Origin of the sequence: Streptomyces yokosukanensis (genome assembly GCF_001514035.1) — a bacterium.
Classification (GTDB): Bacteria; Actinomycetota; Actinomycetes; order Streptomycetales; family Streptomycetaceae; genus Streptomyces; species Streptomyces yokosukanensis.
The window spans coordinates 1-115,343 of record NZ_KQ948227.1; the positions used below are offsets into that span (position 1 = coordinate 1).

Sequence of the window (115,343 nt, forward strand, 5' to 3'; positions counted from 1 at the left end):
GCCGGCGAACACATCAAGCTCGGCGACAGCCTGGACACCGACCTCGGAGACGTGGGCCGCGTCGGTGACGACGCAACCGTGCCGACCGTGCACGCCGACGACCACCTGCCCCTCGGCGCTACGGATCACCTCCCCAGAGGCACGGCCGACCACCTGCCGGGCGGGAGCGCGAACCATATGCCCGGTGGTGCATCCCACGATCACGGTGCTGGACCCACCTCACAGCACCACGGCGGCTCTCACGAGACCAAGCCTGGCGGCCAGCATGACCCGGAATCGCACCGGCACTCCGGCGACGACGCCCATCTGGGCAGCGACGAGCACCATGCGGAGTCTTCGGGCCATGATGTTCCCGGCGAAGGTCATGCCGACTACGGACATCACATCGGTGGAGGCGAGGGCTACCCCAGCGGTCCGGATGGGGTCGGGCCGAACGACTTGGGTGGCCACCCCGAGGGCGTGCCGCTGGATCCGCAGCCTGACTGGCATGGGGAGAGTGCGGGGAAGATGCGGCACTATCGGCGCCCGGCCCTGGATGTGAGCCACTTGCCGCATGACCAGCAACTGCTAGTGCTGGAGCAGGAAGCTTCAAGGGGGGCTGACGGCGCTCTTGATGCAGCCTCTGGCCCATCGGCGCCCGGGGAGAACAAACTCAAGGATGGTTGCGTCGGAAGCTTTCTGCACGACAACGTCATAACCGTTCACTCGAGTACCACCAAAATGCATGGCCAGAAACTTCCACACACGCATCAAGTTCTGGAGGTGATTCTGAAAAAGATTAAGGATGATTTTGATGCAGGGACTTTGCCCGAGATTGGTGTGGGGCACGGGAAGTGTGCTGAGATCTCCCTGATCAGCGATCGCTTGCATCAGTTGGAAGGGGCGGGTGCCAAGATTCAAACCGTGGAGGATGCGAGGCGTATACTCGAAGGTAGTGCCATACATACCAGGCGGATAGGCGATTTCGAGCGAAACGGTATTGAGCGCCACCACAACGACTACCTGCCTCCCTGTGGTACTTGTAAGCATGTGCTTCCTGCTTTCGGGATTCATGCTCATTGATAGTGGTTCCAGAAGAAGGGGTGACTTATGGGTGTCGGCAGGTCGCGATTGAGCGCGTCTGAGTGGCTGGTGGAAAATGGCTGGTTTCCTGGTCGCGACATCGGGGAGCAAGCTCAGGAGTTGATTAACTTCAGGCTCCAGGATGCCGAACGTCAGGGATATCCCTTGACGCCTTTCGGGAAGGCCGTCGAAATTGTTCACTCGTACGGCCTGCTGGAGCTGCCGCATCCAAGGGCTCAGGGGAGGTCGCTGGTCATGGACCCGAAAGCCCGGCACGAAGGGGATGTCGAGGAAATTGCGGAGCTTGCGGCGAATCTAGGGCAGCTGCTTTTCCCTGTCGGGTATGAGACTGCGGACCTTTCTCTTCTTCTTGTGGATGAGGGGGAGAGGTTCTTCTATCTGCATCACACTGGCTCTTATTATGTTGGAGCGGGTGTGGATGACATGTTCGCCAGGTTTATTGATAATGTAAGCATAGTCGACGCAGAAGACTTTTTTGTGGAGTAGTAGCAGAATGTGGTCGACTTTCTGTATGGAGTGCTGTTTTGATTGAGATCCCTGCAGTCTCTTCTTCCCTGCTAATCCATGGCATGGTGTTGAGCCAAACCAGTCTTGTCGGCCCGGGTACGCCCAACCTGCACCCCGCGGTACTAGAGTTCGTCGAGTCGCTGCCCGAGGAGACGCGCAGGAGGTTCACCGGTCGGTGCGCAGAGTCGGCCTTGGTGTCGGACCAGTTGTGGGAGATGGACTCGACACGCACAGACGGCCGTAATGTGACCATCCGGGAAGCGGCTTCCCGATTCCACGGCAGCGCTCTGGTATCTCGCATGATTCGAGAGCCCGGCAACCCGGACCACGGGAAGCCTACGGCCCCGTGCCCTGTCTGTTCAGCTCTTTTGCAGGCACTCGGAATCACAGTAATTGAGTGAACGCGCCGTGTGGTGAGCCGTCGGAGCCACGATCTTCGCCTTCTGGGGCCTGATCGGTCCCATGCGGGTCGAATCTCGGATCAGTGGCTTTCTCATCACAGGGCCCGACTGTGGCTCGACGGCACGCCGCGTGACGGTTCACAGCTGACCGGGGCACGTGGTCAGAGTGCGTGTGCAGGAGGCCGAACGCAAGGCATCCCACTGCCCCTCACTCTGGCCTGCACTGCGTGTCATCCACACGGTCCCACGCCAGCAGCGCCTTGCCGGTCTGCTTCATCGTGCGTCGAACTCGTCCGCCAACAGAATTCCGCAATCCGAGGTCTCATATCCCACAGGGAACAGAACCGTTCCGAGTGCCGCGGCCAGCTCCATGATGGCGAGCGTGTCTCCGTCGTACAACGGGATCGGCTGCCGTACGCCCTCGGAACACCTGCAGCCGACTTGTCGACCACGTCGGCCGGGGCGTGCTCGACACCGTCAATCGGGTTGGGACGTGCCGCGCACCGGCTCCCCGGTCCAGGAACCGGCCCTGGTCGACGCGACTACTCGCGTCGACGACAGCTCCGGGTACATAGGTGAAAGCGTCGTAGGAGGTACTGCAACTTCCGCCGACAACCTCGTCACTGACGGAGCACACTCCACGCATGCCTCGCTTGCATCGGTGAATGTAGGTCACGATGGCGCCGGCGGCGTAGCACACAGCGGTCATGGAATGTCCGACACACCGCATGCAAGCGACGATGCCGTGCACGGATCGCACTCGGGAGACGCGCCCAGCCATCATCCGGAACCGGATGGGGCGTCAGGCCACGGTCATGCGGAAGACGCATCGGACAGCATGGGACATGAAGGAACCGTTGCGCACGAGGCCGGTTCTCCAACCATGTCGGTTGATGATCCGACACACATGGCAAATGGGCGGGACTACGAGGCGAGATGGGGCACGGATTCGACCATACCCGCTCCGCCCAAGGTGCATGGCGACATTGTGCTGGAAACAGGTGACCATGTGTACTTCCGGGAAGGTTCAACAGCGGTTGGTTATGACGACAGTACGCTGACCAACTTTGAGAAGGTCAAACCTTTGGATGGCTACCACGACGCCGTGGTGCAAGGGAACAATCAGAGGCACTTTGCGCCTGGCCGGGTGAACCATTCTGGCGTGAGCTTTCCTGCGGGCGAGATCCATCCCACACACTTCGCTGAAGCCGTCAGAAACAACCCCGGCCACAACGGTGGGCCTGCCAGGCTGATCAGTTGCCATAGTGGAACAGTGGTCGAGGGATCTCTTGGTGAACCTTCTTTCCGATTAGGCATTAGAGCAGGTGCATAGAGTGAAGATTGCAGGATTCTTTCAAGAGCTGTGGCCCCCGGTTTTTGGTACTTCGGTCGGGAGTATTCGGAGATTCCTCGCGCCAACTCCGTGCGGCGACGAGAGTGGCATTGTCGAGTGCCGTCGCTCTGGCCATGAAATCATCGGCCTGATGGGTGTCGCAGTCGATGTGCTCGATCCTGAACAGGGATTTCTGAGCGGAGATTCCCTTCTGGCTGGCGGGGAGTGGCTATGGAGGGCCGATCTCTGGCGTTATGTACACCTTCACCATGTCCTACCTCCAGACGAATTCCTCAACAAGATCAAGGTGCATGACTATGTCGTGCCGGAGGTGGAGCAGTCTCGACTTCTGGAAGTTCTCGATTTCGTTGAAGCCAGATGCTGATGCATGGAAATGGATCACCAAGGACGGCTGGTCCCCCGGCCGTGGAATCGGCACGGAGGCTGAAGGAATGGTCAGGGTGCGTGTGCGGGACTCTGCGTGGCGTGGGATATGAGACCTCTGATTGCTGAATTCTGTTGGCGGACGAGTTCGACGCATTCTCGCGGTTCTCGCACGGGCTGACGGACTTGGACGCGGAGGGCTGCTTCGTCTGATCGTTGCCGTCAGCCCGGGGCACCGGGTTGCGGCGTGCCGCCCCCGCTGTCACACCCCACCGGTACCGTTGGATCATGGCGCAACAGGCGGGGACCCAGACCGGTGAGCGGAAGCTCGCCGTGCTCGAAGGCGTGCTGGAGAGGATCACGTACGCCAACGAGGAGAACGGCTACACGGTCGCCCGGGTCGACACCGGAAGAGGCGCCGGCGATCTCCTGACGGTCGTCGGCGCGTTGCTCGGAGCCCAGGTGGGTGAATCCCTCCGGATGGAGGGCCGCTGGGGCTCCCACGCTCAGTACGGCAAGCAGTTCCACGTCGAGAACTACACGACCGTCCTGCCCGCCACCGTCCAGGGCATCCGGCGCTACCTCGGGTCCGGGCTGGTCAAGGGGATCGGGCCGATCTTCGCCGACCGCATCACCCAGCACTTCGGCACTGACACCCTGCGCGTCATCGAGGAGGAGCCCAAGCGGCTCATCGAGGTCCCGGGGCTGGGTCCCAAGCGGACCAGGAAGATCGCCGACGCCTGGGAGGAGCAGAAGGCGATCAAGGAGGTCATGCTCTTCCTCCAGACCGTCGAGGTGTCGACGTCCATCGCCGTACGGATCTACAAGAAGTACGGCGACGCGTCGATCTCCGTCGTGAAGAACCATCCCTATCGGCTCGCCGCCGACGTCTGGGGCATCGGATTCCTCACCGCCGACAAGATCGCCCAGTCCGTCGGGATTCCGCACGACAGCCCGGAGCGCGTCAAGGCCGGTCTGCAGTACGCACTGTCCCAGTCCGCCGACCAGGGGAACTGCTACCTGCCGGAGGAGCGGCTGATCTCCGACGCCGTGAAGCTGCTCGCCGTCGACACCGGACTGGTCATCGAGTGCCTCGCGGAGCTGGCCCGGCCGGGCGAGGACGGCGCGGAGCCCGGTGTCGTACGGGAGAAGGTGCCCGGCCCGGACGGCGACGACTCCGAGCCCGTCACCGCCGTCTACCTCGTCCCCTTCCACCGTGCCGAGCTGTCCCTGTCCGCCCAGCTCCTCCGCCTCCTGCGCACGGATCAGGACCGGATGCCGGGATTCCGGGACGTCGAGTGGGAGAAGGCCCTGGGCTGGCTGAAGTCGCGCACCGACGCCGACCTCGCCCCCGAGCAGGAAGCCGCCGTCAAGCTCGCGCTCACGCGCAAGGTCGCCGTCCTCACCGGCGGGCCCGGCTGCGGCAAGTCCTTCACGGTTCGCTCGATCGTGGAGCTGGCCCGCGCCAAGCGCGCCAAGGTGCTGCTCGCCGCGCCGACCGGCCGGGCCGCCAAGCGGCTCGCCGAGCTGACCGGGGCGGAGGCCTCCACCGTGCACCGGCTGCTGGAGCTGAAGCCCGGAGGGGACGCGGCGTACGACCGGGACCGGCCCCTCGATGCCGACCTGGTCGTGGTCGACGAGGCCTCCATGCTCGATCTGCTGCTCGCCAACAAACTGGTCAAAGCCGTGCCGCCGGGGGCCCATCTGCTCTTCGTCGGGGACGTCGACCAGCTGCCCAGCGTCGGCGCCGGCGAGGTCCTCCGGGATCTCCTGGCCGACGGCAGTCCCGTCCCCGCCGTCCGGCTCACCCAGGTCTTCCGGCAGGCCCAGCAGTCCGGCGTCGTCACCAACGCGCACCGGATCAACGCCGGGCAGCATCCGGTCACCGACGGGCTGAAGGACTTCTTCCTCTTCGTCGAGGACGACACCGAGGAGGCCGGGCGGCTCACCGTGGACGTGGCGGCGCGGCGCATTCCGGCCAGGTTCGGGCTCGACCCGCGACGGGACGTCCAGGTGCTCGCGCCGATGCACCGGGGCCCGGCGGGTGCGGGCACCCTGAACGGACTGCTCCAGCAGGCCATCACGCCAGGCCGCCCCGACCTGCCCGAGAAGCGGTTCGGCGGCCGGGTCTTCCGCGTCGGCGACAAGGTGACCCAGATTCGCAACAATTACGAGAAGGGGGAGAACGGCGTCTTCAACGGCACCGTCGGTGTCGTCACGTCGCTCGACCCGGTCGACCAGCGCCTGACGGTGCTGACGGACGAAGACGAGGAGGTTCCGTACGAATTCGACGAACTGGACGAACTGGCCCATGCGTACGCGGTGACCATCCACCGTTCGCAGGGGAGCGAATATCCCGCCGTGGTGATTCCCGTCACGACCGGAGCATGGATGATGCTCCAGCGGAACCTGCTCTACACGGCGGTCACCCGGGCCAAGCGGCTGGTGGTCCTCGTCGGTTCGCGCAAGGCGATCGGGCAGGCGGTGCGCACGGTGTCGGCCGGTCGGCGCTGCACGGCCCTCGACTTCAGGCTGGCGTCACCCGAAGGAAGGGGCGGCGTCACCGTTTCGGACACGTAGGCGTCACACGCTCGTACGACCGGCGGGCGGCATCACAAAAAATGATCGATCAAATGAGTCGTGAAGGTCACAGAGCACTTCCAGATGCCGTTCGGAGGGGGCAGGATGGCAAGTTGGCGGCACTCAGTGCCGCCAATGGGCCCAATGGTCGACCCCGAGTGCACTCTCCTGAGCCAAATGGGGGATGGTAGAGACAGTCAGGGCACCTCGAAGATGAGGCACTACGTCGGTGAGGGAAGACGTGAGCGACAACTCTGTAGTACTGCGGTACGGCGACGGCGAGTACACCTACCCGGTGGTCGACAGCACCGTCGGCGACAAGGGCTTCGACATCGGGAAGCTCCGCGCCCAGACCGGTCTGGTGACTCTGGACAGCGGGTACGGCAACACGGCCGCCTATAAATCCGCGATCACCTACCTCGACGGCGAGGCGGGCATCCTCCGCTACCGCGGCTACCCCATCGAGCAGCTGGCCGAGCGCTCCACCTTCCTCGAGGTGGCGTACCTGCTGATCAACGGCGAGCTGCCCACCGTCGACGAGCTGACGACGTTCAAGAACGACATCACGCGGCACACGCTGCTGCACGAGGACGTCAAGAACTTCTACAAGGGCTTCCCGCGCGACGCCCACCCGATGGCCATGCTGTCCTCGGTCGTCTCGGCGCTGTCCACCTTCTACCAGGACAGCCACAACCCGTTCGACGAGAAGCAGCGCGACCTCTCCACGATCCGGCTGCTCGCCAAGCTGCCGACGATCGCGGCGTACGCGTACAAGAAGTCGATCGGCCACCCGTTCGTCTACCCGCGCAACGACCTCGGTTACGTCGAGAACTTCCTGCGCATGACCTTCTCGGTCCCCGCCCAGGAGTACGACCTCGACCCGGTCGTCGTCTCCGCGCTCGACAAGCTGCTGATCCTGCACGCCGACCACGAGCAGAACTGCTCGACCTCCACGGTCCGCCTGGTGGGCTCGTCGCAGGCGAACATGTTCGCGTCGATCTCGGCCGGCATCAGCGCCCTGTGGGGCCCGCTGCACGGCGGCGCCAACCAGTCCGTCCTGGAGATGCTGGAGGGCATCCAGGAGACCGGTGGCGACGTCGACACCTTCATCCGCAAGGTGAAGAACAAGGAGGACGGCGTCCGCCTGATGGGCTTCGGCCACCGGGTCTACAAGAACTTCGACCCGCGCGCCAAGATCATCAAGGCTGCCGCGCACGACGTCCTCTCCGCTCTCGGCAAGTCCGACGAGCTGCTGGACATCGCCCTGAAGCTCGAGGAGCACGCGCTCTCCGACGACTACTTCGTCTCGCGCAGCCTCTACCCGAACGTGGACTTCTACACCGGCCTGATCTACCGGGCCATGGGCTTCCCGACCGAGATGTTCACGGTCCTGTTCGCCCTCGGCCGGCTGCCGGGCTGGATCGCTCAGTGGACCGAGATGATCAAGGAGCCGGGTTCCCGCATCGGTCGCCCGCGCCAGATCTACACGGGCGTCGTCGAGCGCGACTTCGTGCCGGTCGAGGAGCGCTGACACCTGCGGGTGAGGGGCGCCGCTCAACCGGTGCCCCGCAGGCGGGCCGATCCGCCAAGAAGTAGAAGGCGCCCTGCCGCCGGTCCCCCCACGGGCCGACGGTCAGGGCGCCTTCCCATGTCCCGGTGCGGATTCCCCCCACGGGATCCGGCCGGGCGCTCGGAGAGGACAGCGCCTGAATCGCTGTCGTCGAGCAGAATGAGCAAAACTCGTCCTGCTCCAGTGATGCGGTGCGATCTGCCGGGACAACGCACGCTGGGAGGGCCGCTCAAAGCTCCCCGGTGTACGTGCCCCGGCAACGCATCTCTGAGGAAGTCCCCCAAGACATCCCCAGATGCCGGTTGACGCCCCCCAAGACGCCGAACCGACATCGCCAACTTAGACCTTCGAACCCCTTCGATGGTTACGTTCGCATCACTGTGATCTGCGTCTCTTGCATATGTCCTTTAGGTGCGCAAGAGCCCCGATACGACGATCGGGGCCCAAGCGTAAGGAAGATGCGCGAGCCTTGTGAAGAGCTTATGTGAGGCTCGCGTCGGACTCTAGAGGGTCTCTTACTTCGGCTTGCGCCGAACCGCCCGTGAGTCCGCGGTACTTCGCGGCCGGTTCGCGGGGCCTCAGCGGAAGCGGCGCAGCCGCAGGCTGTTGGTCACCACGAAGACCGACGAGAAGGCCATGGCCGCGCCGGCGATCATCGGGTTGAGCAGCCCGGCGGCGGCCAGCGGCAGCGCGGCCACGTTGTAGCCGAAGGCCCACACCAGATTGCCCTTGATCGTGGCCAGCGTCCGCCGGGACAGCCGGATGGCGTCGGCGGCCACGCGCAGGTCCCCGCGCACCAGCGTCAGGTCGCCGGCCTCGATCGCGGCGTCGGTGCCGGTGCCCATGGCCAGGCCCAGGTCGGCGGTGGCGAGCGCGGCCGCGTCGTTGACGCCGTCGCCGACCATGGCCACGGTCCGCCCCTCGCGCTGCAGCCCCCGTACGACGTCCACCTTGTCCTCGGGGAGCACCTCGGCGAACACGTTCGGGGCGTCGACGCCGACGGTCCGGGCGACCGCCTCGGCGACCGTCCGGTTGTCGCCGGTGAGCAGCACCGGTGTGAGCCCGAGGGCGCGCAGCTCGCGCACCGCCTCGGCGCTGGTGTCCTTGATCGCGTCGGCGACGGCCAGGACGCCGCGGGCCCGCCCGTCCCAGCCGGCCACGACGGCCGTACGGCCCTGCTGCTCGGCCTCGCGGGCCGCGTCGGCCAACTCCTGCGGCAGCTCGTCGTAGAGGCGGCCCACGGCCACCTCGCGACCCTCCACGCGCCCGCGTACGCCCCGCCCGGGGACGTTCTCGAAACGCTCGACCTCCGGCAGCGTGCCGACCCGGGCGGCGGCTCCGGCGGCGACGGCCTGGGCGATCGGGTGTTCGGAGGCGTGTTCCAGGGCGCCGGCGAGGTGCAGCAACTGCTCGTCGTCCTCGCCGTCGGCGACGTGCACCGCCTGGAGGGTCATCCGGCCGGTGGTGACGGTGCCGGTCTTGTCGAGGACGATCGTGTCGACGCGGCGGGTGGACTCCAGTACCTCGGGGCCCTTGATGAGGATGCCGAGCTGGGCGCCGCGCCCGGTGCCGACCATCAGCGCGGTGGGTGTGGCGAGGCCCAGGGCGCAGGGGCAGGCGATGATCAGGACGGCGACGGCGGCGGTGAACGCGGCGACCGTGTCGCCGGTGACGCCCAGCCAGACGCCGAAGGTGCCGAGCGCGATGAGGATGACCACCGGGACGAAGACCGCGGAGATCCGGTCCGCGAGCCGCTGCACCTCGGCCTTGCCGTTCTGCGCGTCCTCCACCAGCCTGGCCATCCGGGCGAGCTGGGTGTCGGAGCCGACCCGGGTGGCTTCGACGACCAGCCGGCCGCCCGCGTTGACCGTGGCGCCGGTGACCCGGTCGCCCGGACCGACGTCCACCGGCACCGACTCGCCGGTCAGCATGGACGCGTCCACCGCGGAGAGGCCCTCGATCACCGTGCCGTCGGTGGCGATCTTCTCGCCGGGCCGGACGACGAACCGGTCGCCGACGGCCAGGGATCCGACCGGGACGCGTACCTCGCGGCCGTCGCGCAGTACGGCGACGTCCTTGGCGCCCAGCTCCATCAGCGCCTTCAGGGCCGCTCCCGCGCGCCGCTTGGAGCGGGCCTCCAGATAGCGGCCGAGCAGGATCAGGGCGACGACGCCCGCGGCGACCTCCAGGTAGATGGTGGAGGCGCCGTCCATGGGCGAGACGGTGAAGCGGAACTCGTCGTGCATGCCGGTCATGCCCGCGTCGCCGAAGAACAGGGCCCACAGCGACCAGCCGAACGCGGCCAGCGTGCCGACCGAGACCAGCGTGTCCATGGTGGCGGCGCCGTGTCGGGCGTTGGTCCAGGCGGCCCGGTGGAAGGGCGCCCCGCCCCAGACGACGACGGGGGCGGCGAGGGTGAGGGAGAGCCACTGCCAGTTGTCGAACTGCAGCGCCGGGACCATCGCGAGCAGGACCACGGGTGCGGCGAGCAGTGCGCAGACGAGCAGCCGGTGGCGCAGCGCGCCCAGCTCGGGATCCCGCTCGGGGGTGTCCGCGGCCGTCTCGGGCTCCGGTTCCGGCGGCGCGGGCTCCTCGGCGGTGTACCCCGTCTTCTCCACGGTGGCGATCAGGTCGGCCACCCCGACGCCCTCGCCGAAGGCGACCTTCGCCTTCTCGGTGGCGAAGTTGACGGTGGCGCTGACGCCCTCCATCCGGTTGAGCTTCTTCTCCACCCGGGCGGCGCAGGAGGCGCAGGTCATCCCGCCGATGAGCAGCTCGACCTGCGAGGTGTCGGCTATCGCGGTCGCGTTCTCCGCGGTGGTGCTGGTCATGTCCGGACTCCAGACATCGGACCGGACCGTGCGGAGCCAGTATCAGCTGGTCGGCGCGGCCCGGTCGGGGAAAGGTTTCTGGCCCCGCGTGCGACGACGGGACCGGTCGTACGCGCCCTGCTCCTCAGGACTTCCGTGCGTGCCCTGCTTCTCAGGACTTCCGTGCGTGCCCCGCCGCTCAGGCCCGGCCGGTCAGTTCGAAGCCGGCCTCGTCCACGGCGGCGCGCACGGCCTCGTCGTCCAGCGGTGCCGCGGAGACCACGGTGACCTCGCCGGTCGAGGCGACGGCCTTCACCGAGCCGACACCGGGGATCTGGGAGATCTCGCCGGAGACGGAGCCTTCGCAGTGGCCACAGCTCATGCCGGTCACCTTGTAGACCGTGGTGACGGAGCCCGGGGTGTCGGTGTGGGCGGTCATGTCGTTACTCCTCGTCGAGGCGTGTGGGGCCGGTGGGGCCCGCGGGGGAGCCCCACATTCCCCAGACTATACCCCTAGGGGGTATTTCTCCAAGAGGAGTCCCGGCGAGCCAGCGACCTCATCCAGCCGACCCCGGCCAGGGCCACCAGGGCCGACCCGCCGACCGAGAACAGCGTGAACAGGTGTTCCTGCTCGGCGCTGGGCCGGACGAGGTACCCCAGGGTGAACAGCCCCCGCTCCAGGCCGGTGCCGGTCAGCCGGGCGACCATCCAGATCGCGAGGCCGTGCGTGGAGTCCCACAGGGCGTGCAGCAGGGACACGCCCAGGTAGGTGCCGATTACCGGCGTGCCGACACGGAAGTCTCCGCTCAGGCGGCGCCGGGACAGCAGTACGCCGCCGGCGATCGCCGTCCACAGGCCGTGCCCGACGGGGGCGAGCACCCCGCGCAGGATCTCCGTCTCCAGCAGGGCGCGCAGATCGATGCCCTCGGTGGACAGCGCGGCACCGATGGCGTACCCGGCGCTCTCCAGGGCCGCGAAGCCGAAGCCGACGGCCGCCCCGAGCACCAGCCCGGCGCGCAGCCCGCGGAGGTACGGCTGGCGCTGCAGCACGAACACCAGCGCCCCGAGCTTGGCCGCCTCCTCGAACAGACCCACGCAGACGAACATCCCGGGGGAGGGGCGCAGCAGATACGGCTCCATCAGCGAGGTGCCGAGCACGCCGAGGGTCCCGCCGGCCAGGAAGCAGCCGAGGATCGCACTGACGCCCAGGTCGCGGCTGTGCCGCTCGTACGCCCACAGCACGAAGGCGACCGGCACGAGAAAGCTGCCGAGCAGGATCAGCGTCGGCAGCGGCGCGCTGTTGCGCGTCTCGTACGTGACCCACGCGGTCAGCGCCCACAGTGCGAGCCCGCCGCCCAGGAAACGCCGCCACAGGCCCGCGCCGATGCGGGGGTAGGGCGGTGGCGGCTGCTGGGGGCCGGGTATGCGGGCTTTGGGCGTGCCGGGAGGCGGGGAGTGGCTCACGTCGGTCCCCTCGGACAGCTGCTGGGCGATCTATCCGCACTGTAGGCAGATGTGCCGGGCGTCGCAGTCCGGGGCGGAGCCCGTCGGCCGCCGGGGCCCGGGTGCTCACCGGGGGACTTCGCGGCCGGGTGCTCCCGCCTTCCCGGGGGTGGCCGCCGCTGGTGGTGCCGGGGTCAGTCGCGGCCGGGCCGGTCGCCCATCAGCGGTGTCAGATAGCGGATCAGGACGTCCTTGACCTCCTGGACGTAGGCGTCGCGCTCGGCGCCCTCGTGAGCGAGGACCAGCTCCAGGCCGGTCTTGTAGACGCCGAGGCAGATGTGCGCCGTGCGGGTGACGTCGGCCGGGGTGGCGCCGGGCATGAGGGAGGCGAGCAGGCCCTCGATCCGGCCGATCAGCGTGGCGTGCAGCTGGTCGTGCGTCTCGGCCATCCGGCCCGGGATGTCCGGGCCGTGCATCAGCGCGAAGAAGACCGGGTGCTCGGTGTTGAAGGTGATGAACCGGTCGATGGCGGAGCCGATGGCCTCCTCCAGCGGGGTGGCGGGGTCCACGGGGGCCAGCGCCTCGCCGTAGGTCTCCCGCATGTCGTGGACGAGCCGGTCGCCCAGCTCGATCGCGATCGCCTCCTTGTTCGGGAAGAACTGGTAGAGCGTCCCCGGCGAGACGCCGGCCTCGCGGGCGATGGCGTTGGTGCTGGCGGCGGTGTAGCCGGTGGTGCAGAAGACCCGGGCGGCCGCTTCGAGCAGCTGGGCGATACGGCGCTCCCCGCGGGCCTGCCGACGGCGCGGCTGCTCCTTCGCCTGCGGCTGCTCCTGCTCCGAGGTGTCGGACACGCGTTATCCCCAGCTCTCCAGAAGGTCATTGACAAATGCGAGTGGTCGCTCGCATTCTTGAGAAACGCGAGCGATCTCTCGTGTTTGCCAGTTTATGGCAACGACTCCTCCGTGCCGCCTGTCCGCGCGGGCACGGCTCGTGGTGAAGGGGACACCGCAGGATGACCGAAGTCAACACGCCACCGTCGACAGCGGGCGGGGCACCGGCGGGGGCGTCGCCCCGGATCGGCCGCTGGACCCGATTCGTGACGGCCCGCCCGCGTCTGTCGCTGCTGGTGGCCCTGGTCCTCACCGCACTCGCCGTGCTGGCCGGCAGCGGTGTCGCGGACCGCCTCGGCAGCGGCGGCTGGGAGGACCCGGCCGCCGAGTCGACGTATGCGACCAAGGCCCTGGAGCGCGAGTTCCCCGACTCCCAGCCGAACGTGCTGCTCCTGGTCGACTCGGGCCGCGCCTCCGTCGACGACAAGGCGGTCGCCGCCGAGGCCCGCGGCCTGGCCGGCCGGCTCGCGGGGGAGAAGGGGGTGACCGGCGTCGGCTCCTACTGGCAGAGCAGGTCACCCGCCCTGCGCGCCGAGGACGGCCACGAGGCCCTGATCGCCGCCCGCATCACCGGCGACGACAACGCGATGGCCAAGACCCTCGACCGCATAACCCCCCACTACCGGGGCACGCACGGCCCGGTCCGGGTGAAGGTCGGCGGCATCGTCGCCGTCCGACACGAGATGCAGACGATCATCAAGGAGGACCTCACCCGCGCCGAGATGATCGCCCTGCCGATCACTCTGGTGCTGCTGGTGATGGTCTTCGGCAGCGCGGTCGCCGCCCTGCTCCCGCTCGGCATCGGCATCGTCGCCATCCTCGGCACCAACGCCGTCCTGCGCGGCCTGACGACCTTCACCGACGTCTCCGTCTTCGCGCTCAACCTCACCACGGCCCTCGGCCTCGGCCTGGCCATCGACTACGCCCTGTTCATCGTCCGCCGCTACCGCGAGGAACTGTCCACGGGCGCCGCCCCGTTGGCCGCGGTCGCGGCGACCCTGCGCACGGCCGGGCGCACGGTGCTCTTCTCCGCCCTCACCGTGGCGGTGTCCCTGGCCGCCATGATGGTCTTCCCGCAGTACTTCCTGCGCTCCTTCGCCTACGCCGGAATCGCCGTGGTCCTGCTCGCCGCGGCCGCCGCCCTGATCCTGCTGCCGGCCGCACTGGTCCTGCTCGGCCACCGCGTCAACTCCCTGGACCTGCGCCGTCTGCTGCGCCGCGGCCGCGACGCGAAGCCCGCCGAGGGCAGGGCCTGGGCACGGGCCGCCGGCCTGGTGATGCGCCGCGCCCCCCTCTTCGCCCTCGGCACCACCGTCCTGCTGGTGATCCTCGGACTGCCCTTCCTGGGCGTGAAGTTCGGCACCGCCGACGACCGCCAGCTCCCCTCGACCGCCGAGTCCCACGTGGTGCAGGACCAGATCCGCGAGGGCTTCCCGGGCAGCCCCGGCGGGGGCCTGGAGGTCCTCGCCGAGGGCCCGGCCACCGCCGCCCAGTACACCGCCTACCAGCGGCGGGTCGCCGCCCTGCCCGAGGTCGCCCGCGTCGACGGCCCGCTGGTCAGGGGCGATGCCGCCTACTTCACGGTGCAGCCGAGGGGGGAGGCCGTGGACGGCGCGGCCCAGCGCCTGGTCGGCGACCTGCGCGCACTGCACACCCCCTTCGACACCAAGGTGACCGGCACGGCGGCGGTCCTCGTCGACACCAAGCACGCGATAGCCGAACGCCTGCCCTGGGCAGCCGTGTTCATCGCCGTCGTCACCCTGCTCCTGGTCTTCCTGCTGACGGGCAGCGTGCTGATACCGATCCAGGCGGTGGTACTCAACGCGCTCAGTCTGACGGCGATGTTCGGTGCCGTCGTCTGGGTCTTCCAGGACGGCCACCTGTCCGGACCGCTCGGCTTCACCAGCCCCGGCTCGATCGAGACCACCCTGCCCGTGCTGATGTTCTGCGTGGCCTTCGGGCTCTCCATGGACTACGGCGTGTTCCTGCTCTCCCGCATCAAGGAGGAGTACGACCGCACCGGCGACCACGACACGGCGGTGAAGCACGGACTGCAGCGCACCGGCGGGCTGATCACCGCGGCGGCGGTCATCCTCGCGGTGGTGATGGTCGCCATCGGCACCTCACGGGTGACCAACACCAAGATGCTCGGCCTCGGTATCGCGCTCGCCGTGCTGATGGACGCGATGGTCGTCCGGAGCCTGCTGGTCCCGGCGATCATGCGGCTCACGGGCAGGGCCACCTGGTGGGCGCCGGCGCCGCTCAGGCGCCTGCACGAACGGTTCGGTCTCAGCGAGGGCGAGCCGGCGGCGCCGGTGCGGGAGAAGGAGCCGGCGGGGGTGTGAGGCCACCGGTCGCCGTGGCAGGGTGGGCCCATGAGAGCCGTGGTGTTCGAGCAGTTCGGTGAGCCGGCCGAGGTCCGGGAGGTGCCCGACCCGAAGCCCGCGGAGCACGGCGTGGTCGTCCGGGTGGAGGCCACCGGCCTGTGCCGCAGCGACTGGCACGGCTGGACGGGCCACGACCCCGACATCACCCTGCCGCACGTGCCCGGCCACGAACTCGCCGGAGTCGTCGAGTCGGTGGGCTCCCGGGTGGGGGGATGGCGGCCCGGTGACCGGGTCACGGTGCCGTTCGTGTGCGCCTGCGGCACCTGCCCGGCCTGCGCGGCGGGCGACCAGCAGGTGTGCGAACGCCAGACCCAGCCGGGCTTCCACCACTGGGGCTCCTTCGCCCAGTACGTGGCCCTCGACCACGCCGACGTCAACCTGGTCGCGGTCCCGGACGACATGGCGTACGCCACCGCCGCCGCCCTCGGCTGCCGTTTCGCCACCGCGTTCCGCGCGGTGGTGCAGCAGGGCCGGGTGGCGGCGGGGGAGTGGGTCTCGGTGCACGGTTGCGGCGGGGTCGGGCTGTCCGCGGTGATGATCGCGGCGGCGGCCGGGGCCCGGGTGGTCGCCGTCGACGTGTCCCCCCGGGCGCTCGACCTGGCACGGACATGCGGCGCCGCGGAGTGCGTCGACGCGACCGGTCTGCCCGACCCGGCCGCGGCCGTCCGCGAGCTGACCGGCGGCGGCGCCCATCTCTCCCTCGACGCGCTCGGCTCGCCCGCCACCTGCGCGGCCTCCGTGAACGGCCTGCGTCGGCGCGGGCGGCATGTGCAGGTGGGTCTGCTGCCCTCACCGGACGGCACCACGCCCGTCCCGCTGGCCCGCGCCATCGCCCTGGAACTCGAACTGCTCGGCAGCCACGGCATGGCCGCGCACGCCTACCCGGGCATGCTGCGCCTGGTCCGCTCCGGCGTCCTGCGTCCCGAACTGCTGCTGACGTCCACCATCACGCTCGACGCGGCACCGGCGGCTCTCGCGGCGATGGACACGGCACGCGGGGCCGGCGTCACGGTCATCGAGCCGTGGCACCGGAAGTGAGCGGCACGGCCGCGCCGGCCGGGTCCGCCCCGGGGTACCCCCGGTGGGCCGCCCACTCGTGTTCGAGGATCGCCATCACCACCTCGTCCTCCCACACACCGTCCCGCAGCGCCACCTCGCGCCGCACGCCCTCCACCACGAACCCGACCTTCTCGTAGACCCGCCGGGCCCGCGCATTGCGGCCGTACACCTCCAACTCGATCCGGTGCAGGCCGAGGCGCTCGAAGCCGTGGCCGACGATCAGCCGCGTGGCCTCGGTTCCCGCGCCCCGGCCCCGGCCGCGCGGCCCCAGCAGGGTGCGGAACGTACAGCTGCGGGCGCGGGTGTCGACGTCGTACAGGACGACCTCGCCGAGCAGTTCACCGGTGGCGGGGTCGGTGACGGCGAGGTCCAGCCGACCGGGCTCGGCGGTGCGCCCGCCGTAGTGGGAGCGCAGCCCCTCCAGGGTGAGTTCGGTGCGCGGCGCGAAGGTGAAGCGGACCACCTCGGGGTCGCCGATGATCTCCCACATCGCCTCGGCGTCGTCGGCGGTGAAGGGGCGCAGCACGGTCCGCTCGCCGGTCAGCACGGGTTTCCTGGAGAAGTCCATGGTCGGCACTGTGCCCCACGCGGGCGGTGGGGCACAGAAGATTTCTGCCGGCTGCCGGGCGAGCGAGCGGACGAGCGGCCGGGGTCAGTCCAGCTGGCGGCCGCGGTTGCCCGGCCGGGAGGCGACCCAGGCGCGGACGGTGTCGGCGTACCAGTAGGGCTTGCCGCCCTCCACGTGGTCGGGCTCGGGCAGCAGCCCGTGCTTGCGATAGGACCGTACGGTGTCCGGCTGCACTCTGATGTGCGCCGCGATCTCCTTGTAGGACCAGAGCCTTTGGTCGGTCATGAGTTGCACCTCCCTGCGCGCGCCGCAGCGGCGGCCGGGGGTGGCCGTCGGGGGAGCCGGGCGCTGCGCTGGCGATCACCAGCCTGCGTCCGGTGAACGACGCACAGTGACCGGAGGACAGCGCCTGTCGACACGGTGTGACGCACAACCCGCGTACGTGGGACATGTGTGACGCAGACGGGGTGTTTGTGACACGGCCGCCGCAAAGGCGTACGCCGGTGCGTCGATGCGGCGCATCGAGTACGCAAGCAGCCTTCGCGGAGCCGGGCCGGGCCCGCCGGGCCCGTTCACGAGGACGGGCCGGGTCCGCTGCGTCGGACCCGGCCCGCCGGCCTCCCGCCCCCGGCCCCCGACGACCGCCTCCCCGTCCTAGCCTTCGGACGCCCCCGCTTCCCCCGGGAGTTCGGCGGCCGGGCGAACAGCGTGCCGGGATCCGGTCCTGCGGGTCTTGGAGAAAGGCGCACCGCGGTCGGCGGTGAGCAGCAGGCTCGTCGGCTCGCCCGCCATCCGGTCGGTCGCGGAGGCCGCGGCCGGCAGGCGCCGGGCCGCCAGGAACTCCCTCGGGGTGCAGCCGGTCATGGACTTGAACTCGCCGCTGAAATGGGCCTGGTCGTAGTACCCGCACAGCGCCGCGGTCTCCGCCTGCCCGTGTCCCGCGGTCAGCAGCCGCCGTGCCCGCTGCAGCCGCAGCACCCGGGCCGCTGCCTTCGGGGGAAGGCCGATCTGCTCCCGGAAACGGTTCTCCAGGTGCCGTACGCTCCAGCCCACTTCCTCGGCCAGCCGGGGCACCGGGAGCCGGCCGGCGCTGCGCCCCAGCAGCGACCAGGCGTGCACCACCCGCTCGGACACGGGTGTGCCCGCGCGCAGCCGCTCCAGCAACACCCGGTCCAGCAGCGCGAACCGTTCCGGCCAGCGGGGCAACGCCGCGAGCGCGGCGGCGAGTTCGCCGAGCGGCACACCCGACGGGCCGTTCAGCTCGCCGGGATCCAGCGAGCGGTTGGTCAGCTCGTGCTGTGGCGTGCCGAACAGGGTGAACGCGGCCCACGGCGTCAGCAGCACCTCGATCCCGGAGATCCGGCCCTCGTGTTCACCGAGGGCGGGCGCGGTGGTCAGTCCGTTGACGACGCAGACGAGGCTCACCGGGGGCCGCCCCGCCCGCGTGATGCGTACCGGTGCCTCGAACCCCAGCAGCAGCGTGGCAGCGCCGATCGGCGTCTCCAGCCGGCGGCGCGGCCGGTCGAGGGCCATCCGTATTCCGCGATAACTGATCACTCCCGGCCGCAGCGCCGGATGCGGCCGAGCAGGCACGGTCGACACGGCCCCCATGCTACGAGCGGCACGGGCGAGCCTTCTAGGCCCTCGCGCCGGGCGCCGATCCGATCCGGATACGGGACAGTGGGCAGAAGGGTGATTTCAAGAGCTGGTCCGAATGTCTGGACAAACTATTGACAGGGCTCGGTGTGCGGGACTACAAAGCCGGGGAGAGTCGTGACGAAGGGAAGCCGATGGCCTACGACCTGATCACCATGGGACGGATCGGAGTGGACCTCTACCCGTTGCAAGCCGGTGTCCCGCTCGCCCAGGTGTCGTCCTTCGGCAAGTTCCTCGGCGGGTCGGCGACGAACGTCGCGGTCGCCGCGGCCCGGCTCGGCCGGAACACCGCCGTGATCACCCGGACGGGCGACGACCCGTTCGGCGCCTATCTGCACGAGGCGCTGCGCGGCTTCGGCGTCGACGACCGCTGGGTCACCCCGGTCCCCGGCCTGCCGACCCCCGTCACCTTCTGCGAGGTCTTCCCGCCGGACGACTTCCCGCTCTACTTCTACCGGCAGCCCAAGGCGCCCGACCTGGAGATCGACGCCCACGACCTGGACCTCGACGCCATCCGCGAGGCGCGGATCTTCTGGGTCACCGGCACCGGACTGAGCGAGGAACCCAGCCGTACGGCCACCCTCGCGGCCCTTGCCCACCGGGCCAGGACGGGCACGACGGTCTTCGACCTCGACTGGCGGCCCATGTTCTGGACCCACCCCGACCAGGCCCGGCCCTTCTACGCCGAGGCCCTGCGCCACACCACGGTCGCCGTCGGCAATCTGGACGAGGTCGAGGTGGCGACGGGTGTGCGCGAGCCGCACGCCGCGGCCCGCGCGCTGCTGGCCGCCGGTGCCGAGATCGCCGTGGTCAAGCAGGGGCCCAAGGGAGTCCTCGCGGTCAGCGCCTCGGGCGAGTCCGCCGAGGTCCTGCCACTGCCCGTCACCGTGCTCAACGGACTCGGCGCCGGAGACGCCTTCGGCGGCTCCCTGTGCCACGGCCTCCTCGAAGGCTGGGACCTGGAGACGATCATGCGGCACGCCAATGCGGCCGGCGCCATCGTCGCCTCCCGCCTGGAGTGCTCCTCCGCGATGCCCACCCCGGACGAGGTGGCCGCCGCGCTCGCTGCCGGAGCGGTGCTGTGAGGGCCGGCCGGGTCGCGGGCACGCACACCGAGGGCGGGGACGCCGGACGCAGCCCCCGTGTCGACGTCGCCGAACTCGTCCGCATCCGCACCCGCCACCCCGAGGCGATCGCCGAGGCCGCCGTGCGCCGGGCCCGCAGGCCGCTCCTCGACGAGAACGGCAGGCTGATGATCGTCGCCGCCGACCACCCGGCCCGCGGCGCGCTCGGCGTCGGCGGCCGGGGGCTCGCCATGGCCAACCGCGCCGACCTGCTGGAACGGCTGTGCCTGGCACTGAGCCGACCCGGCGTCGACGGTGTTCTCGCCACCGCCGACATCCTCGACGACCTGCTCCTGCTCGGCGCCCTCGACCACAAGGTCGTCATGGGCTCCATGAACCGCGGCGGGCTGCAGGGCGCCAGCTTCGAGCTGGACGACCGCTTCACCGGCCACCGCCCCGAGGACATCCAGCGGCTGGGCTTCGACGCGGGCAAACTGCTGCTGCGCATCGACTACGACGACCCCGGTTCGCTGACCACCCTGGAGTCCACCGCCCGCGCCATCGACGACATGGCCGCGCGGCGGCTGCCGGTCTTCGTCGAGCCGTTCCTCAGCCGCCGCGGCCCCGAGGGGAAGCTGAGGAACGACCTGTCCGCCGAGGCGGTCACCAAGTCCATCGCCATCGCCTCCGGCCTCGGCGGCTCCTCCGCGTACACCTGGCTGAAGGTGCCCGTCACCGAGAACCCCGACGACATGGCCCGGGTCATGGAGACCTCCACCCTGCCGGCCGTGCTGCTCGGCGGCGACATCGGCGATTCGCCCGAGGAACAGGTCGCCGCCTACGAGAAGTGGCGCGGCGCGCTCCAACTCCCCACCGTGCGCGGCCTGGTGGTCGGCCGCTCGCTGCTGTATCCGGCGGACGGCGATGTGGCCGCCGCCGTGGACACCGCCGTAGGACTGCTGTGAGGGCCGTATGACCAGCACCGATCTGCATCTGCCCGAGGGCGCCACCGCGAACGCGCAGTACGCCGTCGACATCGACCCCAAGTTGGCCGGTTGGACACACAGCAGCCTGCGCGTGGTCGAGTTGGCGCCCGGCGGCAGCCATACGTTCACCACCGGCGACAGCGAGTGGATCGTGCTTCCGCTGCAAGGCGGATGTACCGTACAAATTGAGACCGCATCAACTGAGAAGGGCGAGTTCCAACTCCTGGGTCGGGAGAGCGTGTTCGCGGACGTCAGCGACTTCGCGTACGTTCCCCGGGACGCCCGGGTCCAGATCGCCTCCGGCGCGGGAGGCCGCTTCGCCCTGGCAGGAGCGAAGTGCGAGCGACGACTCCCCGCCCGCTACGGCCCCGCGCCGGAGGTCCCCGTCGAGCAGCGCGGCAGCGGCAACTGCGCCCGCCAGGTGCGGGGCTTCGCCGCGGCCGACTCCTTCGACTGCGACAGGCTGATCGCCGTCGAGGTGATCACCCCGGGCGGCAACTGGTCCTCGTACCCGCCGCACAAGCACGACGAGCACCGGCCGGGCGAGGAGTCCGAGCTGGAGGAGATCTACTACTTCGAGATCGACGGCCCGAACGGCTTCGGCTATCAGCGGGTGTTCCCCTCGCGCGCGGGCGGCTGCGACGTCCTCGCCGAGGTCCGCTCCGGCGACACCGTCCTCGTCCCCGACGGCTGGCACGGCCCGTCCATCGCCCAGCCCGGCCACGACATGTACTACCTGAACGTCATGGCGGGCCCGGGCGAGACCCGGGAGTGGCGCATCTGCTTCCACCCCGACCACACAGAGACCACAGGGGGCTACCGATGACGATCCGGCTGACCGTCGCCCAGGCGCTCGTCCGCTTCCTCGCCGCCCAGTACACCGAACGCGACGGCGAGCGGCAGCGGCTGATCGGCGCCACCTGGGGCATCTTCGGCCACGGCAATGTCGCGGGGCTCGGCCAGGCGCTGGTCGAGTACGCCGAGGTGATGCCGTATCACCAGGGCCGCAACGAGCAGTCCATGGTGCACGCGGCGGTCGGCTACGCCCGCCAGGCGGGCCGGCTGTCCACACACGCGGTGACGACGTCGATCGGACCCGGCGCCACCAACCTCGTCACCGGCGCCGCCCTCGCCACCATCAACCACCTTCCGGTCCTGCTCCTGCCCGGCGACGTCTTCGCCACCCGCCCCGCCGACCCGGTGCTGCAGCAGCTGGAGGTGCCGTACGCGGGCGATGTGTCGGTCAACGACACCCTGCGCCCGGTGTCGAGGTACTTCGACCGCGTCACCCGGCCCGAAGCCCTGATCCCGTCGGCGCTGCAGGCGATGCGGGTCCTGGCCGATCCCGTCGAGACCGGCGCGGTCACGCTCGCCCTGCCGCAGGACGTGCAGGCGGAGGCCTTCGACTGGCCGGAGGAGTTCTTCGCCGACCGCGTGTGGGCGATACGGCGGCCGGGCGCGGACCCGACGGAACTCGCGGAGGCCGTCCGGGCGATCCGGGACGCGCGCAGGCCGCTGGTGATCGCGGGCGGCGGAGTCCACCACAGCCGCGCCGAGGCGGCCCTCGCCGAGTTCGCCGAGGCCACCCGCATCCCGGTCGCCTCCACCCAGGCCGGCAAGGGCTCGCTGCGCCACGACCACCCGCAGGACGTCGGCGGCGTCGGCCACACCGGCACGGCCACCGCCGACGAACTGGCCCGCACCGCGGACCTGGTGATCGGCGTCGGCACCCGCTACACCGACTTCACCACCGCCTCCGGCACCCTCTTCGAGAACCCGGACGTCCGCTTCCTCAACCTCAACATCGCGCCCTTCGACGGTCACAAGCTGTCCGGGCTCCCGCTGGTCGCCGACGCCCGCAGCGGTCTGGGCGAGCTGACCGAGGCGCTGGTGCTGCACGGCCACCGGGTGCCGGAGCCGTACGCCCGCGAGTACACCGAGGACAAGGAGCGCTGGGAGCAGCGCGTGGACGCCTGCTTCGAGGCCGACGAGATCGACGTACGGCCGACCCAGCCGCAGGTCATCGGCGCCCTGGACGCCCTGGTGGACGAGTCCGACATCATCGTGGGCGCGGCCGGCTCGCTCCCCGGCGATCTGCACAAGCTGTGGCGGGCGCGCTCCTGCGACCAGTACCACCTGGAGTACGGCTACTCCTGCATGGGCTACGAGATCCCGGCCGCGCTCGGCGTGAAGCTCGCCGCGCCGCACCGCAACGTGTGGGCGCTGGTCGGCGACGGCACCTATCTGATGATGCCCACGGAGATCGTGACCGCCGTGCAGGAGGGCATCGCGATCAAGGTGTTGCTGGTGCAGAACCACGGGTACGCGTCCATCGGCGGGCTCTCGGAGTCGGTGGGCGGCGAGCGGTTCGGCACCGCGTACCGCTTCCAGGCCGGCGACGGGACGTACACGGGCGCCCCGCTGCCCGTCGATCTCGCCGCCAACGCGGCCAGCCTGGGCATGCGCGTGCTGCGCGCGAAAACCGTCCGGGACCTGCGCGCGGCGCTCGCCGAGGCGCGGGCCGCCGACACTCCCACATGTGTCTACGTGGAGACCGAAACGTCCGACACTGTGTCGGGCGCGCCTCCGGCGCAGGCCTGGTGGGATGTTCCTGTGGCCGAGACCGCGACCCGACCGTCGGCGGTCAAGGCACGTGAGCTGTACGAACGGCACGTCTCGACCCGACGCCGCCATCTGTAATAAGGAGTCTCTGGGCATGACGAAGATCGTCAACCACTGGATCGGCGGCAAGACCGTCGAAGGCGCGTCGGGCACGTACGGGCCGGTCACCGACCCCGCGACCGGCGCGGTCACCACGAAGGTCGCGTTCGCGTCGGTCGAGGAGGTGGACGCGGCCGTCGCGGCGGCCAAGGACGCCTTCGCCACCTGGGGCCAGTCGTCGCTGGCCCAGCGGACCACCATCCTGTTCCGGTTCCGGGCGCTGCTGGACGCCCACCGTGACGAGATCGCCGAGCTGATCACCGCCGAGCACGGCAAGGTGCACTCCGACGCGCTCGGCGAGGTCGCCCGCGGCCTGGAGATCGTCGACCTGGCCTGCGGCATCAACGTGCAGCTGAAGGGCGAGCTGTCCACGCAGGTCGCCAGCCGCGTCGACGTGGCCGCGATCCGCCAGCCGCTCGGTGTCGTCGCCGGCATCACGCCGTTCAACTTCCCGGCGATGGTCCCGATGTGGATGTTCCCGATCGCCATCGCGACCGGCAACACCTTCGTGCTCAAGCCGAGCGAGAAGGACCCGTCGGCGTCCGTCCGCATCGCCGAGCTGCTGTCCGAGGCCGGTCTGCCCGACGGCGTCTTCAACGTCCTGCACGGGGACAAGGTGGCCGTGGACCGGCTGCTGGAGCACCCGGACGTCAAGGCCGTCTCCTTCGTCGGCTCCACCCCGATCGCCCGCTACATCCACACCACCGCCTCCGCCCACGGCAAGCGCGTACAGGCCCTCGGCGGCGCCAAGAACCACATGCTGGTGCTGCCGGACGCCGACCTGGACGCGGCCGCCGACGCGGCCGTGAGCGCGGCCTACGGCTCCGCGGGCGAGCGCTGCATGGCCATCTCCGCGGTCGTCGCGGTCGGCTCCATCGGCGACGAGCTGGTCGACAAGATCCGCGAGCGCGCCGAGAAGATCAAGATCGGTCCCGGCAACGACCCGACGTCCGAGATGGGCCCGCTCATCACCAAGGTCCACCGCGACAAGGTGGCCTCCTATGTGGAGGGCGCGGCGGCCGAGGGCGCCGAGGTCGTGCTCGACGGCACCGGCCACACCGTCGAGGGCTTCGAGGACGGCCACTGGATCGGCATCTCGCTGCTCGACAAGGTGCCCACCAGCGCCAAGGCGTACCAGGACGAGATCTTCGGCCCGGTGCTGTGCGTGCTGCGCGTGGACTCGTACGACGAGGGTGTCGCGCTGATCAACGCGTCCCCCTTCGGCAACGGCACCGCGATCTTCACCCGCGACGGCGGCGCCGCCCGGCGCTTCCAGCTGGAGATCGAGGCGGGCATGGTCGGCGTGAACGTGCCGATCCCGGTGCCGGTGGGCTACCACTCCTTCGGCGGCTGGAAGGACTCGCTCTTCGGCGACCACCACATCTACGGCAACGACGGCACGCACTTCTACACCCGCGGCAAGGTCGTCACCACGCGCTGGCCCGACCCGGCCGACGCCCCCACGGGCGTGGACCTGGGCTTCCCGCGCAACCACTGAGCCCAGCCAGAACCTGTCGTCAGGCCGTCCGGATTCCGGACGGCCTGACATTTTTTTGACGCGTCGGCTGCGGTTCCCGTTCACGCAGGACGAAACGGGTGACGAAGGGGTTACGTGAAGATGACCTTTGAAACCAAGGTCACATTCGCGATGGGCTTGATGGATGTCTCTATGGGGCTTCACGGCCTGTGAATGTGATGCGACGTAAGCCCGTCGACAGGTGCGGATTTCGAAGGTAAACGGCCATTGACGCGGCGGTTTTCGTCGGGGTTCTCTATGCGGGCCGGGAGCGGACGAGACGAACGCACGACGATCCGCCGGAGGCGATAGCGCTCCCGACCCCCACCCTCAGTCGTACGAGTCGATCGGAACCGCCGCATGACCGACACGCTCCCGCAGTCCGTGGTCGACACCGCGCCCGCCCCCGCACCGGGCCTGAAGCGTTCCATCGGCGTCGTCGGCGGCACCCTGCTGACGCTGTCGTGCGTCACCCCCGCCTCCACGCTCTTCGTGATCGTGCCCGACCTGTTCTCCAGCCTGGGCACGGCGACGGCGCTGTGCATCGCCATCGGCGCACTGCTCTGCATCCCCGTGGCGTTCTGCTACTCGGAGCTGGGCACCCTCATCCCCAGTGCGGGCGGCGAGTACGCCATGGTCTCCACCCTGGCCGGCCGGCTCGCCGGCTGGCTGGCCTTCGTGATGTCGCTGCTCGTCGTGATGATCGTCCCTCCGGTCATCGCGATGGGCACCGCCGACTACCTCGCCCCGGTGGTCCACCTCGACCCGTCCCTCACGGGCGCCGGCGTGATGCTCGCGGCCACCCTCGCCGGTCTGCTGGACCTGCGCGCCAACGCCTGGATCACCGGCATCTTCCTGGTCCTTGAGGTCGTCGCCGCCGGAGTCGTCGCCCTCCTCGGCTTCACCCACGCCCAGCGCGGTGCGAGCAGCCTCGGCTCGCTGCAGGTCGCCGGTGAGCACGCGCACGTCAACCCCGTCACGGCCATGATGGTCCTCTCCGGGCTCGCCATCGCGCTCTTCGCCACCCAGGGCTTCTCCACCGCCGTCTACCTCTCCGAGGAACTGGAGAACCCGCGCCGCAACGTCGCCCGTACCGTCCTTGCGACGCTCGCCATCTCCGGCATCGTCATCCTGGTCCCGGTCGTGGCGATCACCCTGGGCGCCGGCGACCTGAAGACCCTGACCGGCGGCGACATCTCCACCATGGTCATCGCCTGGAGCAACTCGGCCGTCGGCACCTTCGTCAGCCTGTGCGTCGCCCTCGCGATCATCAACGCGGGCATCGTCATGGTCATCCAGAACTCCCGCGTCCTGTTCGCCTCCGCCCGCGACAAGGCCTGGCCCTCCCCGGTCAACAACGCCCTCTCCAAGCTCGGCCGGTTCGGCTCCCCCTGGGTCGCCACCCTCGTCGTCGGCGTCCCGGGCGCGTTCCTCTGCTTCGTCAACCTGGACACCCTCTACGGCGTCACCGGCGTCGCCGTCACCGGCCTGTACCTGCTGGTCGCGGTCGCCTCGCTGCTCGCCCGACGCGGTGCGCACGGCAGCCGGAAGGCCTGGCGGATGCCGCTGTGGCCGGCGATGCCGATCCTGCTCATCGCCGTCCTCGCCTACGTCCTGGTCGAGCAGGACCCCACGTACCTGCTGTGGACCGGTGGCATCACCGCCGTCGCCACCCTCTACTGGGCCTTCTACCTCCGCCCGCGCCGCACCACCCGCTGGCTCGTCTCCCTCCCGGAGGACGTCCTGCTCGCCGAGGCGGAGCCGCAGGCCGCCGCGAGCACCCGGCTCACCACGGCCGCACCGCTCACCGAGGGCGCGCAGGCCTGATCGGCCGGCTCAGGCGAAGTCCCACGCCCGCCCGATGCCCCGGCGCGACGACTTCCGCGACGGTGGTGGCGATCCGGATCTCCACGGCTCTTCGTACCACGTCCGAAGTACGCCGAAGCGGCCCCCTACTCCCCAAGGAGGGCCCGGGGTTCAGCCCGGCGGGAGCAGCCGTTGTCGGTGACTGCCCGTACCGTTGAGGGCATGGATCTTCGTGCGCCCCTCCGGGGGCGAATGAGGCGGCGCATGCCCTCGGTGCGAGGGCTGCTCAAGAGGCCGCGCCGGCTCGCCGCCGCCGCGGCCGCCGCCGTGGTGCTGGCCGGCGCCGGCACGTGGACGGCGGCCGTCGCCTCGGACGACACGCCGACGCCGCGCGAGAGCGACCAGGTCATGGCGGTCGACGGCGTGCGCCTGGACACCTCCTTCTTCGCCCCGGCCGATCGCGGCCGCCACCCGGCGGTCCTGCTGGCGCACGGCTTCGGCGGCAGCAAGGACGACGTGCGCGGCCAGGCCGAGGACCTCGCCCGCCACGGCTACGCGGTCCTGACCTGGTCCGCGCGCGGCTTCGGCAAGTCCACCGGCAAGATCGGGCTCAACGACCCCGAGGCCGAGGTCGCCGACGTCTCCCGCCTCATCGACTGGCTGGCCGAGCGCCCCGAGGTCCAGCTCGACAGACCGGGCGACCCGCGCGTGGGCGTGGCCGGCGGCTCCTACGGCGGCGCGATCTCCCTGCTCGCCGCCGGATACGACCACCGGGTCGACGCCATCGCCCCGGCCATCACCTACTGGAACCTCGCCGACGCCCTGTTCCCGAACGGCGTGTTCAAGAAGCTGTGGGCTGGCGTCTTCTTCAACACCGGCGGCGGCTGCGCCCGTTTCGAGCCCGCGCTGTGCCGGATGTACGACAGGGTCGCCGAGTCCGGCACCCCGGACGCGGCCGCCCGGCGACTCCTCCAGGAGCGCTCGCCGTCCGCCGTCGGCTCCCGCATCAAGGTGCCCACGCTGCTGATGCAGGGCCAGACGGACTCCCTGTTCACCCTCGCCCAGTCCGACGCGGCCGAGCGGGCGATCCGGGCGAACGGCGCCCCCGTGGACGTCGACTGGATCGCCGGCGGCCATGACGGCGGCGACATGGAGACCGACCGGGTCCAGGCACGCGTGCGTGCGTGGTTCGACCGCTATCTGAAGGGCGACACGAGCGCGGGCACCGGCCCGGCCTTCCGGATCACCCGCACCGGCGGCGTCAACTCGGGCGACGGCACGGCCCAGCTGCGCGGCGCGAGCGCCGCCGCCTACCCCGGTCTGCGCGCCCACCCGCGCGCCGTCGCCCTGACCGGCGACGCCCAGCACATCACCAACCCGGCCGGCGCCAGCCCGCCCGGCGTCTCCGCGCTGCCCGGCCTCGGCGGCTCCGGCGGCCTGACCCAGCTGTCCGCGCTCGGCCTCGGCGTCTCCCTCGACTTCCCCGGCCAGTACGCCCGGTTCGACTCCGCGCCGCTCCGCCGCGACCTGCAGATCACCGGCACCCCGACCGCCACCGTCCACATCACCTCGACCGGCGGCGACGCCGTCCTCTTCGGCAAGGTCTACGACGTCGGCCCCGACGGCACCCAGCAGGTGCTGCCCGAGCAGCTCGTCGCCCCCTTCCGGGTGACCGGCGCCGAGGCCGGCAAGGACGTCACGCTCACCCTCCCGGCGATCGACCACCAGGTGCAGAAGGGCCACCGCCTGCGCCTGGTCCTCGCCTCCACCGACCTCGGCTACGCCTCACCGGCCGCCCCGGCCACCTACACCGTCTCCCTCGGGGGAGGCCTGAGCGTGCCGACGGCACCCGCCGTCACCACCGCCGCGGCACCCCTGCCCGCCTGGGTGTGGTGGCTGCCGGCGGCCGGCGCGGCCGTCGCGCTGGCCCTGCTGCTCACCGCCCGCCGCCGCACGGCCGCCCCGGCGCCGGACCCGGAGCTGGCCGAAGTCCCGCTGGTGATCCAGGACTTGAGCAAGCGGTACGCGAAGTCCGCCGACCGGTACGCGGTGCGCGAGCTGTCCTTCCGTGTCGAGAAGGGCCAGGTGCTCGGCCTGCTCGGACCCAACGGCGCGGGCAAGACCACCACCCTGCGCATGCTGATGGGCCTGATCGCCCCGGACGACGGCGAGATCCGGGTCTTCGGCCACGCCGTCCGGCCCGGCGCTCCGGTGCTGTCCAGGGTCGGCGCCTTCGTGGAGGGCGCGGGCTTCCTGCCGCATCTGTCCGGCCGGGAGAACCTGGAGCTGTACTGGCGGGCCACCGGCCGCCCGCCCGAGGACGCCCATCTGGACGAAGCCCTGCAGATCGCCGGCCTCGGCGACGCCCTCGCCCGTGCGGTGCGCACCTACTCCCAGGGCATGCGCCAGCGCCTCGCCATCGCCCAGGCCATGCTCGGCCTGCCCGATCTGCTCATCCTCGACGAGCCCACCAACGGTCTCGACCCGCCGCAGATCCGCGAGATGCGCGAGGTGATGATCCGCTACGCGGCCGCCGGCCGCACGGTGATCGTCTCCAGCCATCTCCTCGCCGAGGTCGAGCAGTCCTGCACGCACCTGGTGGTGATGGACCGCGGGCGGCTCGTCCAGGCCGGCCCCGTCCGGGAGATCATCGGCTCCGGCGACACCCTGCTCGTCGGCACCGCCACGCCGTTGCAGGAGCCGGTCGTGGAGAAGGTGGCCGCGCTGCCCGGCGTCGCCTCCGCCGTCTGCACCGACGACGGGCTGCTGGTCCGGCTGGACGCCGGCGGCACGGCCGAGCGGCTGGTCGTGGAGCTGGTGCGGCTGGACGTGCCGGTCGCCTCGGTCGGCCCGCACCGGCGCCTGGAAGACGCCTTCCTCACCCTGATAGGAGGTTCCGCATGAGCACGCTCACCGAGGCCGCCTCCGGTTATCAGACGCGGCACACCCTGCCCCTGCGGGTCGAACTGGTCCGCCAGCTCAAGCGGCGCCGCACGCTGGTCATGGGCGCCATCCTCGTGCTGCTGCCGTTCGTGCTGCTGATCGCCTTCGCGATCGGCGGCGACCCGGCCGCCCGCAACGGCCAGATCACCCTGATGAGCACGGCCACCGCCTCCGGCGCCAACTTCGTCGCGGTGAACCTGTTCGTCTCGGCCGGCTTCCTGCTGGTGATCCCGGTCGCCCTGTTCTGTGGGGACACCGTCGCCTCCGAGGCCGGCTGGTCCTCCCTGCGCTATCTGCTCGCCGCGCCCGTGCCCCGCGCCCGGCTGCTGTGGTCCAAGCTGGTCGTGGCGCTCGGGCTGAGCCTCGCCGCGATGATCCTGCTCCCGGTGGTCGCTCTCGCGGTGGGTACGGCGGCCTACGGCTGGGGTCCGCTGCAGATCCCCACCGGCGGTGCGCTCGACGCCGGGACGGCGGTGCAGCGGCTCGCGGTGGCGGTGGCGTACATCTTCGTGTCCCAACTGGTCACCGCGGGGCTCGCGTTCTGGCTGTCCACGAAGACGGACGCCCCGCTCGGCGCGGTCGGCGGCGCGGTCGGCCTGACGATCGTGGGCAACGTCCTGGACGCCGTCACCGCGCTCGGCCACTGGCGTGACTTCCTGCCCGCGCACTGGCAGTTCGCCTGGGGCGACATCGTGCAGCCGCACCCCGAGTTCTCCGGCATGGTCCAGGGCACGGCGATCTCCCTGAGCTACGCATTCGTGCTCTTCGCCCTGGCCTTCAGAGGATTCGCCCGCAAGGACGTGGTGTCATAGTTTTCTTTTCAGCTGCTTTTGGGCTGGAATATTGGCTGTCTCATGCTTGGCACACCATACGATCAATCGATTCGCCGACCTGATGCAAATCCCTCTGAGGAATTCCGAGAAATGCGCTTCTTCACTCCCGCAGTATTCATGCGTATGGAGTAGTGCGTCACTTTGGCCGGACTGTGGACTGCTATGTTCTGCGTCTGTCGGATCAGAGGTAACTTCAAGTGAGGTGAATCATGAAGAAGGCAGTTTTTACAACTGCGGCGTTGGCCATCGGTGCGAGTCTGGTGGGTGGCTCCGCCGTCGCGGCGTCGGCCGCCACGAAGGCGCCTGCCCACGAGACCGGCCCGCTCGGCCTCATGTCCCAGACCGAGGTGACCCCGGCCCTCGTGCCCGCGGCGGACACCGTGATGCGCGTGGCCAAGCAGGGCAACATCACCAAGGGCAGTGCGTTCGACCAGAACCAGTCGTCGACGGTCACCGGCACCAACAAGGCGGCGAAAGTCTCCGGCGTATACCTGGACGGGATGGGCCGGAGCGGCACCAAGAAGCCCGCAATTCCGCTGAAGAATCCGGTCGGAACCGGCTCCGTTCAGCTCCACCCGCTGAACGGCCCCACCAGCGCCGGTCTCGGTAGCCTGCTCAACCAGAGGTGACCGGAATTCTGACTCTCTGATCCGGTTCTCGTCCGCCGCAGACCGACACCGCACCACCGCGGGACGGACCCGCGGTGGCCCCCTGGTACGACCCACGTCCGGCGCCTCGAAGGCACAGCCCCCGAGGATGCGGCCGGACCAGAGGCTCTGCGCCCGCCCGGCGTCCGTTGCGTGCCGGGGATTACGCCTCAAGCCTGTCCGGCCCACTGGATTCCTCCTTGCCAGTGGGCCGGACGCACGTCGGCATTCATTCCGATGCATGCGGTTCGGGCGAAAGAGCGCATGAAGTCGTTCCGCCATCCGGTGGAATCCGTACCGTATGGGTAGTGTCCGCGTGACTTTTCGCCACATATTTCGGTTTCTTGCTATGTAAGCGCGGCTTACCGTGAATCCAGGAAGGAACCGAGTTGACCAGGAAGTTCGCGGTCATCACTGCACTCGCCCTTGGTGCTGTCTGCGGCAGCGCCGGCGTTGCCTCCGCCCACTCGAACACGACCAACGCCACTGGTGGCAACGGCTTCGCGGAGTCCCCGGTCGTCGTGAACGCCCCTCAGCAGGGCGTGGTTGTCGTCAACGGCTCGCTCATCGACGGACGCTGCATCGCGCCGTGGTCCAACGGTGCCGTGCTCGGCGGTGTCGTTCCGCCGAACTCGCATTACGCCGCCTGTGACACGGCGGCCGTGAATCAGGCGCAGAACGCCCCGTACGCCGGCGGCCTGCTCTTCTGACTCCTGCTCCGAGTATTTCCGAGCAGGCGAACCCCTCAAAACGCAGTCCGGAAAGGACATCTCATGCGTAACAAGGTTACGGCCCTCTCCGCCCTCGCCGCAGGTGTCGTCCTGGCGGCCGCCGGCACCGCCGCAGCCGACAACTGCACGACCGTCACCGGTGGCAACGGCTTCTCGTCGTCCCCCGTCGTCGTGAACGCCCCGCAGCAGGGCGCCGTCGTCTCCAACGGCGAGCTGGTCGACCTCCGTTGTGTCGCGCCGTGGTCGAACGGTGCCGTCCTCGGTGGCGTCGCCGCGCCGAACTCGCACTACGCCGCCTGCAACACGGCGGCCGTGAACCAGCAGCAGAACGCCCCGTACGCCGGCGGCCTGCTCTTCTGACCCCCCTTTGCGCTCCGGTCCATCCGGAGCAGGGCGGGGGCGTCAGCAGACGTCCCCGCCCGCACCGCCCCTCCCACCCGAAAGGCGCATGTCATGCGTAACAAGGTTACGGCCCTCTCCGTCCTGGCTGCGGGCCTCGTTCTGGCGGCCGGCGGCACCGCTGCGGCCGACGACACCAACACCACCGTCACCGGCGGCAACGGCTTCTCGGAGTCCCCGGTCGTCGTGAACGCCCCTCAGCAGGGCCTGGTCATCTCGAACGGTTCGCTGGTCGACGGCCGCTGCATCGCGCCGTGGTCGAACGGCGCCGTCCTCGGTGGCGTCGTCGCCCCGAACTCGCACTACGCCGCCTGCAACACGGCCACGGTCGACCAGTCGCAGAACGCCGGCTACGCCGGTGGCCTGCTGTTCTGATCAGTCTTCCCCCTGGCGGCCCGCCGATCTTCGGCGGGCCGCCATTTGTTTTTCTTCAGGTTCCGAAGGTTCCGAAAGAGTTCCGAAAACACCGAAGGCCGGCTCCGTGGGACGGAGCCGACCCGAATGGCCCGGTGCGTGCGCGTCTCTACTTGACGACCGGAAGCTTGCCCGGAAGCTTGGCAGGGCTCTTTCCGTTGAGGGGATTCGGCAGGGTGCGGCCGAAGACGGGGGTCTGGACGATGCCCGACTCCTTCACGCCCTGCGTCGCTCCCCTGACGTTCTCGGTCAGGGCGCCCGTCGGGATCTCGGCTGCGTTGGGGATCGATCGGGTGACCGTCTTCCCGTCCTCGAGGAGGCCCTGCGCCGGCAGGTTCCCGGCGACGGCGGGCGTCGCGGTACCGGCGATGGCCAGGGTGCCGACCACAAGGGCGGCAGCCTTCAGATTCTTCATTGTTTTCCTTTCGTACGCAGCTCGGGTCACCGGAGGGGACTCGCTCCTCGAGGCATCGCGAGTGCCTGGGATCTCGCTTCCAACGGGCTAACGAGACAGAGACAGCGCGGGAAACTCCGGCACCGGCAAGTTCCCGGAACTCATACATCCTGAATGGCCGCGCGGAATTCTCATCGGATTATCGGCCCTGCAGCTCATCGGCGACCGGTGGGGCCAAGTGAGTGATCTTGTACGAGGAATATCCCCCTGATGGTGGCGCACATTCCGACACAGGTGACGGGTTCGTAGAAAAAGACGGATAAGAGGTTAGTGTTGCATCTGAATCCAACGCGTTTTATGCCGAACCTACGATCACACCCATTGTGCTGGGTTCGGAATGTTTCTTCGGAAGGGAAGCCTCGGTCATGCGCATTCCCCTCGGTTCCGTCCCGCACCGTGCGACGCGGTCCACTGCACGCGAGCCGCACGTCCTGCACGTAACTCAGCCGGTCGAGGGCGGTGTCGCCCGGTTCGTGACGGACCTCGCGACGGCGCAGCTCGCCGCGGGGCTGCGCGTCACCGTGGCCTGCCCGCGAGGCGGCACGCTGGCGAACGCACTGCGTGCGGCGGGCTGCAGGGTGCTGCCCTGGGAAGCGACCCGCTCACCGGGGACCCGACTCCCCGGCGAGGTGGGCCGGCTGGCCCGGATCGTGCGCGAGGTGCGGCCCGATGTGCTGCATGCGCACAGCGCGAAGGCCGGGCTCGCGACGCGGCTCGCGGTACGCGGCCGGCTCCCCACCGTCTTCCAGCCGCACGCCTGGTCGTTCGAGGCCGTGGACGGCGTGATGGCCCAAGCGGCCCTGCAGTGGGAGCAGTTCGCGGCGCGCTGGGCCACGCGCGTGCTGTGCGTGAGCGAGGCGGAACGCCGTACCGGTGAACAGCACGGCATCGCCGCCCGGTGGGAGGTGATCCCCAACGGCGTCGACACGAGCAGGTTCCAGCCGGAGGGGGACGTCGCCCGTTCCGCGGCCGGCCCCCTCGTCGTGTGCGTGGGACGGCTGTGCCGCCAAAAGGGCCAGGACGTGCTCCTTCGGGCCTGGCCCGCCGTGGTGCGGCAACTGCCCTCCGCCCGGCTGGTACTGGTCGGCGACGGCCCGGACGCGGCCGCCCTGCGCGCCGCCGCTCCCGCCTCGGTGGAGTTCGCCGGCCCGGCACGCGACGCCGCCCCCTGGTACCGGGCCGCCGACGTGGTGGTCCTGCCCTCCCGCTGGGAGGGCATGGCGCTCGTCCCCCTGGAGGCCATGGCGTGCGGTCGGCCGGTCCTCGTCACGGACGTGGACGGAGCGCGCGAGAGCCTGCCGCCCGGCCACCTGCCGCACTGCGTGGTGCCGCCGGAGGACCCGGACACGCTGGCACGGGCGCTGGCCGCGCTGCTGCTGCGCGGGCCGCTGCGCGCGGCCCTGGGCGCACAGGGCCGCGCCCATGTGCTCGCCGCCCACGACGTACAGCAGACCGCGGACGCGGTCACCGACGTGTACCGCGAACTGCTCGGCATCGTCACCACACCGGTCGTGGTACCCAACCAGAGCAGAGAGTCCATCACCACATGACTGCGGAAAGCACTGTTCCCCCTCCTGCCGGGGGGTCCCGGGCGAGGGCGCGCGCCGTCGCCCTCCTCGACCCGCTCGGCGCCGCCACCGGACCCGGGCTGCCCGCCGGGCGAGGGCCCCACCGCCCGCGGCGGACCTCCTGGACGCCCCTGTTGATCGCCGACCTCGGCGCCACCCTGCTGGGCGCCCTGGCCGTGCCGGAGTCCCAGCGGCACCCGCTGCTCATCGCCTTCCTGGGGCTGTGCGTGATCGGCCTGAACCGTCGGGCCCTGCTCTACGACACCTCGGACGTCCCCGGCGTGGTGGAGGAACTCCCCTCCGTCTGCGGGCGCATCGCCGTCTGCTGGGCGGTCGCCGCGGCGCTCTCCCCGCTGCGGCAGCTCCCGCCGACCGTGCTCGCCGCCGCGTGCGCCGTGCACTGTCTGACGGCCTGCGCGGGCCGCGAGGCGGTGCACGGGCGCCGGCGCAGCGCGCTCAGGCGCCGGCCCCGCCCCGCGCTGGTGGTGGGCCCGCTGCCGGCGGCCCTGCGGGTCGCCGGCGCGCTGCAGCGCAGCAAGGGCTGCGGCACGTGGCCGGTGGGACTGGTCGCCGACGCACCGGCCGTCGTCACCGAGGCCGCCGACCGGCCCGCGCTGCCGGTGCTCACCACGCGCGAGGAGGCGCATCGCGCGCTCATCCAGAACGGTGTCGAGACGGTGCTCGTCGTGGGGCCCGCGGCCCGGGTGCACCGGGCCCCGCTGCTGCGGGAACTCGCCGCGTTCGGCTGTGTGCTGTGGGAGGTCGACGCGGACTCACCGGCGTACGGTTCGCGCGGGCGGTGCGGGCGGGCGGGGCATCTGGTGGGCTTCTCCCGCAGGCTGCTCAGCCCGGGCGCCCGGCGGCGCGGCGACGGTGCCGGCAAGCGGGTGCTCGACGTGGTGCTCGCCGGTTCGCTGCTGCTGCTCGCCGGCCCGGTGCTCGGGGTGTGCGCGGCCGTGCTGAGGTTCACCGAGGGGCCGGGCGTGGTGTTCCGGCAGGAGCGCATCGGCAAGGACGGACGGCCGTTCACGATGCTGAAGCTGCGCACCCTCAGGCCCGCCAGCGCGCACGAGGCCGCGACCCGCTGGAGCGTGGCGGACGCGGAGGACATGAGCCGCTTCTGCCAGTTCCTGCGCCGCACCTCGCTGGACGAGCTGCTCCAGCTGTGGAACGTCGTCCGCGGCGACATGAGCCTGGTCGGACCGCGACCCGAACGCCCCTACTTCGTCACCAAGTTCAGCCAGGCCCACCCGGGCTACCCGGCGCGCCACCGGATGCGGACCGGCATCACCGGACTCGCCCAGATCCATGGGCTGCGCGGCGACACCTCGATCGAGGACCGCTGCCGTTTCGACAACGCCTACATCGACAACTGGTCGCTGTGGCAGGACATCTGCATCCTGGTGCGCACGGCCGTGCTGTTCGTACGGCCGACGGGGAGCTGAGCACCGGTGAGCCTTCCCTCGACGGCCGCGCCCCCGCTGCCGTGGCCCCGGGCGCTGCCGGCGCTGCGCCGTGCCGCGCCGGTCCTGCCCGTCGTGGCGATCGTCGCCCTGCTGGGGCTGCCGGTCGCACCGGACAGCACGGCCACCCCCGCCGACGCGGTGTCGGGGCTGGTCGTGCTGTGGGCCGTCGTACACACCGCGCGGCAGGCGCGGCGCCCGCTGACCCGGACGGCCGCGGTCGTCCTCGGGCTGCCGGTGGTGGGCCTCGCGGTCGCCGCGGGCGGGGCGGTGACACCCGCCGACGCCCTCACCGGACTGGCCCGCTATCTGCAGGTGTTCGTGCTCGTCCCGGTCGCCGTGGTGCTGCTGGTGCGGGACCGGCGCGACGCCCGGCTGCTGCTCTGGTCGCTGGTCGGCCTCGCCCTGTGGGAGGGCGCGGTCGGGGTGCACCAGTACCTCACCGGAACCGGGGCCTCGTACCAGGGGGCCGACATCCGGGCGGTGGGCACGTTCGGGCCCGCCGACGTGATGGGGATGGCCACCGCCGTGGCGTTCGGGCTGGTGGCCGCGGTCGGTCTCGCCCTCGGGGCGCGGCAGCGGCGGCAGCGGGTCGTGGCGGGCGCGTGCGCACTGGCGCTGCTCCTGCCGCTCGTCGCGTCCTTCAGCCGGGGTGCCTGGATCGCCACGGCCGTCGCCTGCGGGGCGCAGCTGCTGACGGCCGGCGCACGGCGTGCGGGGCGGACGGTCGCGGCGGCGGTCGCGGTCGGGGTGGTGCTGGTGGGCGGGTTCGGCGTGGGCGCCGCGGTGCTGCAGGAGCGGCTGACCAGCATCACACGGATCGCCGACGCACCGGACCAGTCGGTCGTCGACCGCTACAGCCTGTGGGTGGCGGCCACCGACATGTGGCGCGGGCACCCGGTGACAGGCGTCGGACTGAAGGCCTTTCCCGCGCACCGGGACGGGCATGCCTCGCTCGCGCTGTCCTCGGGCAGCGACACGGACGCCGCGGGCTGGGGCTTTCGGCGCCGGCCCCTGCTGACCCCGCACAACATGTATCTGCTCGTGCTCAGCGAGCAGGGCCTGCTGGGCGTGGTCACGGTGGTGGGCGGCTGGCTGGCCCTGCTCGTGTGCGCGGCCGGGCGGCTGCGCCGGGCGGGGCGCGGGCGGGACTGCGCCGTGGCGGCCTGCGGGCTGCTGCTGTGGCAGTACGTGGATTTCCTGTACGCCGACATCGGCGGACCCTCCACCGTCCTGACGGGCGTGTGCCTCGGGGCCGGCGCCTGGTGGGCACTGGCTCGCGAGGCGACCACGGGCGGGGCCGCCCAGGCGGGCCCGCGATGAGAACCCCGTCCGCCACGCCGAGGGGCACGGCCGACGACGCCTCGGGCGCGAGCGGTGCCCGCGCGGCCGAGGAGCACCAGGACCCGCGGGCCCCCGGAGCCGACACCCCCGAGACCTCCGAGACCTCCGAGACCTCCGACACCGCCTTCACGGACGCTTCCCCCGGCAGGTTCCTCGCGCGGGCGACGCTGGTCACGGCCGTGCTGTCGGTGGCCGGGGCGCTGCTCGGGCTCGGCCGTGACCAGGCGCTCGCGCACTTCTTCGGCGCCGGCGCCGCCACCGACGCGTTCCTGGTGGCCTGGACCCTGCCCGAGATGGCGTCGACCCTGCTGATCGAGGACGGGATGGCGTTCCTGCTGGTGCCCGCGTTCAGCGTGGCGCTGGCGCGGCGGGCGGCCGGGAGCGCGTCCCCCGATCCGGTGCGCGCGCTGGTCGCCGCCTCGCTGCCGCGGCTGTGCCTCGCCTTCGCCGCCGTGGCCGGCCTGCTCGTGGCCGGGGCGCCGCTGCTGGTCGGCGTCCTCGCACCCGGCCTGCCCCACCCCCGTCTCGCGGTCGCCTGCACCCGGCTGACCGCGACCTGCGTGCTGAGCTTCGGGCTGGCCGGATACTGCAGCGCGGCGCTGCGGGCCCATCGCAGCTATCTGGCCCCGGCGACGATCTACGTCACCTACAACGCCACGATCATCGCCGCCATGTTCGCCGTCGGCGCGCGCTGGGGCGTGCGGTCCGCCGCCCTCGGCGTGGCGCTCGGCGGGTGTCTCCTGGTCGCCGTGCAGGCGCCGTCCCTGTGGCGCCGGATCACCGAGCGCCCCGACCGGCCCGCCGCCGGGTACCGCCCGAACGGCGAGCAGCCGCTCACCCCCGCCCCCGCCCTCGTTCTCGCGGTCCTGCTCTTCGCCCTGTGCCGCCAGTCGCAGGTCCTCATCGAGCGCCATTTCGCCTCCCTGCTGCCCGTCGGCGCCATCTCGCACCTCAACTACGCCCAGAAGATCGGGCAGTTGCCGATGTCCCTGGCGCTGATGCTGTGCGTCGTCACCTTTCCGGTGCTGGCACGGGCCATGGCCGAGGGCGACACCCGCCGGGCCCGGGACCGTATCGAGCGGGATCTGGTGATGGTCACGGCGATCGTGCTGCTGGGCGCCGCCGAGATCTGGGCGTGTGCCCCGCAGATCGTCCAACTCCTCTTCCAGCGCGGTGCCTTCGGTGCGCAGGACACCGTGGCGACCGCCAACGTGATGCGGGTGTACACGCTCGGGCTGCTCGGGCACACGCTGGTGGGCGCGCTGGTGCGGTCGTACTTCTCGGCGGGCCGCACCACCTGGTACCCCACGGGCGTGATGGCCGTGGGCATGGTCGTCACCGCCGTCATCAGCGCCTGGACCGTGGGGATCTGGGGCGCGTGCGGCATCGCCGCCGCCAACTGCGCCGGCATCACCCTGACCGCGCTGCTCCTGCTGTGCGGGCTGGGCAGCCGCAGCGTCGCCGTGCGGGTCCGGCGCGTCGGGGTCGAACTGGCCAAACCGGTGGCCTCCGCGGTGGGCGCCGCCGTGGCCGGATTCGTCTGCGCGCGGTCCTTCGCCTCGCCGCCGGCCGCCGTCACGGCGGGCTGCCTGGGTGTCGTCGCGGTCTATCTGCCGCTGCTCTGGGCCCTCGACGTGGCCGGAGCCCGGTCGCTGGTCCCCACGGCCCTTCTCACCGTCCGACGCCTCCTGACGCGAAAGCAGAGCCATGGTCGTTGACGCTTCGGAAGCTCACCGTACGGCCGGGCAGGACCGCGCACCCGGCATCGGGGGACGGCCTCGCAGGGGGCCCGCCGCATGGGTGGCCATGTACCACTCCGTCTCGGACTCCTGGGACGACCCGTTCAACATCACCGTCTCCGCCGCCCGCCTCGCCCGGCAGCTCGCCTGGCTGCACGGCCGGGGCCTGCGCGGCGTCAGCATGCGCGAGCTGCTCGCCGCCCGCGCCCGGGGACAGGAGCGCGGGCTGGTCGGGCTCACCTTCGACGACGGGTACGCCGACTTCGCCACCACCGCGCTGCCCGTGCTGCGCCGCTGGCACTGCGGTGCCACCGTGTTCGTGGTGGCCGGGCGGCTCGGCGGCGAGAACGACTGGGAGGTGTCCGGCCCGCGCAAGCGGCTGCTCTCCGCGGACGACATCCGCCGGCTGCCGGCGCTGGGTGTCGAGGTCGCCTCGCACGGCCTCACCCACTCCGACCTCACCCGGCTCCCGGACGACGTGCTGCGCGCGGAGGTGCACGGCAGCCGCGCCCTCCTCGCCGAGCTGACCGGCCAGCACGTCCGCGGCTTCTGCTACCCGTACGGCAGGCTCGACGCACGGGTCGGAGCCGCCGTGCACGGCGCCGGCTACGGCTACGCCTGCGCCGTCACCCCCGGCCCCGACGGCGCCGGCGACCTGGCGCTGCCCCGTATCCACGTCGGGCAGGCCGACACCGGGGTGCGCCTGGAAGTGAAGCGGCGGCTTGCCCGCCCCTGGGGACGCGCCCTGGAGGCCTCATGAGAGTGCTGCACATCATCACCGGTCTCGGCGTGGGCGGCGCCGAGCAGCAACTGCGCCTGCTGCTGCGCCATCTGCCCGCGCGCTGCGACGTGCTCACGCTGACCCACCCCGGACAGGTCGCCGACGGGCTGACCGCCGACGGCGTCCGCGTCACCCACCTCGGCATGGGCGGCAACCGGGACGTCGGCGCCGTGTTCCGGCTGGCCCGGCACATCCGCGCCGGCCGCTACGACGTGGTGCACACGCACCTGTACCGGGCCTGCGTGTACGGCCGGATCGCCGCCCGCCTCGCAGGCGTACGCGCCGTGCTGGCCACCGAACACTCCCTGGGAGCCCGGCAGTTGGAGGGCCGGACCCTCACCGCCGGAATCCGGGCCCTGTATCTGGCCACCGAGCGCCTCGGCCGGGCCACGGTCGCCGTCTCCCCGACGGTCGCCGGACTGCTGCGCGGCTGGGGCGTGCCCGACCGGCGCATCCACGTCGTCCCGAACGGCATCGACGCCCACCGCTTCCGCTTCGACGAGATCCGCCGCAAGGAGGCCCGCGCGTTCTACGGACTGCGGGAGGACAACTATGTGATGGGCTGCGTCGGCCGTCTCGTCCCCACCAAGCGCTTCGAGGTGGCCGTGCGCGCGCTGGCGCTGCTGCCCCCGGACGTACGGCTGCTGCTGATCGGCGCCGGGCCCGATGAGGAGCGGCTGCGCCGGCTCGCGGAAGAGCTGGGGATCGCGGACCGGATGCTCATGACCGGCGAGCTGGCCTGCCCGCCGGATCCGCTGCTGCCGGATCCGCGCCAGGACGCACCCGACCTCCCCTCGGTGCTGTCCGCGCTGGACGCCCTCGCCGCGCCCGCCCTGGAGGAGACGTTCGGCCTGGCCGCGCTGGAGGCACTCGCGGCCGGCCTCCCCGTGCTGTACACGTCCGCCCCCGCCGTGACGGACCTGCCGCGGCAGGCGGCCCCGCGCGCCCGGCGGGTCACCGGCGGGGCCGAGGCGTACGCACGCGAACTGCTGCTGCTGCACGCGGCAGGACCCGGCGATCGAGCCGCCCCGGACGCCGTCCGGCACTACAGCATCGAGCACACCGCCCGGCACCTGATGGACGTGTACACGGCCGTCCTGTCCGGTCACGACCTGGAAGCGAGTCCCTGATGACCGACACGCCCGCACAGCCCGCGCGCCCGTACCGCCGGATCCTCGAACAGGCCTCCCGGCTGCTGCTGCGCCGGCTGATCCCGGCCGGCACCCTGCTCGGCGCCGTGGCCGGAGGCGCGTACGGCGTTCTCGAGCCGGCGCAGTACTCGGCCACGAGCTATGTCATCGCCGTACCGGCGGAGAAGTCGAGGTCCGATCCGGCGACGGCGCTCGGGTTCGCGCAGGCCTACGGCCGCGTCGCGACACAGCTCGCCGTGCTGGGGGAGGCCCAGAAGGGGGTGAGGGTGCCGGCGGCGAAGCTGCGCAGCAGCGTGCGGGCCGAGACCTCGCCCGACGCCCCGATGATCGCGATCACGGCGGTCTCCGAACGCCCCCGCCGGGCCGCCGACATCGCCAACGCCGTGTCCGGGGCGCTCACCAAGCAGGCCAACCGGACCAAGAAGGCCACCGGTATCGCCCTCGCACGGCTGTCCGGCGCCCTCGCGCCCACCGAGCCGTCCTCCGCCTCCCCGGCGCTGACCTCGCTGGTGGGCGCGTGCGCCGGCGGCCTGCTGGGCGGTCTCGCGCTGCTGGCCCGGCCGCGGCGGTCGGCGCCCGAGGGCGACCCGGGGCGCGCGCAACTGCCCGCCCCGGCAGCCGCCGTCGACGCCCAGAAGGCTCTGTGACGGCGGTGTCCGGGCGAGCGCTGTCGGTGCAGGTGTGCACCGACGACCGCGTGTTCGGGCAGCTCGCCGAGGAGTGGGGGCGCCTGCACCGGGCCTGCCGGTCGGCGACACCGTTCCAGAGCCACGCCTGGCTGCATTCGTGGTGGGTGTCGTACGGCACACCGGGCGGGCTGCGGCTCGTCCTGGTGCGCCGGCGCGGTGAACTGGTGGGCGCCGCCCCGCTGATGCGCGTGCACCGACCGTGGCCGGCGCTGGTGCCGATCGGCGGTGCCATCACCGACTTCAGCGATGTGCTCCTCGACGAGACGGCGGCCGCCGAAGGCATCCCGGCGCTGACGGACGCCCTGGCCGACCTGGCCCGCAGCGCGCTGATCGACTTCCGTGAGGTGCGGCCCGGCGGCGCGGCCGAGCGGATCTACCTCGGCTGGCGCGGTCCGCGTCACCGGGTGCCCGACTCCTCCTGCCTGGAGCTGCCCGCGCTGCCCATGGACCAGCTGATCGGACGGCTCCCGTCGGCGCGCGCCCAGCGCGTCCGCAACAAGGTGAACAAGCTGACCCGGCTCGGCGTCGCATGGCGGATCGTGCACGACGACGACACCGAGGGCGCGCTGCGCCGGCTCCTGGACCTGCACCGGCTGCAGTGGGAGGGCCGGAAGGTGACACCGGAGCACCTGCGGCCGCGGTTTCTGGAGCATCTGATCCGCTCGGCGGGCCCGATGGTCCGCTCCGACGAGGCGGTGCTCAGGGAGTTCCTGCTCGACGGCGAGGTGGTCGGGGTCGATCTGACGCTGATGTCGCGCAGCTGGGCGGGCCTGTATCTGTACGGCGTCCACCCGCGGCTGCGTGAACGCAGGACGGACGTGGCGACGATGCTGCTGCGCGCCTCGGCCGAATATCTCGGCGACGGCGAACGCCAGGTCCTGAGCCTGCTGCGCGGCGACGAGCCGTACAAGTACCGCTGGGCCCCGCAGACGGTCGTCAACCAGCGTCTGCTGCTGGCGCGCCGGCGCACCGCACCGCTGCTGGCGGCCGCCGTCGGCGACACCGTCGCACGGTGCTGGGGCCGCAGGGGGCTGCGGCGGCTCGCCGCCGGATCCACCGACAACACATGCACCGAAAACGCAAGGAAGGGAACGGCATGACAGTCTCTCGGGTCGAGTACGCCGGCCGGCAGGCGGGCGTCGATACCGCGGACGACACTCCGGATCTGCACTGTCCCGCGTGTCTGGAACGGGGAAAGCCGCTGCGCATGGTCGTCGAGGGCCGGTATCGGCTGGTCCGCTGCCGTGAGTGCCGTACGGAGTACTTCCGCGCCGACCCGGCGCTCGCCGGCTGCGACGGGCAGGCGCCGGTCAGCGAGTACTGGGAGCAGTACAAGTTCGGCCTGTACGCGAGCGACGAGGTCCGGCGCGGCTATGAGCAGCGGTACGAGGCGACGCTCGACGAGGCGGAACGCCTGACCGGACGCATCGGCACGGTGCTCGATGTCGGGTGCGGGATCGGGAACTTCGTCAGCTTCGCCCAGACCCGCTGCGACCGTGCGTACGGCGTCGACGTGGACGCCGGCGCCGTGAACATGGCGCGGTCCCGCGGACTGAGGGTGGCGCTGAGCGACGACCTGGACGCGTTGCTGCCGGACGCCTCGATGGACGCGCTCACGCTGTGGGACGTCATCGAGCATCTCTACGACCCCTTTCCCGTGCTGAACGGGGCCCTGCGGAAACTCCGTCCGGGCGGCACGGTGATTTTCGAGACGCCGGACGCGTCGTTCCCGGTGCGTCCCGTCGTTCTGGCCGTGAATGCCATGAGCCGGGGCCGGGTCGATCTGACCGGGCACATGTATTACTGGGAGCACAAGATCTATTTCACCGAGGCCGGGATGCGCGCCATTCTGAACCGGCTGGAATGCGAGGTGATCTCGGTGGAGCGCCCGACATCGCCGCGGGCGAAGATGCAGGAGATCTTCACGCGTTATGCGGACGCCTCGTGGCAGAGTCGCGCACTGGCCCACGCCTGGCCCCGGCTCGAAGGTGCGGCCCGCCGTGTCGGGCGAGGAAACAAACTCATTGTCATCGCGCAGTACACCGGCCGCGGTTGAGACGAGACGGTGATGTGCCGTCCGTCATCGCAGGGGTCGGCCGCGCGCGTCGCACGGACAGCCGGACGGCCGGGCCGGCGCCGGATCCGGCGCCGGGTTCGGCTCGTGCCCGGGTGAGGCGGGGACCGGCGGCTTCGGCCCCTCGGGCGGCGGGCGCCGGCCGGCCAGCGCCGCGCGGTAGAGGGCGGACGCCCGGGGGTTGGTGGAGCACAGCCACACACCGTGCGGGCAGTAGTCGGTGATCGTCTGGTACAGCGGCCTGTGCTCGTCGAACCACGCGAGCATGCGCAGCACGTACGACACGTTGTCGCCGTTGCGGAACAGGCCCCATTCGGGATACGAGATGGGTTTGCCGTGCGCGGTCGCGAAGTCGACCTGGTCCTTCAGGCCGTAGGGCTCGGACACCTGCTGGTCGAACGTGATCCCCGCCGGCTGGTCGTAGGAGTCCATGCCGATGACGTCGACGACGTCGTCGCCGGGATAGCACTGCGGCCACGGCACCGCGTCGGCGCCCCGGTTCGGCGCGAAGTCGAACGTGAAGTGCGCCCCGCGCACCGAGCGCATGACGGTGACGATGCGCCGCCAGTACGTCTTCCAGTCGGCCGGGTCGGGGCCGCAGCGGTGGGTGTAGGTGATGCCGTTCATCTCCCAGCCGAGCACGACGATCGTGTCCGGCACTCCCAGGGCGACGAGATGCTCGGCGAGCGTGCGGAAGTGCCGGTCGAACTCGCCGGCCGCGGCGCGTCCCAGCAGCTGCTTCACCTCCGCGTCCGGGAGGTGGTCCTCGTTGCGTTCCATCATCGGGACGTTGAGCACGAGGAGCCGGTCGTCCTTGCCCCGCCGCCACTGGGCCCAGCTGTCCAGGAAGCCCGGCGCGGCCTCGATGTTGCTCCACACGTCCCCCGCCAGATAGGTGTGGCCCACGCGCACCTCGGAGTGGTCGAGCCAAGCGCTGAGTCCCTGCATGCGCAGCACCCCGAGGGGCCCGTAGTTGAGGTAGGCGCCGAACGCGGGCGGGGGCGCCGCCGGCCCCGGGGAGGGGCCTTTCGCCCCGTTCGCGGGGCACGCCGAGGCGAGGGACCGCACCGCCGGGGGGCAGTGGCGCTCGGCCAGGTCCGCCGTGGAGCCGGCCTTGAGGGCCGGGTTGGGAAGGACGGTCGCTGCCGCGAACACACCTGCGGCGAGGAACGTCACTCGCCTCAGGGATCGCAGACGCTCGGGCGTCATTCCCACTCCTTCGGTGCGGCGGTGTCCTGATGACCGGGCACAGCCATATATACGCTCATTGCACCAATTGAGTCGGACGGCTCGGCGTCGATGGGCCACACGGACGACCGGACGATGCGGCCTTCCGGCGGGTGCCGGACGCGAGGCGCCCGGCACCCGGGGAACGAGTGCCTGTCGGGGCGCTAGCGCTGGGACGTCGCCTTGCCGCGCCGGTACAGGACGGTTCCGGCGACCAGCAGCGCTCCGCTGGCGGCCATGGCCGCGATGGTGCCCTCCGCGCCGGTGTGGGGCATCTGGGGCCTGTGGTGGTGGTGATGGTGCGGGGGCCTGTGGTGGTGGGGCTTGTGGTGGTGGACGGGGTGGACGTGGTGGTGCGGCGGCTTGGGCGCCCGGGTCGGCTTGGGCGGCTCGTCCTCGCCGTAGTTGCTGCCGTAGGAGGAGTGATCCGAGTCGTCGTCGCCGTAGTTGCTGCCGTAGGAGGAGTGGCCCGAGTCGTCGTCGCCGTAGTTGCTGCCGTACGAGGACTTCTTGCTCGAGTCGTCGTCCCTGCAATCACTGCCGTAGGAGGACTTGTGATCCGAGTCGTCGTCGCCGTAGCTGCTGCCGTACGAGGACTTCTTGCTCGAGTCGTCGTCGCCGTAGTTGCTTCCGCCGTCGTTGCCGGAGGAGGACGTGCGACTGGGGGTGGCTTGGGTGGTGTAATTCGGGGCCGAGAATTTCTCTGTCATCTCGCGCGCCATCTGCATGGCACTGTCCGCGCGTTCCATAGCCTTCTCGGCGCTCGACGCACCCGGGAAATCCCATTGCGTCACATCGTCCGCCAGAGCAGCGTATGAGTCGGCCCCTGTCGTGTACGGATCGGAGTCCGCGAACGCCCAGCCGCCACACAGAGACAGGGCGCCTGTCGCGGCTGCGGCCACGACCAATCCCTTGGTCAGGGTCTGTCGCACTCTTTGTCTTCCTCTCAGGGGGATCGAAAAGCCGGCTCTGCAGCCAGATGAAGGGGGCACGTTCAAACGTGCCACCACCAGCGGACTGTGAACGAAATATGGAGGCCCGAGGAAACAGGGTCGCGTGAATCGCCTGAGAATTCACCCGTTCGCCCGCCCGCCCCACCCGGATTCACCGGACGGACCCACCGGACGGACCCGCCGACCGGGCTCATCCGCCGTAGAGCGCTTCGATCTGCTCCGCGTACGCGGTCGTCACCGCCTGCCGCTTGACCTTCAGGGACGGGGTGAGCAGCCCGTTCTCCTCACTGAACTCGCCCTCGACCAGAGCGAAGGCACGGATCGACTCGGCGCGTGAGACCGCCTCGTTGGCGTGGTCCACGGCCCGCTGCACATCGGCGCGCATCCGCGGGTCTTTCACGACGTCCGCCATCGGAGTGTCCGGGGGCATTCCGCGGACCGACAGCCAATGGGCCACCGCCTCGGGATCGAGCGTGACGAGAGCCGCGACGAAGGGCCGCCGGTCGCCGACGACGAGGCACTGGCCGACCGGCGTGCGGCTGCGCAGCCGGTCCTCCAGGACGGCCGGCTGGACGTTCTTGCCGCCGGAGGTGATGAGGATGTCCTTCTTGCGGCCGGTGATGGTGAGATAGCCGTCCTCGTCGAGCGAGCCGAGGTCGCCGGTGGCGAACCAGCCGTCGGCGAGCACCGCGTCCGTGGCCGCCGCGTCGTTCCAGTACGCCCCGAACACGACCCCGCCCTTGACCAGGACCTCCCCGTCGTCGGCGATGCGGACCCAGGTGCCGGGGACGGGCAGGCCGACCGTGCCGGGGCGCGGCTCCAGCGGCGGGACGATCGTGGCGGCGGCGGTGGTCTCGGTCAGTCCGTAGCCCTCGTAGACGACGATGCCGGCCGCGTGGAAGAACAGGTTGAGGTCGCGGTCGAGCGGGGAGCCGCCGCTGATGGCGTAGCGCGTCCGGCCGCCCAGCTCCTGGCGGATGCGGCGGTAGACCAGCAGGTCGTACAGCGCCCAGGCGGCGTACAGACCGATCCCCGGACCCTTGCCCGTGCCGAGGAACCTGCTCAGGTACGCCTCCCCGAAGCGCACCCCGACACGCTCCGCGCGGTCGAAGGACGCACCCCGGCCGATCTTCTCGGCGGTGGCCCGCCCGGTGTCGTGGATCTTCTCGAAGAGATACGGCACCCCGACCAGGAAGGTGGGCCGGAACTCCTTGAGCAGCGGGCGCAGTTCGTCCGGCTTGACGCTCGGGCAGTGCCCCAGCTCGATCCGGGCCAGCAGGCACGCGATCTGCAGGGTGCGGCCCAATATGTGTGCGAGCGGCAGGAAGAGGAGGGTGGACGCGGTCTGACCGGTGACCTCCTTGAAGACCGGGTGGAGCAGCTCCACCGTGTTGGCGGCCTCGGCGCGCAGGTTGGCATGGGTGAGCGCACAGCCCTTGGGGCGTCCGGTGGTGCCGGAGGTGTAGCAGATCGTGGCCACCGTCTCGGGCGTCAGCGCCGCACGGCGCTTCGCGACCTCCTCGTCGCGCACGTCCCGGCCGAGGGCGACGAGTTCGGCAGGCCCCTCGGCGTCGAGCCGCCACACGCGCGGGGGTTCGGCGTGGCCGGCCGTGCCGGCGCCGACCGTCTCGGCGTTCGCGGCGGTCTCGACGACGACGAGACGGGCGCCGCAGTCGCGGACGATCCACTCCACCTGCTCGGCGGAGGAGGTCGCGTAGACGGGGACGGTCCGGCCGCCGGCGGCCCAGATCGCGAAGTCCAGGACCGTCCACTCGTAGCGGGTGCGGGACATCACGGCGACGCGGCCGCCGGGTTCGAGTCCGGCGGCGATCAGCCCCTTGGCGACGGCGGTCACCTCGCGGGCGAAGTCCGCCGCGGTCACCGGGCGCCAGACCCCGTTCTCCCGGCGGCGCAGGACCACGGCGCCCGGAGCCTCGGCCGCGTTGACGAACGGGATGTCGGCGATGCTGCCGCCGGCGCTCCTGGCCACCAGGGCAGCGGTGCGCACCTCGCGCACCGTGCCGGTCTCGTCCCGGACCAGCTCCAGGGGCGTACGCGCCGTCAGATCGGCGCGCCGCCGAGCCTGTCTCAGATCCCTGCGTACGCCCATGACGGCTCCCGGTCGCGGCGGTTCGGCCGACGGCTTGCGGATCGTGCTCATACAGGACTTACCGCGAAGTCAACTTACTCGCGCGTAGAAACTGGTCAATGGGTCCGGCGAGAGGAATCGCAACAGGCGTTGCCCCGAATGGGCGGGTGGTCCGCCGAATTCCCGAGATGGCTGTGACGCATCGTCTGACCAGGAGAGACTCAGCGATTCTGACGGATCGTCGGACGGTCGACGTGCTTGATCGGTTGCAGACGGTGACGGGTGATTTCACGGTGGGCACAAGATCCGACGCATCATCGAAAGGAACATCCCATGGGTGGTCTGCCCGTCCGGCGCATCGCGTGCACCACGCTCTGCGCCGCCCTCCTGGCCGGCGTCACCGGCCCGGCCGCCGTCGCGGCCGACTCCACCCGCGAGCGCGTCCACGCGGCCTCCCACGCGCCCGTCCCCGGCGCGGACGCGCTCCTCGTGCAGATCCAGCTCCTCGCCAACCTCGGGATCGTGCTCACCCCGGTCACCAACCTGCTGAACGCGGTGCTCAAGGCCGACAACGGCCAGCTCCCCACCGACCAGGCCACCTCGCTCGTCCAGGCTGCCAAGGACGCCATCGCCAAGGTGACGGCGGCGGCGCCGGCCGCGGGCCCGCTGTCCCCGCACACCAAGCCGGCCCCGGGCTGGCACTCCTCGCCCACCACGTCCGACGGCAAGTCCCTGGCGGCGGACGCCGCGGCGCGGGCCGACCTCGCGAGCGACGCGCTCGCCAACCTCACCAAGGCGCTGGACACCCTCCTGAAGGCCGTCACCTCCGGCAACGCGAGCCAGGTCGTCCCAGCGGTCACCGGAGTGCTGACCGGCCTCGTCAACTACCTCGCCGCCGTCCTGCTCTCCGGTGGCCTGCCCGCTCCCAACCTGCCCGGACTGCCGGCGCTGCCCTCGCTGCCGGGACTGCCGACCGTCTGACGCGGCACTGATGGGGGGCCGCACACGGTGGCGGCCGTGTTCGAGGGACGTCGCGGGGCGGCGTCCCTCGAACGTGTCCCTCGACAAGTTCACCGGGTACGTGTCGTGGCTGATCATGACCCGTTGGTGGGACTTCTGGACCGGCTGAGCCCACCCGGCACCCGCGCACCGGCCCCGGCCGCGACGCTCTCGTCACCGGTACGGCGGTCACCGGTCCGGCCGCACCCGCGGTGACCGGGAGCGCCGTCCGGCGGTTACCGCCTAGGACAACCGAACCGGACGAGGAGTGAACGATGGTTCCAGGTGTCGGCGCAGTGCCGGAGGGCGGGCAGCACGCCACGCCCGCCGCGGACCAGGGCAGAACACGGCGGGACGTGACGCGGGGACTGCTCTCCTCGGCCGTCGCCGTGGCGCTCGCCCCGGCGGCCGCGGCCTGCGGGCGCAAGGCGCACGCCCCGGACGACGGCCGGCGGGCCACCGCCTTCGAGGAGACCTACCGGGGCCGCCGCATCCGCGGCACCGAGGTGCGCGCCGCCCGCCGCACGGCCGTCGGCGGCGCCCAGTGGGAGGTCACCATCGACGGCCGACCGCTGCATCTGATGCGCCGGGCCGACGGCAGCTGGCTGAGCATGGTCGACCACTACCGCTCGTATCCGACCCCGCTCGCCGCGGCCCGCGCCGCCGTCGACGAACTGGGCCCGGACGAGCAACTGCACGACCTGGCACCGGGACCGATGGGCGAAGGGCCGATGCACACGGAGGGCGGGCATGGCGTACACGCGTAAGAACGTCAACAGGCTGACCGCAGGCGAGCGGCGTCGGCTCGTCGAGGCCCTCCTGGAGGTCAAACGGCGCGGTGAGTACGACGAGTTCGTGCGCCTGCACATCGAGTACAACACCCCCGACGGCGAACGCGGTCTGCGCACCGCCCACATGACCCCCTCCTTCCTGCCCTGGCACCGCAAGCTCCTGCTGGATCTGGAGGAGGCGCTGCGCCGGGTGGACGACTCGGTGACGATGCCGTACTGGGACTGGACGCGTGAGCGCACGACCACCTCCGTGCCCTGGACCGACGATCTGCTCGGCGGCAACGGACGGCGCTCGGACCGGCAGGTGATGTCCGGTCCGTTCGCCTACCGGTCGGGCTACTGGAAGCTCACCGAGAACGTGACGGACCGGCACTACCTCACCCGTGACCTCGGCCGCGCCGCCAACCCGATCCAGCTGCCGACCGGCCAGGACCTGGAGTCGGCCCTGGTCGACCCGGTCTACGACACGGCGCCCTGGGACTCGACGGTCACCCGGGGGTTCCGCAACAAGCTGGAGGGGTGGGGGCCGGGCCGGGGCAGCGTCTCCTGGCGCAACCACAACCGGGTGCACCGCTGGATCGGCGGGGTGATGCTCGGCGGCGCCGCCGTCAACGACCCCGTCTTCTGGCTGCACCACTCCTTCGTCGACCTGCAGTGGACCCGCTGGCAGCAGCGGCACCGCGAGCACCGCTACCTGCCCGCCGTGCCGCCCGGCACGCGCGACGCCCAGCACGGCCGGGTCGTGGCCCGCAACGAGCGGCTGCCACCGTGGGACGTGACCCCGGACGAACTGGAGGACATGAGCGGGGTCTACCAGTACGTGTGAACCCCGAAGCAGCGCCAGGAACCCCGGTGCCCAGGTTGCCGGGGCTCTTCTCGTGTGTGCGACGGCCACCCCGACCAGGCTCCGCCCGCTCCCGGTTCACCGACAGTGTTCGCTTCGCCGTTCGAGGCGTCACACGTCCCGTTGAAAAGCCGGCGACACGGCAACCTCCGCCCGCTGCACGGCTCTCCGTTGATCAAGTCTGAGTCTTCTGCGAAGGAGACGCCCCTGTGCGAATTTCTGACATTCAGCGCTGTGAAGTGCGGCCCGGACGCCTCGTCGAGTGGACGTTGAGCCCGGCGACCGTCGCGACCGCGGCAGCGCTGCCGCCGGATCCGCGGCCGCCGGCGTACATCCAGGAGTCGCACATCAGAACCGCCCGTTCGGTGCGCGAGGACGGACTGTTCGTGCCGACCTGGATCGGCACGACCTTCGACCTGCCGGGCCGAGCCGACCTCGACGCACTGGAACGGGCCCTGCGCGGCTGGACGCTGCGGCACGAGACGCTGCGCAGCGGCTTTCGATGGGCCGGCGACGACATGCACCGGTTCACGCTCGACGAGGACGATGTGTCCCTGCACCGCGAGGTGGTCGGCGACTTCGCCGACGCGGACACCCTGATCCGTTACCTGCAGGACCGGTTCGACGTCGCCGCGGACGCGCTCGGCTGGCCGAACTTCATCTACACGGCGGTCGTACGCGACGACTCCACCAGCGTGTTCCTGGCGTTCGACCACACCAACGTCGATGCCTACTCCCTGCAGCGCATCCCGGACGAGATCCACGAGCTGTACCTCACGGGCGTCACGGGCCGGCCCCTGACCGCGGCGCGCGTGGGCAGTTACGTCGACTTCTGCGAGCTGGAGCGGGCGAACGCGGACGGCATCGACGACACGCACGCGATCGTCGCCCGCTGGCGGGAGTTCATCGCCCGCGGCGACGGCACCCTGCCGGACTTCCCCGTCGACCTCGGTCTGCGCCCCGGTGGCCCGCTGCCCGCCCAGAAGCTGATGCGCGAGCCGCTCGTCGACGCCGACGCCGCCGCCGGGTTCGAGGCGTACTGCCGGCCCTACGGCGGCAGCATGGTGGGCATCCTCGCCGCGACCAGTCTGATCGTGCACCAGCTCGGCGGGCAGCCGGTCTACCGCACGGTCGTGCCGTTCCACACCCGGGTGAAGTCCGCGTGGTCGGACTCCGTGGGCTGGTACGTCGGCGGCGCACCGATCGAGGTGCCCGCGGCACCGGACTTCGACGGCGCACTCGCCGCGGTCCGCGCCGAGTTGCAGGCCAACCGCTCGCTGGCCCGCATTCCGCTGGCCCGCGTACTGCGGCTGCTCGGCGCGGACTTCCGGCCGACCTCGCCCGATCTGTACTCGATCGTCTCGTACGTGGACGCCCGCGACGTCCCCGGCTCGCGGCGCTGGTCGGAGCAGAACGCGTACGGGCTGCTCCGGGTGTCGTACGGCGACCAGGTGTGCGTCTGGGTGACCCGGCTGCACGAGGGCCTGTGGCTCGCCTGCCGCTATCCGGACACCGACGTCGCGTACAAGAACATGCGGCGGTACGTCGAGGCCCTACGGGATCTCATCGTCTCCGTGCCCGCGCACGACCGCGTCCTGGCCACGGAACCGACCTTTTCTTAATACCGGCGGGATGCCGTCGAGATAGCGGCGGGCACCGGCGCGGACAACTGCCGCTTTCGGCATTTGTGTTGATGCACCGGATCACAATCCGCAACGTCGGGGCGGTAGTTGCTCTCCACTCGAAGATCCTTTGTCCTCATGTCCCCTTTTGGACACGGATATCCGGCAAAGTGGAATACCGCGTATCGCTACTGGTAGTGTTCGCTCAGTCACGGTAGGCAATCAGCCTCGATGTCCAATGCATAGGAAGAACCGAGGGTTCCATGCGCAAGCTTCAGCAAGTCGTGATCGCAGCAGTGGCGGCCGGCGGCCTGGCCGGCGTCGGTGCCGGCGCGGGCGCCGCCTACGCCCACGGTGGCAGCGAGGTGAAGGTGAACGACAGCTACCGCCCGTACCAGGAGTGCAGCCCGCAGACGGTGGCCGACGGCAGCCTCCCGGTCAGCGTGCTCGGTCTCTCGCAGACCCTGGACACCACCTGCGGCCAGTTCAACAACGCCTTCACCGGCAGCTGAGGTCGACGGCGTCCTCACGCGCGACGCCTTCCGTGGAACCCTTCGGGTCACCCTCCGAAGGGTTCCCTGCACGCTCGGCCGGTCGCCCGGCCCTCCAGGACCAAGTCGGGGCCGGGTACGGCCGGTTCGTGGCACGCGGTGCCCGGGCGCCCCTCACAAAGGAAGCGCATCACATGCTCAGTAGAAAGAAGATCGCGGCCGTCTCGGGGCTGCTCGGCGGCCTCGCCGTGACATGCGCCGGCATCACCCCGGCGTTCGCCGCGGCCGACCCGGGTGCCTGCAAGCGTGACATCCAGGGCAACGTCACCTGCATCCAGCGGATCGAAGGCGAGATCCCCGAGGACGGCGTCATCCCCCACCAGGACAACTGCATGCCGATGCAGCCGCTGACGCTGCCCGCCGCCCTGGGGAACGGCACCATCAAGTACGGGCCCGAGGTGACCTGTTCCACGCCGCCGCGCGACAAGGGCGACACGAAAATGGAATTCCCCGGCCTGCTGGACTGAGCCGCCGGGTGTGGAATCTCCCGTTGATCGACTTGTTGAACATCGCGCCGTAAGCCGACACGACGTATGACCAAAGATCCCGATTTGCTACCTATTGTGTGTATATGCTCACTCCAGGTAGTCAACCAGGGCTGCGTGCCCGGGCAAGAAAGGGTCAATCATGCGTAAGTTTCAGCGTGCGGCTGTCGTAGCGGCGGCGCTTGCTGGTCTGTCCACCCTCGGCGTCGGTGTCAGCTTCGCCGGCGGTAACGACGACGACACCCCGCAGCAGATCACCGCGGTGGCCAACTCGTCGGCCAACGCCTTGGCCACGTACGGCAGCACCTTCGGGCACCCGTACGGCGGCCCGCAGCAGGGTCACGAGGACGCCGCACCCCAGGAGGGTTACGGCAACGGCGGCGGCTACTCGGCTCCCGGTAACGACCAGCAGTAAGACCTGAGACCACAGAGGTCCACGATGCGCAGGTGTGAACGCGTGCAGCGGTCGTAGCGCATCGGCATTCATTTGGAACGCGATATGCACATCGTACGAACGGTACGTCCCTGTCCCGGACCAACTCGGATTGTTCTCCGGTGTGCTGAGTAATACCTCATGGCGAAGGCAGCCCGGACGCGCGTCAGACCCCCTCAGGGTGCGTGTCCGGGCTGCGGCAATGCCGCCGCCGGACGCATCCGAAAATGCGCCCAGGCGCTGGTCCCCACTTTCGACCTTCTCCAAGGCCCGGGTGTACGCCGGAAATCGGCGAACACCCGGGCCTGAAGTGCAAAGGAGCGCAGCACATGTTCACTCGGCAGAAGATCGCGACCGTCACGGGGCTCGTCGGAAGTCTCGCCGTGATCTGCGTCGGTGCCGCACATGCGCACACCGACGGCCCGAAGCGCGACTGCAAGATCACCACCCAGGGCGACACCATCTGCACGCGTAAGAGCGAGACCCGTATCGACAAGCACGGCAAGCACATCGTGCATCAGGCGCAGGACTGCTCGGTCGCCGACCGGCCGCGCCTGGTGCTGCCGGACGGCGAACTGCTGGGCGGCGGCTCCAAGAACGTCGGGCCGGTGGTGAACTGCTCCAACGAACTGAAGCTGCCCAAGGGCTTCAAGAAGCCTCATTTCGCAGGGCCCCACATCGAGTTCTGACGCGCGACCGGAAAATGCCGGACCGGGATCGTCCCGGTCCGGCATCTTCGCTTTCCGGGGCAGGGGCTGCCGGTTTCCGGGAGCGGGACCTGCCGCGGACATGGAATTCCCCGGTGTCCCGGCCTGAGGCCGGGACACCGGGGAAGGGGGTCCTGCTTACCTACTACTTGCCGACGCTGTTGTTGCAGCCCATGCTCGAGCCGAGCGACGACTCCTGCGCACCGGAGTTGCCCTCGCCGTTGAGCGCGTTGCCCAGCGCGCCGTTGAGGATGCCGACCTCGCCGAGGACGTCGGCGTTGAGGTCGTGGGACCTGCAGGTGGTGCTCTGCAGGACGCTGAAGCGGCCGCCGCCGTGGCCGCCGCCGTCCTGGCCGCCGGCGTGTGCCGTGCCGCCCAGGAGTCCGATGCTGCCGATTGCGGCGACCAGAACGGCAGCCGTGCGGAGCTTGTGCATGTCATCTCCGGTGGAAGAGAAGTGGATGCGATCCGTGAGAGATCGACTTCGTGCGGTTATGGAGGCTAATACGGAATATCCGAAGACAACAGCGACGCGCCGAATTCCATAATTCTTGTCACTCTGAATGCTCAATAGTGCGCAAAAACAATCCCGGCACCGAGTCCGAGGCTCGATGCCGGGATTATTTTCTGTTTGGCCGCCTGTGTGGCTTTATGCCTTAGAAGGCGCTGTTGCTGCAGCCCATCGTCGAGCCGAGGTGGGTGGCCTGGGCGCCCGGGTCGCCCTCGCCGTTGAGCGCGTTGCCCAGCAGGCCGTTGAGGATGCCGACCTCGCCGAGGACGTCCAGGTTCAGGTCGTGCGACTTGCAGTTGGAGCTCTGCAGGACGCTGAAGCGCCCGCCGCCGTCGCCGCCCTTGCCGCCTTCCTGGCCGCCCGCGTGCGCCGTGCCGCCCACGAGTCCGATGCTGCCGATTGCGGCGACCAGAACGGCGGCCTTGCGAAGCTTGTGCATGTCATCTCCGGTGGAGTGAAGGGGTTGCGATCTGTGGTGGATCGCGTTCTTACAGTTACGGGAGATTAATAGGAAATAACCCAAAACGGACAGCGACGCGCCGAGTTCATGATCTGTTGGTGAAAGCACTCGAAAGCCGTATTCGTACGAAAACGGGCCCTTCGAGGGTGTTCCTCGAAGGGCCCGCTCCGGGCTTCGGAGTCCGATTGTCGGATGGTCTCAGTGCACGGCGTTGGCGAGGGCGTTCGACTGCGTGTTGCCCTGGGAGCACTCGATGCCATGGGTGTCGGCGGCGGCGAGCAGGGCGACCGGGACGTTCGCGCCCAGCAGGGACTGCGGGCTGCACTCCTGGGACGGGCGGAAGAGGTTGGCCTGGGTCGCGGAGCTCTGCCCCGGGGCCGCTTGGGGGGAGATCTGCGGGTTGATCTGGGGGCTCAGGTCGGGGTTGATCTGCGGGGTGACCTCGGCGCCCCGCTGCGGCCCCTGCGGCGCCTGCTGGCCGTAGCCCTGCGCGGTGGCCTGAGCGGAGGACGCCGCGGCGGCCTCGGCGTCCTGCTGCGAAACGGGGGGTGGATAGGCGCCGTTGTAGGTCGGAGCGGCGGCGGAGCTGGGGCCGGCGCCGACGGCGGACAGACCGCCGGCTGCTGCGACGATGAGCGCGACTTGCTGAAGCTTGCGCATGGAACCCTCGGCCCTTCATTGACCTGTGCACGGAACGTTTCAAAATGCTGGTGAGCCAGTGCAGTTGTTGTTGTGGTGGCTGCCCTGTGCGGTTGCGACGGACCATCGCTCTGGCCCAGTGGGGAACGAGGGAAAGGGGGCGGCGGACACGGTGTTCCGGGCTCTGATCACCCATTTGCCCCAGGTCCTGTGCGCCGCGGCGCCACGTTCCGAACGCCTCTGCAATCATGCACCGGGGCATCCGGCCGTCAATGGCAAATGGGTGATGGGGTTTCAAGTCCCGTGACCGGCACGGGGGAAAAGTCGTTGCCAGCTGGGAGAGGGCAGCGATCATGGATCACGGAGGGGCAAGGAATTCGCTGTCGGCTCCCGCGTGAGTCCGTGCGCAGCCCGGTAGTTACCCCGGTAAAGGCGCAGTACGAACATCGGACTGGACGCACATGAGACTGCACTGAAATACAACGGATTTCCTGTCCAGGTTTCGAAGGGCCGAGGGTTCCATGCGCAAGCTTCACAAGGCCGCTGTCGTCGCGGCAGCGGCCGGCGGTCTGACCGCCATCGGCGCCGGCGTCAGCCATGCCGACGCTCCCGTCGGATACGGTGCCGCTCCAATGTCGGCTCCCGAGTACCCCGCACCGCAGTACGCGGCTCCCCAGTACGCGCCGTACGCGCCACCGCAGTACCCGGCTCCTCAGTACGCGCCACCGCAGTACGCACCGCCTCAGTACGCGGCTCCCCAGTACGCGCCGCCCCCGCCGAGCGGTCCGACCGCGGCCGCGACGAGCCACTCGCGGGGCTACGCCCAGGTCGCCGCCCCGCAGCCGTACCCCCAGCCGATGATGCAGGCCCCTCCGCCGCCGCCCGCGCCGCCGCAGGCGCCGACCGGATACGCCACCGCCTCGGCCTCGTCGGGGGGCTCCGCGCAGGCCTCGAACTCGCCGTACGGTCCGCAGCAGACGGCCGCCCCGCAGTACGCGCAGCCGGCCCCTGCTCCCCAGCAGGCGCAGGTCGTGCCGCAGGTCAGCCCGCAGTCCGCGCCGGAGGTCATGCCGCGCGTCGCTCCGCAGGTCGCCATGCCGCAGACCTTCGGCGCCGCGGACGGTCCGCCGAAGGTCGCCCCGCAGGTGAACCCGTCGGTGAACCCCCAGGTGAACCCGCTCGTCAACCCGCTGCTCGCACCGGACACGCCGCAGGCGCCCGGGCTCGGCCTCGGCCAGGTCGCGGCACCGCCCGTCGGCTCGCTCGGGCTGCCCCGCCTCGGCTGATCGCCTCCGGCGACGTCCGCCGCCCCTACTCGATCTGCTGCAGATCGCATCCGCTCGACCAACGGAGAAGTAATGCGCACGTTTCACAAGGCCGTCCTCGTGGGCGCCATGCTCGGAAGTGTCGGCTCCCTCGGCGTCAACACCGCCTTCGCGCACGGCGAGCCCGGCCACGACCTCGAGGTCACGCAGGCCACCGAGTGCCGCTCGCACGACATGAACATCAATGTGCTCGGCAGCGTCGGCGCCGTCAACGGCCTGGCCGGCAACCTGCTGAACGGCGAAGGGTCCCCGGGCGCGCAGCCCACCAACCTCGGCTCGACGATGGGCTGCAACAGCAAGGCCCTCTGACCGACGGCGCCGCACCCCGAAGTCGCGCGGCTACGGCGGCGGACGGACGGTGGCTCGCAGCGCCGCGGCGACCCGGTGGCCACCGGACAGCGCCGGACCCTCCCCGTGGACACAGGGGGAGGGTCCGGCGCTTTGCTCGTGCGCGGCGCCACCGTCCGCCGGCGGCCGTACCGCCTGCGGGATCAGGGCGGCAGTCGTACCGGAGACCCCGCCAGATGGGCCTGGATGTCCTCCACGGCCTGGCGGTAGCACGTCGTGTAGTTGGCCTGGGAGACGTAGCCGAGGTGGGGTGTGGCGAGGAGGCGGGGAGCGGTGCGCACCGGGTGGTCGGCGGACAGCGGCTCGATGTCGAAGACGTCCAGGCCGGCCCCCGCGATCCGGCCCTCGTGCAGCGCGGCCAGCAGGGCGTCCTGGTCGACGACGGCCGCGCGCGAGGTGTTGACGAGGTAGGCGGTCGGCTTCATCAGGGCGAGTTCGGCGGCGCCGACGAGCCCCCGGGTGCTCTCGCCGGATGCCGCATGGACGGAGACGAAGTCGCTGTCGGCCAGCAACTCCTCCTTGGCGGAGATGAGTTCGACCCCCGCCCGTGCGGCGCGCTCCTCGGTGAGGTTCGGGGTCCAGGCGCCGACCCGCATGCCGAAGGCGAGCCCGACCCGGGCCACCCGGCTGCCGATCCGGCCGAGTCCGAGCAGGCCCAGCCGCCGGCCGTGCAGGTCGGCGCCGACGGTGGACTGCCAGGGGCCGTTCGTCCGCAGTGCGGTGCTCTCCTCGACGATCCCGCGGGCCAGACCGAGCAGCAGGGCCCAGGTCAGCTCGACCGGTGGGGTCCCCGAGCTGTCCGTGCCGCACACGGCGACGCCATGGGCCTCGGCGGCGGCGCGGTCGATGACGGTGTTGCGCAGACCGGAGGCGATCAGCAGTTTCAGCCGGGGCAGGCGCGCGAAGAGAGAGCCGGGGAAGGGGACGCGTTCGCGCAGCGTGACGACGATGTCGCAGTCGGCGAACTGGGTGGCCACAAGAACGCCCTCCCGAAGGAGGGCGGACAGTGGGCGCCCCCGGCAGGACTCGAACCTGCGGCCAAGCGCTTAGAAGGCGCCTGCTCTATCCACTGAGCTACGGGGGCCTGGTGTGGCGGCGTGCGCGCCGGACGCCCTGATCGGGCTGATCCGTGACGCGGCCCGGGGACAAGGATAGGGCTCCCGGTTCCTTGACCCCGTTGCTTCGCCTCCGTGGCTCGATGTGGAGGTTCGGTGAAGCGGTCCTGATAATCGCAGGCAGGTGCGATTCGTGCATCGCTTTTGGCGTCTGACGCCCCGGGTGTTGTGCACTCGTTATGCCTGGACTGTGCCCGCGCCCCAATGGTTCCTTCCGTCTGTTCTGTCCTCTCGGCACGCAGACATGTCTATATGCTTCAGAATTCCCCCAAAGTTGGGCATTCTTCGCATGTGGTGACCTTGGACGTACGGCCTCAGCTGCTCGACACACTCTCCGCTCTGCGCGACCGTGTCGCCGCCACACGCTTTCCGCTGCCCCTGCCCGGGGCCGCACGCGCGCGTGCCAACCGCGACGAACTTCTCGCACAACTCGACGACTATCTGGTGCCCCGCCTGCGCGAGCCGGACGCGCCGTTGCTCGCCGTCGTCGGCGGATCCACCGGCGCGGGGAAATCCACGCTGGTCAACTCCCTCGTCGGGAGACGGGTGAGCGAGGCGGGCGTACTGCGGCCCACGACCCGCACCCCCGTCCTCGTCTGTCATCCGGACGACCATCACTGGTTCAGCACCATGCGCGTGCTCCCCGAGCTGACGCGCGTGTGGGCGGCCGAGCAGGACCCCGTCGACGATCTCCTGCTGCCCGCCCGCGAGGAGCCCGCGCGCGTGCTGCGCATCGAGACCGCCGAAACCCTGCCGCGCGGGCTCGCCCTCCTCGACGCACCCGACATCGACTCCCTGATCGCCGACAACCGCGCCCTCGCCGCGGAGCTGATCTGCGCCGCCGACATCTGGATCATGGTCACGACGGCGACCCGCTACGCCGACGCCGTCCCCTGGCATCTGCTGCGCACCGCCAAGGAGTACGACGCCACCCTCGTCACCGTGCTGGACCGGGTGCCCCACCAGGTCGTCTCGGAGGTCTCCCGGCAGTACGGCGCCCTGCTCACCAAGGCCGGGCTCGGTGACGTACCCCGCTTCACGGTGCCCGAGCTGCCCGAGTCCGCCTGGGGCGCCGGGCTGCTGCCCGCCACCGCGGTCGCCTCCCTGAAGAACTGGCTCGTCCACCACGCCCAGGACACCGCCGCCCGACAGCAGGTCATCGCCCGTACGGCGTACGGCCTGCTCGACTCGCTCCAGTCCCGCATGCCCGAACTGGCCAGCGGCGCCGCCGCCCAGTACGCCGCCGCGCTCCGGCTCACCTCTGCCGTGGACGCCGCCTACGACGGTGAGCACGCGCGCGTGCGCGGCCGTCTGCACTCCGGTGCGGTGCTCGCCGGGGACGCGCTCAAGCGCTGGCGGGCCTTCCCCTTGGACTGCACGCCCGGTGAACTCCTCGACGCGCTCGTGGAGAGCCTGGCCGCGCTGCTGCTGTGCTCCGTCACCGCCGCCGACGAGCGCATCGACGAGGCCTGGCGCCATGAGCCGGCGGCCGAGGCCCCGGGCCTCGCCGACCGCGGCCTTTCCCTGGAGAGCGCCGAGCACCGCATCGGCCTCGCGGTACGGCGCTGGCGGCGCGAGATGGAGGAGTACGCCGAGGACGAGGTGCGGGTGCTGGAGCGTACGTCAGCGCCCGATCCCGAGATCGTCACCGCCGTCGTCGCCACCGCGCTGCTCGGCGGGCGCCGGGCGCGCAACGCGAGCGAGGGGCTCGCCGACAGGATGGGCGCCCAGGGCGCGCTGCGACTGCGCGAGAGGTCGGGGCGCCTGCTGACCGAATACGTGGACCGTGTCATGCACGCCGAACGCGAGCGGCGACTCGCCGCGCTGGAGGCCCTCGATGTCCATCCCGGGCCCCAGGCCGAACTCATCGCCGCCCTGTCCGTACTGCAGAAGGAGAGGTGACCGGTGACCTCCGCCACTGATCAGGACCACATGGAGAACACCGACCACATGCCGCCTACTGAGCACAGCGGTCACATGAACTCCGAGGCCGTGAACCTCGCAGAACGTGGCGACCTTCGAGGAGAGCCGCTGTCCCCGAGCCCGGGGGCTCCCGGCGACGCCGCCGTCGAACCGGCGACAGGCACCACGGGCGGTGCCGCCACCGCCACCACCGCCGTCGTCGTCCCGGAACACCGGGCCGAGGACCACGGTCCGCGCTCCGCACCGGGCGTCGCGGCGGTGGGCACGGACGCGGGCGGACGCAGCCCCCGGGCCGAGGACGGCGGTGCGGACGACGACGAGGCCCGGGGCGCCGGCCCGGCGCGCCGGCGGCTCGCACGCGGGAGAGGGGAGGACGGGGCCCAAGAACCGCAGCTGCGCGGGCTGACGCCGGACGCGGTCCGCGAGTGGGAAGCGGCCTGTGAGCGGGAAGCCGTCCGTGAGCGGGAAGTGTCCCGGGACCGGGAAGTGACCCGTGACCGGGAGGCGATCCGTGAGCGGGGGGCGATCCGTGAGCGGGAAGTGGTCCGTGCGCGGGACGCGGGCCGTGTGCGGGACGCGCGCGTGGCGGAGCAGGACACGGGCCCGGAGGCGTCCGCCCCCGGCGGCAGCCTCGACGTGGACGTGGACGTGGACGTCGATGTGGACGCGGACGCGCACAGCGGCCGGCGCGCCCGCCCGTCGCGCCGCACGCCCCGACAGCCCGGCCCCAGCGACGAGACACCGCCACGGCACAGGACCGGCGCCGACACCGGGGGAGACGCCGACGCGGACATCGACCCCGCGGAGGCCTGGGACGACGGTCTGATCGCCCGGCGCGTCACGGAGGCCGCAGCCGCCGCGCTCGCCGCGGAACGCGAGACCGACAACCGGGGCCAGGGCAGCAACCCCCCACCCCCACTGGCGTACGACGGCCCACTGCGCTCCCGGCTCGACGCCCTGCGCGAACTCGTCGGCCTCTCCCGCGCCCGGCTGGACACCGTCACCCTCGCCGAGGCGGGCCGTGTCCTGGAGGAGGCGGCCGCCCGCCGCAAACTCTCCGGCCGGCACACCGTCATCGCCATCGCGGGCGCCACGGGCAGCGGCAAGTCGCAGCTGTTCAACGCGCTCGCCGGGGTGGCCATCTCGGAGACCGGCGTACGCCGTCCGACCACGGCCGCCCCCATCGCGTGCAGCTGGAGCGACGGCGCGGCCGGCCTCATCGACCGGCTGGGCATCCCGGGCCGGCTGCGCCGCCGCCCCGCGCACAACCCGGACAACGAGGCGGAGCTGCGCGGGCTCGTCCTGGTCGACCTGCCCGACCACGACTCCGCCGCCCTGCAGCACCGTGAACAGGTCGACCGGATCCTGAAGCTGGTCGACGCGGTGATCTGGGTGGTCGACCCGGAGAAGTACGCCGACGCCGTGCTGCACGAACGCTATCTGCGGCCCATGGCCGGCCACGCGGAGATCATGTTCGTCGTCCTCAACCAGGTCGACCGGCTGCCCGGCGAGGCCGCCGACCAGGTCCTGGACGACCTGCGCCGACTGCTGGACGAGGACGGCATCGCAGTCGGCGAGCACGGCGACCCGGGTGCCAACGTGCTCGCGCTGTCCGCGCTCACCGGGGAGGGCGTCGGTGAACTGCGCGAGGCGCTCGGCCAGTTCGTGGCGGAGCGCGGCGCGGCGGCCCGCCGGGTCGCGGCCGACGTGGACGCCGCGGCGTCCGACCTGCGGCCCGTCTACGCCGCCGAACGGCGGGCCGGCCTCAGCGAGGAGGCGCGCGAGGAGTTCGCGGGACGGCTCGCGGACGCGGTGGGCGCCACCGCGGCCGGCGATGCCGCCGAGCGGGCCTGGCTGCGCAACGCGGGCCGCGCCTGCGGCACGCCCTGGCTGCGGCTGTGGCGCTGGTACCAGGGGCGCGGCGACGCCACGACGGGCCGCCACGCGGTGCGTCCCCAGGCCGAAGAGGAGATCACGGCACGCCAGCGCGTGGAACAGGCGGTCCGTACGGTGGCCGACCGGGCCTCGGCCGGGCTGCCCGGGCCGTGGGCGCAGGCGGTGCGCGAGGCGGCCGTACGCGGTTCCCAGGGGCTGTCGGAGGCGCTGGACGAACTGGCGGCGCGGGCCGGACTGCCGCCGGGACGGCCGCCCCGGCCGGGCTGGTGGCCGGTGGCGGTGCTGGTCCAGGCGGCCATGACCCTGCTGCAGATCGTGGGCGGCCTGTGGCTGGCCGGCCAGATCGCCGGCGTCGTGGGCCCCAACCTCGGTGTCCCGGTGCTGCTGATGGTGTGCGGGATCATCGGCGGGCCGCTGGTGGAGTGGAGCTGCCGGATGGCGGCCAGAGGCCCGGCCCGGCGCTACGGCCAGGAGGCGGAACGGCGCCTGCGGGAGGCTGCGGCCGGCTGCGGCCGGGCCCGGGTGCTCGACCCGGTGGCGGCGGAACTCCTGCGCTACCGGGAGGTGCGCGGCCAGTACAGCCGGGTCGTGCGGACCGGGTCGGGGGTGGGCGTGAGCTGAGAGCCGGAGGGCGGCTGCGCGGGGTGTGAGTCGGGGGCTGCTGCGGTTCGTCGGGGGTGTGAGGGCTTGGGGCCGCTGCGGTCGCTGAGGGCGGGGCCGCAGTGGTCACGGGGGGTGTGAGCTGGGCGGGGTGCTGCGGCTCATCAGGGGTGAGGGCGGTGGTGGGGGGACGGGGGTCACTCGTGCGGGTGACGGGGATTTCCACAGGTGGGCGGCCGTCCACAGCGCTCAGCGGGCTCGGCCCGGCGGAGGCAGTCTGAGGTCGCGGTGATCGCACGGCGGGTCCGGCCGGGGGACGGCGGACGGCATGCGCGATCACCGGGACGTGCCGGTACGTACGGCGGTCGTACGTGCCGGCACGACAGACGCAGCCGTACGGGACGGGCCCGTACGCGTGTCCGTCCGGCCGTCGCGCGCCGGGCGGGGGAGGGGAGCGAGGACATGAACGAGACGACCGTCTGTGTGGTGGGCAACGTGGCGACCGCGCCGGTGTACCGAGAGCTGGCGGCGGGCCCGTCGGCCCGGTTCCGGCTGGCGGTGACCGCGCGTTACTGGGACCGGGAGAAGAGCGCCTGGACGGACGGACACACCAACTTCTTCACGGTGTGGGCGGGCCGCCAGCTCGCGGTGAACGTGGCGGCGTGCGTGGAGGTGGGCCAGCCGCTCGTCGTCCAGGGCCGGCTGAAGGTGCGCACGGAGGTCCGCGACGGACAGCAGCAGTGGGCCTCCGCCGACATCGACGCCGTGGCGATCGGCCATGACCTCGCGCGGGGCACGGCCGCATTCCAGCGCAGGGCCAAACCGGAGGCCGCTCTCACGGCGAGCCGGCCGGAGCCGAGTTGGGAGACTCCGCGTCCCGCGGACACGGCGGGCGAAGAAGTGCCCCAACAGGCCCTGGAGCCAGCCGTAGTGACATGACATCAGCGACCGACGGACGCGCCGCGACCGGCCGGTCGGGCGCGACGCGGTTGCCGAACACCCCGTACGAAGGGGTGGATTTGTCGATATGCCCAGCTCATGGACGGTCCCGGGGATAACGATTGCGGATCGGATCGCCCATCGGATCATCCGACCGGCAGGAGAGGCTTCGCCTGATCCATAAGATGCCGGGCGTGCCCCCTTGGGGCCGCCGATTCTGCTGGTGGGACCGTCCCCCCATGTCCAACGGGTCCTGCTCGAAGGGGAATTCTGTGCTTGCTGCGTTCTCTGGGTTCCGCCGCTCCGCCGGAGCGGCCCGCCTGGCCGCCGCCGCGACGGTGTCCGGTCTCGTGGCGGCCGGTGCGCTGTCCGGTGCCGGTACGGCCGCGGCCGACGAGGCACCGCAGACCCAGGGCGGGGCGACGGCCACGATCAACGGCTTGAAGACCTACGGCGAGGCCGTGATCCATGAGGACGGCGGCGACCAGCGGGTGGAGGCGGGCCTGTTCGAGATGTCCGTCGACGGCGGCGGCACCCTGCAGACGTACTGCGTCGACCTCCACAACCCCACCCAGCGCGACGCCCGTTACCAGGAGACGCCCTGGACCGGCACCTCGCTGGGCGCCAACCAGGACGCCGGCAGGATCCGCTGGATCCTGCAGAACTCCTACCCTCAGGTCAACGACCTCGCCGCGCTGGCCCGCAGGGCCGGCGCCGGCACGCTCACCGAGCAGGACGCGGCGGCCGGCACCCAGGTGGCCATCTGGCGCTACTCCGACCATGTGAAGGTCGACGCCGTCGACCCGCAGGCCGAGAAGCTCGCCGACTATCTGCAGAAGAGCGCCGGCGGCCTCGGTGAACCGCGGGCCTCGCTCACCCTGGACCCGCCGGCGGTCTCCGGCCGGCCGGGTGGGTTGCTGGGACCGGTGACCGTGCACACCAACGCGGCCGGTGTCACCGTGACTCCGCCCGCGGACGCGTCCACCAGCGGGGTGCGCATCACCGACAAGAACGGCAAGGCGATCACCTCCGCCAAGGACGGCAGCCGGCTGTACTTCGACATCCCCGAGGACACGGCCACGAGCCCGGCCCACGCGTTCGGCGGCGGGGGAAGCACGGCGCAGCTGACCGTGCAGGCGTCGACCACCGTGCCCGTCGGCCGTGCCTTCGCCTCCGACAGCCGCAGCCAGACCCAGATCCTGGCCGGCTCCAGTGAATCCACGGTCTCCGCGACCGCGACCGCCACCTGGGCGGCCGAGGGCGCCATACCGGCGGTCTCGGCCCGGAGGAACTGCGCGAAGAGCGGCGTGGACATCATCGCGGCCAACCAGGGCGACCAGCCCTTCACCTTCGAGCTGATGGGCGCCGAGCACACCATCCCCGCGGGCGCCGTCCGCACGGTGACCATCCCGCTCCAGGAGGACCAGGCCTACGACTTCACGATCACCGGGCCGCACGGCTTCAGCCAGCGCTTCACCGGCGTACTCGACTGCAAGACGCAGGGCGCGATCACGACACAGACGGCCCGGATCCACAACGAGCCCAGCCCCGCGACGGTCGGCGGCAGCACGGCCCCCGACACCGACCTCGCCGCGACGGGCGGCTCCGCGATCACCCCGCTGATCGCCGGCGTGGCCATCGGCTTCGTGGTGATCGGCGGCGCGGTCCTGGTACTCCTGCGCAAACGCGAACAGCCCGAGGGCTGACCTCGCCCGCTGTCACATGTCTTCGTCCCCGCCACCGGGCCCGTCCCGGTGCGCGCCGGGAAAGATCAGCCCCGCCGAACCACTGATCATCGCCACAGCCCCCAGACCGACCGCCGCACGCCCGAGGGCCTTGGCACCATGCCAGTCGTGCGGTGCCCCGAAGACCACCCAGGCACCCAGTGCGATGCCCGCGATCATGACCGCCAGTCCGCCCACGCGACGTAAGTCGAGATGCATGGGCCCATGATCGGCCGTCGCCGATCACCGCTCAACCGTCACCAGGGCTTTCCAGCCGTAGCGCGCCGGCTCCGAGCCGCTGAGGGATTCGGCGTCCAGGACCGGGCGACTTCCTCCGCGGCGGTGCCGTGCCCGGTGCGCGGCCGGTGCCGAGCGCGCGGTCCGATACTCGGCACCCGCTCCAGAGGGAAGCCCCAGGGCGGTGGCCTGGGGCTTGGTGCTGTCGTCGGCGGGGTGGGCCGGCGGCGAGCGCCGGGGTGGCTACCAGGAGAGGGCGTCCTTCGCGTTGTCCTGCCAGTAGGTGACGATGGCAGTGCTGTTGAAGAAGACACCGTCCTGCGGCAGCTTCAGGGTCGTCTCCTTGTCGGTCGCGTTGCCCTTCCTGTCGGTGAAGATCACACCCAGGGTCTTCTCCTTGGCTCCGCCTTCGCCGTCGGGGGTGGACGTCGTGATGCCCGCGTACGCGGACTGGCCGTGCTCGAGGGTCACCACGGCCTGCGGCGTGGTCTCCTCAGCCCACGCCAGGGGGGCCTGGGCGTCGGCGCCGGCCCTCAGGTAGGGGGCGATGTAGGCGTTGCAGGGCTTGGAGCCGGTGTTGGTGGCCTTGAGCAGCAGGTGGTTGATCGGGCGGGACACCTCGGTGACGGTCAGCTTGGTGTTCGCGGCCGTGCAGGTGACGACCGAGGGGGCCTTCTTGGTGGCGGCGGAGGCGGTCTGCTCGGTGGCCTGGAAACCGACGAGCGCGAGGGCGGCGGCGACGACCATGGAGGAGGCGGTCGCGCGGGAGACGGAACGAGTGGCGATACGCATGAGTGTGCTGCTTTCTCTGAACATCCGGAAGGTGATCTTCTGGTTGCGGGCTGTGCCGGTCGGTCTTGTCTTGGCCGTGCCGCGTGCGGTGTACGTGGGCGCGCCGGAGGCGCGGCCGTGGACGCGGAGTTGAGCGAGGACGATCGCCATGTCCGGCGAGGCGCCGTGCTTGGACGACCCGAGCCTGTGCCATGCGGCGTCCCAACCGCCATTCCCTTCAGGGGTTTCGGGATGCTGGAACGCTCACACCGGCTCTGAACTGCACAAACGCGGCCTTCGTGGGATGCCGGATGGAATGGGGGACTGCGGGGGCGCCCTGAGGAGGCAGGAGTTGAGCCCTCGTCCGCACGGACGATCCGTCGCACGGCTCGGGGACACGGCTCAGGGACACAGGGACACCGACGTGCGATGTGTGCGGCTCCGTGTCCGAGGCGGCAGGCCCTACTCTGATCCCCGTGAGGCAGGCAGGCGCTGGGAGGGATGATCGGCGATGACGCCGCTGAGCACCGGGGACCCGGAGTCCATAGGCGGGTACACCCTTCTCGGCCGGCTCGGGGCGGGCGGCATGGGAGTCGTCTATCTGGGAGTCTCCGCCTCGGGACGGCAGGTCGCGGTCAAGCTCGTGCGCGGGCCGTACGCCCAGGAAGAGGAGTTCCGGACGCGCTTCCGGCAGGAGATCGCGGCGGCGCGCAAAGTGAGCGGCGCCTTCACCGCACCTGTCGTGGACGCCGACCCGGACGCCGACCTGCCGTGGATGGCGACGCTCTACGTGCCGGGGCTCAACCTCGCCGAAGTCGTGGAGAAGGACGGCCCGCTGAGCCGGCGGGAACTGCGCGCGCTGGGGCTGGGGCTCACCGAGGCGCTGCGCGACATCCACCGGGCGGGCCTGGTGCACCGGGACCTCAAACCGCGCAACGTCCTGATGACCGAGGACGGGCCGCGCGTCATCGACTTCGGCATATCGCGCGCCTCCGACAACCAGAGCCTCACCGCGACCGGGCGGATGATCGGCACCCCGCCCTTCATGTCGCCGGAGCAACTGGAGGCTCCCCGGGACGTCACCCCGGCCTCGGACGTGTTCTCGCTGGGGTCACTGCTGGTGTTCGCGGCCGTCGGCACGGGACCGTTCGACGCCGGCAGCCCGTACATAACCGGCTATCAGGTGGTGCACGGGGCACCGGACCTCGGCGGGGTGCCCGAAGGGCTCCTGGGCATCGTCGAGCGCTGCCTGGACAAGGACCCGGCCGCACGGCCGGAGCTGACGGACATATACCGCATGCTCCAGGCCCTGCCGGAGTCCGACGCCACCGAGTCCCCGATGACCGGGCGGTCCGCGAAACCCCAGCACCGCCCCACTTCTCGGAGCGCGGCCACCACCTCCGCGGGTGCCACGACCGGCACCGGCACCGGCACCGGAACCGGCGAGCGCCGCCGGGCACGGATGCTGTTCACCGGCCTCGGCGCGGCGCTGGCCGTCACGGCGCTGTGTGTCGGGGTGGCCGTCTTCGCGTCCGATACGGACACCACCACCGCCTCCAGGACCGCCGCCGCCTCCGACGCCGCCACCCGTGCCGCGTCACTGCCCGACGGCTGGCGGCCGTGGCGCACGGAGCTGCGGTACGACGTGAAGGGGGTCCCTCTCGACTACGACACCCCCGGATGCGTGGCGCAGGCAAGCGCCCTGTTCTGCGGCGGTACGGGCTTCACGGTCGCCAGGATCGACGCGGCCTCCGGCCGCACCCTGTGGCGGACCGGCACCCGCCCCCAGGGGACGCAGCCGATCGGCGTTCGCGACGGGCTGGTCTATGGGTACGAGGATCCGGACGACCGGACCAGGCGCGTGGTGGCCCTCGACGCCACGACCGGGCACCGGCGGTGGCAACGCGACATCAGCAAGTCCGAGGACGCGGTCCTGTACGACGGCGGGCTGCTGACCCTGTCTCCCGACGGCGCGTCGTTCGTGGCCTACGGGCCTTCCGGCAAGGAACTGTGGCGGGCGCCCTCGCTGGACGAGTACTGCACTCCGTCGGCGCTGGGAGGCGTCCCCTATGCCCTGTGCTCGAAGGGCACCGAGCCCGGCCGGGCCCCGGTCGAGCTGATGCGGCTCGGCCCCGGCAGCCCGACCGGAACCGCCCGACTGCCCCAGAAGGCGGAAGCGCTCGGCGCTGTCGGCGGGCAGCCCCTGTTCCTCGCCCCCCAGACCGCGAAGGACGTGTACGAAGCCGGGTACGAACGGCCGTACAACGCGCTGCTGCGGGTGGCCTCGGAAACCGGGCAGGTCAGACGGATACCGCTGGCGCATCCGCTGACCGGCGCGGCCACCCTCGTGGACGGCGTCGTCTACTTCGTCCGGTCCGACGGGTCGGTCACCGCGGTGTCGGCGGACAGCGGCAAGCAGCTGTGGCAGAAGGTGACGGACGTGGAGAGTCTGTCCGCGCCCGCGGTGTCGGCGACGTACAAGCGGGTCTACTTCGCCAACCGCTTCGGCCGCCTGCTGGCACTGGACAGTCGCACCGGAGCGCAGGTGTGGCGCAGCTCCGCACTGGACGACCCGGGGGACAAGACGCAGGACTATCCGCCGCGAGTGCTGCTCGTCGGGGACGCGATCGTGGCGACGGCCGGCGACACGGCCTTCTCCCGGAGCCCGCACGGACCCACCTGACCGTCCGCGGCAGCGACGCCAACCAAGAAACCCCAGGTCACAGCCCTCGCACCAAACGGGTTAACACCCAAGCCTGGCGTTCAGGCAAGATGGGGTGTATCTGCCCACTGCCAGATTTCAAGCTGCCGGACGGTTTCTCTTGGCTGAGTTCATTTACACCATGCGCAAGACGCGCAAGGCGCACGGCGACAAGGTGATCCTCGATGATGTCACCCTGAACTTCCTGCCGGGAGCGAAGATCGGCGTCGTCGGTCCGAACGGTGCCGGTAAGTCGACCGTGCTGAAGATCATGGCGGGTATCGAGCAGCCGTCGAACGGCGACGCGTACCTGTCCCCGGGCTACAGCGTCGGCATCCTGCTGCAGGAGCCCCCGCTGGACGAGGAGAAGACCGTCCTGGAGAACGTCCAGGACGGTGTCGCCGAGATCAAGGGCAAGCTCGACCGGTTCAACGAGATCGCCGAGCAGATGGCGACCGACTACTCCGACGCGCTGCTCGAGGAGATGGGCAAGCTCCAGGAGGAGCTGGACCACGCCAACGCCTGGGACCTCGACGCCCAGCTGGAGCAGGCCATGGACGCGCTGGGCTGCCCGCCCGGCGACTGGCCCGTCACCAACCTCTCCGGTGGTGAGAAGCGCCGCGTCGCGCTCTGCAAGCTCCTGCTGGAGCAGCCCGACCTGCTGCTCCTCGACGAGCCCACCAACCACCTCGACGCCGAGTCGGTGAACTGGCTGGAGCAGCACCTCGCCAAGTACCCGGGCACCGTCGTGGCCATCACCCACGACCGGTACTTCCTGGACAACGTGGCCGAGTGGATCCTGGAGCTCGACCGCGGCCGCGCCTACCCGTACGAGGGCAACTACTCCACGTACCTGGAGACCAAGGCCACCCGTCTCAAGGTCGAGGGCCAGAAGGACGCCAAGCGGCAGAAGCGGCTCAAGGAAGAGCTGGAGTGGGTCCGCTCCAACGCCAAGGGGCGGCAGGCCAAGTCCAAGGCCCGTCTCGCGCGGTACGAGGAGATGGCCGCCGAGGCCGACAAGATGCGGAAGCTGGACTTCGAGGAGATCCAGATCCCGCCGGGCCCGCGGCTCGGCAACATCGTCGTCGAGGTCGACAAGCTCAACAAGGCCTTCGGCGAGAAGGTCCTCGTCGACGGGCTGAGCTTCACGCTGCCCCGCAACGGCATCGTGGGCGTCATCGGTCCGAACGGCGCGGGCAAGACCACGCTGTTCAAGATGATCCAGGGCCTGGAGACGCCGGACTCCGGCGACATCAAGGTCGGCGAGACGGTCAAGATCTCCTACGTCGACCAGTCCCGTGCCAACCTCGACCCCAAGAAGACGCTGTGGGAGGTCGTCTCCGACGGGCTCGACTACATCAACGTCGGCCAGGTCGAGATGCCGAGCCGGGCGTACGTGTCGGCCTTCGGCTTCAAGGGCCCGGACCAGCAGAAGCCGACCGGTGTCCTGTCCGGCGGTGAGCGCAACCGCCTCAACCTGGCGCTGACCCTGAAGCAGGGCGGCAACCTGCTGCTCCTCGACGAGCCCACCAACGACCTCGACGTGGAGACCCTCAGCAGCCTGGAGAACGCGCTGCTCGACTTCCCCGGTTGCGCCGTGGTCGTCTCCCACGACCGCTGGTTCCTGGACCGCGTCGCCACGCACATCCTCGCCTACGAGGGCGAGTCGCGCTGGTTCTGGTTCGAGGGCAACTTCGAGTCGTACGAGAAGAACAAGGTCGAGCGGCTCGGTGCCGACGCCGCGCGCCCGCACCGCGCCACCTACAAGAAGCTGACCCGGGGCTGATCGGTCTTGCGCCACATCTACCGCTGCCCGTTGCGTTGGTCGGACATGGACGCGTACGGACATGTCAACAACGCGATCTTCCTCCGCTATCTGGAGGAGGCGCGCATCGACTTCACCTCCCTGCGGGGCGCGGAGTCCAAGGAGGGCTCCGTGGTGGCGCGCCATGAGATCGACTACCGGCGTCAGCTCGTCCACCGGCCCACGCCCGTGGACATCGAGCTGTGGATCACGGAGGTCAGGGCCGCGTCCTTCACCGTCTCCTACGAGGTGAAGGACGCGGACACGATCTACGTGCAGGCCCGGACCGTGGTCGTCCCCTTCGACTTCGAGGCGCAGCGGCCACGCCGGATCACCGACGCGGAGCGGGAGTTCCTCGAGCAGTACAGGGACGACGCCGTCGACGAGGAGGCCGTCGCCGCATGACGGTGCTGCACCTGGCCGACGAGACGGAGGCGGCCGACCTCGCCGCCTTCCTCTCCCGGCTGCTCCACTACGACCGTGGAGCCGCGGTGCGCCTGCAGGCGGCCGGCACGGCGCTCGCCGTGTTCGGCCGCCCGCCGTCCTTCGAGGTCCTCGCCGTGCGCGCGGTACGGCTGGCCAAGCCGTACGAGGACGGGCTCGCCGTCACCCTCGACGTGACCGTCTCCGCCGGTCAGTTCCTGGAGTCCGTGGACGAGCGCGCGGCCACCGCCGACGTGCCGGCCGCGGTCACGGGTCCGCCGTGGGCCGGTGTGCTGCCGCCGCGCGGCGGCTGGCAGACCGAGCCGGGGCTGCCCGCCCCGGACGCGCTGCGGGCGACCGTGGCCGCTGCGGTCACCGAGTTCCGGTCGCGTACGGAGGAACTGGGTCCTCAGGGCCGTACCCGCGCCGAGCTGGACCGGATCGGGCGGGACATCTGGTCCCGGGAGATCGGCCGGACCGGGCTTCCGGTGCGGGCCGTGCACGCGGCCCAGTCCCTGGGCTTCCTGCGGCCGGGCGGCGATCCCGCCGACACCGTGCTGTTCTCCTCGGGGGCGTGGCTCAGACTGCGCACCCCGTACGGCTCCGTCGTCGTACGGCGGTCCGGGCTGGGGTCGCTCGGCGTCAGCGTGCGCTGACCGGCCCCGGCCCGCGGGTCTCGTGCGCCCCGCGGCGATGCGGTCCGGCTCCCTTCATCCGGCCCGGCGTTCAGCCGCCCCACGACGACGCGCGACCGGAATGCGGTGTCCAGCGGCGCGAGTTCGCGCTCACTCCGGGGTGTTCACCATCGACGCGGCCGCGTACGTCAGGTAGTTCCACAGCGTCGTCTCGTGCTCCTCGGACAGGCCGAGTGCGTCGACGGCCACCCGCATGTGCCTCAGCCAGGCGTCGTGCGCCGCGCGGTCCACGGTGAACGGGGCGTGCCGCATGCGCAGCCGGGGGTGGCCGCGGTTGTCGCTGTAGGTGGTGGGGCCGCCCCAGTACTGCATCAGGAACAGGACCAGCCGCTCCTCGGCCGGGCCCAGGTCCTCCTCCGGGTACATCGGCCTGAGGATCGGGTCCTCGGCGACCCCCTCGTAGAAACGGTGGACGAGCCGGCGGAAGGTCTCCTCCCCGCCGACCTGCTCGTAGAAGGTCTGCTCCTGAAGCGTGCCGCGCCGAATCTCATTCACGCTCCCTATGGTCTCAGACTGGCTGACCGAGGTCTCGAGCCTTAGGACCCACGGGACCGCCCGGCCCTACCGTGGACCCATGGGTATGGGTATGGGTGCGGGTATGGGTGCCTACGACACCGGGACCGAGGCCCTGGCCGCCGTCGCGCGGGCCGCGCTGGTGCGGGAGATCGACGCCGACGGGACCTTCGCCGACGACCCGGTGTGGCGGGAGGCGTTCGCGGCCGTGCCCCGGCATCTGTTCGTGCCGTACTACTACGTCGCCGGGCGGCGCGGCCCCGAGCGCCGCTGGGGCGAGAGCCCCGGCCGGGAGGCCCGCGAACGCTGGCTGCGCGGCGCCTACGCGGACGTGCCGCTCGCCACCCGGCTGCGCGACGGCGAGCTGCTCTCCTCCAGCAGCCAGCCCTCCCTGATGGCGCGGATGCTGGTCGCGCTGCGCGTCGCGGACGGCGACCGGGTCCTTGAGGTGGGCGCCGGCACCGGCTACAACGCGGCCCTGCTCGCCCACCGGCTCGGCGACGACGACCTCGTCACCACCGTCGATCTGGAACCGGAGATCACCGAGTCGGCCCGCCGGCATCTGGACGCGGCCGGATGCCACCCGGCCGTCGTCACCGGCGACGGCGCGCGCGGAGTGCTCGAACGCGCCCCCTTCGACCGGATCATCGCCACCTGTGAGCTGTCCACGGTCCCGCGCGCCTGGCTCGCCCAGTGCCGTCCCGGCGCCCGGATCCTGGCCCCGCTGGCCACCGGCCTGCTCACGCTCACGGTCCGGGACGCGGCCCACGCCGAGGGTGTCTTCCTGCCCACGGCCGCCTACTTCGTGCCGCTGCGCGGTGAGGGCAGGGCGGAGCCGAAGGGGGTGTCGCTCGCCGGGCTGCCGGGCCGGGCCCGCGAGCAGGACGGCTTCCGCTTCCTGCTCGCGCTGACCCGGGGCACCCTCGACCCGCGGGCCGCCTACGCGCTGTGGGAGCGCGAGGGCGGGCCGGAACGCGAGCGCTACGGCGTCACGGTCGACGGCGAACACACCTGGGCCTGGCTGGACGAGCCGGCGGGGCCGTACGCCTGGCCCCTGCCGTGATCGCCTCCCGGGTGCCGCGCAGGCCCGGCGGACGGTCCGTCAGGCCCGGCGGACGGTGATCGTCGTCCAGGCGCCCACGTGCACCCGGTCGCCGTCCTGCAGCGGAACCGGCACGAACGGCTGGATCGGTTCCTCGGACATGTTGACCGTGGTGCCGTTCGTCGAGTTCTGGTCGACGACCGCCCAGCTGCCGTCGGGCTGCTGCACCAGCACCGCGTGCTGATGCGAGACGCCCGGGTCCTCCGGCGGCACCGACAGGTCGATGTCGGGGGTGTCGCCGGTGGAGTGCCGGCGGCGGCCGATGGTGAGCTGGTTGCCGCTGAGCGTGCGCTGCTGCTCCGGCGAGTACGCGGGCAGGTTCAGCCCCGCGGCCTCGGGTCCCGAGCGCTGCATCATCGCCATGAAGTAGTCGCGGTCCGGGCCGATGGTCGCCGTCCAGGTGACCCGCTGCTGCGGGAAGCCGGGGCCGGGCGGGGGCGGGGCCTGGGTGGCGCCGGGCTGCGGGTAGCCGTAGCCGCCGGGAGCGCCGTTCGGGCCGCCGCCGAAGCCACCGGAGGGGCCGGAGGGGCCGGCGGAGGACGGCGGGGAGAGCATCCAGTCGTCGTCACCGCCGCCGAAGGAGGGGCCGCCGGGCGGACCGCCGACCGGGGGCCGGCCGGCCTCGCCCGGGAACGCGGGCGGAGCCGGCTGCGCGTAGGCCTGCGGGGCGCCGCCGGGACCGGTACCGGTCCCGGCGTGCGGGGTCGGGCCGGGCGGCGGCGGGACCGGACGCGAGGGGTCGGCGCCGTAGCCGGCGGGGCCGGGCGCGCCGGGGCCGGACGGCTCGCGGCCGAAGGGCGGGGGACCGGCGGGACCACCGGGAACCTGGCCCTGGCCAGGACCTTGACCGGGCCCCTGGCCGGGACCGGCACCGAAGCCGGAAGGACCGGCCGGACCGCCGCCGAAGCCGGAAGGGCCAGGCGGAACGGACGGACCACCGGGGCCGCCCGGGGCGGCGGGCCCCGGTCCCTGGCCCGGGCCGCCACCGAACGCGGGCGGGCCGGACGGGCCGCCCGGACCGGACGGGCCGGGGGAGGTCGGCGGGCCGGAGGGGCCGCCGAACGGCGTCGGGCCCGACGGCTCGCTGCCGAAGGACGGGATCGGCTCGGCGGGCCGGTTCATCTGCGAGGGCCGCGAGCCCTGGTACTCGTACCCGTCACCGCCGCCGTAGGTCGCGCTCGGCGGCTGGAACCGCGGCTGCGGCGCACGCGGCGCGGCCGGGGTGTACGAAGTGGCCGTGTTGGTCAGGAAGTTCCACCGGCACTCCTCGCAGAAGGGCGCGCCGCCCTCGCGGGGCGTACGGCACTGCGGGCACAGCTCCGGCTCCGGGACCGGGGCGCCCGGCGGGCGGCCGCCGGCCGGACCGCCCTGCGGGGGCGGGAAGCCGTAGCCACCCGCGGGCGGGGGCGGCGGCGGGGGCGGAGGTACGGCACCGGCCATGCGGTGACCGCAGACCTCGCACCAGTCGTCGGAACCCGACTGGTGTCCGTTCGGGCAGGTCGGCATGTCGGGGCTTCCCCTTCTCCTACGCTTCCAGGGTCACTTCTTTACACGAACAGTCTTTGTGGACCGGGTCTCCAGAGTCATCTCGTCCGCCTCTGCGACCTTCGCCTTCAACCGCACAGTACCTGTCGCGGCGTCGACCACGTCCACCACCTTCGCAAGCAGTTTCGCAGTATCGGCGTTCCCGGAGGCACTGGCGAGCTGAACAGCGCGCCCCAGTTTGGCCGTTGCTCCATCGAAATCGCCCGCTTTGCGAAGGTCGAGCCCTTGTTGGATGGCTTGTGCCAGTTCGGCCTGCCCGGTGTAGTGGGCGACTTGGGGGCTGATCGAGGTGGAGGCCGTCATGTCGTCGGTCCACACCGCCCGTACGAGGCCCTGTGTGCCGAGGTTGTGGACGGAGCCGTCCGCCTGCGGCACGACCAGGGACACCCGGGCGGCGAGCATCTCCTGGCCGAGACCGGCCGGCGGGACCTCCAGACACAGGTGGTAGTCGCGTGACTCGTCGCCCCAGGAGCCCGTCGGATAGTCCCCGGCGCGCGGCCCGGCCTCGGTGCGGCGGGCGGTCAAGTCCTCGACGGCGGGCGCCACTTGCTTGATGAAGCGGATGGCCGTACCGACCGGCGTCCACACCCGCAGGGCGACGTCGGCGACCTCCTTGCCCATCGCCGCCTCCATCATCCGCGCGAAGTCGGCGGTGAGTCCGGCCGGGTCGGCGACGATGTCGGCGGTGCCGAGGAGCGCGGAGGCGATCCCTGTGACTTCTTTCACTTCCCAGTCGGTGCCCACGCCCCGCGCGTCACAGGTGAACCGCCCGGCACACGCCTGAAGCGTCGCCTTCAGGTCCTCCGGCGACTCGTGTTCGTTGCGGCCGTCGGTGAGCAGGATGCCGTGCCGGATGGTGACGTCCGCCGCGTTCAGCAGCCGGTCGGCGAGCCGCAGCCAGGTGCCGATGGCCGTCCCGCCGCCCGCGCTGAGCCGCCGCAGCGCCTGCTTGGCCTGCTCACGGGTGCCGGCGTCGGCGACCGCGAGCCGCCCGCCGCCCGGATAGACCTCGCTCGCCACATGCGTGCCGCCGATCACCGCGAAGTGCGTGCCGTCGCGCAGGGTGTCGATGGCGGCGGCCGTGGCCTCCCGGGCGCCGCGCATCTTGGTCGGCGGATAGTCCATGGAGCCGGAGCAGTCGACCATGAGCGCGACGGCCGCGGACGGGCCGCTGCCCTGCGGGTGCGCCGGGGGCACGGCGCTGCCGATCGTGCCCCCGCCGGTCGCCGTCACCGTGACGATCGCGTTGACCTCGCGGCCGCCTTCGGGCAGGTACTCGTTCTGGTAGACGTCCATCGAGAACTGCGGCGCATGCGACTTCGCGAAATTGGCCATACAGACTCAAATCCCCCTTGATGGCCCTGCTGACACAGGGCACGGCTGTGAACAGACCGGTCCCCTCCGGCCCGCGGCCTCAGGCCGATCCTGCCCCCTCGGGCGGTGCCGGGAACGGTACGACGGCCACTGTTACGTTGTCGTGGCCCCCGCCGTCCAGGGCGTGGCCCACCAGCACCCGGGCGCTGTGCAGCGGGCGCTCGGCGGCGTCCGCGGGCATGGCCTCGGCCATCTCCTCGGCCGTCTCGGCGTAGTTCCACAGGCCGTCGGTGCACACCACCACGACTCCGGAGCGGTCCGGCTTGAAGGACGCGGTGTGCGGCTCCAGTTCGTAGGCGTCCGCGCCGAGCCAGCCGGTGATCGCGTGGGCGCGCTCGTCGGCGTACGCCTCGGCCTCGCTCATCAGGCCGGCGGCGACCATCTGCGCGGCCCAGGAGTCGTCCTCGGTCAGCCGGGCCGCGGGCGCGCTGCGGTCGTCCGGCACCCAGTAGACACGGCTGTCACCGACCCAGCCGACGACCAGCAGGCCGGCGGCGACCACCGTGCCGACGATCGTGCACGCCGGGGCGTTCTGGTGCGGGGCGTGCTCGCGGGCCGTGGCGGGTTCCTCGGCGAGCGCGTTCACGGCGTGCGCGGCGGCGACGATCGCCTCGTGCATGGCCGTCTGCGGGTGCGTGCCGCGCGGCAGGGCGGCCAGCAGCGTGTCACCGGCGCACTGGGCGGCGGCGGCCGACGCGTCGTCGGGGCGGGTCGCCGAGGACACGCCGTCGCAGACGATCGCGAGGACGGCCGGGGTGCCGTCGGGCAGCGCGGTGCGGCCGACGGCGAAGGCGTCCTCGTTGCGGTGGTGGCGCAGGCCCCGGTCGCTGACGGCCGCCACCGGGCCCGACTCCCGCTCCATGTGGTCGCGTTCGCGGGGCTGGGCGTGCCCGCAGTTCTCGCAGTAGCCGTCGTTGTCCACCCGGCCCGCCCGGCAGGCCACGCACACCTGCGCGGGCTCCTCGGGTGCGGCGGCGTTCTCGGCCACGCGCGGATCGGGCGCCTGCAGCGGGTACTCCTCCGGCTGCTCGGGCCGGTCGAAGCGCACCCCGGAACCGGCCGGCCGCGGCGGCTCCTGCGCGCCGGGCGCCTGCGCCTGCGGATCCCCGCCGGACGACTCCGCCGCGTCGGGCCAGTCCGCGCCGTCCCCGGCGGAGCCGCTCATGGTGGGCGTCGGACGGTCCTGCGGGGGCGCGGGCACGACGGAGAGGTCGTACCCGCACGCTCCACAGAAGAGGTCACCCGACTCGACGGGCTCCGCGCAGCTCGGGCACTTCGCCTGTGCGGCCTGCTGGGGCTTCTGCGACATCAACTACACCCACGTCCGGGGGCGGTAACGGTTGGCCCGTTCCACCAGTTCGATCCTCTCCTCGCCGCCGGGCGCCAGCCGGGCCAGCGTGCGGTAGGCGCGCTCCAGGCCGAAGCGGAGGCCCCGCTCGTCCAGACCGCTGCCCAGCAGCACCCGATCGCCGGCGGCGGGCCGGGTGCCCTGGCCTGTGGAGAGTATCCAGTCCAGCGCCGAGCCGAGCACTTCCGCCGACAACTGCTCGCGTCGTGCCGGATCCAGACCGTACGCGTCCAGGGCCTCGACCTGCCCGGCGGCGGCCGTCAGGTCGTCCAGGAACGGTACGTCACCGGTGCTCGAGGTGCGCTGTCTGAGCCGTGCCCGAACGGCGGCGACCCGGGCGGCCGTGTAGTGGATGGAGGACTCCGGCACCGACTCCAGCGTGTGCACCGCGCCGCGCCGGTCCCCGGCCGCGAGCCGCACCCGGGCCAGTCCGAAAGCGGCGCTCACACAGCTGGGATCGGTCGCCCACACCAGGTGGTAGTACTCGGCCGCGTTGTCCAGCTGGCCGAGCACCTCCGCGCACAGGCCGAGCGCCAGCTTCGGCGCGGCCTCCCCGGGGAAGGCGTCGTAGATCGCGTCGAAGCCGAGCGCGGCGCCCTCGAAGTCGCCGGTGACCAGGGCGGCCACGCCCCGGTACCACACCACCCGCCAGTCGTCGGGCCGCTCCTCCTCCAGCTCGGCCAGGCTCCTCAGCGAGGCCTGCGTCTCGCCGCTCTCCAGCCGGGCGCGGATCTGCCGCAGCCGCGTCTCCACGGTCTGCGCGGGCGCCGCGGCGAGGGCACCGAGCAGCTCGGCCGGAGCGGAGGTCATGAGACCGGCCAGGAAACCGGCGTTGGGGTCGCCCGGGTCGACCAGCGGGACGGGCAGGGCGAGCGCGGTGGCCGGGGTGTCGACGGGCCGCACGAGAGCGGACGGCGGCAGCGCCGGGGCGGCGGGGGCGGCCCCGCGCACCTCCCGCGCCCCCAGCACGGACACGTCGCCGTCCAGCCGTGGGAACAACTCCCGGTCGATGACCCGTACTTCGGGCCCGAACAGCGTGGACAGCGCGGGCCGGGGCTGCCCGGTCTGCAGCGAGACCACCTCGCGCAGCACACCGGTCAGCTGCTCGGCCATCTCCTGCGCGGAGCCGAACCTGCGGGCCGGGTCGGGGTCGGTGGCGCGCACGAGCAGCCGGTAGAAGGACTCGTAGCGGCGGAAGACCTCGATGGTCTCCGGGTCCGGCAGGGAGTCGACGTAGGCGGTCGTGTAGCCCTGGAAGTCGAAGGTGAGCACCGCGAGCGTACGGCCCACCGTGTACAGGTCGCTCGCCACGGAGGGGCCGACCTCGGCGACCTCCGGCGCCTGGTAGCCGACCGTGCCGTAGATCGCGGACTCGTCGTCGTCCATGCGGCGCACCGCGCCCATGTCGATCAGCTTGAGCTGGTCCTCGGTCTGGATGGCGTTGTCGACCTTGAAGTCGCAGTACAGCAGATTGCGGCTGTGCAGATGGCCGAGGGCCTCCAGCGCCTCGATGCCGTAGGCGCACGCCTGCTCCACCGGCAGCGGATCGCGCCGACCCTCGGACGTGCGGCGGGCGTTGGCGATCTCCTTCAGGGACTTGCCGCCGACGTACTCCATGACGATGTAGCCGTCGAGGGAGCCGGTGCGCTGGTCGAGGTGCTCGACGAAGTTGTAGATCCGGACGATGTTGGCGTGCTCGATCTCCGCGAGGAAGCGCCGCTCGGAGATCGCGGCGGCCATCGCGTCCTGGTCGCCGGTGTCCAGCAGGCCCTTGAGCACCACCCAGCGGTCGGAGACGGCCCGGTCCACGGCGAGATAGATCCAGCCGAGCCCGCCGTGCGCGAGACAGCCGACCACCTCGTACTGGCCGTGCACCACGTCCCCGGTCCGCAGCTTCGGCACGACCGAGTACGGGTGCCCGCACTTGGTGCAGAAGCCCTCCGTACGGCCCGGCCGGTCACCGCGGGCCCGGCCGACGGGCGCCCCGCAGTCCGAGCGCGAGCAGAATCGCTTCCGCTCGGGCACCTCCGGGTTCTCCAGCACCATCGCGCGCGGGTCGGGCCGCGGCACCTGCGGCACGTTCACCAGTCCGGCGCCGAGCCGGCCCCGCGAGGACGCCCCGGAGGAGGAGCCGGAGCTGCGCACCGACACCGAACGCCCGGTGGAGCGGCCCGACACGGACCGTGAGAGCCGCCCCGACACCGAGCGGCGCGACTTCGAGGACTGCGAGGACGTACGCGCACTGCGCGAACCACGCGAACTGCCCGAACTCCCGGTGTCCACCGCGCCCTTGGTCAGCCCGGTGGGCGGGGAGCCGACCATGCCGTTCTGCGACACCACCGGAGCGAGGCCGCAGGTGTCGCAGTACAGCTCACCGCCGCCGACGTCCTCGTAGGACCCCTCGCAGCCCGGCCGCTGACAGCTCTGCCCCGCCCGGCTCATGACTGGTCCCCCTCACGGTCCTGCGGCGCCCTTGCGCCGCCCAGCTGCTCGGTCGCCGCCCGCTGGTAGCGCAGCACGGCCTGCTCGGCCACCCGCAGATCGCAGGGCGCGCTCCACAGCATCCGTCGGGCCGCGTCGTACCGCTCGACCAGGAACGGGTCCTCGGCGAGCCCGAGCCGGGCCACCTTCGCCTTGTACGCGTCCAGCCGGCCGCGCAGCTCGGCACGGACCGCGAGCGGCGCGGTGACCGCGGTCAACGACTCGCGGGCGCGCAGCAGTTCGTCCTCCGCCTTCTGCTCCAGCGACTCCAGCAGCGGGGAGAGCCGGTGCCACTGCGCCTGCCTGCGGTACTCGGCCGCCGCGGTCAGCTGCTCCTGCAGCGCGGTCGGCGGGCCGCTGACCACCGGCACCTCCGTCGCGGCGATCTTCGCCAGCACCTCGCCGCGGGCGGTACGGGCCTCGGCGAGGGTGCGGTCGGCGCGCGAGAGCACGTCCCGCAGCCGGATCAGCCGCGCCTCCGCGTCCTGCCGGACCGTCAGCACGGCGTCGATCTCCCGGCGCACGTCCTCCAGGGCGCGCGCCTCACGGTCGTACACCGTGGTGTCCGGACGGCCGCCGCCGGGCGCCGAACTGCCCGGGGTCGGCACCCAGAAGGCGAGCGGGTCGCAGACGACGTCCTCGCGCAGCCGGGTCAGCGTGCGCGTGATCCGCTCCAGGTCGTCGCCCGCCGGATGCTCGCCGGGGCGTACGCCGACGGAGTGCGCGAGCCCCCGGGTGCGCTGGAGTTCCGCGGCGAGTAAATCGATCCGCGCGGGCAGCGCCGACCACACCGCGTCGGCGGCGACGACCAGGTCCAGGCTCGACGCGTACAGCTCGTTCATCCGGTCCACCAGCGCGGCCAGCGAGAAGGACTCGCTGAGCCGGTCGCCGCCGGCCACGGTCACCGACTCGCCGCGCAGCAGCCCGGTCAGCTCCACCAGGTCCTCGCGGCTGGACCAGCGGCGCCGGCCGCGGATCTCGTGGGCGCAGCGCAGCGCGGCCGCGTAGGCGTCGAAGTACCCCCACAACAGGGTGATCCGCGCTTCCGTGGCCTGCCAGCGCTCGTGGGTGACTCCGGTCAGCCGGGCGCCCTCGAGGAGTCTGCGGCCCGCGTGGTCCTGCAGCGCCAGCAGCGAGGTCTCGATCGCCTCGTGCTCCTGGCCGCGCCGCGCCAGCGCACGGTCCACCTCGTCCCGGTCCATCACCGGCCCGGCGGGGTCCGTGACGCCCATCGATCACCTCTCGCTGCTTGTGTCTTCCGGTCGGATGCGGCTCAACTCGTCCGCAGGTACTGCGGTGCGGGCGGCTTCGACGGGCCGGGGTCCTTTCCCAGTGTCGCCGACAGCCACCGGTCGTACGACGCCTGCCAGCCGTTCGCGCGGTAGTCCACCAGAACGCGATTGACCCGGCGTACCAGATCGGAGGCGTCCTTCTTCATCGCCACGCCGTAGTACTCGGCCGTGAACGGCTCGCCCTTCAGCTCCACGGTCGGGTCCTGCGCGGCCTGGCTGGCCGCGAGCGCGCCGTCGGTCACCACCGCGTCCACCTCGCCGAGTTGCAGCCTGACCAGGCAGTCCAGCTGGTTCGGGACGGTGGTGGAGATGTCCGCGGAGGCGGGCAGTCCACCGCCCTTGCGGTCGGCGTCCAGTTTGGTGTACGCCGTCGAACCGGCCGCCGTGCACAGCCTCTTGTGGGCCAGGGTGTCGTTGTAGCCGGTGATGGACGACGACTTCGGCGCGAGGACCTGCTGGCCCGTCTTGAAGTACGGCGCCGAGAACGCGACCTGGGACAGCCGCTCGCAGGTGATCGTCATGGTCCGTACGACCATGTCCACCCGCCCGTCCTGGATCGCGGAGATCCGCTGGCTGGTCGGGATCGCCTTGAACTGCACCGCGTCCGGGTCGCCGAGGATGTCCTGCGCGATCCGGTGCACCAGGTCGATGTCGAAGCCCTCCAGCTCCGTGCCCTCGGTGTTCGGATTGCGGTAGCCCCAGCGGTAGCTGTTCTGGTCGACGCCGACGATCAGCTTGCGCTTGGCGCCCGTACGGGACTTGATCGCGTCGATCGTCGGCCCGTCCGCGTCGGACGGGGACAGGGTCCGGTTCTGCGCCTCGGAGTCCTTGCAGTCCTCCGCGCGCGCCTGGCTGCCGGTCGCCGTCTGCTGCCCGGCCCGCCCGCCGTCGTGCCCGGCCGGGGGCGCCTGGGTGCACGGCAGCAGCAGGACGAACGCCAGCGCCAGCGCGCACAGCGCCGCCATCGCGCCGACCCCGCCCCAGCCTCGCAGGGAGGCTCGTACACGTGCCGCGTACATCGTGATGCCTCCTGTCACCGGTACTCCGAAAGTCTGCGTCCGACGCCGAGCAGCGCGCCGCCCGCGCCGAGCGCCGCGAGCACGGCCGCGCCCACCGGCAGCCCGGTCATGGCGTCCCGTCCGTCACCGGCGGCCCGCTGGAACTCGGCCTGCTCGTGGTCGATGGCCCGGGCGAGACTGCTGTCGACGCCGTCGAAGCACTCGCCGGTGGCGCCCTTGGCGCCGATGACCTTGTCCAGCGCCTGCTGGTAGTTGCCGTCCTCGTCCTCGGTGCGGGCGGAGGTGTGGCGCTGCTTCCACACCGCCATGTTCGACTCGGCCGCCTTCACCGGTGTACGGCCGCCCTGGTCGTCGGCGAGCCGCCCCGCCCGGGTCAGGCCCTTGCCGAGGGCGGTCATGTCCTGGTCGAAGGCGTAGTAGTAGGCGTCGTACGGCTTGCCGTCGACCGTGATGGTCTCGGCGCCGCGCGCCACCAGGCTCAGGTTCTCGTTCCCGCGTGCCTTCAGGGAGGCGATCCGGGCGTCGTGCAGCACGGTCAGCGAGCGGATGCCGTGGTCGTAGGAGCCGGTCAGCTCCGCGCGGGCCACCGCGTGCCCGACGACCAGCCACAGCAGGGCGACGGTCGTGGCGGTGGAGGCGGCGACCAGGCCGTGGTTGAGAACGCGGTTGGTGTGCCGGTACGTGCGCCGCTGGGCCCAGCCGAGCGCGGCCAGCGCGAGCACGCCGAGCGCGATCGCGATCCACGGGTACGGAGTGGCGTCGCCGTAGTCGGCGTCGAGGCGCTGGTTCTCCTTGGTGTAGAGATCCTCCGCCGCCGGGAGCATTTCCGTCTGCATCTTCTCGTTGGCGTAGCGCAGATACGCGCCGCCGACCGGATAGCCCTGCCGGTTGTAGGTCCGGGCCCGCTCGATGAGCCCCTTGTACTCGGGCAGCAGCGTGTTCAGCTCGGCGATCGTCTTCTCGGAGGCCGAGCCCGGGTCGGCGTTCGTGGCGGCCGTGACGAGCCCCGCGGCGGCCGCGTGGATGTCGTTCTCGTAGCGGTCGCGCGAGCCCGCGCTCTCCTGCCCGCCGGCCAGAAACCCGCTGGAGGCGGCCGTGTTGGCGTCCGCCAGCGACCGGTAGATGTCGGCCGCGCCCGAGCTGAGCGGCTGGCTGCGGTGCAGCACGTCGTCGGCGGCGGCCGCCCGCTCACTGGCCTGCCAGGCGGTGGCCGCGCCGAACGCCACGACCAGCAGCGCCAGTACGGCCCCGATGATCCGCAGCCGGCCCGGCTCGGTGGTCGCCGTGGCCCGCAGCCGGTCGACCCCCTCGGCGAAGGCGGTCCGCCGGGCGGACGGCGCGGGCGATCCCGCCGGGAGCGGCCGGGTGGGCTGTGCGGGGATGCCGGGGGCGGCGGGCATGCCGGAACCCGCCGCCGGCGGCGCCGCGCTCTTGGGCGGGTGTGTCACTCGACCTCCCCCAGGGTCTGCTGTCGCGGCCCAGTATCGCGGCAGGCACCGATATGCGCATCGGCCTTCACTGGATCTTGATTGGATCGCAGTGTGCGCCTCACATGAATACGCCCTGCGCAACTGTTCGGTTCCCCGGGGGCGCAGTGGGGTGCGGCGGGGTGCAGGAAGGGGCGCAGGAGGCGCGGGGGCGCGGCCCGGCGCGGCCCGCCCGGTGGAGCGCTACCCCTCCCAGTACCCCCGCGCCCGCTCCCGCGCGGGTGTCCCCGCGCCCAGCCGGTCCAGGCCCAGCAGGGCTGCGCCGAGGACCGGGCTCGCCGTCACCAGGCGGACGTCGGCCTTCGGGGCGCGGGCGGCCAGCCGGTCGCGGACGGCGTCGTTCAGCAGGGCGTGGCCGGCCGTCAGAACGCTGCCGCCGAGCAGCACCGGTGTCTCCTCGTCGAGCAGGTCCAGGCGGGTCAGCGCCACCGTGGCCATCACCGTCACCTCCTCCGCGAGGCGGGCGACGATCGCACGGGCCGCCGGATCGCCCTCGTCGGCCGTGGCGAACAGGACCGGGGTCAGCTCGTGGCGGCGGTCGTGGTCGACATGCTCCAGATGCAGCGCCTCGATGAGCGCGTACATGGTGGGCAGGCCGAAATGGCCCGGGAGCGTGCGGGACAGCGCCGTCGGCTCGCCCCGGCCGTCCTCACCGCGGGCCGCGAACCACAGCGCCTCCTCGGACAGGCCCCAACCCCCGCCCCAGTCACCGGAGATACGGCCGATGGCCGGGAAGCGCGCGGTACGGCCGTCGGGCCGCATGCCGACGCAGTTGATGCCCGCCCCGCACACCACGGCCACGCCGCGCGGCTCGGCGACGCCCGCCCGCAGGATGGCGAAGGTGTCGTTGCGGACCGTCACCGAGGCGCCCCAGCCGCGCGCCTCGATCGCCGTCGCCAATTGCTCCTCCTCGACGGGGAGATCGGCGTTGGCCAGGCAGGCCGAGACATGGGAGACGGAGGTGACGGACGCGTCGGCGAAGGCGCGCGCGACCGGTTCGGCCAGCGCGTCCACCGCCGCCGCCACCCCCACCGCGGGCGGGCGGAAGCCGCCGCCGCGGGCCGTGGCCAGCACCTGTCCGGCGGCGGTGACCACGGCCACGTCGGTCTTGCTGTTGCCCGCGTCGATGGCGAGAACACTGCCGGATTCAACTGCGGTCAGGCCCACGCGAGGTGCTCCCGGTTGTGTGCGATCAGCTGGTCGGTGAGGGTGTCGGCGTAGGCGTACTGGCCGATCAGCGGGTGGGCGAGCAGGGCGCGGAAGACGCGGTCGCGGCCACCGCGCAGGGCCGCCTCCAGGGCCAGCTCCTCGTACGCCGTCACGCCCGCGACGAGACCGGCGAACAGCGGGTCCAGCTCCGGGACCGGCAGCGGAACCGGGCCGTTCGGGCCGACCGCGGCCTGGACCTCGATCACCGCGTCGTCCGGGAGGAAGGGCAGCGTGCCCCGGTTGACCGCGTTCACCACCTGGTACGGGCTGCCTCCTGCGCCCAGCAGCGCCGCCGCGAGGTCGACGGCCGCCTCGGAGTAGTAGGCGCCGCCGCGCTTGGCGAGCAGCGCGGGCTTCTCGGCCAGGGCCGGGTCGCCGTACATCGTCAGCAACTCCCGCTCCATGGCGGCGACTTCGGCCGCCCGGGACGGCTTGGTGCGCAGTTCCCGCACGACCTCGTCATGGGCGTAGTAGTAGCGCAGGTAGTAGGAGGGGACCACGCCCAGGCGGTCCAGGAGGGGGCGGGGCAGACGGAGGTCCCCGGCGATCGCGTCGCCGTGCTCGGCCAGCAGCTTCGGCAGTACGTTCTCGCCCTCCGGGCCGCCCAGCCGTACACCCGTCTCCCAGGTGAGGTGGTTGAGACCCACGTGCCCGAGATGGACGTCCGCCGGGGCCACGCCCAGCAGGCCCGCGAACTTCCGCTGGAAGCCGATCGCCACGTTGCACAGCCCGACCGCGCGGTGCCCGGCCTGGAGCAGGGCACGGGTGACGATGCCGACCGGGTTGGTGAAGTCGATGATCCAGGCGCGCGGGTTGGCCCGGCGGACCCGTTCGGCGATGTCGAGGACGACCGGCACCGTGCGCAGCGCCTTGGCCAGGCCGCCCGCGCCGGTGGTCTCCTGGCCGACGCAGCCGCACTCCAGCGGCCACGTCTCGTCCTGCTCACGGGCCGCCTGGCCGCCGACGCGCAGCTGCAGCAGGACGGCGTCGGCGCCGTCGACCCCCGCGTCCAGGTCGGCGGTGGTGACGATCCGGCCGGGGTGCTCCTGCTTGGCGAAGATCCGGCGGGCGAGGCCGCCCACCAGCTCCAGGCGCTCGGCGGCCGGGTCCACGAGCACGAGTTCCTCGATGGGCAGGGTGTCCCTGAGGCGTGCGAAGCCGTCGATGAGTTCGGGGGTGTAGGTCGAGCCTCCGCCGACCACGGTGAGTTTCATATGCGGATCAACCCTTTACTCCGGTGAGCGTGACGCCTTCGACGAACGCCTTCTGGGCGAAGAAGAACACGAGGATGACGGGGGCCATGACCAGCACCGTCGCGGCCATCGTGAGGTTCCAGTCGGTGTGGTGGGCGCCCTTGAAGGACTCCAGGCCGTAGGACAGGGTCCAGGCGCCGGGGTTCTCCGAGGCGTAGATCTGGGGGCCGAAGTAGTCGTTCCAGGCGTAGAAGAACTGGAAGAGGGCCACGGCGGCGATGCCGGGCTTCGCCATCGGCAGGACCACCCGCAGCAGGGTCCTGAGATCCCCGCAGCCGTCCACCTTCGCCGCGTCCAGATACTCGTTCGGGATCGTCATCAGGAACTGGCGCAGCAGGAAGATGGAGAACGCGTCACCGAACGCCATCGGGATGATCAGCGGCCACAGCGTGCCGGACAGGTCCAGCTGCTTCGCCCAGAACAGGTACATCGGGATGATGATCACCTGCGGCGGCAGCATCATCATCGAGATCACCAGCATGAGCGACAGGTTGCGGCCCCGGAAGCGGAACTTGGCGAGGGCGTACGCCACCGGGATCGAGGAGACGACGGTGAGCACGGTGCCCAGGCCGGCGTAGATCAGCGTGTTCTTCCACCAGGTCAGAAACCCCGGAGTGTCGAAGACCTTCTGGTAGTTGCCCCATTCCCAGGTGTGCGGGACGAGATCGCGGCTGAGCGCCTGGGTGTCGCTCATCAGCGAGGTCAGGAAGACGAACACGAAGGGCAGGGTGAAGAACAGGGCGGCGGCGACCCCGAGGGAGTGGATCGCGATCCATTCGAGGAGCGCCCTGCGACGGGCGGTGCGCTCGGCCCCGGACACCTGCGGCGTCAGCCCGACCGGCTTGTCCAGTACTTGGGTCATGCTCTCAGTCACCTGCCTGGATGAGACCGCCCCGGCGCCGCATCAGGAACCCGGTGAACGCCATCGACAGGGCGAAGAGGACGAGGGCGACGACACACGCGGAGCCGTAGTCGAAGCGCTGGAAACCGAGGTTGTAGACGAGCTGGGGGAGGGTGAGCGTGGACTTGTCGGGGTAGCCGGGCTCGAACTGGGTGCCCGCGCCCTGGATCACGCCCGAGGCGACCTTCCCCGCGATCAGCGGCTGCGTGTAGTACTGCATCGTCTGGATGACACCGGTGACGACGGCGAACATCACGATCGGCGAGATGTTGGGCAGCGTGACGTACCGGAAGCGCTGCCACGCCGAGGCGCCGTCCAGCTCGGCCGCCTCGTACTGCTCGGTGGGCACGTCCAGCAGCGCGGCCATGAAGATGACCATCAGGTCGCCGATGCCCCACAGCGCCAGCAGGGTGAGCGCCGGCTTGGACCAGGCCGGGTCGTTGAACCAGCCCGGCGCCGGTACGCCGATCTTCTCCAGGATCGAGTTGACCGGGCCCGTGCCGGGGTTGAGCAGGAAGGCGAAGGCCATGGTCGCGGCGACCGGCGGGGCGAGGTACGGCAGGTAGAACAGGGTGCGGAACACCCCCGTGCCCGTCTTGATCTTGGTGATCAGCAGGCCGATGCCGAGCCCGAAGACCACCCGCAGGGTCACCATCACCAGGACCAGCCAGAGCGTGTTGCGCAGGGCCGGCCAGAACAGCGGGTAGTGCTCGAAGACATAGGTCCAGTTCTTGCCCCCGCTCCACGTCGGCGGTCTGAAGCCGTCGTAGTGCATGAAGGAGAAGTAGACCGTCGAGATCAGCGGGTACGCGAAGAAGACCGCGAAGCCGATCAACCAGGGCGACATGAAGGCGATCGTGCGAAGCGCCGACTGGCGGCGCTTCGACGCCAGAGTGACCGTACTCATCGGCTACTTCGCCTGCGCGATGTCCGTGTCGATCTGTGCGGCCGTCGTCTTCAGGCCGGACTTCAGATCGGTGACCTTGCCGCTCTCGTAGTCGAAGCCGAGCTGCTGGATCGTCACCAGGTACACACCGCCGTTGACCGAGGCGGGTGTGGTGGTGGAGTTCGGGTTGGACGCGATGTCCAGGAACGTCTTGAAGCGGGGGTCGTACTTCAGCTTCGGGGACTTCAGGGCGGCGAACGTGGACGGCACGTTGTGCAGGTCGTTGGAGAAGCCGACCACCGCGTCCGTGTTCGTGGTCATGTACTTCACCAGCTCCCAGGCCGCGTTCCGCTTGTGGCTGGTGGCGGCGATGCCCGCGATGGTGCCGGTGATGTAGCCCTTGCCGTACTGGGCCACCTGGTCGTCGGGGACGGGCAGCGGGGCGACGCCGATGTCGAACTTCGGCTTGGCGGCCAGCGCCATCCCGAGCCGCCACTCGCCGTCGAGCTGCATGGCGACCTGACCGGTGTGGAAGGGGTGCTTGGGGCCCCACTCGTCACCGAGCGTCGAGCGGAACTTCTCCAGCTTCTGGAATCCGCCCAGCTCGTCCACGAGCCGCTTCTGCAGGCTGAACCCCTTCTCGAAGGCCGGGTCCTTGGCCAGGTCGGACTTGCCGCTCTTGTCGAAGTACGTCGGCGAGAACTGGCCGAAGTAGTGCTCGGTGGTGGTCTCCCAGCCGTGGTAGTTCGGCATGAACCCGAGCTGCTTGTAGGAGTCCCCGTCGGGAACGGTGAGCTTCTTGGCGTCGGCCTCGAACTCGGACCAGGTCTTCGGCGGATCGGTGATGCCGGCCTTCTTGAACGCCGTCTTGTTGTAGTAGAGCCCGTACGCGTCACCGAGCAGCGGCGCCGTGCAGCGGTTGCCGTCGAACTGGGTGTACTCGTTCATGGGCTTCGGGAAGGTCGTGGACGGATCGATCCCGGACTTCTTGAAGAAGGGGTTGAGGTCGATCAGCGCGCCCGAGGAGCAGAACTTGCCCACGTTGTTGGTGGTGAAGGAGGAGATCACGTCCGGCGCCTTGTCGCCCCCCGACCGCAGCGCCTGATTGATCTTGTCGTCGGTCATGTTGCCGACGACGTTCACATGGATGTTGGGGTGCGCCTTCTCGAAGCCGGCGATCAGCGACTTGACGGCCTGGACCTCGTTCGGCGCGCTCCAGGCGTGCCAGAAGTTGATCGTCGTGTCCTTCGACGGGTCGTCCGTGGCACCGGAGCCGGACTGCCCGGTGCAGGCGGCGGCCGCCAGGAGCACGGCGGAGGCAGTCAGGGCAAATGCCGCTTTTCGCGCGACTTCGGGTATGGCTGTGGGCATGGCGAGGTCTCCCAGGGGGATGGGGCGGTGACTTCGGTGAACCGGGGGCGCTCTAGCGCGAGGTGTCGAAGACCTCGTCGCGGGTGGTGACGAGCGCGGACTCCAACGCGCCGCGCAGAACGGGGTGTTCGTGGACATCGCCGACGACCAGCCGGGGGCGGGCCGCGGCCAGCTCCTCCAGCTCGGCCGCGACGAGGGCGCGCAGCCGCTCGCCGCCGGCCGTCAGCGCGGAGCCGCTGAGGACGACGAGTTCGGGGTCGAGGACGGAGACGAGCGAGGCGAGACCGGTGGCGAGCCGGGTGGCGTAGGTCCGCAGCAGCTCCCGGTAGGGGCCGCGGGTGTGGTCGGCGGCACGGGCCACGAGCTCGGCGGCGGCCTCTGCGTACGGCCCCGGCGGCACGTCCTCGATGCCGAGTTCGCGCGCCAGCTTCGGTACGGCCTGGGAGCCGGCCAGCTCCTGGTAGCCGCCGCTGTTGGCCTTGGTCACCTGCCGTACCAGCGGGGTGCCCGGCACCGGCAGGAAGCCGACCTCGCCGGCGCCGCCGGTCCAGCCCCGGTGCAGTCGGCCGCCGAGGACCAGGGCGGCGCCGAGGCCCTCCTGGTTCCACAGGAGCACGAAGTCCCCGTGGCCGCGTGCGGCGCCGAGCCGTTGTTCGGCGAGGGCGACGAGGTTGACGTCGTTCTCGTACTCCACCGGCATCGGCAGGGCGGCGGCGAGTTCGTCGAGCAGGCTCGGGGAGTGCCAGCCGGGGAGGTGGGAGGCGTAGCGCAGCCGGCCGGTGGTGGGGTCGAAGGCGCCCGGGGTGCCGATGGCCAGCCGGTGCACGTCGGACCGGGCGAGCCCGGCGGCCTTCAGGGCGCCGTCGAGCGCGTCGGTGACCTGCTGGACGACGGGTTGCGCGGGATGCCGCCCGGGTGTGGGCAGTTCGTACTCGCCGACCGTGCGGCCGGCGATGTCGGCGACGGCGGCGCGGATGCGGTGCGGGGCGACGTCGAGGCCGGCGGCGTACGCGGCATGCGGGTTGACGGCGTACAGCTGGGCGTTGGGGCCCGGCCGGCCCTCGCTGGTCCCCGTGACCCGGACCAGGCCTGCCGCCTCCAGGCGGGCCAGCAGCTGCGAGGCGGTGGGCTTGGACAGGCCGGTGAGCTTGCCGATCCGGGTGCGCGACAGCGGCCCGTGCTCCAGCAGGAGGTCCAGGGCGGCGCGGTCGTTCATGGCGCGCAGCACGCGCGGGGTGCCCGGCGTACCGGCGGTTCCTGCCATGGGGTCGACACCTGCCTCTCCAGCCGTCCAGCTTCCCAGTGACTTCGGCCGGACGTCCAGCCAAGATCATTGTTAGGAAACTTTCCTATTCGGGTGGGAGGAACGTAAGCCCAGGACGAAGGGGGCGTCAATAGACGGCGGCGCCGAGGAAACGGAGTCGTTATCTCGCGGGCCCGATGGTCCGGGAGCTCAGTCGTCGAGGAAGGGGGTGGTGTCGAGGGTGGGGTACGGCGCCGGAAGAGTGAGGGGGTCGCCGAGGGTGACCTTGGTGTCGGTCATGTAGTAGGCCTCGGTGGGGTCGTCACCGGGGAGGACGGGGTCGGTGTGGCAATGGGCGGTCTTGGAGTGGCGGTCGATCAGGACGTAGATCGGGACTCCGGCGGCTGCGTAGGTGCGGAACTTGGGACCGGTGTCGGTCTCGTGGTTGGTGGAGGTGATCTCGCCGACGAGGGCGATCATGTCGATGGGGTACCAGCCCTTGTTGGCCTTGCGGTACGACTCGTCCAGCTCGCTCGGCCGACGGCGGCGGACGTAGAAGTCCGGAATGATCAGGGCCATGGTCCTGCCGTCCTCGTGGGCCGCGCGATAGCCGTTGCCCATGCCCACGAGGCGGAATCCGGCGGCCCGGAACTGGAAGCCCAGCTCGAAAGCGCCGTCGTTGTGGTTGTCGTTCGGCTGCGGCGGCACGATGACCGTCCCCTCGACGTACTCCGGTCGAATCGGCGCCACCGACGCCTCTTCGATCGCGCTCAACAGGTCGATGGGGTCCTGGGTCATCACCGGCTCCATGAGAGGTTCGGCGCTCATCGCTCGTTCTCCTTGTCGCGCTGATATCAGGCTAAGCCCGCCTCGGGCGCCCCGGCAGAACGATGGGGCACCCCGTGCGCCCTCGGCGCCGGAATGCCCCACCTGTTCACTCGAACGAGCGTGCTGAAACGGTCCGCTCGTTACTTGACCGGAGGCTCCGGCTGCTGCGGAGTTATCGGAGTCGTCGCCTTCGCCTGCGGGGAGTCCGCGTTGGAGAACGCCGACGGGGCCGACACCGTCGCCGCCGGGTCCGGGGTGTCCGCGTCCTCCGCCGCCGTCTCGCCGCCCACGATGCGGATGTTCGCCGCGTCGAACTCCCGCTTGATGCGCCAGCGCAGCTCCCGCTCGACCGTCAGCGCCTTGCCGGGCATCGTCTTGGCCGAGACCCGCACCACCATGGAGTCGATCAGGACCGAGTCCAGGCCGAGCACCTCGATCGGGCCCCACAGCATCTCGTTCCAGGGCTCTTCCTTGCTCATGTGCTCGGCGACCACGTCCAGCGTCTCCTTGACCCTGTCGAGGTCCTCACCGGAGCGGACCGTGACGTCGACACCCGCCGTCGCCCAGCCCTGCGAGAGGTTGCCGATCCGCTTGACCTCGCCGTTGCGGACGTACCAGATCGCGCCGTCCGCGCCGCGCAGCTTGGTCACGCGCAGCCCGACCTCGATCACCTCACCGGTGGCCACACCCGCGTCGATCACGTCACCGACGCCGTACTGGTCCTCCAGGATCATGAACACGCCGGAGAGGAAGTCCGTGACCAGGTTCCGGGCGCCGAAACCGATCGCCACACCTGCCACACCGGCCGAAGCCAGCAGCGGCGCCAGGTCGATCTTGAAGGTGGACAGCACCATCAGCGCGGCCGTGCCGAGGATCAGGAAGCTCGCCACCGACCGCAGCACCGAACCTATCGCCGCCGACCGCTGGCGCCGCCGCTCGGCGTTGACCAGCAGCCCGCCCAGCGCGGTGCCGTCCACGGCCTCGGCGGTACGGCTCATCCGCTCTATCAGCTTGCTGATGGCCCGTCGCACCACCGAGCGCAGCGCCACCGCCACGACCACGATCAGCAGGATCCGCAGGCCCATCGCGAGCCATGTCGACCAGTTCTGCTCGACCCAGCTCGCCGCGTGCGTCGCGCTCTCCTGGGCGTCCTGGAGCGAGGGCACGGCCGGAGCCGTCGATCCGGAGGGAGCGGGGGAAGGGGTCGGCGACGCACCGGCGGCCAGCAGGACGGCGGGCAAGGACGACACGGCAGGTACCTCCAAGGTGCTGCACGGTCCGTTCCGGTGGGGCGGTCAAGGTCTGCAAGGTCACGAAAAGATCACCGGACGGACTGGACCACCACACTAACGGGGCATTGTGCGTGCCCCAGTCGGATCCGCCAAGGAGGGGTGCAGGAGAGACGGGACTCACCCTGGCTTGAACAGGCCATGATCCGGGGGATGAATCGGGTGTGGTCGAAAACACTCCCAGCCCGTTACCGGGACATGGTGGCGCTTCCACCAGGCATGAGGGGAGACTGACTGCAGATCGTCCCGGCGCGAGCCACGCGCCGCCGACGCCCAAGGAGGCACCCGTGCCGCATGTCCTGGTCCTCAACGCGTCGTACGAGCCGCTCGGCGTCGTACCGCTCCGCCGCGCGCTCGTCCTCGTCCTGGAGAACAAGGCCGTCTCCCTCGAGGAATCCGGCGCCTTTATGCACAGCGCGACCGTCACAGTCCCCGCACCCAGCGTGGTCCGGCTCAAGCGATTCGTCCGGGTTCCCTATCGGGGGCCCGTTCCTCTCACCCGCCGCGCGCTCTTCGCCCGCGACGGAGGCCGGTGCATGTACTGCGGTGGCGTCGCAACCAGCGTCGACCACGTCATCCCGCGCAGCCGCGGGGGCAAGCACGTCTGGGACAACGTGGTGGCCTCCTGCCGCCGCTGCAACCACGTGAAGGCCGACAAACACCTCGTCGAGATGGGCTGGCGGCTGCGCCACAAACCGGCTCCGCCCTCGGGGCTGGCCTGGCGCATCATCGGCACCGGGCATAGGGATCCGCGCTGGCTGCCGTACTTGCAGCCATACGGCGCGGACGATGCCCTGGCCCGGATCGACGGCATATCTGCCTAGATCCGGGCCGTGTTTTTGCGCCTGTGAGGGGGCGTGGCGGTGGTTGTCCGGCGGCTGCGGCCGGGTCGTGGCCGGTCGCGCAGTTCCCCACGCCCCTCGTCCGCCGCCCCGCGCCCTTTCAGGCCGGGCACGCACCCCGTCCGGCGTACACGGCCGCGCCCGGGACGAACGCGGTCGGCGCCGCCCTCGCCCGACCCGTCGTGCTCCCGCCGGCCACCACGCGGCGGGGCAGTCCCCCCACACCCCCTGTGCCGATCACCTTCGCGGAGCCGGATCACGGCAGCCCTTTCAGGTGCTCCGCGGACGGGAGCGAGTGCGCACGCCGTCTCGGGGTAGGCCTGCCGTAACCCGTTCAAAGCCGCACCATCCCGACCGACCCGAAGGGGGCCCGCGTGGCTGCACCGGCTCGACTCCCGATCCCGGCCCAGTGGAAACCCGTGGCGGAGCAGTCCGCCGCGACCGACGAGGCATTGCTGTCCGTCTTCAGCGCGGAGCGCGCCTGCGCCCAGGCCCCGCTCACCAGCGAACCGCCACTGCCCGACCTCGAGCCCCTGACCAGCGAGCCGCCGCTCGCCGACGCCACCCCCCTGACCAGCGAGTCCGACGCCTTCGGTGCGGGGGTGTAGATGGCCGCGGCGTTCGAGGACGCGGACCTGTCCCGGCTCGCCGAACTGCACGGCGTCGCCACCTCCTACAGCCCCGCCCCGGGCCGTGACGTCCCGGTCCCCGCCTCCGCCGTGGTCGCCGCCCTGGCCGCCCTCGGCGTCGACGCGGCCGGCCGGGGCGCCGTCCGCACCGCGCTCGCCGCACGCGAGCGCGAGCTGCGCGAGCGCCTGCTGCCGCCGACCGTCGTCCACTGGACCGGCGACCCGCAGGGCCCCGCCGCCCTCGCCGCACTGCCGCCAGGCACCCGCCTGCGCGTCGAGACCGAGGACGGGCAGGAGCCGCGGGTGACCGAGGTCGGAGAGGGGCGGGAGGTGAGCCGGGATCTCCCGCTCGGTGTGCACCGGCTGACCGCCGTCGCCCCCGACGGGCGCACCGGCCACGCCCACCTCGTCGTCGCCCCCGATCGGCTGCCCACCCCGCCCGGCCGCTCCTACGGCCTCCTCGTCCAGCTGTACTCCCTCCTGTCGCGCCGCTCCTGGGGCATGGGCGACCTCGGCGACCTCGCCGAACTGGCCGGCTGGGCCGGCCGCACCGCCGGCGCCGGATTCATCCAGGTCAACCCGCTGCACGCCGCCGTACCCGGCGCCCCCACCGACCCCTCCCCGTACCGCCCGTCCTCCCGCCGCTTCCCCGACCCCGTCCATCTGCGCGTCGAGGCCGTCCCCGAGTTCGCGTACGTCGCGGACCGCGAGCGGCTGAGCGCACTGCTGGAGCGGGCCGAGCGGCTGCGCGCCGCCGTCCTCGACAAGGGCGCCCTCATCGACCGGGACGCGGTGTGGGAGGTCAAGCGCGCGGCACTGGAACCGGTCCTGGCCGTCCCGCTGGGACCCGGCCGCCAGGCCGCCTACGACGACTTCCGCGCCGCCCACGGCCAGGCCCTCGACGACCACGCCACCTGGTACGCCCTCGCAGAGGTCCACGGCTCCGACTGGCACCACTGGCCCGACGGCCTGCGCGACCCCCGCTCGGCCGGCACCGCCCGTGCGCGGGCCGACCTCGCCGACCGGGTCGAGTTCCACGCCCGTCTGGCCTGGCTCACCGACGGCCAGCTCCGCGCCGCCCAGCGAGCCGCCTCGGAGGCCGGGATGCCGGTCGGGATCGTGCACGACCTCGCCGTCGGCGTGCATCCGGCGGGCGCCGACGCCTGGGCCCAGCAGGACGTCTTCGCCGCCGGCACCTCGGTCGGCGCCCCGCCCGACGCCTTCAACTCCCGCGGCCAGGACTGGGGCCTGCCGCCCTGGCGCCCCGACCGGCTCGCCGCCACCGGCCACGCCCCCTACCGCGACCTCCTGCGCGCCCTCTTCCGCTACGCCGGCGCCCTGCGCATCGACCACGTCATGGGCCTGTTCCGGCTGTGGTGGGTCCCCCGGGGCAGCCCGCCCACCGAGGGCACCTACGTCCGCTACGACGCCGACGCCATGCTCGCCATCCTCGCCCTGGAGGCCACCCGCGCCGGCGCCGTCGTCATCGGCGAGGACCTCGGCACCGTCGAGCCCGGTGTGCGCGAGACGCTGCAGCGGCGCGGGGTGCTCGGCACCTCGGTGCTGTGGTTCGAACGCGACTGGGAGGGCGACGGGCGCCCCCTGCCCCCCGACCGCTGGCGCGCCGACTGCCTGGCCACCGCCACCACCCACGATCTGCCGCCCACCGCGGCCCGGCTCACCGGCGACCACGTCGACCTGCGCGACCGCCTGGGCCTGCTCACCCGCCCGGCGGTCGAGGAACGCGCCGAGGCCACCGCCGACGCCGCCGAGTGGCTCGCCCTGCTGGGCAGCCTCGGCCTGCTGGACCTGACGGCCGCCGGGCCGCCCGGCACGGACGAGGAGGAGGAGATCCGCGCCGTCCACCGCTTCCTGCTGCGCACCCCGGCCCGGCTGATCGGCGTCTGGCTCCCGGACGGCGTCGGCGACCGCCGCCCGCAGAACCTCCCGGGGACCTGGGACCAGTACCCGAACTGGCGGCTGCCGATCGCCGACCGCGACGGCCGGCCGGTGCCGCTGCAGGAGTTGACGGCCGCGCCCCGACTCAGGGCGCTGCTCGCCGTGTTCGCACAGGCCGAAGGCCCCACACAGGTCGAAGGCGGGTGAATCGTCGCTACGGGACCCCGGGCGCGCGCCCCTCGGGATCATTCGCTAACTTGAGATCGTGGACAAGAAGAACGCCCTGCGCGCCGGCGCCCTGGCCGCCGGTACGACGCTGATGATGCTGCTCATGTCGTCCCCCGCGCTCGCGCTGACCCGCGACGACGGCGACGACCCCGGCCACGGTCTGAGCGTCGTCCAGACGCTGGGCCTCTACGTGCTGCTTCCGCTGGCCCTGTTCGCGGTCATCGCCGGCCTCGTGATGGCGCTGGACAAGTCCAAGATCAGGACGATCAAGCCCTCGGCCACCACCAGTTCCGAGGCCAAGGCCAAGGCCTGACCGGAGACCGGTTCTTCCGCCGGGGCACCTGGCCCCGGTTCTTCCGCCGGGGGCGCCTGACCTCCCACCGGTACGCGCGTACAGCCGTACCCGGGTGAGGTCGGCGCCCCCGGCGTTGTGCCGTACGGCGGTGCGGCTCAGGGGTTCGGCGCGGTGAGGTAGCGCTGCACGGTGGGCCCGAGCCACGCCAGCAGTTCCTGGTAGGTGAGCTCCCGCGCCGGCGGCAGCCGCAGCACATAGCGGGTCAGGGCCAGCCCGAGCAGCTGCGCCGCACACAGCGCGGCCCGTGCCGGAACCTGCTCGGGGTCGGGGCACACCTGCCGGGTCGCCGGGAGCAACTGCTCACGGAAGATGCGCTGCATCCGCTCGGCCCCGGCCTCATTGGTGGCGCCGACCCGCAGGACGGCCGTCAGATCCTCGTTCCCCTCCCACAGGCCGAGGAAGTGGTCCACCAGCGCCCGCCCCACCTCGTCCCGCGGTATCCGCGTCAGGTCGGGCAGCCGCAGATCCAGCGTGACGGCCGCCGCGAACAGCCCCTCTTTGCTGCCGAAGTACCGCATCACCATCGACGGGTCGATGTGCGCGTCCCTGGCGATCGCCCGGATGGTGGCCCGCTCGTAGCCGTCGGCGGCGAACCGTTCGCGGGCGGCGTCGAGGATGGCGGCGCGGGTGGTGGCGGAGCGGCGTGCCTGGTTCGGGCCGCTGCTGTCCGCAGGGGTGTTGCCGGTCATGCCAACAAGCGTAGGCCAACATGTGTGGGCCAACAAGTGTTGACGCCCCGGGCGGCCCGGTTCTACCGTTGCCAACAAGCGTTGACCAACAAGCGTTGGCATCCAGGAGGTCACCATGACCGGCACCACTGGCAACAACGGCATCACTGGCAACAACGGCACCGCCCGTGCGACCGGCGCCACCCCCTCCCCGGCCGGCCCGGCCACCCCGGCCACCGTCGTCGTCGTGGGCTCCGGCCCCACCGGCCTGCTCCTCGCCGGTGACCTCGCCGCCGCCGGCGTCCCGGTCACCGTCCTCGAAAAGCGCCCCCACAGGATCAGCAACCTCTCCCGCGCCTTCGTCCTGCACGCCCGCACCCTCGAACAGCTCGACGCGCGCCACCTCGCCGAGGACCTGGAGTCCGTGGGGCAGCCGCTCGAACACCTCCGTCTCTTCTCCCGGCTCGGCATCGACCTGTCCGCCCTCCCCTCCCGGTTCAACCACGTCCTGGCCCTCCCTCAGTACGAGGTCGAGAAGGTCCTGGAGCGGCGGGCGGTCGAGGCGGGCGTCGACTTCCGGTACGAGACCGAGGTGGCCGGGCTGACGCAGGACGGGGACGGGGTGACCGTCGAGACGCGTGGGCCCGAGGGGCGTACGGAGCGCCTGCGGGCGGCGTACGCCGTCGGCGCCGACGGCATGCGCAGCGCCGTACGGACGGCGATCGGGCTGCCCTTCCCGGGCAAGTCGGTGCTCCGGTCCGTGGTCCTCGCCGACGTCAGGCTCGCCGAGGAGCCGCCGGACCTGCTCACCGTCAACGCCGTGGGCGACGCCTTCGCCTTCCTCGCGCCGTTCGGCGACGGCTACCACCGGGTGATCGGCTGGTGTCGCGGCCGCGACGTCCCCGACAGCGAGCCGCTGGACCTGGCGGAGGTCCGGGAGATCACCCGCCGCGCCCTCGGCCGGGACCTCGGCATGTACGACGCCCGCTGGATGTCCCGCTTCCACAGCGACGAACGCCAGGCTCCCGCCTACCGGGTCGGGCGGGTCTTCCTGGCCGGTGACGCCGCGCACGTGCACACCCCGGCCGGCGGCCAGGGCATGAACACCGGGCTCCAGGACGCGGCCAACCTGAGCTGGAAGCTGGCGGCGGTCGCCACCGGCCACGCGGACCCCGCACTGCTCGACACCTACCAGGCCGAGCGGCACCCGGTGGGCAGGGCGGTGGTGCGCAGCAGCGGCGGGATCGTCCGGCTCGCCATGGCCAGGCGCCCCTGGACCCGTGCGGCGCGCGCCGCGCTCACCGCGTTCCTGAACGCCGTCGGCCCCGCCCGGCGCGCGTTCGCCGCCCAGGTCACCGGCCTCGGCTACCGCTACCCGGCACCCCGCGGCGCCCACCGCCTCACCGGTACCCGCGTCCCGGACGTCGCCCTGGCCGGCGGCGGCCGCCTCTACGAGGCGCTGCGGGGCGGCCGGTTCCTCCTGATCACGCCGGAGCCGTACGGGGCGGGAGCCGGCCGCGCGGACCGGCTGGTCGTGGCCCGCTGGGCGAGCGACCGCCGTACGACCCTCCTGGTCCGCCCCGACGGATACGCGGCCTGGGCCGCCGACGCCGCCACCGAGGCCGGCATCGAGGCGGCCGTGACCCACCACCTGGGGTGCGCGATCGTTCAGGTTTCCTGAAAAGATCAATCGAAAACTTTCGATGGACCTGACAGGTCGGCGCCTGTGACGGTAGGAGCACGCATCCACCACCGCTCCTGCCGTCGCTCCCGAAAGGACCCCCGTTGACCGCCGTCCCGCACCGGACCGCCACCCCGCCCGCCGCCCGCCGCTCGCGCGAGGCGGCCGCCCCTCTGCTCGGCCTCGCCTGCGCCGCGCTCGCGACGGTCGTCTGGTCGGGCAGCTTCGTCACCTCCCGAGGCCTGCACGACAGCGTCCCGCCCGTCCAGCACGCCTTCTGGCGCTGGGTGATCGCCCTGATCGCCGTGGCCCCGTTCGGCGCCCGGCAGGCCTGGCGGCAGCGCGCGCCGATCCGCCGCCACGCCCGCTACGTCCTCCTCGCCTCCCTGCTCGGCGTGGCCGTCTACAACACCCTCGTCAACCAGGCCGGACTGACCACCCCGGCCGCCACCATGGGCATGATCATGGCCGCCTCGCCGGTGCTCATGGCGCTGTTCGAACGCCTCGGCGGCGTGCGGCTCGGCGCGCGGCGCACCACCGGCCTGCTCATCGCCTGCGCGGGCGTGGCGTTCCTCGTCGGCGGTGGCGCCCACTTCTCGGCCGGCGATCTGTGGATGATCGCCGCCTCCTGCTGCTTCGCCGGCTACAGCGCGCTGCTGCGCCGCAGGCCGGCCGAACTGGGCGGTGCGGCCTTCCTGTTCACCACGTTCCTGATCGGCACCGTGCTCCTGCTCCCCGTCCAGGCGGCCAGCCTCGCCGTCCAGGGCGGCTTCACCCCGACCCCCGGCACGGTCCTGCCCCTCCTCTACGTCGGCGTGGCCTCCTCCGCCCTCGCCTTCTTCGCCTGGAACAAGGCAATCGCCCTGATCGGCGCCACCCGCGCCGGCATCGTCTACTACCTCCAGCCGGTCTGCGTGGCCCTGCTCTCCTGGGCGGTCCTCGGCGAGCGGACCGGAGGGCCGCAGCTGCTGTCGATGGCGCTGATCCTGGGCGGGGTGGTGCTCGGCGCGGGGGCACGCCGTTGACGTGTAGCTTTCTCCGCATGGCCGACTGGGACATCAGGAAGCTGCAGATCCTGCGCACCCTGCGCGAGCGGGGGACGGTGACCGCGACGGCCGAGGCCCTGCACATGACCCCGTCCGCGGTCTCCCAGCAGCTCACCAACCTCTCCCGGCAGCTCGGCGTACCCCTGCTGGAGGCCCAGGGCCGACGGGTCCGGCTCACCGACGCGGCCCGCCTGGTGCTCACCCACACCGAGCCGGTCTTCGAGCAACTGGAGCGCACGGAGGCCGTGTTGGCGGCCTACAGCCAGGGCGAGGCGGGCGAGGTCCGGGTCGGCGCGTTCTCCACGGCCGTCCCCGCCCTGGTCGTACCGGCCGTACGGGCCCTGCGGGAAGCGCACCCCGGGGTGACGGTCCGGGTGCGGGAGGCGGAGGCCGCGGAGGCCTACGACCTCCTGACCGCCGGCGATGTCGACCTCGCCCTGTCCCTGGCGGCCGAGGCCCCGAGCGCGGCGGATGCCCGCTTCACCCAAGTCCCGCTGCTGGCCGACCCCTTGGACGTGGCCCTGCCCCCCGGCCACCCCCTGGCCACGGCCCCCGCCCTGACCCTGACCGACCTGGCCACCGACTCCTGGATCTTCGGCGGCAGCGGCCCCTGGTCGGACATCACCCGCCGCGCCTGCGAGGCGGCCGGCTTCAGCCCCCACCAGGGCCACTCGGCCTCCGGCTGGACCGCCATCCTCGCCATGGTGGAGGCGGGCATGGGCGTGGCCCTGGTCCCCAGAATGGCCGCGACCCGCCGCGACGGCGTCATGATGCGAGACCTCGGCCCGGACGGCCCGGTCCGCCATGTGACGGCGGCGGTGCGCAAGGGCGGGGAGACGGGGCGCGCGGTGCGGCACGTGCTGGAGGCGCTGGGGGATGCGGCCGCCACCGGCGCCCCGCCCTCGGCATCGCCCGGCACGGCTGTGTCCGCCTCCTGACCGGCGCTCGTTTCCGTCCACCGGTGCCCGCGGCACCTCCTAGGGCCGCCGGACCTCGTACAGAAAGCACCCGTACTCCACCGCCCGCACATGCACCAGCGCCACCTCCGGGTCGGCGAAGGCCTCCGCGAAGGCCGTCTCGAAAACCGCCTCGCATGGCGTCTCGGTGCCGTCCGAGGGGTTCACCAGGCGGCCGCCCAGGATGCGGCCGTCGGAGGAGTAGCGGCGCAGTACGCGGTGGGCCTGTGCGAAGGGCAGGGCGGTGCCGGACGGGCCCGGGCACGGCTCGGCGTGGACGAAGACCGGGCCCTGCTCGTCGTAGGCACCGGGCCGGGCGCCCGTCTCGGCCGCCCAGCGGCGCAGCGGCGCGTACGAGACCAGGGCGATCGCCTCGCCCGGCTCGCTGCGGCGCAGGCAGCAGCGCAGCGGGGCGCCGCCCTCCTCGTCGGTGAACGGGGCCATGGGCCGGCCCGCGTCATCGGTGGCCCGCAGGGACCGCAGGACCTCGGGGGCGATGGGGCGGGCGGTGTGTGCCATCGTGCGGTGCGTCGTCGTCATGGGGCCAGCGTCCGCCGCCGGTGCCCCGCTCACCGGCGGGAACCGGACATCGCGTTCCCTGCGGATCCCATGGAAGGATGACGCAACCCACACATAACGAGGAGATGACCGCGTGCCTGGCACAAACCTGACTCGCGAAGAGGCGCAAGCGCGGGCCGAGCTGCTCACCGTTGACTCGTACGAGATCGATCTCGACCTCTCCGGGGCGCAGGAGGGCGGCACCTACCGGTCCGTGACCACGGTGCGCTTCGACGTCGTCCGCGGCGGCGAGTCCTTCATCGACCTGGTGGCGCCCAGCGTCCACGAGGTGACCCTGAACGGTGACGCGCTCGACCCCGCCGAGGTCTTCGAGGACTCGCGGATCGCGCTGCCGGGGCTGCTGGAGGGGCGCAACGTCCTTCGGGTCGTCGCCGACTGCGCCTACACCAACACCGGCGAGGGGCTCCACCGATTCGTCGACCCCGTCGACGAGCAGGCGTACCTCTACACCCAGTTCGAGGTGCCGGACGCCCGCCGGGTCTTCGCCTCCTTCGAGCAGCCGGACCTCAAGGCCACCTTCCGGTTCACCGTGAAGGCGCCCGAGGGCTGGACCGTCATCTCGAACTCGCCGACGCCGGAGCCGAAGGACAACGTCTGGGCCTTCGAGCCGACCCCGCGGATGTCGACGTACATCACGGCGATCATCGCGGGCCCGTACCACTCCGTGCACAGCGTGTACGAGAAGGACGGGCAGAGCGTGCCGCTGGGCATCTACTGCCGTCCGTCCCTCGCCGAGTTCCTGGACTCGGACGCGATCTTCGAGGTGACCCGGCAGGGCTTCGACTGGTTCCAGGAGAAGTTCGACTACGCCTACCCGTTCGCGAAGTACGACCAGCTGTTCGTGCCCGAGTTCAACGCGGGCGCGATGGAGAACGCCGGTGCCGTCACCATCCGCGACCAGTACGTCTTCCGGTCCAAGGTGACCGACGCGGCGTACGAGGTGCGGGCCGAGACGATCCTGCACGAGCTGGCCCACATGTGGTTCGGCGACCTGGTCACCATGGAGTGGTGGAACGACCTGTGGCTGAACGAGTCGTTCGCCACCTACACCTCCATCGCCTGCCAGGCCGCCGCCCCCGGCTCGCGCTGGCCGCACTCGTGGACCACGTTCGCCAACTCCATGAAGACCTGGGCGTACCGGCAGGACCAGCTGCCCTCCACGCACCCGATCATGGCGGACATCCGCGACCTGGACGACGTGCTCGTCAACTTCGACGGCATCACGTACGCCAAGGGCGCCTCCGTCCTCAAGCAGCTCGTCGCGTACGTCGGCGAGGACGAGTTCTTCCAGGGCGTGCAGGCCTACTTCAAGCGGCACGCGTTCGGCAACACCCGCCTGTCCGACCTGCTCGGCGCCCTGGAGGAGACCTCCGGACGCGACCTGAAGACCTGGTCGACGAAATGGCTGCAGACGGCCGGCATCAACGTCCTGCGCCCGGAGGTGCAGACGGACGCCGACGGTGTCGTCACCTCCTTCGCCGTCCGCCAGGAGGCCCCGGCGCTGCCCGCCGGCGCCAAGGGCGAGCCGGTGCTGCGCCCGCACCGCATCGCGATCGGCCTGTACGACCTCGACGCGAGCAGCGGCAAGCTGGTCCGCACGCAGCGGATCGAGCTGGACGTCGACGGTGAGCTGACGGCCGTACCGCAGCTGGCCGGAGAGCGCCGCCCGGCGGTGTTCCTGCTCAACGACGACGACCTGTCCTACGCGAAGGTCCGCCTGGACGAGCAGTCGCTGGCGTTCGTCACCGAGCACCTGGGCGACTTCGACGCCTCCCTTCCGCGCGCCCTGTGCTGGGCCTCGGCCTGGGACATGACGCGGGACGCGGAGCTGGCGGCCCGCGACTACCTGTCCCTCGTCCTGTCGGGCATCGGCAAGGAGTCCGACATCGGTGTCGTGCAGTCGCTGCACCGCCAGGTCAAGCTCGCCATCGACCTGTACGCCGACCCGGCCGCCCGCGAGGCCCTGCTCACCCGCTGGACCGACGCCACGCTCGCGCACCTGCGCGCGGCGGAGCCGGGACGCGACCACCAGCTGGCCTGGGCCCGCGCCTTCGCGGCGACGGCCCGCACCCCCGAGCAGCTGGACCTCCTGGAGAGCCTGCTGGAGGGCACCCACACCATCGAGGGTCTGGCCGTGGACACCGAGCTGCGCTGGGCGTTCGTGGAGCGGCTGGCGGCGGTCGGCCGGTTCGACGAGGCGGAGATCGCGGCCGAGTACGAGCGGGACAGGACCGCGGCCGGTGAGCGGCACGCGGCGACGGCGCGCGCCGCCCGCCCGACGCGGGAGGCGAAGGCGGAGGCCTGGTCCTCGGTGGTCGACTCCGACAAGCTGCCCAACGCCGTGCAGGAGGCCGTGATCGGCGGCTTCGTGCAGACCGACCAGCGCGAGCTGCTGGCGTCGTACACGGACACGTACTTCGAGGTCCTCAAGGGCGTCTGGGACTCCCGTTCGCACGAGATCGCCCAGCAGATCGCCATCGGCCTGTACCCGACGGTCCAGGTCTCCGCGGAGACCCTGGCCAAGACGGACACCTGGCTGGCCACGGCCGAACCGAACGCGGCCCTGCGCCGCCTCGTCTCGGAGTCCCGCGCGGGCGTCGAGCGTGCCCTGAAGGCCCAGGCGGCGGACGCGGCGGCGACCGAGTAGCGCACCGGCCGAGGGCGCCCGGACCGTGTGTGCCGGGCGCCCTTGTCGTGTCCGGTGCCGCGGCCGCCGGCGTCCGTGCGAACTCCCGTACCGTCTCCGTCTCGGCGTCCCGGTGCCAGACCGGGCCCAGGGCCGAGTCGGGGACGCCGTCGCCCCGGACGTAGCGGACGTCGTCGCGAGGGTGGTACGCGGCCGTGGGACGGCACACGAGGAGGGCGCCGCGGCCTGCGGCGGCGAGGGAGAGAGCCTCCTGGAGGGTGCCGGCCGCCGGAGCCGGACGGCGGGAGACGGCCGCCGTCCGGCTCCGGCGGGAGAAGACCGGGCCCAGGACGAGGTCCGGTCCGCCACCGGCTGCAGCACCGCCGCCGCGTCCACCGCGCCCTGCCGCAGCGCCCCGAAGGGATCCGCGAACGGGATCTCCGCCGGCTCCACCGAACGGGTCGGGTCCGCCGCCTCGAACGCCGCGACCGCCTCCAGCATCCGTCCGTAGGCCGGCCCCTGGAAGCCCAGCCGCAGCGGCCCCACCCCGCCCCGGGCCCGCGTGCAGGGAGTCGTACGCCGGGCGCAGCCGCTCCAGGAACCGTTCGCCGAGCGGGGTCAGGGCCACCCGGCGGCTGGAGCGGTGCAACCCTGCTCTGGGAGACATACAGCCTCCCCCCCACAGTTCCTCGGCCGGGTTCGTAAAAGGCTCCCGGGTATGGCTTCCACCCAGCTCGGCGCCCCGCCGGACATCTGCCGCACCCGGCCCTGGGGCGCCGTGGCGGTGGGCCTTCGCCGCGACGGCCGGGTGCGCGCTGGCGGCCACGCGCACATGACCGCCCCGCTGCCCCACGGCCGGCTACTTCGCGGACAGCTCCGCCGCCACCAGCTCCGCGATCTGCACCGCGTTCAGCGCGGCGCCCTTGCGGAGGTTGTCGTTGGAGATGAACAGCGCGAGGCCGTTGTCCACCGTCTCGTCACGGCGCACGCGGCCGACGAACGACGGGTCCTGGCCGGCCGCCTGCAGCGGGGTCGGGATGTCGGAGAGGACCACGCCCGGGGCCTTCGCCAGCAGCTCCGTCGCGCGCTCAGGGGGGAGCGGGCGGGCGAAGCGGGCGTTGACCTGGAGGGAGTGGCCGGAGAAGACCGGGACGCGCACACAGGTGCCGGAGACCTTCAGACCCGGGATCTCCAGGATCTTGCGGGACTCGTTGCGCAGCTTCTGCTCCTCGTCGGTCTCGTTCAGACCGTCGTCGACGATCGAGCCCGCCAGCGGAAGCACGTTGAAGGCGATCGGCCGCTTGTAGACCTGGGGCTCGGGGAAGTCGACCGCCGCGCCGTCGTGGGTGAGCCTGTCGGCCTCGGCGACGACCTTCTGCGCCTGGCCGTGCAGCTCGGCCACGCCCGCGAGGCCCGAGCCGGACACCGCCTGGTAGGTGGCGACGACCAGGGCCTCCAGACCGGCCTCCTCGTGCAGCGGCTTGAGCACCGGCATCGCGGCCATCGTGGTGCAGTTGGGGTTGGCGATGATGCCCTTGGGCCGGTCGGCGACCGCGTGCGGGTTCACCTCGGAGACGACCAGCGGAACCTCGGGGTCCTTGCGCCAGGCCGAGGAGTTGTCGATCACTACGGCGCCCTGGGCGGCGACCTTCTCGGCCAGCGCCCTGGAGGTCGCGCCGCCCGCGGAGAACAGGACGATGTCGAGGCCGGAGTAGTCGGCGGTCGCCGCGTCCTCCACCGTCACGCCGTCCAGCACGGTGCCCGCGGAGCGGGCCGAGGCGAACAGCCGCAGCTGTGTGACCGGGAAGTTCCGCTCCGTGAGGATCCCGCGCATGACCGTGCCGACCTGACCGGTGGCTCCGACGATTCCGACCCTCACAGCGACTCCCTCTTCGTGTCTCTTGCATGACCAGGTGCATGACCGGGGCTTTTCCATCATGCGGCCGACCCGGGTCCACCTGTCCAATTCTTTGCCGGGCGTGCCCGAGGAATGGGACAGAATTCCCCCGGCCGACGGTTCCACACCTGCGCCGATCCCCCCGCTGAGCTGGAGGAATTCCCTCCGCGGGAGCCGTGCGCCGCAAGCTGTGCTGTCCCGTGCCTGCCCCTGCGGCCCCCGGCCACACGGCGGTGTGACGTACGCCTCCCACCGTGAGAGCCGGGGCACACAGGGCGGGGGCGCGGGGCGGAAGAAGGGGCGGGCGCCCGGCCGGGTGCCCGCCCCTCCCGCTCGTGCCACCGCGCTACGGCGTGACCTTCCCGATCTTCACGCTGCCGGTGCCCGCGACCGTGCCGCGCGCGTTCACCAGCTGGACCCGGCCGAAGAACTCGCGGCCGGCCGGTGCCTCGGCGGCGGCCGTGACCTGTCCGGTGACCGTGGCCGAGTCGCCCGTGCCGAGCCTGACCGGCGTCGAGTCGTCCACCGCGACCGTGCCGAGCGCGGGCGAGAAGAACACGTCCCGGTAGTCGTAGGCGGTGGTGCCGGACGGGACCGAGTAGCCCACGACCTCGACGGTGTAGGTGCCGGCGGCCGGGGACGGCACGGAGACCGCCTCCTCCGCATCGCCGTCGGCGGACTGGGCGACCTGCTTGCCGCTCGCGTCGTACACCGTCAGATCAAGGTCGGCGGCCGGGTCCGAGACTCCGCCGATGGCGACGTCCAGGGACTTGGCGCCGGCCGGGACCTCCACCGTGGTGGTCCGCTTCTCGCCCTGGCCGATGGACGGCCGGGCCGCCGCGGCCGAGCCGAGCGGGCCGCCGGTCAGTGTGCCGTCGAGGGCCGCGTACGCGTTGGTCACCTTCCAGGAGACGGCGGCCGCAGTGCCCGCCCTGGTCTCGGGCACGGTCACGGTCTGCGGGTCGAAGGCCGCGCCGAGGACGGAGACGTCCAGCGTGTACGGGTTGTCGAGCAGCGGCGAGGTGCGGCGCGCCTCGACCTCGACCTCCCAGACGCCGGGCTGCGGGTCGGCGTAGGAGCGCACGTCGGGCCTGCAGCCGTTGCCGTCCAGGTAGTCGGGGTAGCAGTACGGAGTTCCGGTGTTGTCGACCGGAGTGCCGTAGGGGTGGATCGCGATGAACCGGGTCTGGCTCCGGTCCTTCAGCCCGCCGATCGCGACCTGCAGCGACGTGGCGCCCTCGGGCACGGTCAGGAAGTACGACCGCGTGCTGTTGCGCTGCACCGAACCCGAGGCCGAGTAGGTGAACTCGACGGGGGCCGCGACCACGACCGTCGTCAGGATCTGCTTGTCGACCCCTTCCGTCCTCGGGTCGTCGACCTCCAGGATCGCGCTCTTGAGGCCCGCCGACCGCGGGGCCGCCTGGACCCGCACGGTCACCGGCTGGTTCAGCGGCAGCCGCACCACGTCGTCGCCGAGGACGCGGAAGGTACCGCCCGCGTCGTTCTCGAAGTGCAGCTCGTGCCGGAGCGCCCGGTCCGGGCCGGAGGTGCGGGTGACGGTGATGTCGTACGTCTTCTTCTGTCCCGCCTTCAGGCCGCCCTCGCGGTCGTACAGGCCGGTGCCGGAGCCCGGTGTCCTGAGCGCCTGGTCGAGTGCGGTGTCGACCGGGGCCTTCACGGTGTAGTCGTGCGAGGTCGCGTGGTCGCGGATCGCGTCCCACGCGTCCACGACGTCGATGCGGCCCGCGCCCTCCTCGTAGGCCTGAGCCCCCTCGATGTGGTCGGCCGTCGAGGTCAGCGCCGTGCGCAGTCCGGCGGGCGTCAGGCCGATGCCCTTCTGCTTCGCGGCGGACAGCAGGAGCGCCGATGCGCCGGTGGCCTGCGGGGAGGCCATCGAGGTGCCCTGGAGCATGGAGTAGCCGGCCGGCAGTGTGTAGCCCGCCTCGGCGACCGGGGAGCCGGGCAGCCAGGTCTGGGTGGTGTTGATCGCGGCGCCTGGCGCGACCAGGGTGGGGGAGAAGCCGCCGTCCTCCCGCGGGCCGCGCGAGGAGAACGGCATCATCTGGTACGCCGTGCGCACCTGCGAGCCGTAGTTCGCGGCCCAGGTCTGCCGGGAGACGCCCGCGCCGACGGAGATCACCTTGTCGGCCAGCCCCGGGTCGCCGATCGTGTTCGCGCCCGGCCCCGAGTTGCCCGCGGAGATCACCAGTTGGACGCCGTAGGTGTCGATGAGCCGGGTGTACAGCTCGGCGCGCGCGTTGTTGCCGTCGTTCAGCGCCGGCAGCCCGCCGATCGACATGTTGACGATGTCCACGCCCCGGTTCGCCACCAGGTCGATCATGCCCTCGGTGAGGGCCACGTTGGTGCAGCCGCCGGTCCAGGTGCAGGCCCGCGAGGAGACGATCTTCGCCCCCGGGGCCGCCCCGTTCATCCTGCCGCCGAACAGGCCGTGGGCGGCGGTGATGCCGGCGACGTGGGTGCCGTGCTCGGACTCGATGACCCCGATGTTGACGAAATCGGCCTTCTTGCCGGCCCAGTCACCGCCGTAGGGGTCCATCGGCACGTCCTTGCGGATCTGCACGACGAACGGCACGCGCTCGGCCACGTCGGTCTTCGGGTCGTCGGTGCCGAAGTATCCGACCTGGTAGCCGTCCTTGTACGGCTTCATCGGGGTGTCGTCGGTGAAGTCGTGGTCGTTGTCCAGGTCGAGCGTGACCGTGCCGGCCGACGCGTCGTACAGCACGCCCCAGCTGTCCGTCGTGTCCCCGTCCCGGTCGAGGTCGCCCTTCTCGTCGCCGCCCGTGGTGGCCGACTCCTTGAAGGTGCTGATCCCGTACGAGCCGGAAGGCGCCGTCCAGGTCGCGCCGCCGTAGGAGAAGCTGGGCCCGGAGACGGCGGTGACCATGGGGCGCCAGGTGGCGTCGCCGTCGACGACGGGGTCGGTCGACGTCACCCAGTCGACGATCTTCCGCTCGCCGGTGGTGGTCTTCTGCAGCGCGGGGTGGCCGAGGTCGACGCCGGAGTCCAGGACGCCGACGGTGATGCCGCGGCCGTCCCACTTCGGGTGGTGCTCGACGAAATCGACGGCACCGGTCTCGAAGGACGGGTTGTACGGGTTCTCGGCCGGGGTGTTCCTGCCGGGTGCCGGGTAAGTCCCCTTGGCCGAGGTGGACTTGGCTCCGCCGCTCGGCGTCGGGTCGTCGAGCGGGATCTCCTGCTTGAGGTCGATGGCGTGCACCGAGGGCAGCCTCGCCGCGGCCTTGACGGCGGCGTCGGCCCGGCCCGTGGGGACGGTGGCCCGGACGTAACCGAGCTTGTCGTAGGTACGGCCCACCGAGCCGCCCTCGACCGCGTCCAGCTCCTGTGCGACCGGCTCGGTCCGCCCCGGAGCCGTCGCGATCATCATCGTCACGTTCTTGGCGCCGCCGGCCTCGGCCTCGGCGAGCAGTCGGGCGTCGTCCGGACCGAGCTTGTCGTGGGCGGACTTGACGCCGGGGGCGGTGGCCGGGGCGGGCGGGGACACCTCCCGCGCGTTGCGCGGCGGGGGAGTGTCCGCGGCGAGGGCCAGGGGTATCGGCCCGGCCGCGGCCAGGGCCGTCACCACGCCCACGGCCACGGCTGTGCGGACCAGGCGTCTCGGGCCGGATATGGGATCGCGCTCAGGCGTAGGGGTCATCGGCATCCCTCAGGTAAAGGACGAGCGGACGAGAGCGCTCAGCCTTTCCCAAGGGGCCGGATTTTTGGGTCCGTTGACCCAATCGATATGAACGTATGGGGAAAACCCGCGATGGGTTTTGCGCGGAACCGGACCCTATGGTGCGGGATCGGTTCATTCTCGCGTCGGGCTCTCCTTCGAGCGCGCGTAGTGCCGGGACGCCTTCGCGCGGTTGCCGCACGCGGCCATCGAGCACCAGCGGCGGGTGCCGTTGCGGGACGTGTCGAAGAAATGCAGGATGCAGCCGCCGCCGGAGCACGCGCGGATGCGGTCCGGGGCTCGGCCGAGCAGGTCCAGATAGTCGTGGGCGGCGAGCCAGGCGGGCCCCCAGGACGGATCGGCGAACTCCCACTCCTCGGCGGGGCCGTCGGCGGTCAGCCGGGCGCGGATCCGGCCGTGCGCCAGCGCGGCGTCCACGAGCGGCGCCGCCTCCCGCGGTGATCCGAGCACCGCGGCCGCGAGCGCCTCCCGGACCTCGCGCAGATGGCGCAGCACGTCCGCGTCGGCCGGGTGGGCGTCCGCCAGCCCGTTGCTCGCGAGCCACACCGCCAGTCCGTCGGTGTCGTCGAGCAGGTCCTGGGTGGCGCCGTCCCGGTTCCACCGGGTGTTGAGCAGGTCGAGCGCGAGGGGCTCGCCGGTGAGGGGGCGGGGGTCGAGGGCGGCGGACATGGGGCACTCCTTCGTGGCTAACCCTTCAAGCGTACGTGACCGGTTGACTCGATCAAATATAACCCTCTATTATCCATTACGAAGGTTAGTAATGTCAGGAAGGCCGGGCGGAGGGCGATGCCGGACTAACGTCCGGAGGATGCGACGGAACTTGAGGGTGGCGGCCTACGCCGTATGCGTCCGTGACGGACAGATCCTGCTCGCCCGGTCACCCGGCCCCGACGGAACCCCCGAGTGGGTGCTGCCCGGTGGCGGCATGGACCACGGCGAGGACCCCTACGACACCGTCCGCCGCGAGGTCACCGAGGAGACCGGCTACCGCATCGAGGTGACCGGCCTGCTCGGTGTGGACTCACGGCGACTGGTCGCCGAGCCCCGCATCGGCCGCCGCAGCGACCACCACGCCCTGCGTCTCGTCTACGAAGGGAAGGTCGTCGGCGGCGAACTGCGGTACGAAGTGGGCGGATCAACGGATTTCGCGGCATGGCAGGATCTTTCGGCCCTGCCGGACCTGAATCGGGTGCGCCTGGTCGACCTCGCCCTGCGGCTCTGGCGGGAACGTCCCGCGAACGGCCGGCTCACCGCCGAAGCCCCACCCCTACCCCGGGAGATGAACGAGGAGTAACTGCCCCTGGGCCACCCGCGATCCACTCCATGACCGAGCCCGGTACCGCGTGATCCACGTACGGTGATCGGCGCTGCGCGTTGCCGCCGCGTTCACGCGCAGGTCATCCCCGCTGCCAACGATCCAGAGCGAGCGGGGCGTTCGCGTCTGCGACGGCCCGCGACCACAGCCGACGCGTTCGCATTCGGGGAGATCGCGCCATGTCGCGCATACGCTCTGTCGCCACCTCCGCCCTGGGGGTCAACCGCCGTACCGTCCTTGCCGCCGCCGGAGCCCTCTCGCTCTCCGCGGGTGTCGGCTACGCCCTCCGCCCCACCGAAAGCCAGGCGGCCACCACGTCGCCGAGCGCGGGGGGCGGGCAGGAGGCGCCCGTCGCCCACTCCGGCAGGGCCACCGAGGCGGCTTCGCCCGCCCCCTACAGCAAGGGCACCACCCTCGCCTCCGTCGCCGCGCCGCAGAGCGGCTCCGGCTACCGCCGGCTCGGCGACGGCGGCGGGTGGCCGCGGGTCGTGCGCAGCGAGCTGGCCACGCCCAAGTCCGGCCGGGCGGGCCGCCGCACGGCGCTCGCCGCGTTCGTACAGTTCACCGACCTGCATCTGCAGGACGTCCAGCACCCGCTGCGCCTGGAGTACCTGCGCTCCACCGACGTGCACGCCTGGCGCCCCCAGGAGGCGCTCACCGTGCAGGGCGCCATCTCGCTCGTCGAACGGGTCAACGCGCTGCAGGGCGCCCCGGCCACCGGCGCCCCGCTCCACTTCGTGATGACCACCGGCGACAACACCGACAACAACGCCCACTCCGAGCTGGAGTGGTTCATGAAGGTGATGAGCGGTGGCCGCATCACCCCCAACTCCGGTGACCCGCGGCACTACGAGGGCGTGCAGAACAGCGCGCTGAAGCTGTACTGGCAGCCCGACTCCACCACCCGCGACCACGACAAGGCGCTCGGCTTCCCGCATCTGAAGGGATTCCTGGCCGCCGCTATCCGCGAGGTGCAGAGCCCCGGTCTGAAGCTGCCCTGGTACTCCACCGTCGGCAACCACGACACCCTCCCGCTCGGCTGCTACGGCTCCCACGGCGACCCCTACCTCGCCGAGGCGGCCGTCGCCGGGAAGAAGCTGATGAGCGTCTCCGCCGCGGACGCCAAGAAGCTCCAGGACGCCATCAAGAACGCCAAGGACCCCAAGGGTGCCGGCTACCGGGACTTCCTCAAGGCCCGCGCCCGCTCGATGCGTTCGGTGACGGGAGACGACAAGCGCGCCCCCTACACCCCGGCCGACTACCTCAAGGCCCATCTGGACCCCGCCCATCAGGGCCACGGCCCGGTCGGGCACGGCTACTCCTCGGCGAACCTGTCCGCCGGCACCCAGTACTACGTCTTCCGTATCTCCGACGACGTCATCGGCATCAGCCTCGACACCACCGACGCCGGCGGCCACTACGAGGGCTCCATCGGCACCGCCCAGCTGGCGTGGCTGGACAGGACGCTGAAGGACAACAAGGACTCCCACGCCGTCGTCTTCAGCCACCACACCAGCACGTCGATGGACAACACCCGCCCCGACCCGGCCCGGCCGGGCGAGAAGCGGCACGGCGGCGCCGAGGTGCTCTCGGTGCTGGGCGCCCACGCCAACGTCGTGGCCTGGGTGAACGGCCACATCCACAAGAACGTCGTCACCCCGCACAAGGGCTCCGCCGGGCGCTCCTTCTGGGAGATCTCCACCGCCTCGCACATCGACTACCCCCACCTCGCCCGCATCATCGAGCTGGTGGACAACAAGGACGGCACGATCTCGCTGTTCACCACCCTGATCGAGTCGGCGGCCCCGCACCGCACCGACTTCGCCGACCTCTCCCAGACCGGGCTCGCCGCCCTCTACCGCGAGCTGGCCTACAACGCCCCCGGCGCCAACAAGACCCTCGGCGGCAGCGCGGCGGACCGGAACACCGAACTGGTGCTCAAGAAGGGCTGAAAGTCACCCAACCGGCCTAACGGCGAGCAACCTTCGCGCATCCGGCACAGGTTTCTTCCCCCGACCGCACCTGCGTCACAGGTGCCATCACAGGTTGGGGGAAGACATGCGCGTACGCACGACCCTGGTGGGTGCCACCGCCCTGCTCGTCTCGGCGGCCCTCGCGGCTCCGGCCGTGGCCGCCGCCGACGGCCCCGGGGGCGCCCGGCACACCGCCACCCGCAAGGCGATCGAGGCGGCCGTCGCCGCCGGGGTGCCCGGTGCGACCGTCACCGCGCGGGACGCCCACGGCACCTGGTCCGCCACGGCCGGCACGGGCGACCTGCGCACGGGCGCGCCGCGCTCGACGGCCGACCGCTACCGCGTCGCCAGCATCACCAAGAGCTTCGTCGCCACCGTCCTGCTCCAGCTGGAGGCGGAGGGCCGGCTGTCCCTGGACGACACCGTGGACCGGTGGCTGCCCGGCGTCGTCCACGGCCACGGTCACGACGGCCGCCACATCACCCTCCGGCAGCTGCTGAACCACACCAGCGGCATCTACAACTACCTCGCCGACGCCGGATTCCAGCGCGCGTACTTCACCGAGGACGGCTTCTCGAAGCACCGGTACGACACCGTCACCCCAGGCGATCTGGTGGCGATCGCGATGCGGCACAAGCCGGACTTCGCGGCGGGCACCTCCTGGAACTACTCCAACACCAACTACGTACTCGCCGGAATGGTGATCGAGAAGGCGACCGGCCACCCCTACGCCGCCGAGATCTCGCGCCGCATCGTCCGGCCGCTGCACCTGACGGCGACCTCCCTTCCGGGGACGAAGGTCACCCTCCCGCGCCCGAGCAGCCGGGCGTACTCGAAATTCAAGAACCCGCACGGCCCGACGTACGACGTGACGACGCTCAACCCGTCCATCGGCTCCTCCGCCGGTGAGATGATCTCGGACTCCGCCGACCTGGACCGCTTCTACGGCGCACTGCTCGGCGGGAAACTCCTTCCGCCCGAGCAGCT

General features: G+C 71.5%; 98 protein-coding genes and 1 tRNA gene (1 of these 99 running past the window's edge). 60 read left to right on the forward strand and 39 right to left on the reverse strand.

The annotated features are described in order from the left end of the window. From AQI95_RS45550 to AQI95_RS37355, 7 genes are all read left to right on the forward strand, one after another. Positions 1-1,062: YwqJ-related putative deaminase (locus AQI95_RS45550; protein WP_279617044.1), on the forward strand; the 1,062-nt coding region annotated here is incomplete at its 5' end. 27 nt (positions 1,063-1,089) lie between these two features. Beyond that, entirely contained in the window at positions 1,090-1,569 is a 480-nt protein-coding gene (locus AQI95_RS37345) for an SUKH-3 domain-containing protein (RefSeq protein WP_067134759.1), read from the forward strand. Between the two features lie 83 nt (positions 1,570-1,652). Next, positions 1,653-1,991 (forward strand): YwqJ-related putative deaminase, encoded by a 339-nt coding sequence (locus AQI95_RS45555; RefSeq protein ID WP_079071792.1) that lies wholly within the window; start codon positions 1,653-1,655, stop codon positions 1,989-1,991. Between the two features lie 712 nt (positions 1,992-2,703). Then, a complete protein-coding gene (locus AQI95_RS47570; RefSeq protein ID WP_159056646.1) occupies positions 2,704-3,324 on the forward strand; it encodes a hypothetical protein in 621 nt (206 codons plus the stop codon). Between the two features lies 1 nt (position 3,325). After that, on the forward strand, positions 3,326-3,709 hold the full coding sequence (locus tag AQI95_RS47575) for a hypothetical protein (RefSeq protein WP_159056647.1): 384 nt from the start codon (positions 3,326-3,328) through the stop codon (positions 3,707-3,709). A 287-nt stretch (positions 3,710-3,996) separates the two neighbouring features. Continuing rightward, positions 3,997-6,288: an SF1B family DNA helicase RecD2 gene (gene recD2 / locus AQI95_RS37350; RefSeq protein WP_067134761.1), complete on the forward strand. Its 2,292-nt coding sequence runs from the start codon at positions 3,997-3,999 to the stop codon at positions 6,286-6,288. A gap of 241 nt (positions 6,289-6,529) precedes the next feature. Continuing rightward, positions 6,530-7,819, forward strand: a complete 1,290-nt coding sequence (locus AQI95_RS37355) for a citrate synthase (RefSeq protein ID WP_067134763.1) — start codon at positions 6,530-6,532, stop codon at positions 7,817-7,819. Between the two features lie 617 nt (positions 7,820-8,436). On the opposite strand, the gene AQI95_RS37360 is transcribed toward AQI95_RS37355, so the two are convergent. The 4 genes from AQI95_RS37360 to AQI95_RS37375 form a co-directional block, all read right to left on the reverse strand. Then, entirely contained in the window at positions 8,437-10,689 is a 2,253-nt protein-coding gene (locus AQI95_RS37360) for a heavy metal translocating P-type ATPase (RefSeq protein WP_067134765.1), read from the reverse strand. 178 nt (positions 10,690-10,867) lie between these two features. After that, positions 10,868-11,107, reverse strand: a complete 240-nt coding sequence (locus AQI95_RS37365; protein WP_067134767.1) for a heavy-metal-associated domain-containing protein — start codon at positions 11,105-11,107, stop codon at positions 10,868-10,870. Between the two features lie 74 nt (positions 11,108-11,181). Next, a complete protein-coding gene (locus AQI95_RS37370) occupies positions 11,182-12,132 on the reverse strand; it encodes a PrsW family intramembrane metalloprotease (RefSeq protein WP_067134769.1) in 951 nt (316 codons plus the stop codon). A gap of 173 nt (positions 12,133-12,305) precedes the next feature. Next, positions 12,306-12,962 (reverse strand): TetR/AcrR family transcriptional regulator, encoded by a 657-nt coding sequence (locus tag AQI95_RS37375; protein ID WP_067134771.1) that lies wholly within the window; start codon positions 12,960-12,962, stop codon positions 12,306-12,308. A gap of 161 nt (positions 12,963-13,123) precedes the next feature. Between AQI95_RS37375 and AQI95_RS37380 the strand changes: the two genes are divergently transcribed. Then, the gene (locus AQI95_RS37380; protein ID WP_067134773.1) at positions 13,124-15,346 is read left to right on the forward strand and encodes an MMPL family transporter; all 2,223 of its coding nucleotides are present in this window, start codon (positions 13,124-13,126) and stop codon (positions 15,344-15,346) included. Between the two features lie 30 nt (positions 15,347-15,376). Continuing rightward, a complete protein-coding gene (locus tag AQI95_RS37385) occupies positions 15,377-16,426 on the forward strand; it encodes a zinc-dependent alcohol dehydrogenase family protein (protein WP_067134775.1) in 1,050 nt (349 codons plus the stop codon). Here the strand turns inward: AQI95_RS37385 and AQI95_RS37390 are convergent. The 3 genes from AQI95_RS37390 to AQI95_RS37400 form a co-directional block, all read right to left on the reverse strand. After that, entirely contained in the window at positions 16,401-17,015 is a 615-nt protein-coding gene (locus AQI95_RS37390) for a GNAT family N-acetyltransferase (protein ID WP_067134777.1), read from the reverse strand. The two genes, AQI95_RS37385 and AQI95_RS37390, sit on opposite strands and share 26 nt — an antisense overlap. An 84-nt stretch (positions 17,016-17,099) precedes the next feature. Next, positions 17,100-17,300 carry a helix-turn-helix transcriptional regulator gene (locus AQI95_RS37395; protein WP_067134780.1) on the reverse strand — a complete coding sequence of 67 codons (201 nt, stop codon included), beginning with the start codon at positions 17,298-17,300 and terminating at the stop codon, positions 17,100-17,102. Positions 17,301-17,669: 369 nt separating this feature from the next. Then, positions 17,670-18,626, reverse strand: a complete 957-nt coding sequence (locus AQI95_RS37400; RefSeq protein ID WP_079071784.1) for a helix-turn-helix domain-containing protein — start codon at positions 18,624-18,626, stop codon at positions 17,670-17,672. A gap of 179 nt (positions 18,627-18,805) precedes the next feature. On the opposite strand from AQI95_RS37400, the gene iolC reads away from it, so the two are divergent. The 12 genes from iolC to AQI95_RS37460 all read left to right on the forward strand — a co-directional run bounded on the left by iolC (position 18,806) and on the right by AQI95_RS37460 (position 32,692). Beyond that, positions 18,806-19,756: a 5-dehydro-2-deoxygluconokinase gene (iolC, locus tag AQI95_RS37405; protein ID WP_067134782.1), complete on the forward strand. Its 951-nt coding sequence runs from the start codon at positions 18,806-18,808 to the stop codon at positions 19,754-19,756. Positions 19,757-19,839: 83 nt separating this feature from the next. Beyond that, the gene (locus tag AQI95_RS37410) at positions 19,840-20,700 is read left to right on the forward strand and encodes a Cgl0159 family (beta/alpha)8-fold protein (protein ID WP_067134979.1); all 861 of its coding nucleotides are present in this window, start codon (positions 19,840-19,842) and stop codon (positions 20,698-20,700) included. Between the two features lie 7 nt (positions 20,701-20,707). Next, complete coding sequence (gene iolB / locus AQI95_RS37415) at positions 20,708-21,547, forward strand: 5-deoxy-glucuronate isomerase (protein ID WP_067134784.1); 840 nt, start codon at positions 20,708-20,710, stop codon at positions 21,545-21,547. Beyond that, positions 21,544-23,421 (forward strand): 3D-(3,5/4)-trihydroxycyclohexane-1,2-dione acylhydrolase (decyclizing), encoded by a 1,878-nt coding sequence (gene iolD, locus AQI95_RS37420; protein ID WP_067134786.1) that lies wholly within the window; start codon positions 21,544-21,546, stop codon positions 23,419-23,421. The genes iolB and iolD overlap by 4 nt, the downstream gene beginning before the upstream one ends. Before the next feature lie 16 nt (positions 23,422-23,437). Continuing rightward, on the forward strand, positions 23,438-24,940 hold the full coding sequence (mmsA, locus tag AQI95_RS37425; RefSeq protein ID WP_067134788.1) for a CoA-acylating methylmalonate-semialdehyde dehydrogenase: 1,503 nt from the start codon (positions 23,438-23,440) through the stop codon (positions 24,938-24,940). Positions 24,941-25,318: 378 nt separating this feature from the next. Then, the gene (locus AQI95_RS37430) at positions 25,319-26,785 is read left to right on the forward strand and encodes an APC family permease (RefSeq protein WP_079071785.1); all 1,467 of its coding nucleotides are present in this window, start codon (positions 25,319-25,321) and stop codon (positions 26,783-26,785) included. A gap of 243 nt (positions 26,786-27,028) precedes the next feature. Beyond that, the gene (locus tag AQI95_RS37435) at positions 27,029-29,668 is read left to right on the forward strand and encodes an alpha/beta fold hydrolase (RefSeq protein ID WP_425264951.1); all 2,640 of its coding nucleotides are present in this window, start codon (positions 27,029-27,031) and stop codon (positions 29,666-29,668) included. Beyond that, positions 29,665-30,519, forward strand: a complete 855-nt coding sequence (locus AQI95_RS37440) for an ABC transporter permease (RefSeq protein ID WP_067134792.1) — start codon at positions 29,665-29,667, stop codon at positions 30,517-30,519. Before AQI95_RS37435 ends, AQI95_RS37440 begins: the two co-directional genes overlap by 4 nt. A gap of 230 nt (positions 30,520-30,749) precedes the next feature. Next, positions 30,750-31,169 carry a hypothetical protein gene (locus tag AQI95_RS37445; protein WP_244188967.1) on the forward strand — a complete coding sequence of 140 codons (420 nt, stop codon included), beginning with the start codon at positions 30,750-30,752 and terminating at the stop codon, positions 31,167-31,169. A 407-nt stretch (positions 31,170-31,576) separates the two neighbouring features. After that, complete coding sequence (locus AQI95_RS37450) at positions 31,577-31,897, forward strand: hypothetical protein (RefSeq protein WP_067134794.1); 321 nt, start codon at positions 31,577-31,579, stop codon at positions 31,895-31,897. A gap of 63 nt (positions 31,898-31,960) precedes the next feature. Beyond that, the gene (locus tag AQI95_RS37455) at positions 31,961-32,278 is read left to right on the forward strand and encodes a hypothetical protein (RefSeq protein ID WP_067134796.1); all 318 of its coding nucleotides are present in this window, start codon (positions 31,961-31,963) and stop codon (positions 32,276-32,278) included. Positions 32,279-32,371: 93 nt separating this feature from the next. Continuing rightward, a complete protein-coding gene (locus AQI95_RS37460) occupies positions 32,372-32,692 on the forward strand; it encodes a hypothetical protein (RefSeq protein WP_067134797.1) in 321 nt (106 codons plus the stop codon). A 148-nt stretch (positions 32,693-32,840) separates the two neighbouring features. Here the strand turns inward: AQI95_RS37460 and AQI95_RS37465 are convergent, their stop codons facing one another. Beyond that, positions 32,841-33,146, reverse strand: a complete 306-nt coding sequence (locus AQI95_RS37465; RefSeq protein ID WP_067134799.1) for a hypothetical protein — start codon at positions 33,144-33,146, stop codon at positions 32,841-32,843. Between the two features lie 404 nt (positions 33,147-33,550). Between AQI95_RS37465 and AQI95_RS37470 the strand changes: the two genes are divergently transcribed. The 9 genes from AQI95_RS37470 to AQI95_RS37510 all read left to right on the forward strand — a co-directional run bounded on the left by AQI95_RS37470 (position 33,551) and on the right by AQI95_RS37510 (position 43,976). Beyond that, positions 33,551-34,735 (forward strand): glycosyltransferase family 4 protein, encoded by a 1,185-nt coding sequence (locus tag AQI95_RS37470; RefSeq protein ID WP_067134801.1) that lies wholly within the window; start codon positions 33,551-33,553, stop codon positions 34,733-34,735. Beyond that, positions 34,732-36,198, forward strand: a complete 1,467-nt coding sequence (locus AQI95_RS37475; protein WP_067134803.1) for a sugar transferase — start codon at positions 34,732-34,734, stop codon at positions 36,196-36,198. The genes AQI95_RS37470 and AQI95_RS37475 overlap by 4 nt, the downstream gene beginning before the upstream one ends. A 6-nt stretch (positions 36,199-36,204) precedes the next feature. Further along, entirely contained in the window at positions 36,205-37,539 is a 1,335-nt protein-coding gene (locus AQI95_RS37480) for an O-antigen ligase family protein (protein ID WP_079071786.1), read from the forward strand. After that, a complete protein-coding gene (gene murJ / locus AQI95_RS37485; protein ID WP_067134805.1) occupies positions 37,536-39,278 on the forward strand; it encodes a murein biosynthesis integral membrane protein MurJ in 1,743 nt (580 codons plus the stop codon). Before AQI95_RS37480 ends, murJ begins: the two co-directional genes overlap by 4 nt. A gap of 88 nt (positions 39,279-39,366) precedes the next feature. Next, positions 39,367-40,059, forward strand: coding sequence for a polysaccharide deacetylase family protein (locus AQI95_RS37490; protein WP_244188968.1), 693 nt, complete (start codon positions 39,367-39,369; stop codon positions 40,057-40,059). Next, on the forward strand, positions 40,056-41,210 hold the full coding sequence (locus AQI95_RS37495; protein ID WP_067134809.1) for a glycosyltransferase: 1,155 nt from the start codon (positions 40,056-40,058) through the stop codon (positions 41,208-41,210). The genes AQI95_RS37490 and AQI95_RS37495 overlap by 4 nt, the downstream gene beginning before the upstream one ends. After that, positions 41,210-41,878 carry a YveK family protein gene (locus tag AQI95_RS37500; RefSeq protein ID WP_067134811.1) on the forward strand — a complete coding sequence of 223 codons (669 nt, stop codon included), beginning with the start codon at positions 41,210-41,212 and terminating at the stop codon, positions 41,876-41,878. Before AQI95_RS37495 ends, AQI95_RS37500 begins: the two co-directional genes overlap by 1 nt. Next, positions 41,875-43,020 (forward strand): GNAT family N-acetyltransferase, encoded by a 1,146-nt coding sequence (locus tag AQI95_RS37505; protein ID WP_067134813.1) that lies wholly within the window; start codon positions 41,875-41,877, stop codon positions 43,018-43,020. Before AQI95_RS37500 ends, AQI95_RS37505 begins: the two co-directional genes overlap by 4 nt. Continuing rightward, positions 42,933-43,976 carry a class I SAM-dependent methyltransferase gene (locus AQI95_RS37510; RefSeq protein ID WP_159056648.1) on the forward strand — a complete coding sequence of 348 codons (1,044 nt, stop codon included), beginning with the start codon at positions 42,933-42,935 and terminating at the stop codon, positions 43,974-43,976. Before AQI95_RS37505 ends, AQI95_RS37510 begins: the two co-directional genes overlap by 88 nt. 24 nt (positions 43,977-44,000) lie before the next feature. On the opposite strand, the gene AQI95_RS37515 is transcribed toward AQI95_RS37510, so the two are convergent. The 3 genes from AQI95_RS37515 to AQI95_RS37525 all read right to left on the reverse strand — a co-directional run bounded on the left by AQI95_RS37515 (position 44,001) and on the right by AQI95_RS37525 (position 48,284). Then, positions 44,001-45,203 carry a glycoside hydrolase family 26 protein gene (locus AQI95_RS37515; RefSeq protein ID WP_067134819.1) on the reverse strand — a complete coding sequence of 401 codons (1,203 nt, stop codon included), beginning with the start codon at positions 45,201-45,203 and terminating at the stop codon, positions 44,001-44,003. A gap of 182 nt (positions 45,204-45,385) precedes the next feature. Further along, positions 45,386-45,931, reverse strand: a complete 546-nt coding sequence (locus AQI95_RS37520; protein ID WP_159056649.1) for an LPXTG cell wall anchor domain-containing protein — start codon at positions 45,929-45,931, stop codon at positions 45,386-45,388. A 433-nt stretch (positions 45,932-46,364) separates the two neighbouring features. Beyond that, positions 46,365-48,284, reverse strand: coding sequence for an AMP-dependent synthetase/ligase (locus AQI95_RS37525; RefSeq protein WP_067134985.1), 1,920 nt, complete (start codon positions 48,282-48,284; stop codon positions 46,365-46,367). A 312-nt stretch (positions 48,285-48,596) separates the two neighbouring features. Between AQI95_RS37525 and AQI95_RS37530 the strand changes: the two genes are divergently transcribed. The 8 genes from AQI95_RS37530 to AQI95_RS37565 all read left to right on the forward strand — a co-directional run bounded on the left by AQI95_RS37530 (position 48,597) and on the right by AQI95_RS37565 (position 54,677). Next, positions 48,597-49,244 carry a hypothetical protein gene (locus AQI95_RS37530; protein ID WP_067134822.1) on the forward strand — a complete coding sequence of 216 codons (648 nt, stop codon included), beginning with the start codon at positions 48,597-48,599 and terminating at the stop codon, positions 49,242-49,244. Between the two features lie 293 nt (positions 49,245-49,537). Next, positions 49,538-50,029, forward strand: coding sequence for a tyrosinase family oxidase copper chaperone (locus AQI95_RS37535; protein WP_067134824.1), 492 nt, complete (start codon positions 49,538-49,540; stop codon positions 50,027-50,029). Then, positions 50,013-50,879 carry a tyrosinase family protein gene (locus tag AQI95_RS37540; protein ID WP_067134826.1) on the forward strand — a complete coding sequence of 289 codons (867 nt, stop codon included), beginning with the start codon at positions 50,013-50,015 and terminating at the stop codon, positions 50,877-50,879. Before AQI95_RS37535 ends, AQI95_RS37540 begins: the two co-directional genes overlap by 17 nt. A 227-nt stretch (positions 50,880-51,106) precedes the next feature. Continuing rightward, on the forward strand, positions 51,107-52,519 hold the full coding sequence (locus tag AQI95_RS37545) for a condensation domain-containing protein (protein ID WP_067134828.1): 1,413 nt from the start codon (positions 51,107-51,109) through the stop codon (positions 52,517-52,519). A gap of 263 nt (positions 52,520-52,782) precedes the next feature. Then, positions 52,783-53,031 (forward strand): hypothetical protein, encoded by a 249-nt coding sequence (locus AQI95_RS37550; RefSeq protein WP_067134830.1) that lies wholly within the window; start codon positions 52,783-52,785, stop codon positions 53,029-53,031. A 173-nt stretch (positions 53,032-53,204) separates the two neighbouring features. Beyond that, complete coding sequence (locus AQI95_RS37555; protein ID WP_067134832.1) at positions 53,205-53,537, forward strand: hypothetical protein; 333 nt, start codon at positions 53,205-53,207, stop codon at positions 53,535-53,537. 160 nt (positions 53,538-53,697) lie between these two features. Then, positions 53,698-53,970 carry a hypothetical protein gene (locus AQI95_RS37560; RefSeq protein WP_067134835.1) on the forward strand — a complete coding sequence of 91 codons (273 nt, stop codon included), beginning with the start codon at positions 53,698-53,700 and terminating at the stop codon, positions 53,968-53,970. A 347-nt stretch (positions 53,971-54,317) separates the two neighbouring features. Continuing rightward, positions 54,318-54,677 (forward strand): hypothetical protein, encoded by a 360-nt coding sequence (locus AQI95_RS37565; RefSeq protein WP_067134837.1) that lies wholly within the window; start codon positions 54,318-54,320, stop codon positions 54,675-54,677. 163 nt (positions 54,678-54,840) lie between these two features. Here AQI95_RS37565 and AQI95_RS37570 read toward each other — a convergent pair whose 3' ends face one another. The 3 genes from AQI95_RS37570 to AQI95_RS37580 all read right to left on the reverse strand — a co-directional run bounded on the left by AQI95_RS37570 (position 54,841) and on the right by AQI95_RS37580 (position 56,326). Continuing rightward, positions 54,841-55,131, reverse strand: a complete 291-nt coding sequence (locus AQI95_RS37570) for a hypothetical protein (RefSeq protein WP_067134838.1) — start codon at positions 55,129-55,131, stop codon at positions 54,841-54,843. 220 nt (positions 55,132-55,351) lie between these two features. Beyond that, positions 55,352-55,645 carry a hypothetical protein gene (locus tag AQI95_RS37575; RefSeq protein WP_067134840.1) on the reverse strand — a complete coding sequence of 98 codons (294 nt, stop codon included), beginning with the start codon at positions 55,643-55,645 and terminating at the stop codon, positions 55,352-55,354. A gap of 219 nt (positions 55,646-55,864) precedes the next feature. Then, on the reverse strand, positions 55,865-56,326 hold the full coding sequence (locus AQI95_RS37580) for a hypothetical protein (protein ID WP_067134841.1): 462 nt from the start codon (positions 56,324-56,326) through the stop codon (positions 55,865-55,867). A gap of 500 nt (positions 56,327-56,826) precedes the next feature. On the opposite strand from AQI95_RS37580, the gene AQI95_RS37585 reads away from it, so the two are divergent. After that, positions 56,827-57,591, forward strand: a complete 765-nt coding sequence (locus AQI95_RS37585) for a hypothetical protein (RefSeq protein WP_067134843.1) — start codon at positions 56,827-56,829, stop codon at positions 57,589-57,591. A gap of 72 nt (positions 57,592-57,663) precedes the next feature. After that, a complete protein-coding gene (locus AQI95_RS37590) occupies positions 57,664-57,939 on the forward strand; it encodes a hypothetical protein (protein WP_067134847.1) in 276 nt (91 codons plus the stop codon). 182 nt (positions 57,940-58,121) lie between these two features. Here the strand turns inward: AQI95_RS37590 and AQI95_RS37595 are convergent, their stop codons facing one another. After that, the gene (locus AQI95_RS37595; protein ID WP_244188969.1) at positions 58,122-58,955 is read right to left on the reverse strand and encodes a D-2-hydroxyacid dehydrogenase family protein; all 834 of its coding nucleotides are present in this window, start codon (positions 58,953-58,955) and stop codon (positions 58,122-58,124) included. A gap of 34 nt (positions 58,956-58,989) precedes the next feature. Beyond that, a tRNA-Arg gene (locus tag AQI95_RS37600) sits at positions 58,990-59,062 on the reverse strand. 322 nt (positions 59,063-59,384) lie between these two features. Here AQI95_RS37600 and AQI95_RS37605 point away from each other — a divergent pair. From AQI95_RS37605 to AQI95_RS37620, 4 genes are all read left to right on the forward strand, one after another. After that, positions 59,385-60,995, forward strand: a complete 1,611-nt coding sequence (locus AQI95_RS37605; protein WP_067134849.1) for a dynamin family protein — start codon at positions 59,385-59,387, stop codon at positions 60,993-60,995. Positions 60,996-61,808: 813 nt separating this feature from the next. Continuing rightward, on the forward strand, positions 61,809-63,533 hold the full coding sequence (locus tag AQI95_RS37610; protein WP_425264954.1) for a YfjP family GTPase: 1,725 nt from the start codon (positions 61,809-61,811) through the stop codon (positions 63,531-63,533). 441 nt (positions 63,534-63,974) lie between these two features. Next, positions 63,975-64,451 carry a single-stranded DNA-binding protein gene (locus tag AQI95_RS37615; protein ID WP_067134853.1) on the forward strand — a complete coding sequence of 159 codons (477 nt, stop codon included), beginning with the start codon at positions 63,975-63,977 and terminating at the stop codon, positions 64,449-64,451. 272 nt (positions 64,452-64,723) lie between these two features. Beyond that, positions 64,724-66,157 carry a Cys-Gln thioester bond-forming surface protein gene (locus AQI95_RS37620; protein ID WP_244188970.1) on the forward strand — a complete coding sequence of 478 codons (1,434 nt, stop codon included), beginning with the start codon at positions 64,724-64,726 and terminating at the stop codon, positions 66,155-66,157. A gap of 12 nt (positions 66,158-66,169) precedes the next feature. On the opposite strand, the gene AQI95_RS37625 is transcribed toward AQI95_RS37620, so the two are convergent. Both AQI95_RS37625 and AQI95_RS37630 read right to left on the reverse strand, forming a co-directional pair. Next, a complete protein-coding gene (locus AQI95_RS37625; protein WP_244188971.1) occupies positions 66,170-66,394 on the reverse strand; it encodes a hypothetical protein in 225 nt (74 codons plus the stop codon). Between the two features lie 261 nt (positions 66,395-66,655). Then, on the reverse strand, positions 66,656-67,354 hold the full coding sequence (locus AQI95_RS37630) for a DUF4232 domain-containing protein (protein WP_244188972.1): 699 nt from the start codon (positions 67,352-67,354) through the stop codon (positions 66,656-66,658). Positions 67,355-67,694: 340 nt separating this feature from the next. On the opposite strand from AQI95_RS37630, the gene AQI95_RS37635 reads away from it, so the two are divergent. The 4 genes from AQI95_RS37635 to AQI95_RS37650 all read left to right on the forward strand — a co-directional run bounded on the left by AQI95_RS37635 (position 67,695) and on the right by AQI95_RS37650 (position 72,767). Beyond that, positions 67,695-69,866: a protein kinase domain-containing protein gene (locus tag AQI95_RS37635; RefSeq protein ID WP_067134856.1), complete on the forward strand. Its 2,172-nt coding sequence runs from the start codon at positions 67,695-67,697 to the stop codon at positions 69,864-69,866. Positions 69,867-70,005: 139 nt separating this feature from the next. Beyond that, positions 70,006-71,670: an energy-dependent translational throttle protein EttA gene (gene ettA / locus AQI95_RS37640; RefSeq protein WP_067134858.1), complete on the forward strand. Its 1,665-nt coding sequence runs from the start codon at positions 70,006-70,008 to the stop codon at positions 71,668-71,670. Positions 71,671-71,676: 6 nt separating this feature from the next. Further along, positions 71,677-72,093, forward strand: a complete 417-nt coding sequence (locus AQI95_RS37645; protein WP_067134860.1) for an acyl-CoA thioesterase — start codon at positions 71,677-71,679, stop codon at positions 72,091-72,093. Then, positions 72,090-72,767 carry a DUF8185 domain-containing protein gene (locus AQI95_RS37650; protein ID WP_067134863.1) on the forward strand — a complete coding sequence of 226 codons (678 nt, stop codon included), beginning with the start codon at positions 72,090-72,092 and terminating at the stop codon, positions 72,765-72,767. The genes AQI95_RS37645 and AQI95_RS37650 overlap by 4 nt, the downstream gene beginning before the upstream one ends. A 129-nt stretch (positions 72,768-72,896) precedes the next feature. On the opposite strand, the gene AQI95_RS37655 is transcribed toward AQI95_RS37650, so the two are convergent. After that, positions 72,897-73,310, reverse strand: a complete 414-nt coding sequence (locus tag AQI95_RS37655) for a globin (RefSeq protein ID WP_107121866.1) — start codon at positions 73,308-73,310, stop codon at positions 72,897-72,899. Positions 73,311-73,404: 94 nt separating this feature from the next. Between AQI95_RS37655 and AQI95_RS37660 the strand changes: the two genes are divergently transcribed. Then, on the forward strand, positions 73,405-74,382 hold the full coding sequence (locus tag AQI95_RS37660; RefSeq protein ID WP_067134867.1) for a methyltransferase domain-containing protein: 978 nt from the start codon (positions 73,405-73,407) through the stop codon (positions 74,380-74,382). Positions 74,383-74,421: 39 nt separating this feature from the next. Here the strand turns inward: AQI95_RS37660 and AQI95_RS37665 are convergent, their stop codons facing one another. The 15 genes from AQI95_RS37665 to AQI95_RS37735 all read right to left on the reverse strand — a co-directional run bounded on the left by AQI95_RS37665 (position 74,422) and on the right by AQI95_RS37735 (position 93,908). After that, positions 74,422-75,927: an FHA domain-containing protein gene (locus AQI95_RS37665; RefSeq protein ID WP_067134869.1), complete on the reverse strand. Its 1,506-nt coding sequence runs from the start codon at positions 75,925-75,927 to the stop codon at positions 74,422-74,424. A gap of 33 nt (positions 75,928-75,960) precedes the next feature. Further along, a complete protein-coding gene (locus AQI95_RS37670) occupies positions 75,961-77,301 on the reverse strand; it encodes a vWA domain-containing protein (RefSeq protein ID WP_067134871.1) in 1,341 nt (446 codons plus the stop codon). A gap of 79 nt (positions 77,302-77,380) precedes the next feature. Beyond that, positions 77,381-78,649: a PP2C family protein-serine/threonine phosphatase gene (locus tag AQI95_RS37675; protein WP_067134873.1), complete on the reverse strand. Its 1,269-nt coding sequence runs from the start codon at positions 78,647-78,649 to the stop codon at positions 77,381-77,383. Positions 78,650-78,652: 3 nt separating this feature from the next. Beyond that, positions 78,653-81,130 carry a serine/threonine-protein kinase gene (locus tag AQI95_RS37680; RefSeq protein ID WP_067134875.1) on the reverse strand — a complete coding sequence of 826 codons (2,478 nt, stop codon included), beginning with the start codon at positions 81,128-81,130 and terminating at the stop codon, positions 78,653-78,655. Beyond that, complete coding sequence (locus AQI95_RS37685) at positions 81,127-82,401, reverse strand: coiled-coil domain-containing protein (protein WP_067134877.1); 1,275 nt, start codon at positions 82,399-82,401, stop codon at positions 81,127-81,129. The genes AQI95_RS37680 and AQI95_RS37685 overlap by 4 nt, the downstream gene beginning before the upstream one ends. Before the next feature lie 41 nt (positions 82,402-82,442). After that, entirely contained in the window at positions 82,443-83,480 is a 1,038-nt protein-coding gene (locus AQI95_RS37690; RefSeq protein ID WP_067134878.1) for a glutamate ABC transporter substrate-binding protein, read from the reverse strand. Between the two features lie 14 nt (positions 83,481-83,494). Then, on the reverse strand, positions 83,495-84,880 hold the full coding sequence (locus AQI95_RS37695; RefSeq protein ID WP_425264955.1) for a hypothetical protein: 1,386 nt from the start codon (positions 84,878-84,880) through the stop codon (positions 83,495-83,497). Between the two features lie 270 nt (positions 84,881-85,150). Continuing rightward, the gene (locus tag AQI95_RS37700; RefSeq protein ID WP_067134880.1) at positions 85,151-86,134 is read right to left on the reverse strand and encodes an N-acetylglucosamine kinase; all 984 of its coding nucleotides are present in this window, start codon (positions 86,132-86,134) and stop codon (positions 85,151-85,153) included. Next, entirely contained in the window at positions 86,125-87,390 is a 1,266-nt protein-coding gene (locus AQI95_RS37705; RefSeq protein WP_067134882.1) for a 6-phospho-beta-glucosidase, read from the reverse strand. The genes AQI95_RS37700 and AQI95_RS37705 overlap by 10 nt, the downstream gene beginning before the upstream one ends. 7 nt (positions 87,391-87,397) lie before the next feature. After that, complete coding sequence (locus AQI95_RS37710; RefSeq protein WP_067134884.1) at positions 87,398-88,291, reverse strand: carbohydrate ABC transporter permease; 894 nt, start codon at positions 88,289-88,291, stop codon at positions 87,398-87,400. Positions 88,292-88,295: 4 nt separating this feature from the next. Continuing rightward, positions 88,296-89,237, reverse strand: a complete 942-nt coding sequence (locus AQI95_RS37715) for a carbohydrate ABC transporter permease (RefSeq protein ID WP_067134892.1) — start codon at positions 89,235-89,237, stop codon at positions 88,296-88,298. Between the two features lie 3 nt (positions 89,238-89,240). After that, positions 89,241-90,587 carry an ABC transporter substrate-binding protein gene (locus AQI95_RS37720; protein ID WP_079071789.1) on the reverse strand — a complete coding sequence of 449 codons (1,347 nt, stop codon included), beginning with the start codon at positions 90,585-90,587 and terminating at the stop codon, positions 89,241-89,243. A 52-nt stretch (positions 90,588-90,639) separates the two neighbouring features. Further along, positions 90,640-91,851 carry an ROK family transcriptional regulator gene (locus AQI95_RS37725; RefSeq protein WP_067134894.1) on the reverse strand — a complete coding sequence of 404 codons (1,212 nt, stop codon included), beginning with the start codon at positions 91,849-91,851 and terminating at the stop codon, positions 90,640-90,642. 189 nt (positions 91,852-92,040) lie between these two features. Continuing rightward, positions 92,041-92,658, reverse strand: a complete 618-nt coding sequence (locus tag AQI95_RS37730; RefSeq protein ID WP_067134896.1) for a Uma2 family endonuclease — start codon at positions 92,656-92,658, stop codon at positions 92,041-92,043. Between the two features lie 140 nt (positions 92,659-92,798). Continuing rightward, entirely contained in the window at positions 92,799-93,908 is a 1,110-nt protein-coding gene (locus tag AQI95_RS37735; RefSeq protein ID WP_067134898.1) for a mechanosensitive ion channel family protein, read from the reverse strand. A 326-nt stretch (positions 93,909-94,234) separates the two neighbouring features. Between AQI95_RS37735 and AQI95_RS37740 the strand changes: the two genes are divergently transcribed. From AQI95_RS37740 to AQI95_RS37755, 4 genes are all read left to right on the forward strand, one after another. Further along, positions 94,235-94,771 carry an HNH endonuclease gene (locus tag AQI95_RS37740; protein WP_067134900.1) on the forward strand — a complete coding sequence of 179 codons (537 nt, stop codon included), beginning with the start codon at positions 94,235-94,237 and terminating at the stop codon, positions 94,769-94,771. A 392-nt stretch (positions 94,772-95,163) separates the two neighbouring features. Further along, a complete protein-coding gene (locus AQI95_RS37745; RefSeq protein WP_067134902.1) occupies positions 95,164-95,397 on the forward strand; it encodes a hypothetical protein in 234 nt (77 codons plus the stop codon). Next, the gene (malQ, locus tag AQI95_RS37750; RefSeq protein WP_067134904.1) at positions 95,398-97,524 is read left to right on the forward strand and encodes a 4-alpha-glucanotransferase; all 2,127 of its coding nucleotides are present in this window, start codon (positions 95,398-95,400) and stop codon (positions 97,522-97,524) included. A 58-nt stretch (positions 97,525-97,582) separates the two neighbouring features. Continuing rightward, entirely contained in the window at positions 97,583-97,858 is a 276-nt protein-coding gene (locus AQI95_RS37755) for a hypothetical protein (RefSeq protein ID WP_067134906.1), read from the forward strand. A gap of 137 nt (positions 97,859-97,995) precedes the next feature. Here AQI95_RS37755 and AQI95_RS37760 read toward each other — a convergent pair whose 3' ends face one another. Then, complete coding sequence (locus AQI95_RS37760) at positions 97,996-98,589, reverse strand: TetR/AcrR family transcriptional regulator (protein ID WP_067134909.1); 594 nt, start codon at positions 98,587-98,589, stop codon at positions 97,996-97,998. A gap of 115 nt (positions 98,590-98,704) precedes the next feature. Between AQI95_RS37760 and AQI95_RS37765 the strand changes: the two genes are divergently transcribed. The 3 genes from AQI95_RS37765 to AQI95_RS37775 all read left to right on the forward strand — a co-directional run bounded on the left by AQI95_RS37765 (position 98,705) and on the right by AQI95_RS37775 (position 102,233). After that, positions 98,705-100,249: an FAD-dependent monooxygenase gene (locus AQI95_RS37765; protein WP_079071790.1), complete on the forward strand. Its 1,545-nt coding sequence runs from the start codon at positions 98,705-98,707 to the stop codon at positions 100,247-100,249. A gap of 104 nt (positions 100,250-100,353) precedes the next feature. Then, entirely contained in the window at positions 100,354-101,274 is a 921-nt protein-coding gene (locus AQI95_RS37770; RefSeq protein WP_425264952.1) for a DMT family transporter, read from the forward strand. 17 nt (positions 101,275-101,291) lie between these two features. After that, the gene (locus AQI95_RS37775) at positions 101,292-102,233 is read left to right on the forward strand and encodes a LysR family transcriptional regulator (protein WP_067134911.1); all 942 of its coding nucleotides are present in this window, start codon (positions 101,292-101,294) and stop codon (positions 102,231-102,233) included. A gap of 39 nt (positions 102,234-102,272) precedes the next feature. On the opposite strand, the gene AQI95_RS37780 is transcribed toward AQI95_RS37775, so the two are convergent. Beyond that, on the reverse strand, positions 102,273-102,791 hold the full coding sequence (locus tag AQI95_RS37780) for a DUF1203 domain-containing protein (RefSeq protein ID WP_067134913.1): 519 nt from the start codon (positions 102,789-102,791) through the stop codon (positions 102,273-102,275). Positions 102,792-102,903: 112 nt separating this feature from the next. Between AQI95_RS37780 and pepN the strand changes: the two genes are divergently transcribed. Next, positions 102,904-105,477 carry an aminopeptidase N gene (pepN, locus tag AQI95_RS37785; protein WP_067134915.1) on the forward strand — a complete coding sequence of 858 codons (2,574 nt, stop codon included), beginning with the start codon at positions 102,904-102,906 and terminating at the stop codon, positions 105,475-105,477. A gap of 838 nt (positions 105,478-106,315) precedes the next feature. Here the strand turns inward: pepN and AQI95_RS37795 are convergent. From AQI95_RS37795 to AQI95_RS37805, 3 genes are all read right to left on the reverse strand, one after another. Then, positions 106,316-107,335 carry an aspartate-semialdehyde dehydrogenase gene (locus tag AQI95_RS37795; RefSeq protein ID WP_067134919.1) on the reverse strand — a complete coding sequence of 340 codons (1,020 nt, stop codon included), beginning with the start codon at positions 107,333-107,335 and terminating at the stop codon, positions 106,316-106,318. Between the two features lie 364 nt (positions 107,336-107,699). Then, a complete protein-coding gene (locus AQI95_RS37800) occupies positions 107,700-111,029 on the reverse strand; it encodes a S8 family serine peptidase (protein ID WP_067134921.1) in 3,330 nt (1,109 codons plus the stop codon). 153 nt (positions 111,030-111,182) lie between these two features. After that, complete coding sequence (locus AQI95_RS37805) at positions 111,183-111,737, reverse strand: CGNR zinc finger domain-containing protein (RefSeq protein WP_067134923.1); 555 nt, start codon at positions 111,735-111,737, stop codon at positions 111,183-111,185. Positions 111,738-111,876: 139 nt separating this feature from the next. Here AQI95_RS37805 and AQI95_RS37810 point away from each other — a divergent pair, with 139 nt between their 5' ends. The 3 genes from AQI95_RS37810 to AQI95_RS37820 all read left to right on the forward strand — a co-directional run. Beyond that, entirely contained in the window at positions 111,877-112,362 is a 486-nt protein-coding gene (locus tag AQI95_RS37810; RefSeq protein WP_208614366.1) for an NUDIX hydrolase, read from the forward strand. Between the two features lie 200 nt (positions 112,363-112,562). Continuing rightward, positions 112,563-114,335, forward strand: a complete 1,773-nt coding sequence (locus AQI95_RS37815) for a TIGR03767 family metallophosphoesterase (protein ID WP_067134927.1) — start codon at positions 112,563-112,565, stop codon at positions 114,333-114,335. Between the two features lie 106 nt (positions 114,336-114,441). Beyond that, positions 114,442-115,343 carry the 5' portion of a serine hydrolase domain-containing protein gene (locus AQI95_RS37820; RefSeq protein WP_208614367.1) on the forward strand. It continues 235 nt past the right edge of the window, so only the first 902 of its 1,137 coding nucleotides appear in the window; it begins with the start codon at positions 114,442-114,444; its stop codon lies off the right edge, out of view.

Coding starts and splice junctions, on each gene's coding strand:
- AQI95_RS37345 (WP_067134759.1), top strand. CDS start 1,090: ATGGGTGTCGGCAGGTCGCGATTGAGCGCGTCTGAGTGGCTGGTGGAA.
- AQI95_RS45555 (WP_079071792.1), top strand. CDS start 1,653: ATGGTGTTGAGCCAAACCAGTCTTGTCGGCCCGGGTACGCCCAACCTG.
- AQI95_RS47570 (WP_159056646.1), top strand. CDS start 2,704: ATGTCCGACACACCGCATGCAAGCGACGATGCCGTGCACGGATCGCAC.
- recD2 (WP_067134761.1), top strand. CDS start 3,997: ATGGCGCAACAGGCGGGGACCCAGACCGGTGAGCGGAAGCTCGCCGTG.
- AQI95_RS37360 (WP_067134765.1), bottom strand. CDS start 10,689: ATGACCAGCACCACCGCGGAGAACGCGACCGCGATAGCCGACACCTCG.
- AQI95_RS37365 (WP_067134767.1), bottom strand. CDS start 11,107: ATGACCGCCCACACCGACACCCCGGGCTCCGTCACCACGGTCTACAAG.
- AQI95_RS37380 (WP_067134773.1), top strand. CDS start 13,124: ATGACCGAAGTCAACACGCCACCGTCGACAGCGGGCGGGGCACCGGCG.
- AQI95_RS37385 (WP_067134775.1), top strand. CDS start 15,377: ATGAGAGCCGTGGTGTTCGAGCAGTTCGGTGAGCCGGCCGAGGTCCGG.
- AQI95_RS37390 (WP_067134777.1), bottom strand. CDS start 17,015: ATGGACTTCTCCAGGAAACCCGTGCTGACCGGCGAGCGGACCGTGCTG.
- AQI95_RS37395 (WP_067134780.1), bottom strand. CDS start 17,300: ATGACCGACCAAAGGCTCTGGTCCTACAAGGAGATCGCGGCGCACATC.
- AQI95_RS37400 (WP_079071784.1), bottom strand. CDS start 18,626: ATGGGGGCCGTGTCGACCGTGCCTGCTCGGCCGCATCCGGCGCTGCGG.
- iolC (WP_067134782.1), top strand. CDS start 18,806: ATGGCCTACGACCTGATCACCATGGGACGGATCGGAGTGGACCTCTAC.
- iolB (WP_067134784.1), top strand. CDS start 20,708: ATGACCAGCACCGATCTGCATCTGCCCGAGGGCGCCACCGCGAACGCG.
- iolD (WP_067134786.1), top strand. CDS start 21,544: ATGACGATCCGGCTGACCGTCGCCCAGGCGCTCGTCCGCTTCCTCGCC.
- mmsA (WP_067134788.1), top strand. CDS start 23,438: ATGACGAAGATCGTCAACCACTGGATCGGCGGCAAGACCGTCGAAGGC.
- AQI95_RS37430 (WP_079071785.1), top strand. CDS start 25,319: ATGACCGACACGCTCCCGCAGTCCGTGGTCGACACCGCGCCCGCCCCC.
- AQI95_RS37435 (WP_425264951.1), top strand. CDS start 27,029: ATGCCCTCGGTGCGAGGGCTGCTCAAGAGGCCGCGCCGGCTCGCCGCC.
- AQI95_RS37440 (WP_067134792.1), top strand. CDS start 29,665: ATGAGCACGCTCACCGAGGCCGCCTCCGGTTATCAGACGCGGCACACC.
- AQI95_RS37445 (WP_244188967.1), top strand. CDS start 30,750: ATGAAGAAGGCAGTTTTTACAACTGCGGCGTTGGCCATCGGTGCGAGT.
- AQI95_RS37455 (WP_067134796.1), top strand. CDS start 31,961: ATGCGTAACAAGGTTACGGCCCTCTCCGCCCTCGCCGCAGGTGTCGTC.
- AQI95_RS37460 (WP_067134797.1), top strand. CDS start 32,372: ATGCGTAACAAGGTTACGGCCCTCTCCGTCCTGGCTGCGGGCCTCGTT.
- AQI95_RS37465 (WP_067134799.1), bottom strand. CDS start 33,146: ATGAAGAATCTGAAGGCTGCCGCCCTTGTGGTCGGCACCCTGGCCATC.
- AQI95_RS37470 (WP_067134801.1), top strand. CDS start 33,551: ATGCGCATTCCCCTCGGTTCCGTCCCGCACCGTGCGACGCGGTCCACT.
- AQI95_RS37475 (WP_067134803.1), top strand. CDS start 34,732: ATGACTGCGGAAAGCACTGTTCCCCCTCCTGCCGGGGGGTCCCGGGCG.
- murJ (WP_067134805.1), top strand. CDS start 37,536: ATGAGAACCCCGTCCGCCACGCCGAGGGGCACGGCCGACGACGCCTCG.
- AQI95_RS37490 (WP_244188968.1), top strand. CDS start 39,367: ATGTACCACTCCGTCTCGGACTCCTGGGACGACCCGTTCAACATCACC.
- AQI95_RS37495 (WP_067134809.1), top strand. CDS start 40,056: ATGAGAGTGCTGCACATCATCACCGGTCTCGGCGTGGGCGGCGCCGAG.
- AQI95_RS37500 (WP_067134811.1), top strand. CDS start 41,210: ATGACCGACACGCCCGCACAGCCCGCGCGCCCGTACCGCCGGATCCTC.
- AQI95_RS37515 (WP_067134819.1), bottom strand. CDS start 45,203: ATGACGCCCGAGCGTCTGCGATCCCTGAGGCGAGTGACGTTCCTCGCC.
- AQI95_RS37520 (WP_159056649.1), bottom strand. CDS start 45,931: ATGACAGAGAAATTCTCGGCCCCGAATTACACCACCCAAGCCACCCCC.
- AQI95_RS37525 (WP_067134985.1), bottom strand. CDS start 48,284: ATGGGCGTACGCAGGGATCTGAGACAGGCTCGGCGGCGCGCCGATCTG.
- AQI95_RS37530 (WP_067134822.1), top strand. CDS start 48,597: ATGGGTGGTCTGCCCGTCCGGCGCATCGCGTGCACCACGCTCTGCGCC.
- AQI95_RS37535 (WP_067134824.1), top strand. CDS start 49,538: ATGGTTCCAGGTGTCGGCGCAGTGCCGGAGGGCGGGCAGCACGCCACG.
- AQI95_RS37540 (WP_067134826.1), top strand. CDS start 50,013: ATGGCGTACACGCGTAAGAACGTCAACAGGCTGACCGCAGGCGAGCGG.
- AQI95_RS37550 (WP_067134830.1), top strand. CDS start 52,783: ATGCGCAAGCTTCAGCAAGTCGTGATCGCAGCAGTGGCGGCCGGCGGC.
- AQI95_RS37555 (WP_067134832.1), top strand. CDS start 53,205: ATGCTCAGTAGAAAGAAGATCGCGGCCGTCTCGGGGCTGCTCGGCGGC.
- AQI95_RS37560 (WP_067134835.1), top strand. CDS start 53,698: ATGCGTAAGTTTCAGCGTGCGGCTGTCGTAGCGGCGGCGCTTGCTGGT.
- AQI95_RS37565 (WP_067134837.1), top strand. CDS start 54,318: ATGTTCACTCGGCAGAAGATCGCGACCGTCACGGGGCTCGTCGGAAGT.
- AQI95_RS37570 (WP_067134838.1), bottom strand. CDS start 55,131: ATGCACAAGCTCCGCACGGCTGCCGTTCTGGTCGCCGCAATCGGCAGC.
- AQI95_RS37575 (WP_067134840.1), bottom strand. CDS start 55,645: ATGCACAAGCTTCGCAAGGCCGCCGTTCTGGTCGCCGCAATCGGCAGC.
- AQI95_RS37580 (WP_067134841.1), bottom strand. CDS start 56,326: ATGCGCAAGCTTCAGCAAGTCGCGCTCATCGTCGCAGCAGCCGGCGGT.
- AQI95_RS37585 (WP_067134843.1), top strand. CDS start 56,827: ATGCGCAAGCTTCACAAGGCCGCTGTCGTCGCGGCAGCGGCCGGCGGT.
- AQI95_RS37590 (WP_067134847.1), top strand. CDS start 57,664: ATGCGCACGTTTCACAAGGCCGTCCTCGTGGGCGCCATGCTCGGAAGT.
- AQI95_RS37615 (WP_067134853.1), top strand. CDS start 63,975: ATGAACGAGACGACCGTCTGTGTGGTGGGCAACGTGGCGACCGCGCCG.
- AQI95_RS37625 (WP_244188971.1), bottom strand. CDS start 66,394: ATGCATCTCGACTTACGTCGCGTGGGCGGACTGGCGGTCATGATCGCG.
- AQI95_RS37630 (WP_244188972.1), bottom strand. CDS start 67,354: ATGGCGATCGTCCTCGCTCAACTCCGCGTCCACGGCCGCGCCTCCGGC.
- AQI95_RS37635 (WP_067134856.1), top strand. CDS start 67,695: ATGACGCCGCTGAGCACCGGGGACCCGGAGTCCATAGGCGGGTACACC.
- AQI95_RS37650 (WP_067134863.1), top strand. CDS start 72,090: ATGACGGTGCTGCACCTGGCCGACGAGACGGAGGCGGCCGACCTCGCC.
- AQI95_RS37660 (WP_067134867.1), top strand. CDS start 73,405: ATGGGTGCCTACGACACCGGGACCGAGGCCCTGGCCGCCGTCGCGCGG.
- AQI95_RS37665 (WP_067134869.1), bottom strand. CDS start 75,927: ATGCCGACCTGCCCGAACGGACACCAGTCGGGTTCCGACGACTGGTGC.
- AQI95_RS37670 (WP_067134871.1), bottom strand. CDS start 77,301: ATGGCCAATTTCGCGAAGTCGCATGCGCCGCAGTTCTCGATGGACGTC.
- AQI95_RS37675 (WP_067134873.1), bottom strand. CDS start 78,649: ATGTCGCAGAAGCCCCAGCAGGCCGCACAGGCGAAGTGCCCGAGCTGC.
- AQI95_RS37680 (WP_067134875.1), bottom strand. CDS start 81,130: ATGAGCCGGGCGGGGCAGAGCTGTCAGCGGCCGGGCTGCGAGGGGTCC.
- AQI95_RS37685 (WP_067134877.1), bottom strand. CDS start 82,401: ATGGGCGTCACGGACCCCGCCGGGCCGGTGATGGACCGGGACGAGGTG.
- AQI95_RS37690 (WP_067134878.1), bottom strand. CDS start 83,480: ATGTACGCGGCACGTGTACGAGCCTCCCTGCGAGGCTGGGGCGGGGTC.
- AQI95_RS37695 (WP_425264955.1), bottom strand. CDS start 84,880: ATGCCCGCCGCCCCCGGCATCCCCGCACAGCCCACCCGGCCGCTCCCG.
- AQI95_RS37705 (WP_067134882.1), bottom strand. CDS start 87,390: ATGAAACTCACCGTGGTCGGCGGAGGCTCGACCTACACCCCCGAACTC.
- AQI95_RS37710 (WP_067134884.1), bottom strand. CDS start 88,291: ATGACCCAAGTACTGGACAAGCCGGTCGGGCTGACGCCGCAGGTGTCC.
- AQI95_RS37715 (WP_067134892.1), bottom strand. CDS start 89,237: ATGAGTACGGTCACTCTGGCGTCGAAGCGCCGCCAGTCGGCGCTTCGC.
- AQI95_RS37720 (WP_079071789.1), bottom strand. CDS start 90,587: ATGCCCACAGCCATACCCGAAGTCGCGCGAAAAGCGGCATTTGCCCTG.
- AQI95_RS37725 (WP_067134894.1), bottom strand. CDS start 91,851: ATGGCAGGAACCGCCGGTACGCCGGGCACCCCGCGCGTGCTGCGCGCC.
- AQI95_RS37730 (WP_067134896.1), bottom strand. CDS start 92,658: ATGAGCGCCGAACCTCTCATGGAGCCGGTGATGACCCAGGACCCCATC.
- malQ (WP_067134904.1), top strand. CDS start 95,398: ATGGCCGCGGCGTTCGAGGACGCGGACCTGTCCCGGCTCGCCGAACTG.
- AQI95_RS37760 (WP_067134909.1), bottom strand. CDS start 98,589: ATGACCGGCAACACCCCTGCGGACAGCAGCGGCCCGAACCAGGCACGC.
- AQI95_RS37765 (WP_079071790.1), top strand. CDS start 98,705: ATGACCGGCACCACTGGCAACAACGGCATCACTGGCAACAACGGCACC.
- AQI95_RS37775 (WP_067134911.1), top strand. CDS start 101,292: ATGGCCGACTGGGACATCAGGAAGCTGCAGATCCTGCGCACCCTGCGC.
- AQI95_RS37780 (WP_067134913.1), bottom strand. CDS start 102,791: ATGACGACGACGCACCGCACGATGGCACACACCGCCCGCCCCATCGCC.
- AQI95_RS37800 (WP_067134921.1), bottom strand. CDS start 111,029: ATGACCCCTACGCCTGAGCGCGATCCCATATCCGGCCCGAGACGCCTG.
- AQI95_RS37805 (WP_067134923.1), bottom strand. CDS start 111,737: ATGTCCGCCGCCCTCGACCCCCGCCCCCTCACCGGCGAGCCCCTCGCG.
- AQI95_RS37810 (WP_208614366.1), top strand. CDS start 111,877: ATGCGACGGAACTTGAGGGTGGCGGCCTACGCCGTATGCGTCCGTGAC.
- AQI95_RS37815 (WP_067134927.1), top strand. CDS start 112,563: ATGTCGCGCATACGCTCTGTCGCCACCTCCGCCCTGGGGGTCAACCGC.